The following is a 93,835-nucleotide window of genomic DNA, read 5'->3' as shown; positions in this document are numbered from 1 at the left end:
AACCCTCACGTCCGGGGGACACTAACACCTGAAGCTAGCGCGTCTACCAATTCCGCCACCTTCGCACATTGTGTTTCCAGTTAGATTTACATGCTCTGGAAGAAGCATGGTGCGAAGAGAGGGACTTGAACCCTCACGTCCGGGGGACACTAACACCTGAAGCTAGCGCGTCTACCAATTCCGCCACCTTCGCACATTGTGTTGCCGTTGATATTCACATGCCTCGGCCAGGCATGGCAGTCATGGTGCGAAGAGAGGGACTTGAACCCTCACGTCCGGGGGACACTAACACCTGAAGCTAGCGCGTCTACCAATTCCGCCACCTTCGCATCGCTGCGGAGGGGCATTCTATAGAGTTTTCAAAGGTCGTCAACAGCAAGCGGTGACTTTCTTCGCTCCTGACCGGGTTTTTTGCGCCGATGGCTCAAATGTTGCGCGCGAGCCCTTACACCACCTTCGCCAGGGCCGCCCGGTACATGATCTCGTACTGCTTGACCGACTCAGCCCAGCAGAAGCGAGTGAGCATGGCGTTACGCTGCAGGCGTCTGAACTCTTCCGGTTCCTGCAGGAAGAAGAGCAGGCTGCGGCGCAGGGTGTCGAGCAGGGCTCCGGCGTTGGGCTCCACAAAGCAGAACCCATTGGCATGCAGGGGATCCTGATTGAGGTCGATCACTGTGTCCTTGAGCCCGCCAACGGCCCGCACCAGCGGCAGGGTGCCATAGGCGAGGCTGTACATCTGGTTCAGGCCACAGGGTTCGAACAGGGAGGGCATCAGGAAGAAGTCGGTCCCCGCCTCGACCAGATGGGCGAGCCGGTTGTCGTAGGTGTTGAGAAACACCAGACGGCCGGGATGGCGTTCCGCCAGCTGGGTGAGTTGTTGCGCCAGCAGGGGATCGCCGGTTCCGACGATCACCACCTGCACCCTGTGCTGGAGGAATTTCTCCAGCGCCGGGATCAGGAGGGGGACCCCCTTTTGCTCGGTCAGCCGGCAGATCATGCCGTAGACGGCGACGGAGCTCTCCTCCAGCCCCAGCTCTTGTTGCAACTGGCGACGGCAGACGGCCTTGCCGGCAAGATCATCGACGCTGTAGGTGGCTGGCAGGTAGTGATCGGTGGCGGGATCCCAGTCCCGGTAGTCACAGCCATTGATGATGCCACACAGATCGTCGGCCCGGGCGTGAAAGGCTTGAGCCATGCCATGGGCACCCAGATGAGTCAGTAGCTCCTGGGCATAGTTGGGGCTGACCGCATTGATCTTGTCGGCAAAGCAGACCCCGCAGCGCAGGAAGTTGACGGGGGCGCCAGCCGGCTGTCCCACCCGGTCGTATTGCCCGACGATCTCGGGCACCATCCAGAGCTGGCTGTGATCGAAGATGCCCTGAAAGGCCGCATTGTGAATGCTGATGACGCTGCGGGTGCCGTCGAAGAAGAGGGAGTGGGCGTAACGGGTACGCAGCAGCATGGGGAGCAGGCCGGTATGCCAGTCGTTGCAATGAACGATATGGGGGCGAAAGCCAGTCACCTCGCAGCTGTGGAGCGCGGCGGCGCAGAAGAAGGCGAAGCGGGCTCCGTTATCGTCATACGCCTGATTATTCTCGGCATAGAGCTGTTCACGCTCGAAGAAGCGCGGACAGTCGATGAGATAGAGCATCAGGCCATCCTGCTGCAGACGCAGGATGCGGAAGGGGATGGGATCGCCGCCCGGTACCATCAGCTGGGTCGTGGCGAGCAGGGTCGCCTGCTCCCTGTGCTTCATGCTCTTGTAGTAGGGCATCACCACGATGACGTCGTGGCCCTGTTCGATCAGGCTGAGGGGAAGGGCCCGTGCAACATCGGCCAGACCGCCGGTCTTGGCAAACCCCTCCACTTCCGAGGCGACAAACAGGATCTTCAGGGGATCAGTAACCAACTCTTGCTCCTTTGGGAACCACGACGATACCACCTTCGGAGACGGTGAATCGTTCTCTGTCATGGTCGAGATTTTCACCGATCACCGTACCCGGCGCAATTTCAACATTCTTGTCGATGATGGTCCGACGGATGACACACCCCTCACCGATCTTGGCATCCCCCAGCAGGACCGATTCGCTGATGTGGCTGCAGGCCCCGATATTGCAGCGAAAACCCAAAATGGTGCGCTGTATGGTGCTGCCCTGGATGAGGCAGCCGCCGGCGATCAGGGCATTGGCGATCTTCACCTTGCAGTGCTCCGTATCCACAAAGGTGGCCGGTGGCAGGGGCGGGTAGTAGGTGTGCAGTGGCCACTTGCGGTTGTAGAGGGAGAAGAGGGGCTCGTCGGCCACCAAATCCATGTGCGCCTGCCAGTAGGCGTCCAGGGTACCCACATCGCGCCAGTACACTCTGCCCGGCTCTCCGGGGATGAGGTTGGTGCTGTAGTCATAGACATAGACGGGGGCGCGAGGGAAGAGGTCGGGGATGATGTCCTTGCCAAAGTCGTGGCTCGACTCCTCCTTGGCGGCATCCAGCTTGAGCTCGCGGTAGAGAGTCTGGGTCTCGAAGAGATAGTTGCCCATGGAAACCAGGGCCCACTCGGGGTCTCCGGGGATCGGCTTGGGGTGCTTGGGCTTCTCTTCAAACCCGATCATCCTCCCCTCGGCATCCACTTCGATCACTCCGAAGGCACTGGCCTCCTTGAGGGGCATGCGCAGTGCCGCCACCGTCATGGCCGCCTGTTTCTGCTTGTGATAGGCCACCATCTGACTCACATCCATCTTGTAGATATGGTCGGAGCCGAAGATGGCCACGTGGTCCGGTTCGGAGAGCTCGATGAAGCGCAGGTTCTGGTAGATGGCATCGGCCGTGCCGTCATACCAGCGCTTGCCCATGCGCATCTGGGCCGGGATCGGGTCGATAAAGCGGTCCGTGATGCCGACCAGGTTCCACCCCTTCTTCATATGCAGATAGAGGGATTGGGACTTGAATTGGGTCAGCACATAGATGCGCAGGAAGTCGGCATTGACGAAGTTGTTGAGGACGAAGTCGATGAGGCGGTAGCTCCCCCCGAAGGGGACAGAGGGTTTACTGCGTGTGGTGGTGAGGGGTTGCAAGCGTGTTCCTTCTCCTCCTGCCAGTACCATAGCGAGTAGTCCGGCCATCTCTCTTCCCCCTGCTTCCTGCTGAAAAGGTTTTCATGAATCGATTAAAAATTACCCCTTGCGGGGTAACTTGCGCGTAATTAGTACTCTATCAGATCTCTTTTCCGGCTGGCTATCGGGTGAGCACTTTTCTTCACTGGTGGCAGTGATAGATCCGGAACCGCCTGTCATCGGCCACAGTGTCGGTGTGCCGGAAACCCTGTTGCAGTATAGGCTGATAGCGCAGAAAGGCGTTGGCGACTATGGTGAGAGCCCCCCCCGGCTGCAGGTAGGAGCGAGCGTCGGCGAGGAAGGTCTCGGTTGCGGCATAGAAGGTCTTGAGCCCCGCATGGAAGGGGGGGTTGGAGATGAGGTGGGCGTAACTACCCTGGATGTCGGAGTAGACATCGGAGGGGTAGACCCGGGCCGCGACGCCGTTGGCCGCCAGGGTCCGGCGGCTGGATTCCAGGGCGAGGGCATTGATGTCCACCAGTTCGAGCTCGATCCCCGGGTGGCTCAATCCCATAGCGCAGCCGAGCACCCCGGCACCGCAGCCGAAATCGAGCACCCGTCCACTCAGAGGGGGCAGGTGTTGCAGCAGCAATCGTGATCCATTGTCGAGCTCGGCAGCGCTGAAGACGCCCGGCAGGGCGTGGATCTCGAGGGCGCGCCCCTCCAGCTCATAACGGTATCGTCCTACCCATTGTTCGATGTCGAAGGGGGAGACCGGTTTGCTCAGCTCGGAGTGATAGAGGGAGGCTCGGCGTGCGGAGTCCCGCTTCAGGGGCTTCTCCCCATAGGGTGCCAGCAGCTTGTCGGCCCCATTGATTCCTCCCTTGTTGTCACCGGCGATCAGCAGATCGGCGCCAGGAGTAAGAAGGGGGGCAGCCATGGCCATCAGATATTGCCCCTCCTGCTTGGCCTTGGGCAGCAGCAGCAACAGGGCGTCGTAAGAGGCGTCGTCGGGGAGGCAATGGCCGAACAGGATCCCCTCTCCCAGCAGAGGCCGATAACGACGGTAGTAGCTGTAGTCGGTGGTGAAGAGCGTCATGGTGGCAACATGAGGGCGCAGCAGGAGCGGCAAATCATCCTCCAGCAGGCCGCAAACCAGCAGTCGCTTTCCGGCGAAAAGCTCCAGGTTACGCTCCAACATTTCACTGACATTGCTCAGGCTGCTCATCACATCTCTCCGCATTGAGGGGCGCTTATTATACATGGCTTGCGGCGCTTGACATTTGGGGCGCCTTGCCAAAAGATGCGGAAAGCTACTTTTTAAGCAGGAATCGCGAATGATAATCCGCGTGTTGAAACGAAAGCCCTTGAAAGCCCTGAAAAAATTGGGGCCGGCCCAGTTGCGCGCATAAATCCCGAGTCTTGTTTCCCATAGCAACCCCGGTCGCGCCACAGGCAGGCCGGGGTTTTTGTTTACCCGAGTTTATCTTCATACCCCACAAGGAGTTTTCATGTTTCAAGGATCGATAGTTGCCCTGATCACCCCGTTTCGTGATGGCCGATTGGACGAGGAGGCGTTGCGGCGTCTGGTGGAGTGGCATGTGGAGCAGGGAACCCATGGCATAGTGCCGGTGGGCACCACGGGAGAGAGCCCCACCCTGACCCATGACGAGCATTGCCGGGTGATCGAGGTCGTGGTTGAGCAGGTGGCGGGGCGTGTCCCCGTCATCGCCGGGGCCGGCTCCAACAATCCGGTGGAGGCCATCGAGTATACCCGTCATGCGGAGCGGGCCGGGGCCGATGCGACCCTGCATGTGGCCGGTTATTACAACCGTCCCAATCAGGAGGGGCTCTATCACCACTTCAAGGCGGTGCACGACGCCACCGAGCTGCCCATCATCCTCTACAACATTCCGCCCCGTGCCATCGTCGACATCCAGCCCCAGACGCTGGCCCGGCTGGCCGAGCTGCCGCGCATCCTTGGGGTGAAGGATGCCACCGGTGATCTGGCACGCCCCTGGCTTGAGCGCCAGCTGATCAAGAAGCCCTTCAGCTGGCTCTCCGGCGAGGATGCCACCGCCGTGGCCTATAACGTGGGGGGAGGAACGGGGTGTATCTCTGTGACCGCCAACGTGGCCCCGGCTATGGTGGCCGAGGTACAGAACCTGACCCTGGCGGGTCGCTGGGAAGAGGCCCGTGCGCTGCAAGACAGGCTGATCCCCCTGCATCAGGCCATGTTTGCCGAGCCGAGTCCGGCCGGAGCCAAGTATGCGGCCTCCCTGCTCGGTTTCTGCAGCGAGGAGTGTCGTCTGCCGGTAATGCCGCTTGGGGAGGCCACCAAGGTGCGGATCCGTCAGGTCATGCAGGAGCTGGGGCTGCTTGAAAAATAATGCGGCTTGGATCGAATTTTTAGTGACCAAATCGGTTTTGGGTTTCGAAAGAGACTAAACTCCCGCTGTTCTGAGCAGGGAGCATGATGCAATGCAGGAGTGGGTACCGGAGGAGTACAGCAGCCTGGAGGAGCTTTGTACTGTGGTGTTGGGCGCCATTCGCGAGAAGACCGACGCCCATCTTGTCGGCCTGGTGCTGTTGATGCCACAGCAGCGCCAATTCTGGTTAACCCACTCCGGCACTCTGGTTGGCCAGTGCCCGGCCGGTGATCCGCCCGCCGATTTTCTGGCCTCCTCCCTGAGCTCGGGGAGTCTGCGTTGCGACGCGTTCACCCCCTTGGCAGAGGCCTGGGATGAGGCAGAGGGGCCGCTGAACCTCATCCGCTGTGCCATTCCTCTCAAGCGCACCGAACAGTTCGAATGTGTCATCTATCTCGAGACCCGCCGCCGGGTGGATCGCTTTGCCGCCAGTCAGCGTTATCCCTTGCAATTGCTTGCCCAGTACCTGGCCGCCGAGTTGGAGGCCCGCTTTCTCAGTGGCTGTATCGACGAGGAGCGCGACCAGCTGCGCCATGTGCGGCGGGATCTCGATCTCAGCCTGCAGGTGCAGGAGACCTTCCTGACGCTGCTTCGTTCCCTGCATGAGGTGAGTGTGCACCTGGCCGGGTGTGGCAGTGAGCGTGACTTGCTGCGCGAGGCCGTGTTGCAGGCGCGCAGCAAGCTGCAGATCGATCGCCTGGCCATCTTCCTCATCGACGAGGAGCGCAGGACGATGCGTGGTACTTGGGGCACCGATGAGTTCGGTAGCCTCACCGACGAGTCCACCTACGTCAGCGCCATTCCAGACCACCCTGTGGTGCAGCAGGCGTTGAGCAGCAAGGACTATGTGGTTTTGCTGGACGATGTGCCTCTCTACTACGAGCGGCGGGTGGTGGGACGGGGTTGGAATGCCATGGTCTCCCTCTGGCATGACGAGCGCCCTATCGGCTGGATAGCCGCCGATAACCTGCTGCATCGCAGGCCAGCCAAGAACTACTACTGCGAGATCTTCAAACAGTTTGCCGCCAGCCTCTCCCAACTCTTGATCCGCCAGCGTACCGAGGAGGCGCTGCGCCGCCTCAACCAGGAGCTGGAGCTGAGGGTCAGCGAGCGAACCCGTGAGCTGGCCGAGGCGAATCAGGCCCTGGCCCTGGCCAATCGCCAGCTAGAGGCGATGAGCCTGGAGGATCCCCTGACCGGCATCGCCAATCGCCGTCATTGGGATCTCTTTCTCACCGGCGCCTGGGAGCGGGCGCGCCGGGATGGTTGCCAGCTGGCTGTGCTGATGCTGGATGTGGACGAGTTCAAGGCCTACAACGATACCCTGGGTCATCCCCAGGGGGATCGCTGCCTGCACATGCTGGCCCAGGTGCTTCATCAGTGTGAGCGGCGCCGGGCCAATCTGGTGGCCCGCTACGGTGGAGAGGAGTTTGCCATCCTGCTCTACGCCCCCTCCCGAGGTGAGGCTGAGCGTTTGGCCGAGCGGATTCATCAGGAGATCCAACATCTTGCAATACCACATCCGGGTTCCCGGGTTGCCGATTTTGTCACAGTGAGCATAGGCTTCAGTTATGTGACGCCCCTCAGTGGCAACGACTGGCCGAGTCTGATGAACCAGGCCGATCAGGCACTCTATGGTGCCAAACAGGCCGGGAGGGCGCGAAGCTTCTCATTCGAGTGAGGTGCCCATGCTGATCCGTCGTTTTCCTGTCTTCAACCGTCGTCTCGGGCTGGTCGCCTATGGCCTGGATTACCCCCGCCGGGAGTTGTCGGAGAGGGATTGGGAGTGGCTGGTCACTCATACCCGGTTACTGGCACAAGGGCGGCAATATCTGCTGCCCTTCTCCTATCAGGCACTCGACGAGCAACGCCCCCTGCTGTTCGATGCCGATCTCATCCCTCTGCTACAAGCCAGTGCCGAGCGGTTACCCGCCGCCTTTCCCGTGTTGCAGGAGTGGCGCTCCCGCCGTCGGCGTTTGGCGGTGCACCATGCCCGTCTTCATGAGCGTTGGCAGGCTGTTGCTCAGTTGCACGTCTTCGAGCTCGGCGAGGAAGGGTGCAGTGAGCCGGTGGATCACAAGCGGCTGGTGATGGGGATCTGCGCCTGGCAAGATTTCATCCCTTTGCGCGATGCCGGGGTGGAGTTTTTCGCGGGGGGATTTCTGGATCGCCCCATGCTGGTTCATCGCAGGGAGGATGAGCCGGATCAGCATGTGGTGCAGGAAATCTTGCAGCTCATCTGTCTTGAAGGGTTCTCCTTCTCCCGCGTCGCCGCCCTGTTGGAGAAAGATACCTTCCTGCCCGGGCAACTGCTGGCCTATGTCAACTCATCCGGCTTCGAGCACGTCACTCCCATTACCTCGGTGGCCAGAGCCTTCTCCTACCTGGGAGAGGAGGAGCTGCGCAAGTTTGTACTGGTCTACGGGTTGGCCCGTCAGAGCCGGCATCTGCCCGAGGTATGCAGTCGTATGGCGATTTCCAAGGGACGCTTCTGTGAGCTGTTGGCCGAGCGCCATCTGCAGGGGGAGGGGAAGAGCTGGGCCTTTCTGGTCGGCATCGCCATGGAGCGGGAGCTGCTGCCCTCGCGTCTCTACGGACAATTGCCCGAAGGCGTGCGGCAGGCGATGGAAGAGCGCAAGGGGCCGCTGTTTGAGCTTTATCGGGTGGTGGATGCCTATGAGCATGGTCACTGGGAGGCGTTGAAGACCCTCTGCCATCCTCTGGGGACAGAGCCCGGCGCTCTGGTGACGCCCTATCTGCAATCCTTGTTGTGGAGTCACTCATTCCCCCTCACCTGACATGGGGTGACGCACGAAGATGTGGTCAGGGAGTGAGGGCAATACCCCGTTACCGGCGGGAACTGCGGTAACGGGGAGAGGAGGCGTTACTGATCGTTGCTCTCGTCACCACGGGCGCTGCCGTAGGGGCGGGGAGACATGGTCACACGCGGCTTGCGGGCACGCTGAATGCTGACCTGGGGGCGGCCGGAGTGCATGGCAATGGTGGAGATCTTGGCCTTGTAGACCAGCTGTTGGTTACCGTGGGCGTCGGTCAGCAGTACGCTGTACTGGTCAAAACCGCTGATGATACCTTCCAGCTTGATGCCGCTGACCAGAAAGATGGCGACGGGGGTGCGGTTCTTGCGCAGCCAGTTGAGGGCTGAGTCCTGACCATTACCCAGGGAGAATGCCTGCTCAATGGTGGAGTAGCTGGGGGATTCGGTTGTCATAAGTTATTGTCCCGCGGAAAAATTGGAAGTGGCGCTTGATTGTGCTAAATGGTCTGGGCCTTGTCAAAGCCAATCTGGTGGCCTTGCCGCCGCGCCACTCCTGTGGTTCAGGCTTCACTCTGGTTTGATGAGTCCATCGCTGCGATAATCGCGGCTGTTATTTTGTCGCCAGTTAGGGAAGCGCTTGTCTCTTCATTCGGATGTCCCCGCCTTTCGTCATGACGCCTGCGCCTGTGAGGAGTGTGACCAGTTGATCCCGGCGGCCGAGTTACGGCCGGGTGAGGCCTCACACTGTCCCCGCTGCGGCCACACCATGGTACGTTGTCACAGCCATCCCCGTCTGCGGCCCCTGGCCTATGGTCTGGCAACCCTGATCATGTTTCTGCTGGCCAACAGCTTCACCTTTATGTCCTTCTCCAGCCATGGGTTGGGGCGGGAGATGACCTTTTTGCAGACCATCACGGCCCTGGTCGATGCGGGATATCTCTTCCTGGCCGTGGTGTTGAGCCTGACTCTGATCGGCTTCCCGCTGGTCTATATCGGCTCACTCATGCTGGTGGTCTGGCGTCTGGACAAGAACCTGCATCCGGGAGCGGTGCGCTCTCTGGGGCGAGCCCTGTGCCGGATCCGCCCCTGGTTGATGGTCGATGTGTTCCTTATCGGGGTGCTCATCTCCCTGGTCAAGCTGATGGGCATGGCGGATATCGCCATGGGAGGGGGCTTCTGGGCCTTCGTCGGTTACACCCTGATGCTGATCAAGACCATCTCGACCCTGGATATTCACTGGCTGTGGCTCCATCTCTTTGGCCCCGTCGAGGTGACGCTCGCCGAGGATGAGGAGCGCACGGCCCGTGAGGCCAACCTGATTGGCTGCCATGTCTGTGGCGCCCTCGGTAGCGGTGAGCAGGCCCACTGTGCTCGCTGCGGCAGTCGCCTGCACAGTCGCAAGCCGGCCAGTCTGCAGCGTACCCTGGCGCTGCTGATGACGGCCACCATCCTCTATATCCCGGCCAACCTCTATCCCATTATGGATACCGTCTTCCTGGGGGATACCAGCCCCTCCACCATATTGGGCGGTGTGATGCTGCTCTGGGGGCTCGGCTCCTATCCCATCGCGGCCGTCATCTTTCTGGCCAGCGTGGTGGTCCCCCTGGCCAAGTTGATCGCCCTCTACTGGTTATGTTGGCAGACACATTCGGGACGAATCAGGGATCCTCTGGCTCGTCTGAGGCTCTATCGCATGACCGAGTTTGTGGGGCGATGGTCGATGATCGATGTCTTCGTGGTGGCCATCCTCGCCGGGCTGATCCGCCTCGATAATCTGATGACTATCTACCCCGGCCCCGCGGCCATTTCATTTGCCGGTGTCGTGATCATCACCATGATCGCCGCCATGAGTTTCGATCCCCGTCTCATCTGGGATCTTCAAGAAGGAGAACGCGACCTTGAGTGAGCGCAAGAAACGCTGGAAGGCGGGTTCGGATTTTCTGAGCTCCGCCGCCGCCATCTGGATGGTGCCTCTGGCAGCCCTGCTGATGGGGGGCTGGATGCTGTTCCAGCACTGGTATGAGCAGGGACCCCTGGTGACCCTGACGGTGGCCCGTGCCGAGGGCATAGTGGCGGGCAAGACCCCGATCCGTGCCCGTGATGTGGACATCGGGCGGATCGAGAGCGTCGAGCTGAGCGAGGACTTCTCCCACGCCATCTTGCAGGCTCGCATTAACAAGCCGGCGGCCGACATGCTGCGGGGAGACAGCCTGTTCTGGCTCGTCAAGCCCAGGGTCGGTCGCGAAGGTGTGTCCGGACTCTCCACCCTGCTCTCGGGTTCCTATATCGAGCTCTCACCGGGCAAGAGTGGCAAGGCCAAGCGGCGTTATCAGGTGCAGGACACGCCACCTCTCGCCTCCAACGATCAGAAGGGGTTGCACCTCACGCTGACCAGCAGCGACACCCGTGCCCTGGGGATCGGCTCTCCGGTCCAGTTCCAGGGGTTTGCCATCGGCCAGGTCGAGCAGATGAACTTCATTCCCGAGAAGGCGAGAATGGAGTACAAGATCTTCATTAGGGCGCCCTATGACTCACTTGTGAACAGCAACAGCCGCTTCTGGATGACCCCGGGCTTCGAGGTCTCGGTCAGCAGCGAGGGGATGAAGGTGAAGATGGATTCTCTGGAGACCTTGCTCGACGGGGGGATCACCATGGGCTTGCCCGACGGCTGGAGTGCGGGAGAGCCGGTCAAGGATCACAGCGACTTCACGCTCTTCAAGGATCAGGCCAGCGTACTGGAGGGGAATCTCAGTCAGTTCATCAACTATGTCTTCCTGTTCCAGGACAGCCTGGCAGGGCTCCATCCCGGGGCGGCGGTCCAGTATCGCGGGATCCGGGTCGGGACCGTGGTCTCTGTGCCCTATATCGTCGATGACAAGATCTACAACACCTTTAACAAGCACACCATTCCCGTGCTGGCCCGTATCGAGGTGCAGCGTCTGAGCCACCGCTATGCCGACTCGGACCACGACCAGTGGCGCAAACTCTTCGAGCAGCAATTCCGCCAGGGGCTGCGCGCCTCGGTCAAGACCTCGAGCCTGCTCACCGGCGGCAAGATCATCGATCTCAACTTCTACAACGAGACGGCCCCCTACAAGGCGATGATGATCAAGAAGATGCCAGTCTTCCCGACCGTGACCGCCGGGTTTGACCAAATTGAGCGCAAGGTGAACAAGATTCTCGACAAGTTTGCCGATATGGATGTGGAGCACACTCTGGTCCAGGTGAACCAGACTCTGGCCACCCTGGACAAGACGCTGCAGAGCGTGCGCTCCGTCAGCAACAACCTGGATAAGTTGACCGGCCAGCAGGCTACCCGCGAACTGCCCGACTCCCTCAACCAGAGTCTGCGCCAGTTGCAGCAGACCCTGCAGAGCTATGACGGCGAATCCCGAACCAACCGGGAGTTGCAAAAGTCTATCTCGGCCCTCAACCAGATGCTGCGTGAGTTGCAACCCCTGGTGCGCTCCCTCAACGAACAACCCAATGCGCTCATCTTCGATCGCAACAGCAACCCGGATCCCCAGCCGAAACGAGGTGAACGATGACCCGCCGTATGACCATACTGCTCCTGGCCCTCGGACTGGGGGCCTGCTCTGCCAATGTGCCCACGGTGCACTACTACTCGCTCGGTCTGCCCCAGGGCAAGGCGCTCTCGACGACGCCCCGGCATGAACTGAGGCTTGCCCCCCTCGCCATCTCGGAGCAGGTGGACTCGGTGAGCCTGGTCTATGAGCTGGAAGGACACGAACTCACCTTCACCGAGCGCCATCGGTGGGCCGGAACGCTGGATGACCAGCTCGAGCAGCTGACCCTCAGCGGCCTCTCCAGCCGTCTACCCGGTTGGGCGCTGCGCGAGAGCGGTGGCAGTGGCAATCGCCTGGCCATTCGCCTGCAACAGTTTGCCGGTCGCCACGACGGGATGGCAGTGCTGAGCGGTCGTTGGAGTCTGGAGGCCGCAGATGGCCGGGTATTGCTGGATCGTCCCTTCAGCCAGGTGCGGCCACTCCCTGCCGATGGCTACAATGCCCTGGTCGGCGAGCTCGCCAAGGGGTGGAACCAGCTGCTCGACGAGATTGCCAGCGAGGTGGTGCGCTACTGACGAAAAAGCCGGGCAATTGCCCGGCTTCTTGTTGTTGGGGGACGATCACTGCTGGGTGTCGGCAACCCCTTGTACCATGACCTCGACGCGGCGATCCGGTGCCAGGCAGACGATCAGCTCACGCTTGCTCTTGCTGGTGCAGCTGTCGCCGGTGACCGGAGAGGCCTTGCCACGACCCTCGGCGCTCACCTTGTCGGCCGGGATCCCCTTGCTCACCAGATAGCTGGCAACGGTCTGGGCACGCTTCTCGGAGAGGGCCTTGTTGTAGCCATCGGAGCCGATGCGGTCGGTATAGCCAATGACCGCAGCCGTGCCATCCTTGGGACGCTCGGCCTTGATCTGCTCATAGAGGCTGTCCAGTGCGCTATAGCCCTCGGGCTTGAGGGTGTGCTTGTTGAAGTCAAACAGTACGTCGGCATTGAGGGTAAACTGCTTCTCGACCATCTGGGGCTCCGGAGCCGGAGTCGGGACCGGGGTCGGTGCAACCGGGGCCGCCTGGCCGAAGCGATAGACCATGGCCAGGGAGAGCAGGCCGTTATCCATACCGACGCCGGTGTCGCGGACATCATCGTTGCCGATGGGAGTGGTGTACTGGTATTCGAAGCGAGCGGCCCAGTCGCGATTGATGGCGTATTCAACGCCCAGAGCACCGAGGAAGGCGCCACCATCATCGTTGTGGAATTGCTTGCTGTCGGCAAACACATAGGCGCCACCCAGACGGGCATAGATATCCCAGGCGTCGCTGACCGGAATGCCGAGTTTCATGGAGAGCTGGGCCAGTTGGGCGCTCACCTCGTCGGTATCGGTGATGCCACCCAGGCTGGCGGTGTATTTGTACTTGCCGAGCCAGTCATAGCCCAGCTCGAAACCGACATTCTTGTTGAGTTGATAGCCGACCAGTGCACCGAGACCCACATCGTCTTTACTCTCATCGGTGATGGTCGCACCGGTGAATGCCGAGTCTCGGTCGACTCCATAGAAGTTGGACCAACCGAGCTTGCCGCCCGCATACCAGGTGTTGTCCTGTCCTGCTGCCTGTACCGTGGCGGTGAGGGAGCCGGCGATCAGGATGGCCACTACGCTCTTTTTCATGGGTTGCCTCTGCTTTAGCTTTGATTGTGACGGGGCCCTCGTACGAGGCCTCGGTTCACGACAGCGATAAACATGAACCCATCAATATTAACGCCCGGATACAAAAAAACAACGAAAGGTGTCGAAGGGAGCTTTGTTCTGGCGGTTTATGTGACGCAGAGGGAAAAAGGGCCGGACAGTGCCGGCCCTCGTCGGGTTAGTGAGCCAGATACTCGTAGTTGCGCTCGATAAAGTCGCCGGCCCGCTCGGCCAGGGCTGAGTGCACCAGGGTGGTGGGGTGTACCTGATCCCAGAACATCTTGCCACCACACTCGCGAGAGGCTGTGCGGCTGCCCGGAGAGGCGACGGCTTGAGCCAACAAGGGGTTACCAGCGATAGCCAGTCTCTGTGCCGTCGTGATGGTGCTGGGGGCACTCGTATTACCGGAGAAGGGCTTCCACAGATAGCCGCCGTCGTAGCAGGGATTCTGGGTATCGGTCAGGCCAAACTGCTCGGGGTTTTGCAGCATCTCGTCAAACTGCTTGTCGATCTCGAACAGCTGAACAGCCCCGGTGGGGGCGAGCTGGCGGGTCAGGTTGAGCAGCAACTGGTTATGGTAGCGAGAGACATGGCGCACCTTGTCGACCACCTTCTGGCTGCGCGCCGAGGGGGCGGAGCCGAGATCCGGCAGGTTGAAGAAGAGCACCTGCTTGGCCCCCTGCATCACTACCCGGTTCGCCGCATCCTGAATGCTGTCGCGTACCCGGCGAGCGTCCTCCTCCTTGTTCCAGCCGTAGGCCAGATAGTCGTTGGCACCGACCCAGAAGATCACCAGGTCATCGGGGTTGAAGCGATCCTTCTTGAGGAACTGGGTGACCTCATAGTCCAGGTTATTGATCACCTGATACTTGGGATCCCAGGCCCAGATATTGAGCCAGCCCAGCTTGTTGTAAGCCACCGCAGTGGCGCCCCCTTCGGCTTCGTTGACGACCTTGAGCCCGGGGAAGCGCTCCTGAAGCCGCTCCAGCCAGACCGGACCGTTACTGAAGCGTCCCTGATAATAGGGGGGGCTCGAGGGGAGGTAACCGTGCATCTTGGCGTACATCTTTCCGGTGTCGGAGAGGCTGTCGCCGAACATAACGATACGTGTAAATTGGGGGCCTGCCGCATGGGCAGATACCGCCACAAGCCCGAACAGGCCTATCAGCATTTTTTTCATTATTGTTGTCTCTAAGTATGGGGTCAGGGTTCTTTCTGACCCTGCTTCGTTTATGGTGCCGATCAATACGGGAAGTGATTGATCGGTTTCATCCTAAACAAGATTCTTGGGGGAGGTGAGTGGTCCGATGAGAAAAAGCGATTCCCCTCGCATTTTTTCACGAGGGTTTCACGGCGGCCCCTCGAGAATGGCCTCATTACCAATGAGGAGTCGAACGATGAACAAGATGATGCCCGCCGCCCTGATCCTGATGCTCTCCCTGAGTGGTGCCGCCCAGGCCGCGTTTACCGGTGAACAGCACCAGAATGCGGTGAGCGCCGCCCAGGTCAAAAAGGCAGCCGATGACAGCTGGGTGACCCTGGAGGGCAAGTTGGTCAAGCATCTGGGGGGGGAAAACTATCTGCTGCGCGATGCCAGCGGTGAGGTGGAGGTCGAAATCGACGGGGATGTCTGGTGTGGCCAGGAGGTGGGACCTAACGATACCATTCGCCTCTATGGCGAGGTGGATCACAGCTGGAACCGGGTTGAAGTAGAGGCGCAGCGTCTCGAGAAAGTCGGCGCCGCCCCGGTCAGCAAGGGGGGCTTTGTCTCCCAATAAGCCCTTGAATATAAAAAGACGCCGGCATATTGCCGGCGTCTTTTTATTTATTGGCTCAGGGTGAGCCCATTGCCGTCAGCCCCCAGGCGCAGCAGCTTGCCCGGTACTACCCGGCCGGAGAGGATGGCCTGGGCGAGCGGGTTCTCGACCTTCTGCTGGATGGCGCGCTTGAGGGGGCGCGCCCCGTAGACAGGGTCGAAGCCGGCGTGGGCGAGGCGACTGAGCAGCTCCTCGCTGACCTCCACCTGGAACCCCTGCTGCTCGAGACGGGCCACCAGCCCCTTGAGCTGAATGCGGGCGATGGACTTGATGTGATCCTCGCCGAGGGGGTGGAACACCACTGTCTCGTCGATCCGGTTGATGAACTCGGGGCGGAAGCTGCGCCCGAGCACCTCCATCAACAGGGCCTTCATCTCGTCGTAGTCCTTCTCGCTGTGGTGCTCCTGGATGAGATCCGAGCCGAGGTTGGAGGTCATGATCACCACAGTGTTGCGAAAATCGACCGTGCGACCCTGGCCGTCGGTGAGGCGGCCATCATCCAGTACCTGCAGCAGTATGTTGAACACATCCGGGTGGGCCTTCTCTACCTCGTCGAGCAGGATCACCGAGTAGGGGCGGCGGCGTACCGCTTCGGTCAGATAGCCCCCCTCCTCATAGCCCACGTAGCCGGGAGGCGCCCCCACCAGGCGGGCCACGCTGTGCTTCTCCATAAACTCCGACATGTCGATGCGCACCATGGCGTCCTGGGTGTCGAACAGGAACTCGGCCAGCGCCTTGCACAGCTCGGTCTTGCCCACCCCGGTCGGTCCCAGGAACAGGAAGGAGCCGATGGGGCGGTTCGGATCGGAGAGGCCGGCGCGGGAGCGGCGGATGGCGTTGGAGACGGCGTCGACCGCCTCGTTCTGGCCGATCACCCGGCTATGGAGCTGATCCTCCATGCGCAGCAGCTTCTCTTTTTCGCTCTCGAGCATGCGAGCGACCGGGATGCCGGTCCAGCGGGCCAGCACATCGGCGATCTCCACATCGGTGACCCGGTTGCGCAGCAGGCTGGTCTCCTGCATCTCGGCCTGGGTGGCGAGATCGAGCTGCTTCTCCAGCTCGGGGATGCGGCCGTACTGCAGCTCGGACATGCGGGCCAGATCACCGGCTCGGCGTGCCACATCGAGATCCTGGCGGGCCTGCTCGAGAGCCGCCTTGATGTGCTGGGTGCCGGCCAGGGCGGCCTTCTCGGCCTTCCACACCTCGTCCAACTCGTTGTATTCACGATCCTTTTCGCCCAGCTCCTGGTTGATGAGCTCCAGTCGCTTGCGACTGGCATCGTCAGACTCCTTCATCAGGGCCTGCTGCTCGAGTTTCAGCTGTATGATGCGCCGCTCCAGGCGATCGAGGGCCTCGGGCTTGGAGTCGATCTGCAGACGGATGCTGGCGGCCGCCTCGTCGATGAGGTCGATGGCCTTGTCCGGCAGCTGGCGATCGGCGATGTAGCGGTGCGACAGCTGGGCCGCCGCCACGATGGCGGGATCGGTGATCTGTACGTGGTGGTGCAGCTCATAGCGTTCTTTCAGGCCGCGCAGGATGGCGATGGTGTCCTCCACCGTCGGCTCCTCGACCAGCACCTTCTGGAAGCGGCGCTCCAGGGCGGCGTCTTTTTCCACATACTGGCGGTACTCGTCCAGGGTGGTGGCGCCGACGCAGTGCAGCTCACCGCGTGCCAGAGCAGGCTTGAGCATGTTCCCGGCATCCATGGCCCCCTCGCCCTTGCCGGCGCCGACCATGGTATGCAGCTCGTCGACGAAGAGGATGACGTTGCCCTCCTCCTTGGCGAGATCGCTGAGCACCGCCTTGAGACGCTCCTCGAACTCGCCCCGGTACTTGGCTCCGGCCACCAGGGCGCCCATGTCGAGGGACAGGACCCGCTTGTTCTTGAGCCCCTCCGGCACTTCGCCGTTGACGATGCGCTGGGCCAGCCCCTCGACGATGGCGGTCTTGCCGACGCCGGGCTCACCGATGAGCACAGGGTTATTCTTGGTGCGACGTTGCAGCACCTGGATGGTGCGGCGAATTTCGTCATCGCGACCGATCACCGGATCCAGCTTGCCGAGCTCGGCCCGCTCGGTCAGGTCGATGGTGTACTTCTCGAGGGCCTGGCGGTTCTCCTCGGCGTTGGCGTCGTCTACCTTCTTGCCGCCGCGTACCTTGTCGATGGCCTCTTCCAGCTTCTCCTTGCTGAGCCCCTGGCCACGCAGTACCTCACCAAGGTTGCCCTTGTCGTCGAGGGCGGCCAGCACGAACAGCTCGGAAGAGATGAACTGATCCTTGCGCTGCTGGGCCAGCTTGTCGCAGACGTTGAGCAGGCGGCCAAGGGCCTGGGAGAGTTGCACGTCGCCGTCCACACCGCTGATGCGGGGCAGGCGATCGAGCTCTTCACCCAGGCGAGAGCGCAGGGCATTGACGTCCAGCCCGGTCAGGGTGAGCAGTGGACGGATGGAGCCACCATCCTGATTGAGCAGGGCTGTCATCAGGTGGACGGGTTCGATGAACTGGTGGTCACGACCCAGTGCGAGTGACTGGGCATCGGAGATGGCAAGCTGGAACTTGCTGGTGAGGCGATCAAGACGCATCGCATTCCCCTCTAAGAGACGCCGCCGTGCGGCAACAACAACTTTCTGAGAGCAAAGATGAGGGTCAGACGGGGGATTTCAAGGGGGCCACTGCCGTATTTTCACTCAGCAGCGGCAAGATCTCCTTACTCGAGCCAGATAAGGGAGGCCAGGCGACCGGTCTGGCCGTCGCGGCGATAGGAGTAGAAACGTCCGGGATCGCTCACGGTGCAGTGTTCGCCGCCATAGACGGCATTGACCCCGGCGCGAGTCAGACGCAGGCGGGCCAGGGCGTAGATATCGGCCAGCCACTTGCCGGCGTTGGGGGAGGGCGTGAAGGCCGTTACCCCCTCGGCCTGATCGGCGAGGAAGGCATCGCGTACCTCGGGGCCCACCTCGAAGGCGTCCGGGCCGATGGCCGGGCCCAGCCAGGCCAGCACCTCGGCCGGATCGCAGCCCATGACCTTGAGGGTTGCCTCCAGTACGCCGGCGTGCAGACCGCGCCAGCCGGCGTGGGCGGCGGCCACCACTGTGCCGGCGCGATCGCAAAACAGCACCGGCAGGCAGTCGGCGGTCATCACGGCGCAGGGTTGACGGGCCTGACGGGCGCAGGCTGCGTCAGCCTCTGGCGCAGCGGTGAAGGGGGTGCCGGCCAGGTGCACCGCAGTGCCGTGTACCTGGGTCAGCCAGGGAATCGTGCCCGGGATGCTGGCCTCTTGTTGAAGCAAGGTGCGGTTGGCCAGTACTGTGGCCGGGTCGTCCCCAACGTGATCCCCCAGGTTGAGGCCGGCAAACAGGCCTGCGCTCAGACCACCGGTGCGGGTGGTGGAGAGGGCGCGAACCCTGGCCGGGGCAGGCCAGTCGGGTTGAATAAAGGAAAGCGACATGAAGAGGCTCCGGTACGGTCGAGGTCATCGACCATAGCGGTTGCCAGGGGCGGGAGCAATAGAAAACGGGGCCCGTGAGGCCCCGTCGCGCAGTGTTGGCGGCTTACATCCAGACCAGATCGTCCGGGTTGGCCTCGGTGTCGGCGCGCAGCACCTCCATCAGGTCCACCATGTCCCGGGGAGTGGAGGAGTGCCACTGCATCATCTCACCTGTGATGGGGTGAGCCAGTTGCAGCATGGTGGCGTGCAGGGCCTGACGGCGGAAGCCGCGCAGGGCTTCGGTCAGCTCGGGGGTGGCGTTGCGCAGGGGACGCAGGCGGCCACCGTAGACGGGATCGCCCACCAGGGGGTGCTTGATATGAGCCATATGCACGCGGATTTGGTGAGTACGGCCGGTCTCCAGACGCAGACGCAACCGGGTGTGGCCACGGAACTTCTCGTGCACCCGGTAGTGGGTCACCGAGGGGCGTCCGTTCGGGATCACGGCCATGTGGGTACGCTGGGTCGGGTGGCGGCCGATGGGGGCATCGACGGTACCACCGGCGGTCATGTGACCGATGGCGATGGCCTCGTACTCCCGGGTGATCTGGCGTGCCTGCAGGTCTTCCACCAGATGGGTCTGGGCAGGTACCGTCTTGGCGATCACCATCAGGCCCGTGGTGTCCTTGTCCAGACGGTGCACGATGCCGGCGCGGGGCACCTCGGCGATGGTGGGGTAGCGGTGGAGCAGGGCGTTGAGCACGGTACCGTCCGGGGTACCGGCACCCGGGTGAACCACCAGACCGGCCGGCTTGTCGATGACCAGAATGTGCTCATCCTCGAAGACGATGTTCAGCTCGATATTCTGGGCGTCGAAGCGGGTGTCCTCTTCCAGCTCGGCACGGATGTGCACGCTCTGCCCGGCCAGAATCTTCTCGCGCGGGGTATTGGCAATCTGACCGTCCAGGGTCACTCTGTCCTGTAAAATCCACTCTTTGATGCGGGTCCGGGAGTAGTCCGGAAAGAGTTCGGCCAGGGCCTGGTCGAGGCGCTGCCCGAATTGGTGATCCTGGAATTCACCTGTCAGTTCAATATGCTGGCTCATCTAACGTCTCTAGAGCTGGGTTATCAATTCAAAAAGAATCCGGCTATTCTAGCTTTTCTTTTAGCCAAGCATAACGGATACTTTGCCAATTTCGTGGAAATGGACCGGATGTTGTTGATGGGAAAGAAGTCTCGCCTGCTGTTATCACTGGCTCTGGCCACTGTCATGGCCACGGGTTGTTCCAGCACCAAGCCCAAGGTTCCCGACGAGCCGCCCGAGGTTCTCTACCAGAAAGCCCGCCTCAAGCTGGACGCCGGTAACTACACCAACGCCGTCGAGTTGCTCGAGGCGCTCGATTCGCGCTACCCCTTCGGTGCCTACTCCACCCAGGTGCAGTTGGACCTCATCTATGCCTACTACAAGCAGGATGACAACGCCCAGGCGATCGCCAATATCGACCGCTTCATTCGTCTGAACCCGGCGCACAAGAACATCGACTACGTCTACTACATGCGTGGTCTCACCAATATGGCGGCCGACTACAACTTCTTCCAGGATCTGATGGGGATCGAGCGGGACGACAAGGATCCGGCTTATGCCCGCCAGGCCTTCCGTGACTTCAAGCTGCTCATTCAGAACTATCCCGACAGCCAGTATGCGGCCGATGCCCGTGCCCGCATGATCGGCCTGAAGAACCGCCTGGCCAAGTACGACCTGAGCGTTGCCGAGTATTACGTGCGTCGTGGTGCCCTGGTGGCCGCCGCCAACCGCGCCAAGCAGCTGGTGGAAGAGTTCCCGGATACCCCCCAGACCGAGCAGGCGCTGGAGATCATGGTCAAATCCTACGATCACCTCAAACTGCCGGAGATGGCGCGCCATGCCCGTGAGGTATTGGCCAAGAACTACCCGGATAACCGTCTCGGCCGCAGTTAAGCGTCCTTCCCGCTAAAAAAACCGGAGCTTATGCTCCGGTTTTTTTATTCCTGCAGTCCGGCCCTGGATCAGGAGGGCTTGGCCTGCTTGTTACGCATGATGTTGATGATCTCGATGTCGGTATCCAGCATCCCCTCCTTGGAGAGGCGCCCCAGGTTGGCAATGGTCTGATCCACGTCGTCGGCCACGATCCCCTCGCTCTGGGTCACCCTCAGATTATTGATGGCGAGCAGGGAGGATTTGACCGCCGCCGAGGTGGAGGTCGAGACCTTCATGGAGCAGGCGCTGCCGGCGCCGTCGCAGATGATCCCCGAGACATCCCCGATCATGTTGTTGATACAGTGGCTGATCTGCTCGTACTGGCCACCCAGCAACCAGGTGATGGCGGCACCGGAGCCCATGGCGGCGGTGCTGGCGGCACACAGGGCCGAGAGCTTGTTCTGATAGGTCTTGATGTAGATGGCGATGAGATGGCTCATCACCAGGGCGCGGGTGAGCTGCTCGTCGCTCGCCTGGAGGAAGCGGGCGGCGGCAACCACCGGCATGGTGGCGGCGATCCCCTGGTTGCCCGAGCCCGAGTTGGACATGGCCGGCAGCATGGCGCCATCCATCCGGGCGTCCGAGGCGGCAGAGGAGAGGCGCATGGCGAGCGTCATCAGGTCATCTGACAGCAGCTTGCGCTCCACCTGCTCGGTGAGGATCTTGCCGATGCGCAGCCCATAACCTTGCAGCCCTTCGTCGGCCAGCGCCTGGTTGAGTCGTGCCGCCTCCAGGATGAAGTCGATCTCGCCAAGGGGAACGCTTAAGGAGAAGTCGACGATCTCGCGCAGTGACATGGCGGGCTTGTCCGACTTGGCCGGCTGAATCTGTACCCCGGGAGCGCTGTCTTGCTGCAGCAGCACCTCACCATCCTTCTCCATCAAGATGATGCGGGTGTGATCGGTACAGATCACCACCCGGGCCGTGTGCCCTGCCGCCTGTGCCTCGACCTCGGCATAGAGGACGTCCGGCACATCTTTGACATCCACCGAGATGGTGGGCAGCAGGCTCTTGGCGTGTGCGACCTGCTCCGGAGTGAGCAGCTTGAGCACCTCGAGCCCCCCCTGCGGGTCGCCACCGACGGCCCCCACTGCGGCTGCCACCGGCAGACCGATCATGCCGGTGCCGGGCACCCCGACCCCCATGCCGTTTTTGAACAGGTTACCGCTCACCCAGACATTCATCTGTTCGGGCTCGGCCCCCAGCAGCTGGCGGCAGTTGGCAGCGGCCAGGGCCACCGACATGGGCTCGGTGCAGCCGAGTGCCGGCACCACTTCGCGTTTGAGCAGGGTAATAAAATCAGACCAATGTTGCGTCATGGGGGGTGTTCTCTGTGTCGTGGCCGTCCTGATGCTTCGCCAGGGCAGCCTTGTGGTTGCGAATATGGAGGTAAATCGTATGCCGCGACAGGCCGAGCCTGTCGGCGACCTGTTGGGCGGCATCCTTGATGTCGAAGATGCCCTGATCGTAAAGGCGACAGACAATGGCCCGGTTGCGAGAGCCCGGTGTCAGATTGGGATCCTGATCGACCCGCGCCATTACCTGATCCACCAGATCCTCCACCGAGTGGGCGAAGGTCTCCTGCTGGGGAGCCTCATGGTGAACCGGTGTCAACGCGTGCAACAGTCCTGCCAGGGGAGCATCCAGGCTGAAGTTGACGCACAGCATGCCGACCGCCTGCCCACTGCGTGAGCGCAGGGTGACCGAGGCCGACTTCATCAGCCCCCCTTCCCGGGTCCGGGTGAAGTAGCTGCTCCACGTCTCGCCCTCGAGCGCCGTGATGCGCGAAAGGGCGAAGTCGGTGACCGGAGCCCCCTTCTTGCGACCCGTGACATGGCCGTTGGCGATCTTGACCACCGAGGCGTGCAGGTGGTCGAAGGCGTGCAACACCACCTCACAGCCCGGACCAAACAGGGCGGCCAGGGCGTCGACCACAGGTTCGAAGCTGGCGATCAGGTGGTGCGCTTCCTCGTCGAGTGACGGGGTTGCCGAGAGGGGATCAGGGGTGACTGGCATATCAACAAAAGTTTAGTTATTAAAATCGAGAGCCATGTTAAACGGCGATTTGAAGGGGTTCAATCCGCATTTTTAAGAAAGAGGGATAAAATACTCAACTTTTTGTAATGAGTCACAAGAGGAGGGCTGACTGGCTCTGTTGGATGGTTCTCGTACTGCTTCGATTAAAAAAAGTACGATATTTTGCTTGCGTTAGCGCCAACGGTTAGCGCAGAATGCCCCCGGCCCGTCAAGACGGCCCAGTTTGTGTTATCCCTGCCATACCCGCCGCCACGTTTGTCAGTTTTTCACAGCCCCGCAGTCTGAACAGGTCCGGCTCCCAATGAGGAGTCATACCGAGCCATTCCTCCCTTGCGTTATTCCGCCATTGCGGATGAGGGATCCTGAACCACGCCACCCGGGTGCCAGCCAGAAGAGGAGTCATCAAAACCGATATATTATTGCGAGTAGTACCATGAAAAAGTTAATTACCCACAAGCCGTTGCGGCGTAGCAAGCCGCTTGAACTCCCCCCCGAGGAGCCGTTTGCCCAGGCCATACTGATCCGGTTTGGCACGGCCAGTTGCGGCGGATATGCCATCGAACTCGATGGTTGCCCGGGCGAGTTCTCCATCGACGATCTCCACTGATCATCCGGCGGGTCGCAGCTCACGGCGACCTCCCCCTTCCCCTGATATTTTTTGTCAAAAAAAAGCGCAATTTTCACAAACGGTTCACCTGGTGCCGTGGCATGATGGTGCCCTGAAGTCATCGTTAGGGCTCAAGTGAGTTCTTGTTTCGTTGGATAAAAGGAAAACATCATGCTGAAAAACCTGCTGCTGCCCCTCGTTATCGGTGCCATCGCCCTGCCCGCCCTGGCAGGCGATCTCGAACAACCCATGAAGAAGATCGGCTTCAACTACAAGCAGGCACTCAAGGCCGATGATACGGCCACCATGGAGAAGCACATCCAGGCGATGAAGAGTGAAGTCGAGGAGGCCAAGGGTCGTCAGATGCCGGCCGCCAAGAAGGAGAAGTTCCTGCAGGGTCTCAATGAGGTACAAACGGAGCTGAGTGCCAGCCTGGCGGCACTGCAGGCCGGTGACGAGGCCAAGGCACGCCAGCACCTCTCCCGGGTCAATGATCTGAAGAAGGAGTATCACCAGTATGCCAAGCAGAAAGGATAACCACTTTCGCTGGGATCCCCTGGTACGCTTCGCGCACTGGGGGGTCGTCTTCTGCTGTGCGGCCAACCTCTGGTTCAACGAGCCGGGGGACCCGCTCCACGAGCGGCTCGGCTATCTGGCCATGGTGCTCATAGGGGTGCGTCTGGTGTGGGGCTTCACCTTCGCCGGCCCCCATGCCCGTTTGAAGAGCCTCTGGCCGAGCCTGGGCGAGCTGCGTCAGCAGCGTCAGGCGATGCGCGAGCGGCAGCCCCCGGCGGCGGGCCACCATGGTACCGGCAAACTGGCCGTGTGGGCCCTGTGGGGCACCATACTGGCCACGGCGTTTACCGGTTGGTTGCAAAACACCGAGCAGGGGTTTGTCTGGGGGGCCGACGAGTGGCACGAGTGGTGTACCTGGGCCCTGCAAGGATTGATCGCCCTGCATCTGGTGGCGATCTTGCTCACCTCCTGGCGCCAGCGCAGTAATCTTGTGCTGCGCATGCTGCCCGGCAAGGGGGTTCGCTAGCCTCCCGCGGAGCGGGGTGGTTGTGGCACACTGGGGGTCTGTCGAGCCCTTGGACCCTCACCATGCCCTTCTGCCCCTCCTGCGGTCACCCCTCTTTGCAGCGACTCGATGACAAGGAGTTGCGCTGCCCCTGCGGATTTCACTACTTCCAGAATGTGGCGGCCGCCGTCATGGTGGCGCTCTGCTGGCAGGATCGCGTGCTGGTGGCGGTGCGCGGACGCGAGCCGGGCAAGGGGTTGTGGGATCTGCCGGGCGGCTTCGTCGATCCGGACGAGTCGCTGGAGCAGGCGCTGCTCCGCGAGCTCGACGAGGAGACCGGTTGGCGCCCCCGGGGAATCTTGCCCCGCTATCTGGGCTCCTTTCCCAACACCTATCCCTATGACGGTATCGTCTACAAGACCTGCGACACCCTGTTTGCCCTTTCACTGCCCGAACCCCCTCCGGTGCAGGCGGCCGACGATGTGGCCGAGCTGCGCTGGGTCACCAGAGCCGAGCTGGTACCCGAGCGTTTCGCCTTCGAATCGACCCGCAGGGGGATTGCGCTGCTGCTCTCCCGTATTGAGCCCGACTAGTTGATCTGCTGGCCCAGTGAGCGGCAGTGGCTTGCCAGCGCCGGGTCGGCGCTGGTTTGCCCCAGCAGGGTGAGCAGGCGTCTTATGGCCGGTCCGGGCAGTTGTGCCTCCAGCTCGCTGATGGCCAGGAAGAGGGCAAATTCCCGGGCCTCGGGAAAGCGCTTCATCCCCGCTTCCAGCACCCGGCGCGACTCGGGAAAGCGACCCAGCTGCCGCAGCACACACCCCAGAGCCAGTTGGGCGGCCCGCCACTCCTCACGGGGCAGGCCGATGGCGATCGCCTGGCGATAGTAGGATTCCGCCTCCGACTCCCGGCCGAGTTGCTCGCAGATGCCCGCCAACGTCTGGCAGACCCGGGCATCCTCTGGTTGGCCGCACAGGGCCTGTTTGCCAATGGTCAGGGCCAGATCCAGCTCCCCCTCGTGGCAGAGTCGCTCCATCTCGGCTCGCAGGGTCATGACCACCCCTCGGCCAGCATGGCAACGATGGCGGCGGCGGGGCCCGGGCGGCAGGCACAGAAGCCCTGGCCGGCCCAGAGCGGGCTGTAGTCATCCTCGCCTCTGGCCTCGGCGGCGGCGCGCAGGGGCGCCAGGGCCTGCGCCGCATGGGGGAAGGGGGGGGCCAGTGGCGAGAGGGGATCGAGATGGCGCATCAGGCCATTGACCAAGCCTCTGGCCGGTCGACCGGTGAAGAGGGTGGTGAGGGCGGTGTGGCGCGCCCGATCGCCGAGGGCGGCCCGATGGAGCGGGGAGGTGGTCGCCTCGTCGCAGAGCAGAAACGCCGTCCCGGCCTGGACACCGCTCGCCCCCAGGGTCAGTGCGGCCCGCACCCCCCGGGCATCCATGATGCCACCGGCGGCGATGACGGGGATACGCACGGCATCAACCATGGCCGGCAGCAGGGTGAAGAGGCCGTCATGGAGGGTGAGATCCTCAGACAGGAAGTGGCCCCTGTGCCCCCCCGCCTCCAGCCCCTGGGCGATGATGATGTCTGCGCCGTGCGCCTCCAGCCAGCGCGCCTCGGCCACCGTGGTCGCCGAGGAGAGCACCTTGCCTCCCCATTGTTTGATCCTCTCTATCTGCTCGGCAGAGGGGAGCCCGAAGTGAAAGCTCACCAGCGCAGGACGGTAATCCGCCAGGATGGCGGCCTGCTGCTCGGTGAAGGGGTGGCGTCCACTCGAGGGGATGGCGCACTCCTGGGGGAGCCCCAGTTGCTGGTAGGCCGGGGCCAGGGCGTGGCGCCAGCGGGCCAGGCGGCTTGCCTCGGGGGGGCCCTGGCGGTGGCAGAAGAAGTTGACGTTGAAGGGCCGTTCGGTGTGCGTCTTCATCCATTCCAGCTGCTGACGCAGCTGATCCGGGGTAAGCATGGCCGCCGGCAGGGAGCCGATGGCGCCGGCCTCGCAGACGGCCAGGGCCAGGCGATGATCCTGCACGCCGGCCATGGGGGCCTGAATGAGGGGCAGGGGGCCTGGTAGTGTGTTTAGCGTCATCTTGCCTCCGTGTATCGATCCATCAATCACCCTGCAGGCAGGCTATCTCATCCGGCAGGCCCTGTCAGCGCACGCTGCGCATCAGAAAACTGCCCTGGGCACAGAGCCGCTGCTCCCGCTGACGCATCTCGATGGAGCAGGCTCTGGGCTGTTTGCCATCCGGCGCGAGGCAGAGGTAGAGCTCCTTGAGAAAACGTCCGCCCACGCTGCAGCTGAGCGTGATGCTCTCGGGGGGCAACCAGGGATTGGCGGCGACCAGGTCTGCACGCAGCTGGTCCGGACTGCGGCGCAGGGGCTGGGCCATAGCCCGGTAGGGGTCGGGTATGACGACCTTCTGCCGCAGGGTATCGGCCAGACGATGGTACTCCTGCTGGCTCAGGCCCGAGCAGGTACCGTGTTTGCGCCACTCGTGGCGATAGAGGTGCGAACTGGGGTAGAGATCGGGGAACTGGCGCGCCATGGCCGGATCCCAACGCTCATTGCCACAGTCGGCGGGGTAGCCCCGCTCGAACTGGGGCCAGAGCCCGTGTACGACAAAGCCATAGTCGCGTCCGCACTGGGGCGTATCCGGCCGGCTGGCACAGTGTTCCGGCGACCAGGAGAGCGCCAGGGCATAGAAGTCGAAGGGGACCTCGGCGGCGCGGGTACCCAGGGGAAGAAGCAGGGCGAGGACCAGCAGCAGGGGGGGCATGGAAAACTCCTGAACGGTGGAGAGAACATGTTATCCGTTTGGGGCAGGGGCACAAAGGGATGAGTAGGGATATCGCGCTTTTTATGTGCTGACATGGTGGCGCTGTGGAATTTGTAATAAAGTTGCGCCCCACATCTGGTCGCTCTCCATCCAAGCGTCTCTTTTCGGATGCGTATCCCTTCAACCCGGATCAAGGTCGTCTTCATGCCATCCACATTCACCCGCTCAGCCCTCATTCCGGCCGACCTGGGCGCCACCCTGCCTCGCTACGATCTGTTCGGGCGAGAGCGGGCCGAACAGGCCAGGCTCAACGGTTTCAACAGCATGCTCAGCCAGGTCGCCGCGCCGCTATCGGCCTGCCTGAGCCAGTTGTTCAACAATGCCGACTGCGAGTTGCGGCTCTCTCCCTTCGTCGCCGCGGCTCAACCCGACGGGGAGGAGCCGCGGGTCTGGCTGCAGGCCCGTGCGGCCGGAGCCTCTGTGCCCCTGGCCTGGTTTGCCATCACGCCGGCGACCCTCTATCGCCTGGCGATCCTCTTCTTCGGGGGCAGTCTCCAGCCCGGCTCTCAGGTGGCGGTGCAGAAGAATCCGAGCGACTCTGAGCTGCGCCTCTATCAGCGCCTCTGCCGCTATCAGATGGAAAACCTCTCCAGCGCCCTGGGGTGGGGTGAACTGGGATGGGAGCTGACGCCGGCCACGCCCCCCGAGGGACCCCTCTGGTCCAGCGAAGGGGTGCTTCAGCTCGGCGAGCATCGCCAGAGCTGGCAGGTGTGGTGGCGCCCGCCGGTCGATGAAGAGAAAGAGAGTACCCAGACGAGCGATCTGGCTGACAAATTGCATGAGGCGCTGCCCCATACCCCGGTGCGGCTCAGGGTGGTCATGGCCCAGATGCAGATGACCCTGGCCGAACTGGAGGATCTCAAGGTGGGCGAGGTGCTGGCCCTCGACATGTTCGAGTCGATGCCCGCGCTCGTCGGCCATCGTCCCTGCCTGCGGGGGCGGGTGGCCGAGCAGGGGGGTAGCCTGGTGTATCAAGTGAATGCGGTGGCAGAGGAGTAAAGCGATGAGTGAGGAACAGAACCACGATTTCCTGGAGTTTGACGGCCTGGATCAACTCTTTGATGACGAGTTGGGGCTGCCGGATGCCCGCCAGGAGAGCGTGGCACAAGCCGCCACCCCGCCTCGGGACCTCTCCTTCTTCCGTCATATCCCGGTCAAGGTCACTCTGGAGGTTGCCAGTGCCGAGGTGTCGCTTGGCGAGCTGATGCAGGTGGTGCCGGGGGCCGTGATCGAGCTCGACAAGATGGCCGGCGAGGCACTGGATGTGAGGGTCAACGGCCGCTTGCTGGCCCGTGGCGAAGTGGTGGTGGTCAACGGCAAGTATGGCCTGCGGCTGGTCGAGGTCCTCGATACCGCCATGCTGGGTGGCGCAAACGACTGATGCGTATCTGGTGCTTGCTCCTGCTGGTGCTGGGGATGCCGGCCTGGGGGACGGATCTGACCCTCTTCTCGGTCACGCCGGGGGCGGCAGGGGGCGAGGAGTACAACATCAAGCTGCAGATCCTGCTCTTGATGACCCTGCTTGGTCTGCTGCCCACCCTGCTGCTGATGATGACCAGCTTCACCCGCATCATCATAGTGCTGGCGATCCTGCGCCAGGCACTCGGTCTGCAGCAGAGCCCGCCCAACCGGGTCTTGATCGGCATCAGCCTGATCCTGACCCTGGTGATCATGCGTCCGGTCTGGACCGACATTCACCAGCATGCCTTCCTCCCCTTCGATCGGGAGGAAATCACGCTTCCGCAGGCACTGGAGAGGGCGGAACAACCCCTGCGTACCTTCATGCTGGCACAGACCCGGGAGGCCGATCTCGAGCAGATGCTGCGCATCGCCGGTGAGGCGACCCGGATGGAGAAGAAAGATGTGCCCTTCGGCATCCTGGTGCCTGCCTATGTGTTGAGCGAGCTCAACACGGCGTTTCAGATTGGTTTCATGCTCTTCATCCCCTTCCTGGTGATCGATCTGGTGGTGGCCAGCGTGTTGATGGCGATGGGGATGATGATGCTCTCCCCCCTCATCATCTCCCTGCCCTTCAAGTTGATGGTCTTCGTGCTGGTGGATGGCTGGGCCATGACGGTGGGCACCCTGGCTGCCAGTTTCAGCGGAGGTTGAGATGTCACCCGAGCAGAGCGTGTCCCTCATCGGCGGGGCGGTCAATCTGGTGGTGATCATGGTCTGCGTGCTGGTGGTGCCGGGCCTGCTGGTGGGCCTGGTGGTGAGCGTCTTTCAGGCGGCGACCCAGATCCAGGAGCAGACCTTGAGCTTCCTGCCCCGCTTCGTGGTGACCCTGCTCACCCTGGTGTTCACCGGTAACTGGCTGGTGGCCAAGCTGGTGGCCCTGTTTCACGACATCTTCCAGAATGTGCCGGGCCTGATTGGATGAGTTCCCTCGTCAGTGTCAGCGCCGCCGACCTGACCGCCTGGCTGGGCCAGTGGTGGTGGCCCTTCGTTCGCCTTGGCTCCGCCTTCTGGGTGATGCCGGTCTATGGCGATGGCCGTATCACCCCCCGGGTGCGCCTCTTTCTCGCCTTCGCCATCAGCCTGGCTCTGGCTCCCATGATGAAGGCGATGCCCGCCTTTGACCCCTTCTCGCTCTCGGCTCTGGTCCTCTCCATCGAGCAGGTGATCTTCGGCCTGCTGTTTGGCCTCTGTGTGCAACTGCTCTTCATGGTGATGACCCTGGCGGGCCAGATCATGTCGATGCAGATGGGGTTGGCCATGGCGGTGATGAATGACCCCTCCCACGGCGACTCGGCCCCCATCATCAGCCAGCTGATGCTCATCTTCTGTACCCTGCTCTTCCTCGGCCTGAACGGGCATCTGGCGGTGCTCGACATCCTGGTGCAGAGCCTCTATCGCTGGCCGCCGGGCACCTCCCTCTATCGCCTCGATCTGGGGATGGTGGTGGGGTTGCTCGGCTGGAGTATCGGTGCCGCCCTGATCCTGACGTTGCCCGCCGTGGTGGCCATGTTGATGGTCAACCTCTCGTTCGGGGTGATGAACCGCTCGGCCCCCTCCCTCAACATCTTCTCTCTGGGCTTTCCCATGACCCTGTTGCTCGGGCTGCTGACCATGGCCATCTCCATCAGCGGGGTGCCGGATCGCTATCTGGACCTGGTGACCCATGTGCTTGACGTGCTGCGGGGGCTGACCCCCTCATGAGTCAGGCCAGCGCCCAGGACAAGACTGAACAGGCCTCCCCCCAGAAGCTGCGCAAGGCCCGGGAAGAGGGGCAGATCGCCCGCTCCAAGGAGTTGGGCTCGGCGGGGCTCTTGCTGCTCGGTGGCATGGTGATGCAGTGGATGGTGCCGAGTTTCGGTCTCTTCTTCGGCGAGCTGATGCGCCAGCCCCTGCGCTTTGACTGGCACCAGAACGATCCTTCCATGATGCTGCGCGCCTTCGGTGAGGCACTGCTCGGCATGACGGGTGTCCTGCTACCCCTCTTTGCCGTGTTGGGGCTGCTGATGATAGGGCTGGGTTCGGTACCCGGCGGCATGGTGCTGGTGTGGAAGAACGTCATGCCCAAGGGGGAGAAGCTCAACCCCTTGAGCGGTCTCAAGCGGATGTGCTCCACCCACAGCCTGATGGAGCTGGTGAAATCCATTCTCAAGATCACCCTGATAGGCGGGGTGTTGGCCCTGCTGTTGCAGCACTACTGGCCAACCCTGCTGATGATGAATCGCATGCCCCCGCGGGCGGCCATGGAGCTCTCCCTGCGCCTGCTCTCCCAGGCCTTCATCATATTGGGTGGTGTGCAGATGCTGATCGCCGTGCTCGATGTTCCCTATCAGCGCTGGTCTCTCAACAAGCAGTTGAAGATGACCAAGCAGGAGGTGAAGGATGAGCGCAAGAACAGTGAAGGGAGTCCGGAGATCAAGGGCAAGATCCGCCAGGTGCAGATGATGATGGCGCGGGCCCGTATCGAGCAGCGGGTGCCCACCGCCGATGTGATCATCACCAACCCGACCCACTACGCCGTGGCGATCCGTTACGATCCGGCCAAGGCCAATGCTCCCTATGTGGTCGCCAAGGGGATCGACTCCATGGCGGCGCGGATCCGCCAGGTCGGGGAGCAGCACGGCAAGACCATCATGGCCCTGCCCGAGCTGACCCGGGCCATCTATCACTCCACCCGTATCGATCAGGAGGTGCCGGCCGGGCTCTACACCGCCGTCGCCTATGTACTGAACCATGTCCTGCAACTGCAGGCTTACCGGACCGGGCGTGGCAAGAAACCCGCCGCCCTGGCTCCGCTCTATGTTCCTCCCGAGCTGCGTCAACCAGAGAGGTAAGCCGTGAACTGGCGTGTTCTGACCCACTCCTATACAGGTATCCCACTCATGCTGCTGGCGGTGCTGGCCATGATGATCCTGCCCCTGCCGGGCTGGCTGCTGGATGCCCTGTTTACCTTCAACATCGTCCTGGCCGTGCTGGTGCTGCTGGTCTCGGTCTCGACGCGGCGCCCCCTCGACTTCTCGGTCTTCCCCACCGTCTTGCTGGTGGCGACCCTGATGCGGCTCTCCCTCAACGTGGCCTCGACCCGGGTGGTACTGCTCAACGGCCACGAGGGCAATGACGCCGCCGGTAAGGTGATCCAGGCCTTCGGTGAGGTGGTCATCGGCGGCAACTATGTGGTGGGCCTGGTGGTCTTCATCATCCTGATGATCATCAACTTCGTGGTCATCACCAAGGGGGGAGAGCGGATCTCCGAGGTATCGGCCCGCTTCACCTTGGATGCCCTGCCCGGCAAGCAGATGGCCATCGATGCGGATCTCAACGCCGGCATCATGGATCAGCATCAGGCGCGGGCCAGACGCCAGGAGATCGCCCGCGAGGCGGACTTCTACGGGGCGATGGACGGCGCCTCCAAGTTTGTGCGCGGGGACGCCATCGCCGGTCTCCTGGTGCTCATCATCAACCTGATCGGTGGTCTTTCCATCGGTATCTTCCAGCACGCACTGCCGGTGGCGGAAGCCTTCCAGCGCTATGCCCTGCTCACCATAGGTGACGGCCTGGTGGCCCAGATCCCCTCCCTGCTGATGTCCACCGCGGCGGCCATCATAGTGACCCGGGTCAATGACGAAGGGGAGATGACCGATCAGGTGGGCCAGCAGCTGCTCGCCTCACCCCGGGTCATCTATACCGGCGCGGCAGTGATGACCATACTCGGCCTGGTGCCCGGCATGCCGACCCTGGCCTTCCTGAGCTTCGCCGCCGTGCTGGCCTGGAGTGGCTGGCGGGTGAGCCGGCGTCAACCCGCCGCCCCCGAGCTGGAAGCGGCCGAGGAGATCGCCCGGCAGATGGATCTGCGCGAACCCCAGGGGCTGGAGTGGCAGGATCTGCCGGCCCTCGACAGTGTGGTGATCGAGCTGGGTTATCGTCTGGTCTCCCTGGCCGAGCAGGAGAAGGGGGCCGAGCTGCTCTCCCGGGTACGCGGCATTCGCAAGACCCTCTCCGAGCAATATGGCTTCCTGTTACCGGAGATCCGGGTGCGTGACAATCTGCAGCTACAGCCGGAGCAGTACAGCATCAAGCTGGCCGGCGTGGCCCTGGCCGGCGGCAGTGTGGATTGTCAGCGGCTGATGGCCATCGGCAGCAGCCAGACCTATGGAGCCCTGGACGGGGAGCTGACCCAGGATCCCGCCTTCGGCATGGAGGCGGTCTGGATCCTGCCCGATATCAAGGCCAAGGCCCTCAATCTGGGCTACTCGGTGGTCGACTCGGCCACCGTCATCGCCACCCACCTGAGCAAGTTGCTGCGGGAGCATCTGGACGAGCTGTTTGGTCACGACGAGGTGGGCAAGCTGGGGCAGCATCTGGCCACCCAGTCGCCGCGTCTCAATGAGGAGCTCAACCTGGCCCTGACCCAGATGCAGCAGCTGCGGGTCTATCGCCAGTTGCTGCGCGAGCAGGTGAGCCTGGTGGACATTCGCACCATAGCAACGACCCTGCTCGATTCGAGCGAGATCACCAAGGACCCGGTCCTGCTCGCCTCGGATGTGCGCTGTGCCCTCAAGCGCCAGCTGGTGCGCCAGGCCATCGGCCAACGGGACGTGCTGGCGACCTTCACCCTGGATGATCGCCTCGAGCAGACCCTGCTGGCCGCGCTCAGCCAGTCCCAGCAGCAGGGCAAGGTCTCCCTCGACAGCTTCCCCATCGATCCCCAACTGCTGGCCCAGCTGCAGCAGAACATGCCGCTGGTCAAGACCCAGCTGCAGCAGTTGGGGCATCCTCCCGTGCTGGTGGTGATGCCCCAGCTGCGTCCCTTGCTCTCCCGCTATGCCCGCTCCTTCTGCCGTGGGCTCAAGGTGCTCTCCTACAATGAAATCCCCGAAGAGTTGCGGGTTGATGTGGTGGGAACCCTGGGGTAAGGGTTGGGGAAAAGGGCTTCCTCACGGGGAAGCCCCAATTCCTGAACTGGACCTTGCACTCTCCTCAAAAGCCGATATGATCTGCGCCAAACGGTGACGCATAAGCCGTTAAAGACAAAATAATCAAAAGCTTAACAACTAGACGGCTGCTCTGTTAACACGCCGGTGTGCTATGCAGCACCTGCCGCAGAATGCTTGGTTGTTTGAAAAGGCAAACTGAACTGAAAGGTCAGGACGCAAAGCCTCCGGTCTAATAACGCGACAGCGTTGACGATAGCGGGGTTGCCAAGGATCAAGGACGGGTCGCCCTGTGGTGACATCGGGGCTGCATGAATACCGCCTCTCTCCTCTCTTTCGCGTGCTTCCTTTCGGTTCCCAACCTGTTGGGGTTTCCATTTTTATGCACGGTTACACGCATCATGGCGCACTCTTGCACAGTGAGCCCACTATCGCCGCTCACTCGTCCCTGCTCTGGATTGGCAGCGAGGAGGAGACCACCTTCACCGCCCCCGAGGTCACCAGGTTAGCCCGGGTCGGCTTTACCCATCTTCCCGATATCGACCAGGCGCTTGGCTGGTTATCTGCCCATTCCTGCGATCTCATCGTGCTCGATCTCACCTGCCAACCCGAGGTGTGTTGCCGGGAGATGAAGGCGCTGGTCGCCGCGCTCCCCAGCGGACGCCTCATGGTCGCCGCCAACGAGCGCCAGGGGGCTCTGGTGGCCGAGGCGATGCGCTGCGGCGCCGCCGATTACGTCATCAAGCCCTTCAGCGCGCGCCAACTGGCCGATGCCATTCAGGGCGCCCTCCTGATCGATCAGGGGGAGCCCAATCTCATCGCCGTCTCCCGCATCAGCCAGCAGCTGCTGCAACTTGCCCGCCGCGCCGCCAAGACCTCCGCCTCGGTGCTCATCGGGGGGGAGTCGGGGACCGGCAAGGAGTGTCTGGCCCGCTACATTCACGAGATGTCGGATCGTGCCGACAAGCCGTTTGTCGCCATCAACTGCGCCGCCATCCCCGAGTCGATGCTCGAATCGATCCTGTTTGGTCATGCCAAGGGGGCCTTCACCGGTGCCGTCACCGCCCAGCCCGGCAAGTTCGAGGCGGCCAACGGTGGCACTCTGCTGCTCGACGAGATCTCCGAGCTGCCCCTGCCCCTGCAGGCCAAGTTGCTGCGGGTGCTGCAGGAGCGCGAGGTGGAGCGGCTCGGCAGCCACCGCATCATCCCCCTGGACGTGCGCATCATCGCCGCCAGCAACCGGGACCTGCGCGAGCTGGTGGCTCGCGGCGAGTTTCGCGAGGATCTCTTCTATCGCCTCGATGTACTTCCTCTGGCCTGGCCTGCCCTGCGGGATCGCCCGGAGGATATTCTCCCCCTGGCCGAGCACTTCCTGGCCTGTCACGCGCCCCAGCCCGGTTACCGCTTCAGCCTGGAGGCCTCGCTGCTGCTGCAGACCTATCGCTGGCCCGGCAATGTGCGCGAGCTGGAGAATGTGATTCAGCGGGCTCTCATTATGGCGCGAGGATTGCATATTCAGCCCGCCGATCTGATGTTGCCCGGTGTCGTCGCGAGCGAGACCGAGTCGGTCGTCGTAGACGGACTCACCGAGACCCGCCGTCAGGCCGAATTCCGTTATGTGCTGGAGACCCTGCGTCGCTTCGAGGGCCATCGGGCGCGTACCGCCGAGGCATTGGGGATGACCACCCGCGCCTTGCGTTACAAGCTGGCGGCCATGCGTGAGCAGGGCATCGACATAGACCTGCAGATCCAACAATGAGGAAGTGCCCGTGAAGATCGAGATGATGACCTCCCAGGTCGCCCTGCTGAACCGGATGCAGGAGATGGAGCGAATTGCCACCCAGCCCGGGCTGCCCTTATCCGGTGTCGACACCGATCTCTCCTTTGGTCACGCCATGCGTGATGTGGTCAACCGGGTCAACGCCCAGCAGAATCTCTCCTCACGCATGATGACCGCCGTCGACACGGGGCAGAGCGACGATCTGGTGGGGGCCATGGTGGCCAGCCAGAAGGCGGGCCTCAGCTTCTCAGCCCTGATGCAGGTGCGTAACAAGCTGATGACCGGGTTCGACGACATCATGCGCATGCCGCTCTGAGGGTGATTCATGAGTGAAGTGGTAAACAACATGCCTGCCACCGGGCAGGAGCTCGATCTGCGTCAGCGCCTGGAGCAGGGGCTGAAGAAGTGGCGCAGACTCTCTCGCGACAACAAGTCGGTGCTGGCCATCGCCCTGCTGGCGGCCATCGTCGCCGGCACCATCGTCATCATCCTCTGGACCTCGAGCCAGAACTACGTCCCCCTCTACGGCAAGCAGGAGCTCTACGACACCGCCAACATCATGGAGCTGCTCGAGAAGGAGCAGGTGCCGTTCCGCCTCGAGAAGAGCTCGGGGCAGGTCTTGGTGCCGGAGAGCCAGCTGGCCCAGGTGCGGATGGCCCTGGCCGCCCGAGGGGTACGGGCCGCCATGCCGGCCGGCCTGGAAGGGCTCGGCAATGTGACGGGTCTGGGCACCAGCGAATTTATGGAAGGGGTGCGCTACCGTCATGCCCTCGAGGGAGAGCTGGCGCGCACCATCATCGCCCTGGATGCGGTGCGCAGTGCCCGGGTCCACCTGGCCATCCCCAAGCGCACCCTCTTCGTGGGGCGCGACGAGGAGAAGCCCACCGCTTCGGTCATGCTCGATCTCATCCCCGGCCAGACTCTGGATGCGGGCCAGGTGGAGGCGATCACCAACCTGGTCGCCGGCAGTATCCCCGGCATGAAGCCGGGGGCCGTCTCCGTGGTCGATCAGACCGGTCAGCTGCTCACCAGCGAAAACGGGGACAAGATGGTCTTCGGCAAGCTGAGCGTCCAGCAGATGGACTATGTGCGCAAGCTGGAGCAGTACATCCGCCAGCGGGCCAACGACATGCTGCTCCCCATGCTGGGCAGCAACAACTACCGGGTTCAGGTCGCCGCCGACGTCAACTTCAGCGCGGTGGAAGAGACCCAGGAGCAGATCGATCCCAACGGCGTGGTGACCCAGGAGAGCAGCAAGTTCGACAAGAGCGTCGACGCCCTCGCCATGGGGATCCCCGGCGCCCTCTCCAACCGACCGCCCGAGACCCAGGCCAACAAGCAGCCGGCACAAGGGAGTGAGCAGCAGGCACGCAGCAACGACTCGCGCAGCGAGCGCAGTGAACTCACCAAGAGCTATCAGAACAGCCGCTCCGTGACCCATACCCGCTATCAGCAGGGGCGTCTCGAGAAGCTCAATGTCTCTGTGCTGCTCAACAGCCAGGTCGCCCCCAAGGAGGGGTGGAACGAGACCCAGCTCGAGCAGATCCGCCAGATGGTGGAGCGGGCGGTGGGCTTCGATGCCCCGCGTGGGGATGCCATCAGCCTGCAGAGCTTCCCCTTCAGCCAGGAGGTGCTGGTGGCACCGCCTGAATCCACCTGGTGGGAATCGCCGGCTTGGCAAAACTCCCTGCGCTATCTGGTGGGGGGGCTGCTGGGTCTGGTGCTGGTCATCTTCGGCATCCGTCCCCTGGTCAAGCATCTGGTGCGCATTCACCATCCCGAGCCCGTCGTGGATGACGAGCAGGACGACGAGTCGGCCGAGCAGGCCACCGGGGCCATCGCCCACCAGCGTCGGGTTGCCGACGAGCTCGAGGCCCAGCCCATGGCTCATGGCCTGATCCGCCACGAAGGAGAGAGCGCCGCCCTGAGCGAGCTGGATCTCGCCGCCCTGCCGGAGCCGGGCTCCGAGCTCGAGGTGCAACTGCGCCATCTGCAGTTGCTGGTAGACAAGGATACGGATCGGGTCGCCGAGGTGATCAAGGCATGGGTGAGTGGCGATGAATAACATGAACTTCAATCAGGCGGCGGTCGATATCGACATCGATAACCTCGAGAAGGCCGCCATCCTGCTGCTCAGCATGGGAACCGAAGCCGCCGCCAAGGTGATGCAGAAGCTCTCCCGCGACGAGGTGCAGCGTCTCATCGGACGGATGGCCAGCATGCCGAGCGTCAGTGCCAACGAGGCGCGCTGGACCCTGCAGCAGTTCTTCTACGACTACCGTGAGCACAGCGGTATCGGCAGTGCCTCGCGGGAGTATCTGGAGCAGACCCTGGATCTGGCCCTGGGCCAGCGCCTTGCCCGCAGCCTGCTCGACAGCCTGTACGGGGATTCGGTAAGCCAGGATATTCAGCGTCTGCAGTGGGTACCGGCCGAGGTGCTGGCCCGCTTCTTCCGCAACGAACACCCCCAGATGCAGGCGGTGCTGCTCGCCTTCCTGCCGCCCCAAACCGCTTCGGCGGTGCTCGATGCCCTGCCGGCTCCCCTGCACGACGATCTGCTGCTGCGGGTCGCCAACCTCACCTCGGTGAGTGAACACGTGCTGGGTGAGCTGCGTCTGACCCTGGATCGCTGCCTCACCTTCGTGGCGGAGCAGTCCGGCGCCAAGGTCAACGGGGTCAAGCAGGCGGCCGACATCCTCAACCGCTATCAGGGCAACAAGGAGGCGATGCTGGGGCAGCTGCGCGAGTTCGACCTCGACATGGCCAAGGAGATCGAGAAGAACATGTTCGACTTCGCCACCCTGCGCCGCCAGTCCGACGAGACACTGCAGCGGCTGGTGCAGGAGCTGCCGCCCGAGTTGCTGGCGGTGGCCCTCAAGGGGGCCGAAGAGCCCCTGCGCAAGGCGGTGCTCTCCTCCATGCCCAAGCGGATGGCCCAGGCGCTCGAGGCCCAGATCCAGGATCAGGGGTCGGTCTCCCTGCGCAAGGTGGAGCAGGCCCGCGAAGAGGTGATGCAGCTGGTTCGCGAGCTGATGGAGCAGGGCGAGATCGAGTATCAGCTCTTCGAAGAGCCGACGGTGAGCTGAGGAGGGCGGCATGAGTCACAGGTTGCGCAAGCTGGCCCCCGGGGCGACCCGCCTCTATCGCTTCCCCCCGTTGCAGGGGGAGGGAGAGGAGCAGAGTCAGCAGGCCCAGTTCGAGTTCGGCTACCGGCAAGGGGTCGAGCAGGGGCTGGAGCAGGGCTATCAGGATGGCCTGACCCAGGGACGCCAGAGCGGTCATCAGGAGGGGCATCAGCAGGGATTCCAGGCGGGATACCAGCAAGGGGTCGAGCAGGGGCGTGCCGAGGGGCAGGCCCGCTTCGACGAGGCGCTGCGGCCCTTTCCGGCCCTGCAGGAGCAGCTCAGTGCCCTGGCACGGGAGAAGCTCGATGCTCAGAAGAACCTCTTGTCTCAGGTGGTGACCCAGGTCGTGCGTCGGGTCATCCAGGCCGAATTCACCCTCAATCCGGGCCAGGTGCTGCTGCAGGTGGAGCAGGCCCTCGCCGGTCTGCCGGCCGGGCAGGAGAGCGTGGCCATCTTCCTCTGTGAAGAGGATCGCCAGCGGCTGGCCGATCTGGGCATGACCGAGTGCCAGGGGTGGCCCCTTCACTCCGATCCCGCACTCTCGGTCGGTGACTGCCGGGTCGAGAGTCAGGCCGCCGTGATCGAGGCGCGCACTGACGAGCGGATCGAGACCTGTCTCGCCCAGGTGGAGCAGGTGCTGGACGACGTCCATGCATGAGGGTCTGCAGCAAGCCCTCGAGCGCCTCGGTGAGGAGACGCTGCCCACGCCGGCTCCCTTTCGTCGCTATGGCAGGCTGGTGCGGGTCACCGGCCTCACCCTGGAGGTGGTCGGCTGTCAGCTGGTGATAGGCCAGCGCTGCCAGGTCGAGGCCGCCGGGGCACAGCGCCTGATGGCCGAGGTGGTGGGCTTTAACCGTGACATCGCCTATCTGATGCCGCTGGAGCCCATGCGCGGTCTCTATGCGGGGGCCAGGGTCTTGCCGCTCGAGGGGGAAGAGACCATTCACATCGGTCCTCATCTGTTGGGGCGGGTCCTCGACGGTACCCTGGCCCCCCTCGACGGGCGCCCTCTCGAGCCGGCCGGCAGCAAGGTTCCCCTCTTCAACCTGCCCCCCAATCCCCTGCTGCGCACCCCGGTGAGCGAGCCCCTCGACGTGGGGGTGCGCGCCATCAACGGTCTGCTGACGGTGGGCAAGGGGCAGCGGCTTGGCCTGTTCGCCGGCTCCGGCGTGGGCAAGAGCATGTTGCTCGGCATGATGACGCGCAACACCACGGCGCAGGTCGTGGTGGTGGGGCTCATCGGCGAGCGGGGGCGCGAGGTGCGCGAGTTTATCGAACACAGCCTGGGGGCCGAGGGGCTGGCCCGGGCCGTGGTGATCGCGGCGCCGGCCGATCAATCTCCCCTGATGCGGCTGCGGGCGGCCCAGGTGTGCCACCGCATTGCCGAGCATTTCCGGGATCAGGGGCAGGATGTGCTGCTGCTGATGGACTCCCTCACCCGCTACGCCCAGGCTCAGCGCGAGATCGCCCTGGCCATCGGTGAGCCGCCGGCCACCCGAGGCTACCCGCCCTCCGTCTTCAGCCTGCTGACCCAGCTGGTGGAGCGGGCCGGCAACGGGGTGCATCCCCGGGGGAGCCTGAGTGCCTTCTATACGGTGCTGGCCGAGGGGGACGATCAGCAGGACCCCGTGGTCGATGCGGCTCGCGCCATCCTCGACGGCCACATAGTGCTGACCCGCCGTCTGGCCGAGGAGGGGCACTATCCGGCCATCGACATAGGTGCATCCGTGAGCCGGGTGATGACCCAGATCGTCTCCCCCGACTGGCTGCAGGCGGCGGTGCGGACCCGGCAACACTGGGGACGCTATCAGCAGGTGCGCGAGCTGTTGCCCCTGGGGGGCTATCAGGTCGGTGCCGACCCCCAGATGGACGAGGCGGTGCGTTGCTATCCGCAGATCGCCGCCTTCCTGCAGCAGGGAATCCATGAGGCCTCGCCCCTCGGTGGCGTGGTGGAACAACTCAGACAGGTGGTCGGCTGATGCTAAAACGCTATCTCACCCTGCAGCAGGACTCCCTCTCCCGTCTCGGGGAGGAGCGTCAACGCCTGCGCGAGCAGGCCGAGCGTGAGGAGCAGCGCGCCCTGCGTCTGCAGGGGGTACTCGGCGAGCTGGCTCGCCCTCCCGCCCAGCCTCACCCCCTGCTGTGGCAGAATCAGCAGCAGATGGGCCAGCAGGTGCGACGGCTGTTCGAGCATCAGGTGCAGCAGAGTGCCCTGGCCCGACTCGAGCTGGAGCGTCATGAGGCGGTGCTGCGCCATCAGTTTGGGCGGGTGAAGGGGCTGGAGCAGTTAATCTTGCGCCGGGAAGAGGGGGTGCGGCTGCGGGAGGAGCTGGGGGTTCAGCGCCAGCTTGACGAGCTTGCCACCCAGCGCTTCCTGCGCCGGGAGTGAATCAGGCGGGCTCTGGATAGGCGTCCTGCTGTCCCAGCAGCTGGCGTATGGTCTCGACCTGGCCGGCCAGCAGACGACCGTTACGCTCGTTTTTCTGTTTGCACTGGATAAGCAACTGCTCGAGGCGCAGCCAGAGGGGAGAGAAACGGCGCTGCACCGGCTCGGGCAGACGACCGATGAGGCAGGCCATCCCCTGCTGATCCGGCTCCAGCCCAAAGGCGCGCAGCTGTTGGCAGCGGGCCTGGGCCGACGCCTGGACCTCTCCCATCAGGCCGGTCAGGGTCAGGTTGAAGCGGGTCAGCCCCTCAACGTCATGGGTGCCCAGCAGCTGGTATTGCTCGTCGAGCAGCTGGCAGAGTCGCTGGTAGCGACCGAGATCCTGCTGGACTCCCTGGATCAGGGCCTGGAGACGCTGGCGCGGGGTCATTTGCGGTGTAGATCGACGATGGCGCGGCCCAGGGTTTCCATGTCCAGGGTCAGCTTGCCCTCGGCGATGGCCTGGCGGATCTGGCGAACCTTGTCCATGTCCACGTCGGAGAGATCCTGCATGCGCTGGCGCGCCTGCTCGAGCCCTTGCGCCTCCACGCTGATCTCGGCCTGGGCCCGGGGCGAGGGGGCGGCGGCCGGCGTGCCCGGCAGGCTCTCCTGCTTGTGGGGCTTGGCGGCCTGAAAGAGGGCGCCGTCGGTGCGTTGAATCTTCATAGACTGATGCTTCCTGTTGTCCTGTCACTAAACAGCGACCGCTTTGCCCGATAACTTTAGGTGGGGGCCATCACCTTTGCGCTCAGAAGCGGGTCTCCACTTCCCCCCGCCCGATCACCCAGGCCTGCACCTCCTTGCCGGAGGAGAGGTTGCGCACCCGGACTGCCTCGCCCACCACCCCATCCTGCAGGGCCTCACCGCGCATGGAGGCGCTGAACCCCTCGCTGGCGGCACGGATGATCACCTCCTGACCCCGCTCCACCGCATGGCGCACCTTGAGATCGAGCTCGCCGATGAGCTGACCGGCGCGCAGGTTGCGGCTGCTCTGCGCTCCCTGCAGGGGGCGGTTGGCGGGGATAAAGCCCCGGTAGAGGCGGCTCACCTCCACCGGCTGGCTCACCAGGTCTTCGGCCCCGATACGCTGGCCCCGCTCGATGTCCCGTGCCGCCCGCCACACCGGCAGGGTGACGCGCACCTCGACCCGGCCACGCAGGCTCCAGGCGGGATCGCTGCAGCGGATGAGATAGGGGCGACGACCGAAGGGCTCCCGGTATTGACCCCCTCCCTCCAGCACCAGGGGCTGTTTGCAGGGGGGCAGCTCGTCGGCCCCCGGCGCTACCCAGACCTGGTAGCTGGCCTCGGGGGTGGGCCACTGCTGGCTCTGACCATAGTGCTCGAGCCGGGTGCGTGCATCCTCCAGCAGTTGCTGCTCCAGGGAGGCCTGGACCATGGGCGCGAGCAGAAGGAGCAGGGCGAGCGGTGACTTCCTCATCGGAAACGGCACTTCCTCTTTCGGTGGAGTGGGGTCATCGGGGACCGTTAGGGCGCCCATTATACGTCATGGCACAAGCTGGCATGACTCTTGTTTAAGGCATCCCCACCTTGCCATGCAACCACAGGACGAAGGATGAGTATCTCATTTGACCAAGCCCTCGGGGTTCACCCCTATGCCCTGCAGGTGCGCACCGAACGGGCGCGCATCATCGCCGGCAACCTGGCCAACGTCGACACCCCGGGCTACCTGGCGCGGGATCTTGACTACAAGGCGATCCTCTCCCGCGTGGCCGACCGTGTCTCGGCCGGTCAGATGGAGAGCGTCACCATGGGCGAGGTGGATCATCCTCTCTACCGCATTCCCTTTCAGCCCTCCCAGGATGGCAACACGGCGGAGCTCGGGGTGGAGCAGGGCAAGTTTGCCAACAACGCCATGGATTACCAGACCAGTCTGACCTTCCTCAATATGAAGATCAGCGGTATCGCCAAGGCCATAGAGGGACGCTGATCATGTCGTTCAATCGTATCTATGACATAGCGGGCAGCGCCATGCGTGCCCAGACCGTGCGCCTCGACACGGTCGCCTCCAACCTGGCCAACGTGGACAGTGTGGCGGGGAGCGAGGATGAGGCCTTTCGCGCCATCAAGCCGGTCTTCTCCACCCTCTACAAGCGGGTGCAGGAGAGCGGTGGCCTGGGGGCGGCCGAGGTCTCCATCGCCGGGGTGGTGCAGTCGGACCGGGAGGTGCAAAAGCGCCTCGAGCCCGACAATCCGCTGGCCGACGAGCAGGGCTATGTCTACTACTCCAACGTCAATGCCGTCGAGGAGATGGCCGACATGATGAGCGCCTCCCGCGGTTTCGAGACCTCGGTCGAGGTGATGAACCGAATCGCCAGCATGCAGCAGGGTCTGCTGCGTTTAGGACAGGGTTAAACCATGAGCCTCTCTCCGCTCTCTTCCCTCGATACCGCCCGCGGTAGCGCCTTCCAGCAGGTTGACCCCAAGGTCGCGAGCAATCCTGCCACCTCCCAGAGCAGCAGCCAGGGGGCGACCCAGAGCAGCGCCCAGAATGGCGGCATGACCCTGCGCAACGAATTTCTACAGATGATGGTGGCCCAGATCCAGAACCAGGATCCCACCAATCCCCTCGACGGCACCCAGTACGTGACCCAGCTGGCCCAGTTCAGCATGGTGGAGGGGGTCGAGCAGCTGAAGGTGCTGCAGCAGCAGTCCATCGCCATGATGGATACCCAGCAGGTGCTGGCGGCCACCAACCTGGTGGGCCAGGAGGTGATGGTGCCCGCCGAGGGGATCACCCTGGCCAGTGAGCAGGGGGTGCGTGGCCAGATCGAGCTGCCGGGGGCGGCGGATCAGGTGACCCTCACCGTCTACGACGAGTTTGGCCAGAAGGTGCAGAGCCGCGAGTGGGGGGCCCGGAAGGGAGGGGTCATCGACTATCAACTCGATGCCCTGCCCCCCGGCAAGTACAGCGTCAAGGTGGAGGCGAAGGGCCCCGCCCTCTCCTCCCAGCCCAAGAATTATCTGGCCAGCTCGGTAGAGCGGGTCAACCTGCCGGGGGACGGCCAGATCATGTTACAGGTCACCGGCATCGGTGATGTCCCCCTCTTCAGCGCCGTCCAGTTCGGCCAGGCATAACTCAAGGAGAAGCAGATGTCTTTCAACATTGGCCTGAGCGGCCTGCGCGCCGTCAACCAGGAGCTGGGCGTCATCAGCAATAACATCGCCAACGTGAGCACCGCCGGCTTCAAGTCGAGCCGCGCCGAGTTCGCCGCCATCTACAGTGGCGGCCAGGCGGGCGGGGTGGAGATGAGCAATGCCAGTCAGAACTTCGATCGCAACGGGGATCTGATGCGCACCGGGCGTGCCCTGGATCTCGCCATCTCCGGTGGCGGCTTCTTTATGCTCAAGAATGAGAGTGGCCAGACCTCCTATACCCGTGCCGGCATGTTCCAAAAGGATGCGGGTAACTATCTGGTCAATGCCGCCGGCGATCGCCTGCAGGGATATGGCATCAACCCCGACGGCACCCTCAAGAACGGGGTGGTGGGGGACATCCAGGTGAGCACCGCCAACCTGCCGGCCAAGGCCTCCACCAATCTGGAGTTCGTGGCCAACCTCAAGGCGGGGGCCTCTGTCATCGACCCGGCGGTCAACCCCTTCAACCCGACCGACTCCAAGAGCTTCAGCTACTCCCAGTCGAGCAAGGTCTATGACTCCCTCGGGGTCGAACACACCCTGACCCAGTATTTCGTCAAGACCGCCGACAACAAGTGGCAGGTGCACACCGCCTTCGATGGCACAGTGACCGGTGCGGCCATCCCCATGGAGTTCAATACCAACGGTACCCTCAAGAGCCCGACCGCCAATCCCTCCCTGGCCTTGACCCCTGCCGGGGCGGACCCCATCACCCTGGAGCTGGGGCTGACCAAGGTGACCCAGTATGCCTCCGACTTCAACGTCAGCCGCAACCAGTCCGACGGCTATACCTCGGGGGATCTCACCGGGCTGACCGTGGACAAGGACGGGGGCGTCTATGCCCAGTTCACCAACGGTCAGCGTCTGCTGCAGGGCCAGGTGGTGATGGCCAACTTCGCCAACCCGGGCGGGCTGATGCAGGCGGATAACACCAGCTGGGTGCAGACCTTCAGCTCGGGTCAACCCGTGGTGGGCGCACCCGGCAGCGGTACCCTGGGCACCCTGACCGCCGGGGCTTACGAAAACTCCAACGTGGATCTGACCGGCGAGCTGGTGGGGCTGATGACGGCCCAGCGCAACTACCAGGCCAACGCCAAGACCATCAGCTCGGCCGACAAGATGACCCAGGTCCTCTTCAACAGCTTCTAAGGGGTAAGCCGTGGAGAAACTGATCTACACCGCCATGTCCGGGGCCCAGCACACCCTGATGGCCCAGCAGATCCGGGCCAACAACCTGGCCAACGTGAACACGGCGGGCTTTCGGGCCGACTTCGAGCGGGTCTCTGCCTACATGGTCGGCGGGGATGGTCTGCCGAGCCGGGTGTTGGCCAAGGAGCAGCAGGCGGGCTCCAACTTCGCCGCCGGCGCCCTCATGAAGACGGATCGCACCCTGGATGTGGCGGTGCGTGGCTCCGGCTTCTTCACGGTGCAGACTGCCGATGGCCAGGAGGCTTATACCCGGGCCGGCAACTTCGAGCTGGATGCCGACGGCCTGCTGACGGTCAACGGCCACCCGGTGCAGGGGGAGGGGGGCGAGATGGTGCTGACACCTCACCGCTCCTTGAGCATCGGCAAGGATGGCACCCTCTCCATCGTCCCCCTTGGTCAGGGGGCGCGTCTCGAGGTGGGGCGTCTCAAGCTGGTCGATCCCGGGCAGGGAGAGTTGGTGAAGGGGATGGATGGCCTGTTTCGCCTGCGCCAGGGGGGCGAGGCCGAGGCGAGCGAGCAGGTGGCGGTCGCCTCCGGCTTTCTCGAGGGCTCCAACGTCAATGCGGTGGATGAGCTCATCAACACCATGTCCCTGACCCGCAACTTCGAGCTGCAGGTCAAGTTGATGAAGAGCGCCGACGATCAGGCCCGGCAAGGGGCCAGACTCATTTCCGGTCAGGGTTAAGGCCCTGACGTAGCGAGGAACAGACAGATGCACGCAGCACTTTGGGTGAGCAAGACCGGCCTCTCGGCACAGGATGCCAAGATGGCCACCATCTCCAACAACCTGGCCAACGTCAATACGGTCGGCTTCAAGCGCGATCGGGTGGCCTTCGAGGATCTCTTCTATCAGGTCCAGCGTCAGCCGGGCTCCCAGCAGGATCAACAGAACCTGACCCCGACAGGCATCCAGATGGGTAACGGGGTGCGGGTGGTGGGCACCCAGAAGGTCTTCACGCCGGGCAACTTCCAGAACACAGGGCAAGAGCTCGACATCGCCATCGTCGGCGCCGGCTTCTTCGGGGTAGAGATGCCCGACGGCGAGACCGCCTATACCCGTAACGGCCAGTGGCACCGCAACGGCGAGGGGCAGATGGTCAACGCCGATGGTCTGCCCATGGTGCCCCAGATCGAGATCCCCGAGAATGCGACCCGCATCGCCATCGGTGCCGACGGTACCGTCAGCGCCACCGTGCCGGGCCAGCAGGACAACGTGGAGCTGGGTCGCATGACACTGACCCACTTCTCCAACCCCTCCGGCCTCGAGGCGCTGGGCGGCAACCTCTATCGGGCCACCGGTGCCTCCGGTGAACCCATCGAAGGGGTGCCGGGCGAGGATGGCCTGGGGGCGGTCAAGCAGTACACCCTGGAGGCTTCCAACGTCAACGTGGTGGAGGAGATGGTCGACATGATCACCACCCAGCGCGCCTACGAGATGAACGCCAAGGTGGTCTCCTCCGCCGATCAGATGCTCAAGTTCATCACCCAGGCCATATGATGAGACGCCTGCATGCACTGCTCGCCAGCGGCCTGCTCGCCCTGCTGCTGGCCGGTTGCGCCACCTATGAGCTGGTTCCGCCCGAGCCGGGTGATCAGGCCTGGGCCCCCTCCCGGCCCAAGCTGCCTCCCCAGCCGGAAGGGGAGGATGGCAGCCTGTTTCAGGGGGGCACCATGATGACCCTGTTTCAGGACCGGCGAGCCTACCGGGTCGGCGACATCCTGACGGTGATGCTGGAGGAGCGTACCCAGTCGAGCAAGAAGGCCAACACCACCACCAACAAGAACAGCAGCCTCAACATGCCGGTGCCCACCTTCGGCAACAAGGTGGTCAAGGACTTGAGTGGCAATTACTCGGTGGAGCGGGACTTCGACGGCGCGGCTACCTCGAGCCAGCAGAACACCCTCTCCGGCGCCATTACCGTGACCGTGGCCGAGGTGCTGCCCAACGGTATTCTCGGCATTCGCGGCGAGAAGTGGATCCGTCTCAACCAGGGGGATGAGTATGTGCGCCTCGGTGGCATGGTGCGGGTGGAGGATATCGACCAGGGCAACCGGATCTCCTCCCAGCGTATCGCCGATGCCCGCATCACCTATGCCGGTCGTGGTGCTCTGGCCGATGCCAACCAGATGGGCTGGCTCAGCCGCTTCTTCAATTCCGCCTTCTCCCCCCTGTGAGGATCTCGATGCGTAACTGGCTTCTGCTTCTCTTCCTCTTGCTCCCCCTGCTGGCGACGGCGGCTGTGCGTACCCGTCCCCTGCTCGATATCGCCGATGTGCAGGGGATCCGGGCCAACCAGCTGGTGGGCTACGGTCTGGTGGTGGGCCTCTCCGGCACCGGGGATCGCAGCCAGGTGAAGTTCACCGGCCAATCCATGGCCAACATGCTCAAGCAGTTCGGGGTACAACTCCCCGAGGATCTCGATCCCAAGCTCAAGAACGTGGCGGCCGTTTCGGTACAGGCGACCCTGCCGGCTCTCTCGGGTAAGGGGCAGACGGTGGATGTGACCGTCACCTCCATCGGCGACGCCAAGAGCCTGCGCGGCGGCTCCCTGTTGCTGACCCCCCTGCGCGGTATCGACGGTGAGGTCTATGCGGTGGCCCAGGGCAACCTGGTGGTGGGGGGCGTGAAGGCGGAGGGACAGTCCGGCTCTTCGGTGACCATCAACGTGCCCACCGCCGGCATCATTCCCAACGGCGCCATCATAGAGCGGGAGGCGCCGACCAACTTCGCCAGCCGTCCCGAGGTGATCCTCAACCTGCATCAGCCCAACTTCAAGACCGCACGCAACGTGGAGCGGGCGGTCAACCGCCAGCTCGGCCCCGTGGCGCGGGCCGTCAGTGCCGGTCGTATCGAGTTGCAGGCACCCAAGGACGAGAGTCAGCGCATCAGCTTCATGGCGTTGCTCGAGGATATCCGGGTCGACATGGGGCGTGAGCGCCCCCGGGTGGTCTTCAACAGCCGCACCGGCACCGTGGTGATGGGGAGCGAGGTGAAGGTGCACAAGGCGGCGGTGAGTCACGGCAACCTGACGGTGACCATCTCCGAGAGCCAGAACGTGAGCCAGCCCAACGCCTTCTCCAACGGTCAGACCACCACGACCCCCAACTCCAAGGTGCAGGTGGATCGGGAGCGCAACAACATGTTTGTCTGGCCAGAGGGCACCTCGCTCGAGGTGATCGTCAAGGCCATCAACTCCCTGGGGGCGACCCCGGACGATATCATGGCCATCTTGCAGGCGCTCGACGAGGCGGGGGCTCTGGATGGTGAACTGGTGGTGATCTGATGACACGAATTACAGTGAGCGAACCCGGTTTCTATCAGGACCTGGGCGAGCTACAGAAGATCAAGAGTAATCCGGACCAGCGGGCCGCCCTCGAGGCGGCCGCCGGTCAGTTCGAGGTGACCTTCCTGCAGACCGTGCTCAAGCATATGCGGGCGGCCAGCGATGCCCTGCAGGATGAGGATGAGAAGCTCATCAAGGGCAACGAGCTCTATCGGGACATGTATGACAGCCAGCTGGCCATGGGGTTGGTCAAGGGCGGCGGCATGGGGCTCACCCGCCAGATGGTGGAACAGCTCGAGGCGCCGCTAAAGAATCCGGCGGCAGCGGTCGCTTCAACACCGGAGAACCTGGCGGCCTTTAGCCAGCCGCTGCTGACCCGCACCGTGAGGAAACCTGACTGATGTCACTGCTCAATATCGGCTTCTCCGGCCTCAATGCCGCCCAGATCGCCATGAATGTGGTCGGCCAAAACATCGCCAACGTCCATACCCCTGGCTACTCCCGTCAGGAGGCCACCATGGGGAGCGTGGCGGGCTTCGGCCGCCTCGACAACGGTCAGGGGGTCATGGTCACCGGGGTGCGCCGCATCAGTGACGACTATCTGGTGAGCCAGCACTGGCGTTCCGGCTCGAGCGTGGGACGCGCCTACTCCTTTCATCAATACATCAACACCACCGAGCAGCTCTTCGGCAGCGAGTCCATGAGCATCAGCATCGGATTGGACAGCTTCTTTGCCTCTCTGAGCGGGGCCCTCGACAGCCCGGAGACCGGCGCCCAGCGCGAGCAGATCGTCAGCTCGGGCAATGCCCTGGCCAACCGCTTTCGCCAGTTGAGCAGCAGCCTGGCCACCCAGGAGCGGGAGATCTCCGACCAACTGGGGAGCTCGGTGGAGCAGGTCAACAGCTATCTGGAACAGGTGGGCAAGCTCAATCGCCAGATCAGCGAGCTGGCCGCCAAGGGGGGCAACACCTCCGCCCTGGAGGACAGCCGGGATCTGGTGGTGCGCCAGCTCTCCGGGCTTGTCGAGGTGCGGGTCACCCGACAGGAGAACGGGGATTACGATCTCAGCCTGCCCGGGGGCGAACCCCTGGTGCTGGGTCAGAGCAGCAGTACCTTGACCCTCAAGGGGGATGTACTGAGCCTGAGTTTCGGTACCCAGACCTTCGATGTTCCCTCCCTGGGGGAGGGGAGCATAGGGGGCGTGCTCGACTATCGCCGTGAGGTGCTCAGACCCGCCAAGGCCGAGCTGAACCAGATAGCCAGCAAGCTGGCCGACGAGTTCAACGTCAAGCAGCAGGGGGGCGTGGACCTGGCCGGTAACCCGGGCAAGCCCATGTTCACCTATGACCCGGCCGATCCGGCCGCCACCTTGAAGATCGCCGATGGATTTGCCGGCAGTGATCTCGCCTTCGCCAAGGCGGGCGGGGGGCCCGGCGACAACCGTAACCTGCAGGAGATGCTGACCATCAAGGATGGCCAGTATGATGCCTATGCCTCTCTGGTCGGCCGACTGGCGGTGCAAAGTGGCCAGGCCAAGTCCGAGATGGAGTCCAGTGTGAAGCTCGACAAGCAGATCGGTGACAAGGTGAGCAGCGTCAGCGGCGTTAACCAGGATGAAGAGGGGATGAAGCTGATGGCCTTCACCAAGGCCTATCAGGCCAATGCCAAGGTGATCAGCACGGCGGATCAGCTGTTCGACTCCCTGCTGAGCATGTTCTAAGGAGACCCCATGCGTATCAGTTCTTCCATGATTCAGAGCAGCATGCTCGGTAGCCTGCAAGGGGGCTATGCCGAATATGCCCGCCTCGACCGCCAGATCGCGAGCCAGAAGCGAATTTTGCAACCCTCCGATGATCCGGTGGGGAGCGTACGTCTGCTGGGATTGAAGCGGGAGCAGGCGGCCATGACCCAATATCAGAAGAACATCTTCAACGCCAAGACCCAGCTCTCCCAGGCCGAGACCCAGCTCGACACCATGAAGAACATGATGATGCGTCTGCGGGAGCTGACTCAGCTGGTGGCCAACGGCTCTGTCAGCCCAGAGGACCGGGTGGGGGCGGCGACCGAGCTGGCGAGCCTGCGCGATGGTCTGCTGGATCTGGCCAACGCCCGCAACGAGGCGGGCTCGAGCCTGTTTGCCGGCAGCCAGGTGGGCAAGAGCGCCCTGGTCAAGGATCCGGCGACCGGTGCCTATCACTACCAGGGGGATGCCCTGCAGCGGGATGTCCCCATCGCCAAGGGGGTGAGTGTGAGCCTCAACGAGGGGGCCGACACCCTGTTTCTCAGCGGCGGTGATTTTTTCAAGGAGCTTGACGACTTCGTCACCCTGCTCGAGAGCGGTGCCTCCGATGTGTCGACCGAGGCCGGCGCCATGCTCGATCGCAGCATGGGGGTGCTCGACAATATCGCCAGCATGACCAGCCGCATTGGCGCCAAGATCAATCTGCTCGATCAGATCGACGAGTCCCACATCGAGATGAGCACCTACAGCAAGGAGGTGAGCAATCAGATCGAGTCTCTCGACTTCCCGGCGGCCGCCACCCGCCAAGCCACTGTGCTGGCGGCGCTGCAGGTGCAGCAGCAGGCGTTCGTCAAGATCAATGCCCTCAGCCTCTTTGATTACATGCGCTGAGGTGTGACCCCATGCTGATCCACTCCACCCGTCAGGGGGCTATCCCCGAGACCGGCAAACCCGGGGTCATCCCCTCTCATTCCGAGCCCGCTCGCAAGAGCAAGGGGAGCGCTCGCAGCGAGCGCCAGCCCGATCTGGCGCGCCTGCAGCGCTGGGCCCTGATCGGTAACACCCAGCAGCGTATCGCCTCGGCCCAGAGCAGCGAGCAGGCGCTGGGGTTGGTGTGGAGCGAGCTGCGCAAGCTCGATGGTCAGCTGGCACAGCAACGGGGGCGGGCGCTGGAGCTCAACGGTCGCCTCAGCCGCCTGGAGCAGCACGTCAGCGGTGAGAAGGGGCCTCTCACGGCCGATCTCAAGCCCAGGCTGCTCGACAGGGCTCCCACCCTCACCTATCAGGCCGAGGGGCTGGATCTCCTCACCACCAAGGGGGAGAGCGAGCGGCTCTGGATCTCGTTCCCGGTCAGTGCCGCCGCGGTGGAGGTCAGCCTGCCCGCAGGGGCCTCGCCCCAGGAGGTGTTGTCACGGCTCAATCAGGCGCTGCAAGGGGAGCAGATCACTGCTCGTCGTGGCGCTGATGGTCAACTGACCCTGACCCTGCCCGAGGGACAGAGGCGCAAGCTCGACGAGCCGGTGTTGCTGCGTGGCGAGGGGGTCAGGCTGCCGGCGGGCAATCCCATTCCGGTGCGCTTCAAGCAGAGTGAAGGTGAGCTGGGGAAGATAGAGAAGGGGCTCTCCCGGGGAGAGATAGCCCAGGAGCAGCAGCGTATCCGCAAGCTGCTGGCCGATGTTGAGCAGTCGGTACGAGAGCTCAAGCAGTTTCGCCAGCGTGCCATGCAGCAGCTCAAGCAGGTGCAGTCGCGCAGCCAGAGCATCTCTGCCAGCGAGCTCGAGCAACTGCAATCCCGTCTCAGTGAGGTGCTGACCCAGGGATTTGCCGGCACCATGTCGGGGCTGCTGGCCCAGGCCAATGTGTCACGGCAGACGGTGGTGGCGCTGCTCACCTGAACGCTCGCGCTGCGATTGGGTTGTCACGCCATCCATCAGGGTGGCGTTTTGCATTTTTGGGGCCGCGAGGTGGCGGTGACGATGAAAAAAGTACGCTATCCATTAAATTTTTGTCGCCCCCCTGTCGCTCTCTTCCTGTGACGAGTTAACCGGGTCAACCGGCCCGCACCAGTAACGAACGAGGAACGCATCATGGGTCTTTCCATTCATACCAACTACGCCTCTCTGGTCACCCAAAACCAGCTGAACTCCACCAACAAGATGCTGGGTACTGCCATGCAGCGCCTGGGTACCGGTCTGCGCATCAACTCTGCCGCCGACGACGCCGCCGGTCTGCAGATGGCCACCCGTCTGCAAGCCCAGTCCAACGGCCAGAAGGTCGGCATGCGTAACGCTCAGGACGCCATGTCCATGATGCAGACCGCCGAAGGGGCCATGGATGAGATGACCAATATCGTTCAGCGTATGAAGGATCTGGCTACCCAGGCAGCAAACGGTACCAACAGCTCCGCCGACATGGCCGCCTCCAACTCCGAGTTTGGTGAGCTGCAAAAAGAGCTGAAGAACATCGTTGATAACACTACCTATGGTGGCGCCAAGCTGCTGAAGGGTGGCAAGTTCGAAAGCTCCATCACTTTCCAGATCGGTGGCTCTTCTGCTGAAACCCTGAGCCTGGATCTGTCCGCCAAGCTGAAAGACGTGACCGGTAGCACCGCCAACAAGGGTGTGGAAGGGACTGCGGTGAAGGCGGGTATCGCTGATCAGACCAAGGCCACTGCCGCCATGGGCGAACTGGATACCTTCCTGGCTGACATCGGTTCTGTCCGCTCCTCCTTCGGTGCCAATATCAACCGTCTGGAGCACACAGTGACCAACCTGGCCAACATGAAGGAGAACACCGATATGGCCAACGGCCGTATCATGGATGCCGACTTCGCGGCCGAAACCACCTCCATGACCAAGAACCAGATGTTGATGCAGGCCGGTATGTCCGTCCTCTCCAACTCCAACCAGATGACCGGCATGGTGACCTCCCTGCTGCGTTAATCCGGATAACGGGGCCCGCGTGCGGGCCCCGTACGGATAGGAAAGGGGCGTGCTTCGCCCCTTTCCTATCCGTAGCCCTTCACCGCGAGGATCCCGATTATGATGGTCGACCCCGTCACCATGGCCACCCAGCTGGTCGCCGCCGAGCGCATGAACATGGACAAGATGCTCAAGCGCCAGCAGGAGGCCTTCAAGGCGCAGCTGGAGGCCATCAATGGCCTCAACACCAAGCTCTCCGCCTTCCAGACCCAGCTCAAGGAGCTCAACAAGGCCTCTACCCTGCAGGCCCAGAAGGCGACCGCCTCGGAAGAGGGCTTTATGACCATCACCAGTGACGGCAAGGCCGTCTCGGGGGAGTACAGCCTCTCGGTCAAGCAACTGGCCCAGGCCCATCAGGTGGGCATGGTGTTCACCAGTGAGAACGATCCCCTCCCCACCAGTGGTGAACTCAAGCTGACGGTTGCGGGCAAGGAGGTGAGCATCGATTTTGCCACCCTGCCGGCCGGCAGCACGGTGAAGGACCTGGTCAGCCAGATCAACAACGCCCCCGGTAACGACAAGGTGAAGGCGAGCCTGGTGCGCAGCGACGGCAAGTTGAATCTGGTGCTCACCAGCCGCGAGAGCGGCACCGCCAACGCCATCGACGTCCAGTTCAGCGGCGATCCTGCCTCTACCTTCGGCCAGGCCGTGGCGGCCAGAAAGGATGTGACCCTGGCCCAGGATGCCAAGGTGACCATGGGTAGTGGGCCGGGGGCCATCGAGGTGGTCTCCGCCAGCAACAAGCTCGACAAGCTGATCGATGGTCTCACCATCGATCTGACCAAGGCGCAGAAGCCGGGCGAAGCGCCTCTGCGCATCAGCGTCACCCAGGACAAGGAGACGGTGACCGGGGCGCTCAAGAAGTTTGTGGAGAGCTACAACGGCCTGGTGGATGAGATGGGAAAGCTGACGGCGAGCGATCCCAAGAATCCCGGGGCGCTCGCCTCTGACAGCTCGGTACGCAGTCTCAAGAGCGTGTTGACCCGCTCCGTGCGTGACCTGCCCAATGGCATGAGTCTTGCTCAATTGGGGATCAAGACCGACCGTCACGGCAAACTGACCCTGGACGAGACCGCGTTCAACAAGGCTCTGGAGAAGGATCCCGAGCTGCTCGGCAAGGCCCTGCTGGGGGACGATGGACTGCTCAAGCGAATGAGTAATGCCATCGATCCCTATACGGCACGGGACGGCATCTTCAAGCGCAGCAAGGAGAGCATCGAGAAGAGCCAGAAGCGGGTCGATCAGAAGATGGAGGCGCTCGATCGCCGGATGGATGCTGCCTACAAGCGCTACCTGAACCAGTTCACCGTGATGAACCAGATGCTACAGACCATGCAGGGGATCTGAACCAGAGATGTTTGAGCAAGACGATGTGCTGGCCGCCTATCAGCAGGCCGCCACCCACGCCAAGGCCGCCAGTGCCAACCCCCATCAGCTGGTGCTGATGCTGATCGACGGACTGCTCGACGAGATGGCCCGTGCCGAGGGCCATCTGCAGGCACGCCAGTTTGAGCGCAAGGGGCAGGCCATCGCCAAGTGCCTGGATATCCTCGGTGGCCTCGACAGCGCCCTCGATATGGAGCAGGGCGGGGAGCTGGCCATGAACCTGCACCGTCTCTACGACTACTGCGGTCAGCGCCTGTTCGAGATCAGCGCCAGCAACCAGGCCGACGGCTTTGCCGAGGTACGCAAGATCATCACCGAGCTGCGTGAGGGGTGGGAAGCCATGGGGCGTCATGCCGCCTGAGTGTTTCCTCCCGGGGAAGCCGGGCTTCCCCTCGTCGTCCGGTTAAGGAGGCTGACCCATGTTGCCATCACCCCAGGAGAGTGCTCGCCAGTTGTTGCTGGTGGCCACGCGTCTGCTCGATCAGGCCAGAGCCGGTCAGTGGCAGGAGGTCGCCCGCCTCGATGCGGCATTGGCCAAAGCCTGCACGCAGCTGCGCCGCGTCCCAGACCTGTGGCAGGCCCTGGAGCCGACTCGCAATGAGGTGCGCCGCCTGCATGCCGAGGCCCTGACCCTCTGCCGTGGCGAAACGCAGCGCCTGCACCGGGAGTGGCAGAGCATGGGTGAGCAGCGTGAGGGGATCCGTGCCTATGAAGAGGTGGCCAGTCAATGAACAACCTGCTGATTAACGGGACGGGGGGCTTTCGCGGCTCCCGTGGTGAGGCTATCGCCGCCGGACGGGACGGTGACGCCGAGCCGGAACCCTTCTCGCTGACCCTGGATGAGGAGAGCATGCAGGACAGCCCGCAGCTCCCCCCGGGCGTCTTGCCTCAGCCCCAATTTACCCGTATGGCGCTACCGGAAGGTGAGGTTTCCCTCTCTCCCGAAACCCGGTCGCCGGCCCCGCAGGGCAGCGACGGGCCCGTTCAGGCCGACCCGGCAGCGGATTTGCCCCGGGAGATGCCTTCCCTGGCCTTTCGCGGCATGCCGGTCAGGTTGCCGGCCGCTCCTGCAACCTCCGCAGAGGAGGGGGCATCCACGCCTCAGCCGATCGGGATGCCGTCGAGAGCGGCGCAGCCGGAACCGGGCGTGAGCGCCCCTGAGCACCCCTCCGCCCCTGTGAAGGGGGAGCGTGCGCTTCGCGAACTCTTCTCTACCACACCGCCGGGTGAAGGGGCCAGCGCCACTGCCAAGCGCGAGCTGGTGCCACTTTTGCGCCTCGCGGCGCAGCAGGGGAGTGAGCCTCTCAGGGAGAGCCGGGAGGCGGCGCCCGAACCTGTCTCCCTGAGAGGGGGGCCGGTGCCGCTTCCCTTGCAGCGACCGGGTGAAATCCAGTGGGCACCCTTGCGTCTGGCGGATCCCCAGGTGCAGTGGGGGCAGCAACTGGTGGCTGCCCTCAAAGACAAGGTTGAGCTGCAGGTGGGCCAGCAGATCAAGCAGGCCCATATCCGCCTCGATCCTCCCGAGCTGGGGCGCCTGGAGCTGAACGTGCGCATGGAGGGGGATCGTCTGACGGTGCAGCTCAATGCGGCCAACCCGGCCGTACGCGATGCCCTGATTCAGTCGATGGAACGGCTGCGCAGTGCCCTGATGCCCCATCATGCGGGCGGGGTCGAGGTGAATGTGGGCCAGGGAGGTGCCGGCCAGCAGGAGCAGACCCCGCGGGATCAGATCCTGGCCGGTCGCCGTGTCCTGATGGAGGAGGAGGCCACGGCCAGCGATCCCCATGGCTGGCTCGATACCCTGGTGTGATCCCCTGACAACCCGAGTTTTAGCGAGAGACTAACGAGAGATGATGCGTCGAATTCTTATCTGGGTGGCGGTGGTCATCATGGTCATCAGCCTCACATTGGTGCTGGGTTATGTGGGCTACCTCAAGCGCGACAAGATAGAGGTGATGCTGGGGCTGGCCGAGCCCAAACCCGAGCTCAGTGCGACCCCGCTGTTCAAGCCCCTCGACAAGTTTGTGATCAGCCTGGAAGGGGGCGCCGATACCCACTACATGGTGCTCGAGGTCGCTCTGGTGACTCACAATCCGGCGGTATTGAACCAGCTCGATGAGCAAAAGCCGCTGCTGCGTAACGCCATGGTGCAGTACTTCAGCCACCGCAGCCATGACGAGGTGCGCAAGGAGCTGCAACAGATCAAGGTGCTACAGGAGTCCCTGCTCAAGAAACTTGAGCTGACCCTGGAGAGCTATGGCTACAAGACCTACCTCGATGAGCTGCTCATCACCAAGGTCGTGGTGCAGTAAGGCGGTAACATGGACGCGCTCTGGGCGGAGGAGAGAGAGTACCGGACATCGGCTCAGCAGGGAGAGGCCGAGGTGCTGCGCCGTTTCCTGCCCCTGGTCAAGCGCGCAGCCGGCCACCTGCGCAGCCAGGTCTCGGTCACCTTCGATCGGGAGGACATGGAGCAGGTGGGCATGATGGGGCTGCTCGAGGCGTGGCGACGCTATGGGGGCGAGCTGGATGAACAGTTCGAGAGCTTTGCCTTCAAGCGGATCCGCGGCGCCATGCTCGACGAGCTGCGCCGGCTCGACTGGCGACCGCGCCAGCTGCGCCAGCAGGTGCATGCCTTCAATCAGCAGGTGCGCGAGCTGCAGGCCCGCCTCGGCCATGTGCCGAGCGAGCCGGAGATAGCCCAGGCCCTGGGCTGCACCCTCGAAGAGGTGCGTGACCTGGCCTATGCGGGACAGGCCGAGGCCCTGCAGAGCCTGGAGGAGTGGCTCGAGAACGGAGGCCGGGCGCCCAGTGCCGAGAGCGATGATGCGGATCTCGCCATGACGGTGAGCAAGGTGCTCACCACCCTGGACAAGCGGGAGCAGCTGCTGCTCTCCCTCTACTACCAGCACGAATTGAATATGAAAGAGATAGCCCTGGTGCTCGGCCTGACCGAGTCCCGGGTGTGCCAGTTGCACAAGCAGTGCGTGCTGCAGCTCAAGCAGCGGCTGGCGGCGTCGTTTTAACCGGGGGAGACTCCCCCTCAATCCGGAGTGGATAGATGCTTAAGCAGATTGGCATTGGGGTGATCCTCGTCTGTGTCCTGGGGGGCTTCATGATGGCGGGGGGCAAGGTGATCGCCCTGTGGCAGCCGGCCGAGCTGATCATCATCATAGGGGCCGCCGTGGGCTCCATGATGCTGGGTAACGAGAAATCGGTGCTCATCGAGATGAAGCACCAGCTCAAGCAGGTGTTCAAGCCCAACAAAGAGGAGAAGGAGCTCTATCGGGAGCTGCTGACCCTGATGCATCAACTGCTCGAGGAGACGCGCAACAAGGGGCTCAAGGCCCTCGATGAGCATATCGAGAATCCCCAGCAGAGTTCGGTCTTCCTGATGTATCCCCAGATCTCCGAGGATCCCCAACTGCTCGGCTTTATCATCGACAACCTGCGTCTGCTCGGCATGGGCAAGATCAGCCCCCACGAGCTCGATACCATGCTGGAGCAGGAGATCATGGCCATCGAAGAGGATCTCCTCAAGCCGGCCCACGCCCTGCACAAGACCGGAGAGGCCTGCCCGGGCTTTGGCATCCTGGCGGCGGTGATGGGCATCATCATCACCATGCAGCAGCTCGACGGCCCCCTGGCCAACATAGGTGTCCACGTTGCGGCCGCCCTGGTGGGCACCTTTATCGGCATCTTCCTCTGCTACTGCCTGCTCGAACCCCTGAGCTCGGCCATGGAGGAGCAGGTGAAGCGCCGCATCGGCCTCATGATGTGCATCAAGTCGATCCTGCTGGCCCAACTGCGCGGCAAGCTTCCCCTGCTGGCGGTGGACGCCGGTCGCAAGGTGCTTGAGCCCGAGGTCAAACCCAGCTTCCTCGAGCTGGAAGAGTGGGTCACCAACAGGGCGATGTAATGCGCAACCACGAGCAGATCATCATCAAGCGCCAGCAGAGGCGCAATCATGGACCCAAGGCTGGCGGTGCCTGGAAGGTGGCCTTTGCCGACTTCACCCTGGCCATGATGGCGTTTTTCATGGTGCTCTGGATCCTGGCGGTCTCCAATCAGGAGGAGCGCACCGCGGTCGCCAGCCGGCTGAGGGATTACAGCATCATGGACAGCGAGGCGAATCCCTTCGATATCAGCAACAGCCCCTATCCGGTGGATCTGGGGGGGAACCCCTCTGTGGTGGATGAGACCTCGCCCCGATTCAGCGAGCAGGGGCAGCGCATGCCCAAGTATCGCGACAACCCGGGGACCATCTTCAACGAACAGGGCAAGGCGGGTTATCAGAGCCTGCTCAAGGGGCGGGTCGAGGGTGAGAAGCAGATGCAGCAACTGGCCGGCTTTATCGGCTCCCTGGCCAACCAGATGGAGGCGAGCCGCAACCTGGAGCTGCAGGTGGTTCCCCAGGGACTGCGCATCCTTATCCGCGATAACGATCAGCGGGAGATGTACGCCCGTGGCAGCGCCCGCATCACCCCCTTCTTCCACCATCTGTTGATGGCCCTGGCCCCGGTGTTCGAACGCATCGAGAACCGGGTGATGATCTCGGGCCACACGGACGCCACCCCCTTCGCCGGACAGAACTACACCAACTGGGAGCTCTCCTCGGATCGCGCCATGATGGCGCGCCGGGTGCTGCAGGCGGGAGGCATGCCCTCCGAGCGGGTGGCACAGGTGGTGGGCATGGCCGAGACCATGCCCGAGGATCCCGACGATCCCAAGAGCAGCCGCAACCGCCGCATCGAACTGTTGATCATGTCGCAGGGGGCGGAAGAGAATCTGGACCGGCTGTTTAGCAGCCACCTCAAACAGGCGGCGGCAGCGGCTCGCCGTCAGGAGCCCTGACATTCATGGATGAAGCACTCGATCCCCTGTACGACGCCCGTCGACAGCAACCCCGTTGGTATCTGCACGATGGCCAGACTCCCTTCGAGCAGCAGTCGTGTGGCATCACCGCGCGCCTGATGGTGAGCGGCCTGCTGTTCGATCGTCGCCTGTGCCGTGTCATCATCAAGGACATAGGCCCGGGGGGCGTCGGATTTCTCGCCCCTCGCCGCTTCGAGCTGCCACGTTCCCTGCGCCTGGTGCTGCCCGGCTTACCCCCGCTCGACTGCCTGCTGATGCACAGTCGTCCGGTCGGCCCCTCCCTCTCCTTCATCGGGGGCGCCTGGGCCGAACCCGACGCCGTCGATCTGGCCCCGGTGCTGAGCCGCTGGCGTCAGCACTTCATTGCCACCAGTGGGGTCGCTTTTCCCGAAGACCCAGAGGGTCATTGATCTCGGCCTTGGGCCACTCCCGTTTCACCATATCCAGACCGCGCGCGGTACCGAACTGTAGCGGGTCCTTGAGCCCCTCCAGGGAGACGGGCAGGGTGACGGTGAGCCGTTTGCGGGGCGCCTGGCGGAGCGATGCCTCACCGTAGAGCACAGGGCAGGGGGGGCGAATGGCGGGCTCCCAACTGCGCCAGGCCGGATTGAGGGCGGTCAGCCCCTGCAGGTCCTGACGATGGCGCTGGCTCCAGCCGGTGAGGGAGCACTCCCCCGGATAGTCGACCCTGAGTTCCCCCCCCTCTCCCCACTCGGGGAGCCGCAGGCCATAGTGAGCCGGCGCCGAGAGCAGCCGACCCAGGGCCTGTAGCCTGGCCACATAGCGGCGGGTCTCTGCGGGCAGTGGCAGGGCTTGCACCGAGTGGGTTCCGGCGGCTGCCAGGCTCGCCTTGAGACGCCCTTCCCCCGCATTGTAGGCCGCCAGCGCCAGCAGCCACTCCCCGTCGAAGGTCTTCCTGAGCCAGCCGAGATAGTCGAGCGCTCCCTGAGTGGCGAGGGGGAGGGAGTAACGACCGTCAAACGCCTCCTCCACCGGTACACCGAAGCGGCGGGCCGTCTCGGGCATCAGTTGCCAGGGGCCGGCGGCGCCCGCGTGGGAGACCACATCCAGGCGGTAGCTGCTCTCCACCAGAGGCACCAGCAACAGCCAGTCGGGGAGACGGCGGCGGCGCAACTCGGCCTCGATCAGGCGCAGCATGGGGCGGGCCCGCCCCAGGGTACGCTCCAGATGCCCCTTGCTGGCGAGCAGGTAGCGAATCTCCTCCTCGATGCGCTGCTGCTCGAGGGGAGAGGGGGTCGCGGGAAGGTTCCAGGCGCGATCGTGCCAGGCCTGGAGAGGCTGGCAGAGCATCAGACTCACAAGGAGAAAAGAGTATCTCATCAATAGCTTCAAATGGTACTATCCTTGGATAGTCTGACCCACTGATATTGCTACAGTTTTTCCCAATACCTGTCGCTTTCATTGGGTTGAACAAGGAATGGGCCAGTATGACAAACCGCAAGCAAAAGACCAAGAAAGGGACCCCGGGTCTGCAGAAGTTTCTGCTCTACCTGATCCTGGCCAATTTCGTACTGGTCTGGCTCTACCAGCGCCATATTCAATCCCTGCCGGTCTTTCGCAGTTTGCTGGTGACCAGCCTGCTTATCGGCTACAACCTGCTGTTGTGCAATCTGGTAGTGCGCCGGGCCCGGCGCCACGGTGACAGCTATGTGGTCTATCCGGTGGTGATGGTCAGCATCTTTCTGTGCGCCTCCGTGCTCTATGTCTATCTCATCCGGTGAGCCCGCTGAATCCAGGATGAATGAAGAGCTCAGAGAGGCTTCATGAAGCCGGTGTAGAGTGGGCCGGGTGGTGAGGGTGCCAGCATGCTCTCCCACTCACTGTTTTCCTCACTCTGTTATTGCTTCGTGTGTTTGGGCGCCCTGAAAGGCGCCCTTTTTCTCTCTCTGCCTGCCTGGCGGCAGATCTGGCCGGCTGGCCGTGATAGCATCATCACCCATGTCGGGATAGGGTTCCCGCCCAGAACGGATTCACGGATGAAGCTCACCACTCAACTCGTCTCATTCATCACTCTCTGTGTCATCACGGCCATGGCCATGGTGATGCTCGGTGGCGTCTTCAGCTTCCGCCAGCTGGGCTTTGAGCTGCAGGAGAAGAAGGTCGATGCCCTGGTCGAGGTGCTGGATCGCAACTTCGACAGCCAGACCGAGTCGGCCGCCATGGTGGAGTGGTTGCCAAGCCTGCTGCGCTCCGCCCATGTCATCTCCCTCGATGTCTATCGTGGTGAGCAGAAGGTCTACGGCTTTCAGAACCTGACCCAGGCCGAGCCGGACGATCCGCTGGTGGATTACCGCCTCACCTTGCCAAGGCACGCCGAGTTTGAGGCCCGCCTGAGGCTGGAGCGTCCCTTCAAGGAGTTCGAATACTCCCTCGAGGCGATGTTCGGCATCTCGTTCGGGGTCTTTATCGTGGTCTTTGGCCTCTGGTTCTCCATCCGTTGGCTACGCGAGCAGCTGCGCGGCGCCGAGTTGCTTAACCACAGGGCTGAACTGATTCTCTCCGGCTCCCTTGGCAAGCTCAACCATGATCCGGCCGAGGAGTGGCCCGCCAGTGCCAGCAAGGCGATCGATTACCTGCTGGCCGAGCTGGCCGATGCCCGCAAGGAGCGCAGCCGCTTCGACAGCTTCATCCGCAGCAATGCCTTCGTGGACAAGGTGACCGGCACCGGCAACCGCATCTTCTTCGACAACCGGCTGGAGAGTGCCATCCGTGACTCGGCGGCCCTCAATGGCGGTATGCTGCTGATCGAGCTCGCCGGTCTCGACGAGCTGGAGGGGAACGAGAGCGCCATGAACGAGGTGCTGCAGGAGGCGAGCCTCTCTATCGGCACTTTCGTGCGCAAACACGCCGGTGCCCTGCAGGCGCGCTATGCGGCGCACCTCTTCGCCGTACTCTTGCCCAATCAGGGAGAGAGTGAGCTGGTGGATGCGGCCACCCAGCTGCACAAGAGCCTGCTGCGCCTGCACTGGCCCGAGGCGGTGGAGGGAGAGATCTATGTGGGCGCCGTCTGTTATCGCACCTCAGACACCATGGCCCAGGTGCAGGAGGAGGCCGAGCTGGCCCTCAAGAGCGCTCGCCTGCAGGGGGGAAGCGGCTGGTTCCTGTTCGAGAAGCTCTCGCCCGACGAGGAGAATACCAACAAGGGGACGGTGCGCTGGCGCACCCTGCTGACCCGCCGTATCGAGGAGCGGGCCGTGCGTCTCTACAGCCAGCCGGTGATGCAGGGGCAGGGGCAGCTGGTGTTGCAACAGGAGCTGCTGGCCCGTCTCGACGACGAGCAGGGGCATGAACTGCTGGCGGGTGTCTTCATGCCCATGGCCGAGAAGTCGGGCATGCTGCTTCCGTTCGATCGCCTGATGGCCGAGCAGGTGTTGTCGCTGCTGCAGCGTCTGCCCCCCGACGCCCCGCCCGTCAGCCTCAACATCTGTGCCCAGAGCCTGCTCAACCGGGAGTTCCACCGCTGGCTCTTCTTCTCGCTGTTCCAGCTGCCGCGCAGTCGCAACGAGCAGCTGATTCTGGAGTGTTCAGAGTCCCAGATCACCCGCTACTTCGAGGCCCTCAAGAAGCCCCTGCGCTCCCTGCGCATGCTGGGGGTGCGTCTGACCGTGGATCATGCGGGGCAGGATGTGGTGAGCACCCAGTACATCAAGGAGTTCGACATCAACTTCCTCAAGATCCACCCCAGCCTGGTGCGGGACATCCACCTGCGTCAGGTCAACCAGATGGCGGTGCGTAGTCTGATCGGGGGCTGCGCCAATACCCATACGCGGGTCCTGGCGGTCGGGGTAGAGAGCGCCGAGGAGTGGCACTGCCTGCGCCACCTCGGGGTGCACGCCGGGCAGGGGATCTGGTTTGCCGGGCCCGCTCCTATGGTGATCCCAGACGCCCCTGCTCCCTGAGCCCTGCCAGCCCCTGCAGCCCCCCGGTGTGGATGAAGACGATACGGCTGCCACGGGGGATGGCGCCGGCCTCCAGCTCGCGGCACAGACCGTGCATCCCCTTGCCGCTGTAGATGGGCTCGAGGGGAAGGCCAGTGTGGGCCGAGAAGGCCTCGACCCAGTGCCACAGTTCGGGTGAGAAGCGGGCATACCCCCCCTGATGATGATCCTGCGTGACTCGCCATCCCGCTGATTCGGCGGCTGCCGGCCAGAGCCTGCATATCTCTGCGGGCAGAAAATCCCCCTTGAGTACGGCGATGGCCAGCACCTGCTCGCCGCTGCCTCGTCCGCTCAGCAGCCCCGCAGTGGTGCCGCCACTGGCACAGGGGAGCACCCAGAGATCCGGTGAGAAGGGCACTTCCCCGACCAGCTCGGCGACCCCGGCCAGGGCCAGGGGGCTGCTGCCTCCCTCGGGGATCAGCAGGGTATCGGGCCCCGCCAGGCGCCCGAGCCACTCGGGATCGTGGCGCAGCCGATAGGTCTGTCTGTCCACAAAGGTGAGGGTCATGCCCCACTCCCGACATTGGCGCAGGGTGGCGTTATCCGCCGCCTGGGGTTCGCCACGCACCAGCGCCCGGGTGGCGAAGCCAAAGCGTCTTCCGGCGGCGGCCAGGGCGTGCAGGTGGTTGGAGTAGGCACCTCCGAACGAGAGCAGGGTGGAGAGCCCCTGCGCCCTGGCGTGGATCAGGTGATATTTCAGCTTGCGCCACTTGTTGCCCGAGATGAGGGGATCGAGCAGATCGTCCCGTTTGACCCATACCTCTACCCCGGCCCGGGTGAACAGGGGATGACTCAGCCGCTCCAGCGGAGAGGGGGGGAGCGCCGAGAGGTGGGCGCCCAGGGTGGCACAGTCGGGAAAAGTCTCGTCTTGATCACTGTAATTGATTGACATACTTGTGTTTTACTTAAATGAAGCCACCTTTGTGTGATACAGTTTAAGCCGTTTTGTCGACAAGATCGCAGAGTGGATTGATGCGCCGATGGTTCAAAAGTAGGTCGCAGTCCGACCCGGTCGGACTGTTATTGGGACGAGACCGACTCTGGCTGGCCTGTGCCGAGCCGGCCCCCCTGTTCGCGTCACTCCCCTGCGCCGGGCCCCAGGAGTGGTCCAGCGCCATTCCCGCCCTGCTCGCCCAGCATGCGCCGGGCCAGAGAAAGGTTCATCTGGTGCTCTGTAGCGAGCACTACCAACAGGTACAGATCGACAAGCCGGCCGTCCCCGATGGGGAGCTGGCCGGTGCCCTGCCCTGGGCCATCAAGGATTTCGTCACCGAGCCTGTGATGCAGCTCTCTCTCGACTATGTGGACTTGCCCACTCCGCCGGCCGGACGCCCTCGCATCAATGTGATCGCCGTGGCCAAGAGCCGGGTGCAGCAGCTGGCCGATGCGGTCAATCAGGTTGCCCGTCTCGAGAGTATCACCACCGACGAGCTCTCCCTCACCGCCCTGTTTGAGGAGGATGGCGCCGTGCGTCTGCTGCTGTGGCAGCCCGCAGGGCAGGAGTTGCAGCTGCTGGTCTTCCATCGGGGAGGCCTCTGTTTCTCCCGGGTGCTGCGTGGCTTCAAGGGGCTGGCGAGCGCCCCCCTTGAGCCGCTCGAGCTCGACTCCCTCGCCCTCGAGATCCAGCGCTCTCTCGACTATCTGCAGGGGCAACTCAAGCTGCCCGAGTGTGCCACCCTGCAACTGGCCCTCACCTCTCCCGGGCTCGGGGCGCTGGTCGGCCATCTGGAGCAGAGTTTCGGCTTTGCCGTCTCGGCCATGGCCAACAAGGCCATTCTCAATGGCATCGACTATCTGCCCGCCTATGCGGTGGCCAGGGGAGCGGGGGCATGAAGAACCGGATCAATCTCTATGGCCCCGAGTTTCGCCCGCGCCGCCAGTGGGCCTCCCTGTCGCAGATGATGCTGGCCTGGGGAGGTGTGCTGCTCCTGCTGCTGGGGGTTGCCGCCTACCTTGGCTGGCAGCAGAGCGCCCTGGATGCCCGTCAGTTGGCGCTGGAGAGCGAGCTGGGACAACTGAGGGCCGAATCGGCGCGGCTCGATGCCGAGTTGGCTCGGCGTCAGCCCAGTGCGGCGCTCTCTGCCGAGCTGACCGCTCTGCGCGAACAGGTGAGCGGCATGGAGCTGATGTTGCAGCAGCTCGGCGTCCTCGCCCCGGAGCGGGGTCAGAGTCATGCCTTGCTGCTGCGCGAGCTCGCCGGTCTCTCCGCCTCCGGCCTCGCTCTGGAGCGGATCCGGGTCGAGGGGGATCGCATCACGCTGGGGGGGGAGACCCGCAGCAGCGAGGAGGTGCCCGCCTGGGTGGCCCGCTTCGGTGAGACCCGCAGTCTGGCGGGCAAGGCCTTCCCCGAGTTCCTGCTCAGCCGCGACCCCAAGGGGCGGCTCTTGTTCCAACTGGGGTCGCTCCCCAAGGAGACCCCATGAACGCCGCATCCATGAGTCAGCAGTGGCGACAACTGGGCGAGCGGGTGGCCAGGTTGTCGACCCGGGAGCGGGTCATGGTGCTCGTCACCGGCCTGGTGCTGCTGCTCCTTCCCCTCGGCGAGTACTGGATTGGACCCGCGCTGGAGCATCAGGCCCAGAGCCGTGAGCGGCTCGAGACCCTGACCCGGGACACCGAGATGGCGCGGCTCGGGATCGAGGGGCGCAAGGCCCGTCTGGCGCGGGATCCCGATGCCGAGGTGAGCCGGGATATCAATCAGAGCCGTGAACGGCTCACCGCCTTGCAGCAGAGCCTGCGGGAGCAAACCGTGGATCTGATCGCCGCCGAGGAGATGCCGGTGGTGCTGCAGGGGTTGCTCGCCCATGGCGAGCGCCTGCGGCTGGTTTCCATGACCAGCCGCCCCCCCGAGCCCCTGCTCCCTCCTGAGCAAAAGGCCAACCTCTATCGTCACCAGATAGAACTGGTGCTGGAGGGGGGCTACTTCGACGTCTATCGCTATCTGCAGGCCCTGGAGGGTCTGCCACGCCACTTCTATTGGCGCCAGTTTGATTATCGGGTCGAGCAGTGGCCCAGGGCCAGGGTGGCCCTGACCCTCTATACCCTCAGTGCCAGCAAGGAGTTTATTCGTGGCTAGTCTGCTGCTGGTGTTGGGTGCCGTGGTGGCCCTTGGCACCCCTCTCAAGGATCCCACCACCCCCCTCAGCGGTGGTGGTGCCGGCGGAGCCCGGGTTGCGGCGGCCGGGTTGCCCCGGCTGCAGAGCATAGTGCTGGGCAATGGCCCGGCGCTGGCCGTGCTGGGGGGAAAGAGTTATCGCCAGGGTGACCAGGTCGCCGGGTGGCGCATCAGCAGCATCACAGGAGACAGGGTGGTGCTGGAGCGAGGGCAGGAGAAGACCAGCCTGGCCCTCTTCGGTGACAAGGTGATTCGCTAGGGCCTGGGCCCCGGCGCTTTCGGATAGACGACCCATGAGATCATTTCAGTACGCCATTCTCTCTCTCGCGCTGGCTGCGGCCGGCTGCACCAGCTATCAGCACCCTGAGCCCAGGGAGGCCAAGGAGGCCCTGCGCGATGCGCAGCGTCAATCCACGCCTCCTTTGACGCTCCCCAGCGCGGTGCAGAGCGAGCTGCTGGCGCTTCCCGCGCCCAACCTGACCCCTCCTCCCATCGCGGAGAAGCGTCTGCGCATCGCCGCCCAGGAGGTAGAGGCCGCCGACTTCTTCGGCTCTCTGTTCAAGGGATCCCGCTACAGCGTGGCGGTTCACCCCGGAGTGAGCGGACTCATCACCCTGGAGCTCAAGGATGTGACCCTGACCGAGGCCCTCGCCACCGTGGCCGACATGTATGGCTTCGATATTCAGCGTCGGGGCTATGTCTATCACATCTATCCGGCCGGGCTGCGTACCGAGACCATGCCGGTCAACTACCTGATGATGTCCCGCCGCGGCATGTCACGCACCACCGTCTCTACCGGCGGGGTGACCAACACCAATAACAACGACGGCAGCAGCGACTTTAACAACAGCAACAGCAGTAGCGGCACCAGTAGCAATAACAGCGGTTCTGGCAACCAGACCACTGGCAACGGCACCCGCATCGAGACCGACAACGAGGCCGACTACTGGCGCGACCTGCGCGAGGCCCTGCAGACCCTGATCGGCAATGGTGACGGGCGGGCTGTCATCGTCAGCCCCCAGGCGGGGCTGGTGACGGTGCGCGCCTATCCGGCCGAGCTCAAGGCGGTGAAGGGGTTCCTCAACCAGTCGGAAGAGCACCTCAAGCGGCAGGTGATCCTGGAGGCGCGGATCCTCGAGGTGGGCCTCAACGAGGGGTATGAGCAGGGGATCGACTGGAGTGGTTTGACGGCAAGCTGGGATGGCAACAAAGGGATTCCCAAGGTGGCCCAGCCAGACCTGATGGCGCCTAACACCCCAGCGGATCAGCAGACCTATAACCTGCTTAAAGGCGGTGGATCCCTGGGCAAGAGCCTGGTCGGTAGCTCCAACGCCATTTTCAAAGCCATTGGTGGAGGGCTGGGTTTTACGGTCACCGACGGCAACTTCAATGTAGCGGTCAATCTGCTCAAGACCCAGGGGGATGTGAATACCCTCTCCAGCCCCAGGGTGACGGCCACCAATAACCAGAAGGCGGTGATCAAGGTGGGGACGGACGAGTATTTTGTGACCAATGCCTCCACCACGGTCACTACCTCGGGGACCAACCCCATCGTCACGCCCAATGTCGAATTGACCCCCTTCTTTTCGGGTATTGCCCTGGACGTTACCCCCCAGATCGACGATCAGGGCAAGGTCCTGCTCCATATCCACCCCTCGGTGATCGATACCGAGCAGCAGAATAAGAGCATCAAGGTGGGTTCTTCCGATGAGCTGGTACTCCCCCTGGCCAAGAGCTCGATCCGCGAGTCCGATACCGTGGTGCAGGCCAATAACGGCGACATCATCGTCATCGGCGGCCTGATGAAGACCGACAAGAAAGAGGTGGTGAGCAAGGTGCCCCTGCTGGGGGATATCCCATGGGTGGGTGAGGCCTTTACCAACCGCAACGAGAAGACCCAGAAGGTGGAGCTGGTGATCATGCTCAAACCCACCATCGTCGAGAGCAACACCTGGCAACAGGAGCTGCAGCGCTCCAGCGAGCTGCTCGACAAGTGGTATCCGGCCGGACCTTAAGCCATGTACCTGGAGCACTTCGGCCTGAGTGAGCCCCCCTTCGGGCTCACTCCCAACACCGGCTTCTACTACGGGCTGCCTCCCCATGAGGAGGCGCTCGAGGTGTTGCGCTGGGCGCTGGAGCAGGGGGAGGGTTTCATCAAGGTGACCGGCGAGGTGGGCACCGGCAAGACCCTGCTCTGCCGCAAGCTGCTCGGTGAGCTCGGCTCCGAGTCCCGACCGGTGCGCTGCGCCTGGTTGCCCAACCCGCACCTGACCCCGGACGAGCTGCGCGCGGCCCTGGCCCATGAACTTGGCATGGCGCGCCAGGAGGGGTGGGAGCTGGATCTCACCGATCGCCTGCACCGTCACCTCATCGCCCTGCACCAGCAGGGGTTTCGGGTGGTGGTGCTGATCGACGAGGCGCAGGCCCTGCCCGATGCGGCCCTGGAGGCGATCCGCCTGTTTGGTAACCTGGAGACGGAGTCGAGCAAGCTGCTTCAGGTGGTGCTGTTTGGCCAGCCCGAGCTCGACAGCCGGCTGGGCCAGGCGCACCTGCGCCAGCTGCGCCAGCGCATCGGTTTCTCCTATGCCTTGCGCCCCCTGCGCCGTGACGAGGCGCGCGCCTATCTCGAGCACAGGCTGCAGGTCTCCGGTTATCGCGGTGCCCCCCTCTTCAGTGCCGCCGCCAACCGGCTACTGTGGCGCTCCGCCCGGGGTATCCCCCGGCTGCTCAATATCCTGGCCCACAAGAGCCTGATGTTGGCCTATGGCAAGGGGGTGCGTGAGGTGGGGCGCCCTCTGGTGCGCGAGGCGGTACGTGATACCGCCGATGCGAGGGGGCGGCGTGCGCCGCTCTGGTGGGGGCTGGGCATAGGGCTGCTGGCCCTGCTGGTCTGGGGGGCGAGCCGATGAGCGTCATCAACCAGATGCTTAACGATCTCGAGGCGCGCCGTCATCGGGAAGGAGAGGGCGCCCGCTATATGCCAGTGGCCCGCACGCCCCTCTGGCTGCTGGCCCTGGTGACCCTCACCTGCCTGGCAGGCCTGCTGCTGGTGGGGTGGCGGGGATGGCTCTACTGGCAGGCCGAGGCGGCCCGTCACCAGGCCTCGCCCGAGGTCGACAGCGTCGTTGTGCATCCCGCTGCCGGTGAGCCGGCAGAGCGGACCCAGATCGCGACCGTTTCGCCCCCTCATCCTGATGGCACAGGCATGGATACCCCCCGGCCGCCGCTCACCCCGACCCAGGTCGCCGAACCCGATACCGAGGTGGCCTTGCCGGTCCCGGATCGCGCGCTCTCTCACGAGGAAGAGCTGGTGGTGCCCCCCGGCGAGGATCCCGAGGCCTTTTACGCCCGCGTCGATGCCGCCTTGCAGCCCGAGCGCCAGGAGGAGGAGGCCCTCCAGGCCGGGGCGGCGGATCCGGCCCCCAAGGCTCCCCCCAAGAATCAGCTACGCATCGACAGGGTCTCTCTCTCCCCCGCCGAGCTGGCGGCGCTGGCCGACAAGAAGGCGAGCAGCGCCCTGGCCAGGGGGGATATGGCCGAGGCGGAGCGGCAATATGTGGATCTGCTGGAGCTACAGCCGCAGCAGGTGGCGCCACGCAAGCAACTGGCGGCCCTGCTCTATGGCCAGGGGCGCCTCGAGGAGGCCAATCGCCTGCTCGAGGAGGGGGTGCGTCGTCATCCGACCGAGCCCGATTTTCGCCTCTTGCTGGCCCGACTGGCACTGGCCACCGGGCAACAGTCCCAGGCCCTCAATTGGCTCGCCGGAGCGCGTCCACCGCTGCCTGGCAACCTCGACTACTACGCCACCTGGGCCGGTGTGGCCCAGGAGCTGGGCCACACCGGCGAGGCCCGGGATCTCTATCTGCAACTGCTGCGCAGCAAGCCCGACGAGGGACGCTGGTGGCTGGGGCTGGGGGTGGCCGAGGAGCGGCTGGGCAACGGGGCCCGTGCCCTCGATGCCTATCGCAGCGCCCAGCTGCACGGCGGGCTCGGCGATGCCTCGAGCCAGTGGCTGGGGCAGCGCATCGCCGCCCTGACCCCATGATGAAGGAGTAACCATGGCACAACCCAGACTCAAGATGCGGCTCGGCGACCTGCTGGTGCAAGAGCAGATCGTCTCGGACGATCAACTGCAGCTGGCCCTGCAGCAGCAGCGCCAGACCGGCCGCAAACTGGGGGCGACCCTGATCGAGCTCGGCTTCATCAGCGAGGTGCAGTTGCTGCAGTTTCTCGCCCGCCAGCTGGAGGTGCCCTTCTTCGATCTCAACACCCTCACCATAGACGTGGCGGCGGTGCAGCTGCTGCCCGAGGTGCAGGCTCGTCGTTATCGGGCCCTGGCGGTCAATCGCAGTGACGACGTGGTGACGGTGGCCATGTCGGATCCGGCAGATCTCAGCGCCCTCGATGCGGTCGCGGCCCTGCTGGCACCGCGTCAGATGGCCCTGGCGGTGGCCCGGGAGGGGCAACTGCTCGACTATTTTGATCGCCTCTATCGCCGTACCCGCGAGATAGAGAGCTTCGCCGAGCAGCTGCGCGAGGAGTATCAGGAGGCGGACTTCGAGCTGGGTGGCAATAACCTGGAGGGGAGTGGCGAAGGGGAGGCGACGGTGGCCAAGCTGCTGCGCTCCCTGTTTGAGGATGCCGTTCAGGTGGGGGCCTCGGACATCCATATCGAGCCGGATGAGAAGGTGTTGCGCATTCGCCAGCGGATCGACGGCGTGCTGCACGAGAACGTGCTCAATGAAGTACGGATCGCCCAGGCGCTGGTGCTGCGCCTCAAGCTGGTGGCCGGCCTCGATATCTCGGAGAAGCGGCTGCCCCAGGATGGCCGCTTCAACATGAAGGTGCGCGGTCACGACGTGGATGTGCGTATCTCCACCATGCCGGTACAACACGGGGAGTCGGTGGTGATGCGTCTGCTGGATCAGTCCGGCGGCCTGCTCTCCCTCGAAGATACCGGCATGCCGCCGGAGATCCTGGTGCGCTTCCGGCGCCAGCTCAAACGCCCCCATGGCATGATCCTGGTCACCGGTCCCACCGGGAGTGGCAAGACCACCACCCTCTACGGGGCGCTCTCGGAGATCAACCAGCCGAGCCACAAGATCATCACGGTAGAAGACCCGGTGGAGTACCGTATTCCCCGCATCAACCAGGTGCAGGTCAATACCAAGATAGGTCTCACCTTCTCCACCGTGCTGCGTTCGACCCTGCGTCAGGACCCTGACATCCTGCTGGTGGGGGAGATGCGTGACAACGAGACGGTGGAGATAGGCCTGCGCGGCGCCATCACGGGCCACCTGGTGCTCACCACCCTGCACACCAACGATGCGGTCACCAGCGCCCTGCGCCTCATCGACATGGGGGCGCCGGGCTATCTGGTGGCCAGCGCCCTGCGCGCCGTGGTGGCCCAGCGCCTGGTGCGCCGTCTGTGCGAGCACTGTCGCCAGCCGGCCGAGCCGGATCAGGCCCAGGCCACCTGGCTCGCCACCTTGAGTGGCGAGCGTCCCGGCGAGCATGTCTACCACGCCGGACGGGGTTGCCAGAGTTGCAACTTCACCGGCTACCGGGGGCGGATCGGGGTCTATGAGCTGCTCGAGCTGGATCAGCCCATGATGGATGCCCTGCGTCGGGACGATGCCGAAGGTTTCGCCCGGGCCGCCCGGGAGCAGCCGCTCTATCGTCCCCTGGCCCTGGTGGCCCTGGACTATGCCCGCACCGGCGTTACCTCGGTCGACGAGGTGCTGCGTCTGGCCGAGGATCTGGGGTAAGTCATGGCTCACTTCATCTATCGGGGACGTGACAACCAGGGACGAGAGGCGCGCGGCGAGCTGGAGGCGGCGAGCGAGATGGCGGCCGCCGAGGCCCTGATGCGCCGGGGCATTCTGCCCACCGAGATCCGGCCCGGCAAGAAGAGTGCGGCGGCCATCGACTGGTCGCTGTTGCTCGAGCGGGGCGTGCGTCTCGAGGAGCTGGTCATCTTCACCCGCCAGATGTATGCCCTGACCCGGGCCGGTATCCCGATATTGCGCGCCATGGCCGGCCTGGCCGAGAGCACCCACAGCAAGCCGCTCAAGCGTGCCCTGATGAACCTCGGCGAGGAGCTTGGCAACGGCAAGCCGCTCTCCACCGCCATGCAGGCCCATCCCAGGGTCTTTAGTTCTCTCTTTATCGCCATCATCCACGTGGGGGAGAACACGGGGCAGCTGGAGGAGGCCTTCCTGCAGTTGGCCAACTACTTCGAGCTGGAGCTGGAGACCCGCAAGCGGATCAAGACCGCCATGCGCTACCCCAGCTTCGTGCTGATCGCCATCGGCGTGGCCATGGTGATCCTCAATATCTTCGTCATTCCCACCTTCGCCGGCATGTTTGCCAAATTCGGGGTGGAGCTGCCGCTCGCCACCCGGATCCTGCTCGCCACCTCCCACTTCTTCGTCCACTACTGGTGGTTGCTGCTGGTGGCTCTGATCGGCTGCGTGCTGGGTTGGCGCTGGTGGACCGGTACGCCGGGAGGAAAACTCACCTGGCACCGCTGGCAACTGCGCCTGCCCATCGTCGGGGACATCATAGAGCGCTCCCTGCTGGCGCGCTTCTCCCGCAGCTTTGCCATGATGCTGCGCGCCGGTGTTCCCCTCAACACGGCCCTGACCCTGGTGGCCGAGGCGGTGGACAACGCCTGGATGGCCCACCGGATCCGCGACATGCGAAGCGGCATCGAGCGTGGCGAGAGCCTGCTGCGCACCGCCACCCAGAGTCACCTCTTCACCCCCCTGGTGCTGCAGATGGTGGCGGTCGGGGAGGAGACGGGTCAGGTGGATGATCTGATGCAGGAGGTGGCGCAGTATTACGAGCGGGAGGTGGACTATGACCTCAAGAGCCTGACCGCCCGCATCGAGCCGATCCTGATCGGCATCGTCGCCGTCATGGTGCTTATCCTGGCGCTGGGTATCTTTACCCCCATGTGGGACATGATGCGCGTGGTGCGTGGTCAGTAGGAGGAATGATGAGCCGCGAGCAGCAGGAGCAGTGGCGCTGGCTGGGGGGGCTTCGTCTGGCGGTGAGCCTGCTCCTGCTGTTCACCCTGGTGGGGCTGCTGGCGAGTGCCTACCAGAGTCACAGGCGCGCCACCCTGGAGGCGGCCCTGGGCGAGCTGGTCGCTCAATTTGGGGAGCGCAGCCAGCGTCTGCACGGTCTCTGGCTGATGGAGCGGCGCCCCCCCTTGTTATGGGCCGAGGGGCGGCGCTGGCACTTCTCGGTGCAGGGGTGGCCCAGGGGGGCCGGGGAGGAGGGGGATCCTTGCCGCGCACTCTGGTTGGCCATGACGGGTATCAGGGCGCTGGACGGTGAGGCGCTCACCTTGCGCCAGCAGGGGGAGGGGTGTGAGTTCTCCCTCTCCGGGGCAGGCTGGCGCTATGGCTGGCAGGATGGGGCGCTGGAACGTGTCGAGAGTGATGGGGCTCAAAGGTAACTGATTGATGCCTGTGATTTTTTTGAATTCATGAAATAATAGAGAGTGTGTCGGAGGAGATATGGGTAGACGGAGCGCGGGTTTTTCCCTGATAGAGCTGGTCATCGTCATCGTGATCCTGGGGATCCTGGCCGCCACGGCCTTGCCACGCTTTCTCGATGTGACCGAAGAGGCGAAGAAGGCGAGCGTCGAAGGGGTGTCGGGGGGCTTTGCCACCGGCGTGTTACTGGTACGGGCCCAGTGGGAGGCCGAGGGGCGTAACAAGCAAAATGGCCAAAATACGGTCGTCTACGACGGCAGCCGTTTCTACCTCACCACCCCGACCGAGCAGCAGGTGAGCGACGGCGTACTCTCCCCCGGTTACCCCATGGATACCGCCGGGAGCGGCACTGTGGATGTGGACCCGGGTAACCTGACCGCGGCCCGCTGTCTCAAGATCTGGAACGGCCTGCTGCAAAATCCGCCCAAGGCGAGCGATGCCTTCGCCGAGGTGCGCGGCAGCGGCAACGACCTCAAGTATTACGCGACCGCCCAGAGCAACGGTGTTGACTCTGTCTGTCGCTACTATCTGGTCAACAGCCTCTCCAAGGGGAGCGATGGCCAGTATCAGGACCCTCAGGGACGCACCGATGCGTTTATGAGTTTTAGCTATCGTCCGGCCTCGGGCCAGGTGACGACCAATATCAACTAAGAGGATGTTGTGATGAAAAAGCAGTCGGGTTTCACCCTGATCGAACTGGTCATAGTGATCATTATTCTGGGTATTCTGGCGGTCACCGCCGCGCCCAAGTTTCTGAATCTGCAGGATGATGCCAAGAAGTCTGCCGCTCAAGGTGTGCAGGCGGCTGTTAGCAGTTCTGCACAACTGGTTTATAGCAAATCAGCATTGGAAGGCGAAGAGCGCGTTAGTAGTGCTGCGGTGACTGGCTCTGATGGTACATCGATTGATACCGCTTATGGTTATCCAAAGGCGACTGATACCGGGATCAAAAATGCAGTAACGATCGATGGCTCTTGGACCGGTAAAGTTTCCAGCGCTTCTGGTAACTATGTGTTTTCTACCAGTAGCTCCAAATGTACCGTTAATTACAAGGAAGCAAGCGATACCTCAGCTGCTGTAACCACACTTAGTGGCTGCTAATTGTTGTGACGAGCGAGGCTTCGGCCTCGCTTTTACTATGCCCTGTATGAATGGTTCCGTTCCCACAACCAGGGGTTTTACCCTGATCGAACTGGTGCTGGTGATCCTGCTACTCGGGATTCTGGCCGCCTTTGCCGTGCCCAAGTGGCTGGGCAAAGGCGGCGTTGAAACTCAAACCCTGCGCGATGAGCTCGTGACCCGGCTGCGCTTGGTCCAGAACGCCAATATGAACGAGTCCAGCGTTCGCTGTACCCAGCTGGTGGTGGACGTCGCCGGCTTTGCCCATCTGACGCAGGCCATGACCGGCATCACCTGCCCGGCCCCCGGCGCCATCAGCGGCTGGAGCGATAACCTGCGCACCCGTGGTCGCCTCGTGACCCCCTCTTCCGATATCCGCATCACACTGGGGGGCAGTCGCAGTTTTGTGGTGCGCTTCGATCGTATGGGGCGCCCCCTTGCTGCCTGCAATGGCGGCTGCGAAGTGAGGGTGAGCGATGGTAGTGAGACAGTCGGCCTGCGCATCGAGTCCGAGGGGTATATCCATGAAATCCCCTAGCCGAGGCTTTACCCTGATTGAGCTGATTGTCGGCATCGTACTGCTGGCGGTGGCCCTCACCGGTATTCTGGGGCTGCTTATCAATCAGGCGCCACGTGCGGTGGATCCGGTGCAGCAGGTGCGGGCCGCTCAGCTGGCCCAGCGGATCGCCGGCGAGATCTTGCAAAAATCCTTTGATCAGAATTCGGATCATAACGGGGGGCGTTATCGCTGCGGCGAGACGGTCACCGGTGTCACCATTCCCGCCTGCTCGACCGTTTATGGTCCGGATGGCGAGACCACGCCTTACACCTATAACGATGTGGATGACTTCGACACCGCAGGCGCGTGGCGCGATGCCAACTGGTATACCCAGATGGCGGGAAGCGCCAATGGTGAGGAGTACCGCAACTATCAGGTCAAGATTAGGGTGAGTGCGGCGGATTTTAGCGACGGCACTTTTCAAGGCTGCACCGCCCCCTGCCCGGTGGGCAAGCGCATCGATCTGCAGGTGCAGTTGCCTGACGAGAGCCTGCTCGATTTCTCCTTCTATCGGGGGAATTACTGATGGCCCGTTTTGCGTTGGGACACCGGGGGTTTACCCTGGTTGAGCTGGTGATTGTCATCCTGCTGCTTGGCATCATGGCTACCTTCAGCAGCCAGTTTATCGGCATCGGTACTCAAATTTACGGGGATGCCAGCAGTCGTGAGCAGTTGATGAGCGATGCCCGCTTCGTCATGGAGCGGCTCAATCGCGAGCTGCGCGATGCGGTGCCCGGCTCGGAGCGTATCGAGACGATGGAGGGGGATTGGGTGGACTCGGGCCCCTGTCTACGCTTCTGGCCCATGAGTGCCTCCAGCCGTTATCTGGATCTCAATCTGGCCGTCTCCGGGAGCTCACAACTCGAGCTGGTGATGGCAACCCCTGCGTCGGCAGCGGCTCCTCTGGTGCCGGATGCCAGTGCCGTTCGAAACGGCGATCGGCTGATCGTCTTCCCCCTGCCAGATGGCGAGGTCGGCTCACTCTTGAGCGGCTGTGCCTATGGTCGCTGCGTGGCACAGGTCACGGCGGTGCTCACTCCGGTTTCCGGAGCCCAGACGGTGCACTATGCCAGTACCCAGCGGCTGGATGGTCTCTCACCCGGCAGCCGGGTCTATTTTGCCAGGGAGCAGGTGCGCTATTGCCTTGAGGGGAGCACCATCACCCGTCGCCACAGCAGTCTGGATGGGGCATTGCCGGTAAGCGGGGTATTGATGGGACAGTTTCTGACGGCGGGGCGCTTCTATCGGGAGAGTGCGGCCTTCAACGCCGACAGCGAGTTCGGTGTGCGCCTTGTGTTTGAGCATCGTGGAGAGAGGGTCACCTTCAATCACAAGATAGGGGGATGGAATGCCCCGTGATCTCCAATCAATGGGCCATGCTCGCGGCAGCGCCCTGATGATCGCCCTCTTCGTCATCGTTGTGATGGCGCTTCTGGCGGCGGCCATGGGCCGATTCCTGACCGACAGTGGTGAGAAGCATACGCTCGAGGTGCGCAGCACCCGGGCCCTGCTGGCCGCCCAGAGCGGCATCGAGGTGGCCCTCTATCGCCTCTTTCCCAATCGCACTGCGGCACAACAGCACCCTTCTCCGATCTGTGAGGCGAATCGCACCCTCACCTTTTCCAGTCAAGCCGGCCTGAAGGGATGTCAGGCTGTGGTGCGTTGCGCGGTGGCCGATGTGCTCTATCACGGTACGCGAACCAGGGGGTATCGGTTGGAGAGTGTCGGTACCTGTGGCCAGGTGGACCTGACCAGCGCCAATCCCGATCTGGTGGTCAGCCGCACCGTGTTGGCTGAAGCCTTCGATGGAGCCACGCCATGACCCGTTTTCTGCTGATCTCGCTCATCTGGCTGCTCTCTGCCGGGGTGAGGGCAGACTTGCTTCTGCCCGGCAACTTCGTTATCGGTGATAACAGTAGCAACGCCCTCAGTCCCACGCGGCTGGTCGAGGTTCGAGGTGGACAGTATGTGCCCGTCAACCCGATCCACTTCTCTCTGAACGCTCCCCTGACCCTTGCCGAGGTGCGCCTCGAAAATGGCCGGGGGCTGGACTCCGGGGTCAATGTAGTCATCTGGGATCGCTTCGGTAATGTGGTGCTCAACGAGCAGGCCGGCTATCTGGCCTGGGACAGGGTCAGCCGGCCCCAGGGGTGGCAGTTGGCGGCCGGAGAGTATCGCATGGCGGTATGGGGCAGCTGCTTCAACAACGGCGCCTATGCCGGGCGCTATGTCTCCAATTGCCGGGATTGGGATGATTTCAGCTTCTCGGGGATCCGGCTGGTGGCGAGTGGCGGCAGCACGGCCATCCACTTTATCGAGCGCACCCATATCGGCGACAACACGGATGCCAGCCGTTGGTACCCTCCTGCGGCCAGTGGGACCTATGTAATTCATACCTTCACCCTGGAGAGGGGGGCCCGACTCGATAGCCTGACCCTCTATCGCCTGCGTGACTGGGCGATTGCGGGGGGATCGCGCATGTTTATCCGCACCGCAGGCAGTGCTTACACCCCTCTGGTCTACTACTTCGATGGTAACGGAGACATTACCTGGAATATTGATTACGAGCTCTCGGCCGGGAATTACGAGCTCTGGATAGAGACCCTGCCGGCCCGGGATCGGGACGACATCAGTTGGGACGATATCGTGCTGCGTGTCACGCCAGTGGACTCGAGTAGCGACTTTTCGGGGCTGTGTCCGCAGGCATTTCCCTATCCTGCACAGGGGCGTCAGGCAAATCACTATATCGATTTGGGTGGTAAGAAGAACTCTCCCGTGGTTGGTCGGGTACTGGGCTCGGTGTACGGAGCGATGGGGTATAAAAACAGCGGCCAGATCAAAGGTTCCAGCTGGGGGGCCTGTGATGGAGGCGCTTGCCTGCCGGCTCAAAATACCAATCCATTGACACTGCCTGGTTCTCGTTTTCCGCTGCCGAGTGGGGCTGATATTACGGTTTCCTACTCAGGGCACAGGGTATTGACGGCGGCGGATGGCGATTCCTTCGGTTCTGTTTCTGTTTATAACAATGGATCTCTCGATATACAGCAGTCGGGGATTACGATTCGAAATCTGAACCTCTACAGTGGCCGGGCTGGGAAACCCTATACGGTGCGCCTTGCGGCAGGAGACTATTGGATTGATACGTTGCGGATGGATAACGACACCCGCATTGAAGTGACCGGGCCGGTACGCCTTTTTGTCAACGATATCTCGATGAATTCTGCCAGCTATATCAACAGTCCGGGCGTCAATACCAGGGGCGATATCAATCAGTTGCTGCTGGTCTCCTATGGTCGGGTCTATCTGTATAACGGCTCGACTCTGAGTGGTCTCGTCTATCAGCAGGAGAGCAGCGTTTTTCATATGTCGTCGGCCTCCTATCTGCATGGCCGGATAAGCTCTCCTGAGGTCGCCATGTGGCAGGGCTCAGTCATCGACTCCTCCGGTTATAGCTGCCAGACGGCCCCTGCCACTGTCGATCACTATGAGCTGCACTATGGCTCTCAGGCGCTGACCTGTGAATCGGCCAGGGTACAACTCAAGGCCTGTATCGATAGCAGTTGCAGTCAGCTTTATAACGGGGGAGCGAACGTGACCCTCTCCCCACTCCAGGGGTGGAGCGTCAATCCGGTTTCCCTCGGCAGCGCGGGCAGTGCCTCCCTGACCCTGCAGCGCTATCAGGTGGGTAGCCAGCCCCTGACTATCTCCTCCAGCTCGCCGAGTGCTCCCCTGCGCTGTTATCGGGATGGGGTGCTCGACAGCAGCTGTACCCTCGATTTTGTCGATGCGGCCCTGCGCTTTAATCTGCCCACCTTCTATGCCGGCGAGAGCAGCATGAGCGAGATCCGGGCCATCCGCTCCTCCGACGCAGGGGCAACACCGGTCTGTCTCCCCCTGCTGACCGGCCCCCAGAGCCTGCGCCTGGGCTATGGCAAGGTGGTGTCCGATGCCGCCAGCCAGGCACTGCCGGTGGTTAACGGCGTGACGCTGCCGAGTTCGGGAGCCGACGTCAACGTGGACTTCGACGAGAGCGGTATCGGTCGGCTGACGCTGCAATACCCGGATGCCGGTGTGCTGCGTCTCGATGCCAGCGTACAACGAAGCGACGGGACCGGGACCCTCAACCTCAAGGGCAGCGATACGGTTGCCGCGTTGCCCAGGACCATCGTATTGCAGGGGGAGGGGCAGTCGCTTTGCAGCGGCAGCGATGACGCCAGCTACGCTCAATGCCCCGTCTATCGTAAGGCGGGGGAGGGCTTTAACCTGCTCGCCCGAGCGTTGAACAGCCTTGATGCAGCGACCCCCGGGTTTGCGGCCCAGGGGCTGACGGTGGATTGGCAGCTGCTGGCCCCGGTGAATGGCGAGCGTGGGCAATTGTCGCCCGTTACCCTGTCCATGGCCGCCGGCAGTGGGCGTCTGGCCACCAGCTGGAGCGAGGTGGGAGTGCTGCGTGCTGGTGTCACCGATTTTGTCCCCTATCCCGGCTACCAGGACGAGTCTCCCCAGTTACAGGTTCCCCTGCGCTGGGGTGCCCCCATCGGGCGCTTCGTCCCGTGGGATTTTGCGGTTGGCAACAAGAGCATCCTGCCTGCCTGCTCTTCCTTCACTTCCTTCACTTATACGGGGCAGCCCTTTACCAGCGGGTTTACCGTCACCGCCCGTAACCTGAGTGCGGGAACCACGCTTAACTATCGTGGGCCTTTTGCCAAAGGGGCGAGCAAGCTGGTGGCCGAGAATGGGGACCTTGGGGGAACGCTGACCACCCGCATCATTCAAGAGCCCACCCTGTTGTGGGCGAACGGGTTGGCCCCGGTGAGCTCGGTGGCTCCGAATACCCGGCTCTCCCGCAATGCAACTCCCGAAGATCCCCTGACACAGCTGGCGGTCGGTGTGCAGATCCGCGACGGGGAAACGCCTCCCGTCACTCGGGTTGCCGATCCCGATATGCGTGCCGATGAGCCGGGGGATTGTGCAGCCAGCGGGCGCTGTGATGCGGTCAGGCTGGGGAGCCAGGTGCTGCGCCACGGCCGCCTTGCGGTCAGGACGGCGCAGGGGTCGGCCAGTGCCCCGCTCGCCTTGCGCCAGCAGCTGGAGTTTTATCAGGGGGAAAGCTGGTTGCTCAACCGTGACGACAGTTGCACCCAGCTCAATCTGACCGGTTATGATTTCACCGGGGCGGGCCACTCTTATGACGCAGCCAGTGGTATGCTCACCTTCCCGGAACAGGGAAAAATTCGCCTGGGTCTGGGTGTTCAGGCTCCCGGCTCCGGGCAGACTCGGGTGGCGCAGGGGGAAACCTGGTTTCACTTGGGGGCGCCTGGAGTGGCCCTTAGGGTCCCTTACCGGGTCGATCTCTCGCGCCAACCGGGCGCTCCCCTCTGGCTCTTTGATCCCGATTCTCTGCAGGGGGAGGCCATCTTTGGTGTCTCCCGGGGAAACGATCGCATCATCTATCGTCGGGAGCGCCTTAATTAATCCGGTTGCGGATTGATAGATGGCGTTATTTTCGTCGCCCGCTCAGGCCACGGCAGGAGGCGGGCGGCACAAGGTAAGTGACGGCTCGCATAAATTGTCGTGTCAGGCCATTGGTAAGGGGTTGTTCGCTTGCAGGGCGTGATGGGCATTGGTAAAGTTAGCCGGTTTTCTGCTCTTCCAAATTCTTAGGATTTCCCGTAGCCATGTTCAAAAAGCTCAGAGGCGTCTTCTCCAACGATCTGTCGATCGATCTGGGAACAGCCAACACCCTGATTTATGTAAAGGATCAGGGGATCGTCCTCAACGAACCGTCCGTTGTCGCCATTCGCCAAGAGCGCGGGAACGCCAAGTCGGTGGCCGCCGTTGGCCACGCGGCCAAGCAGATGCTGGGCCGTACCCCCGGCAACATCTCCGCCATCCGTCCCATGAAGGACGGGGTGATCGCCGATTTCTACGTGACCGAGAAGATGCTGCAGCACTTCATCAAGCAGGTTCACGACAACAACTACTTCCGCCCCAGCCCCCGTGTGCTGGTGTGTGTGCCGTGCGGCTCTACCCAGGTTGAGCGCCGCGCCATCAAGGAATCGGCCCTCGGCGCCGGTGCCCGTGAGGTCTATCTCATCGACGAGCCCATGGCGGCAGCCATCGGTGCCGGCCTGCCGGTCTCCGAGGCGACCGGCTCCATGGTGGTGGACATCGGTGGTGGTACGACCGAGGTGGCCATCATCTCCCTCAACGGCGTGGTCTACTCCCAATCCGTGCGTATCGGTGGCGACAAGTTCGACGAGGCCATCATCAACTATGTGCGCCGTAACTACGGCAGCCTGATCGGTGAGGCGACCGCCGAGCGCATCAAGCACGAGATCGGCTCCGCCTATCCGGGCGAAGAGGTGCGTGAGCTCGAGGTGCGCGGCCGCAACCTGGCCGAGGGTGTGCCCCGCAGCTTTACCCTCAACTCCAACGAAATTCTTGAGGCCCTGCAAGAGCCCCTCTCCGGCATCGTCTCCGCCGTCATGGTGGCCCTGGAGCAGTCCCCGCCCGAGCTGGCTTCCGACATCTCCGAGCGCGGCATGGTGCTGACCGGTGGTGGCGCCCTGCTGCGCGACCTGGATCGCCTGCTGATGGAAGAGACCGGCATCCCCGTGGTGGTCGCCGAGGACCCGCTCACCTGTGTCGCCCGGGGCGGTGGCAAGGCGCTGGAGCTCATCGACATGCACGGCGGTGACCTGTTCCACTACGAGTGACAGAAGATGAGCCGGCAAGACGCCGGCTCTTTTGTGTGGCCTGTGCCTGTCTGCAGGCCGCCATCGGATGCCAATGCGGCTCGACCCGACAGGGTGACACCAGTAACGCTTTATGAAACCGATATTTGGCCGAGGCCCCTCGCTTCAACTGCGGCTCTTTCTCGCCGTGGTTGTCTCCATCGCAGCCATTGTGGCGGACTCCCGCTTCAATGCATTCGAGCACGTCCGCGTCTACCTCGGCTCCCTGGTCAGTCCGTTGCAGTATCTCGCCAACGCGCCCGGCATACTGCTCGACTCCATGTCCGACCAGGTGCAGACCCGCAGCGATCTGATCGAACAGACCAAACAGCAGGAGCAACAGCTCTTCACCCTGCGCGCCCGCCTGTTGCAGATGGATCATCTGGAGCATGAGAACCAGCGGTTGCGCGAGCTGCTCGGCTCGCCGGTGCAAAAGGAGTCGCGCAAGATGGTCGCCGAGCTCATCTCGGTCGACTCCGACCCCTTCAGCCACCAGATCCTGATCAACAAGGGGGCCCTCGACGGCGTCTACAACGGTCAGCCGGTGATCAACGATCTCGGCGTGATAGGTCAGGTGCTGCACGTGGGGTCCACCACCAGTCGGGTGCTGCTCATCACCGATGCCAGCCACGGCTTGCCGGTGCGGGTGCTGCGTAACGACTTGCGCGCCATCGCCACCGGAAGCGGTGAGCTCGACAGGCTGGAGCTGCGCAACCTGCCGCGCAACACCGACATCCAGGTGGGCGATCTGCTGGTCACCTCGGGCCTTGGCGGCCGCTTCCCGGAAGGCTACCCGGTGGCGACCGTGACCCGAGCCGACTATGTGGAGGGCAAGCCCTTTGCCCAGGTAGAGGCCAAGCCCCTGGTGCCCCTCGATCGGCTGCGCTATATGCTGCTGCTGTGGACCGACAAGCGTCCCGAGCTCCACGATGACGAGCGAGCCAGCGTCCCGGCACCCGCTGCGGAGAAGAAATCCTGATGTTGCAACCTGCAAGTGGCCGGCTCTGGATCTGGTTGTCGATCCTGCTGGCCCTGAGCCTCTCCATTCTGCCTCTGCCGATCCAGCTGGCCCCCTTCCGGCCTGACTGGCTCGCCATGGTACTGGTCTACTGGGCCCTGGCCTTGCCCCACAGAGTCAATGTGGGCAGCGCCTGGGTTGCCGGACTGCTGCTCGATGTGCTGCTCGGCAGCACCCTGGGGGTGCGCGCCATGGCCATGGCCATCGTCGTCTACCTGGCGGCCTTCCAGTTTCAGAAGATCCGCAACTTCTCGGTGTGGCAACAGGCCCTCATCGTGGGCTGCCTTACCCTGGTGGGCAAGGTCACCGTCTTCTGGGCCGAGCATCTGTTTAGCCGGGCAACCCTGAACGTGGTCTACTTCTGGTCTACCCTCTCTACCATGTTTCTCTGGCCCTGGCTCTTTCTGGTCTTGCGTCAATTGAGAAGACACTTCAATATCAAGTAGTTATGAATAACAGAATTCAAGTTTACCTGGCCTCCGGCTCACCGCGCCGCCGCGAGCTGCTGACTCAGCTGGGCTATCGTTTCGAGGTGCTGCGTTGTGACGTCGAGGAGCGCCGGCAGGAGGGGGAGAAGCCCCAGGACTACGTCTGCCGGCTGGCCCGCGACAAGGCACAGGCCGGACTGGCCGTGGCCCCCGAGGGACATCCTGTGCTCGGTGCCGACACCATAGTTGTGCTCGGTGAGCGAGTGCTGGAGAAGCCCTCCGATCTCATCGATGCCAGGGAGATGCTCGAGGCCCTCTCCGGTCGCGTGCATCAGGTGATGACGGCGGTAGCCCTGGCGTCGGCCGATCGCTGCGACGTGCGGCTGGTGACCACCAACGTGGCCTTCCGCAAGCTGGATGAGGCCGAGATCGAGGCCTATTGGGAGACCGGTGAACCCTGTGACAAGGCGGGTGCCTACGGCATTCAGGGGATCGCCGGCAAGTTTGTCAGCCGTATCGAGGGGAGCTACAGCGCCGTGGTCGGCCTGCCCCTGCTCGAGACGGATCTGCTCATCAAGAGTGCCCTGGAACAGCGCTGAACCCCGCCTTCTTCTGGTCCCTCCAGCTTTGGACGCGCTGTTTCATCAGAATCTTATAAAAATCAGGAAGCAGTCATATGTCCGTAGAGCTGTTGATTAACGTGACCCCCTCCGAGACCCGGGTCGCCCTGGTCGAGAATGGCCAGTTGCAGGAAGTGCATGTGGAGCGCCAGGCCAGGCGCGGCATCGTCGGCAATATCTACAAGGGCAAGATCAGCCGGGTGCTGCCCGGCATGCAGGCCGCCTTTGTCGATATCGGCATGGACAAGGCCGCCTTCCTGCACGCCTCCGATATCGTGCCGCACACCGAGTGCGTGGCCATCAAGGAGAAGGAGCAGTTCCAGGCCGGCAACATCGCCGAGCTGGTGCGCCAGGGGCAGGACATCATGGTACAGGTGGTCAAGGATCCCCTGGGTACCAAGGGGGCCCGCCTCACCACCGATATCACCCTCCCTTCCCGCTATCTGGTCTTCATGCCCGGCAGCGCCCACGTGGGGGTCTCCCAGCGCATCGAGTCCGAGGCCGAGCGTGAGCGCCTCAAGCGGGTGGTCAGCGCCTATGTGGACGAGCTGGGCGGCTTCATCATCCGTACCGCCGCCGAAGGGGTGGGGGAGCAGGAGCTGGAGCAGGATGCCGCCTTCTTGAAGCGCCTGTGGCGCAAGATCCTCGAGCGCAAGCAGAAATATCCGCCGTGCCGGGTCATCTATGAGGATCCCAGCCTGGCGTTTCGGGTGGTGCGCGACTTCGTCGGCACCGAGCTCGACAAGATCCGGGTCGACTCGCGCCAGAGCTTCGAGTCCCTCAAGCGCTTCTGCGAGGAGTATGTCCCCGAGTTGGCGGGCAAGCTGGAGTACTACCCCGGTGAGTCCCCCATCTTCGATCTCTACGATGTGGAGAACGAGATCCAGCGTGCCCTGGAGCGCAAAGTCGAGCTCAAATCCGGTGGCTACCTCATCATCGATCAGACCGAGGCGATGACCACGGTGGACATCAATACCGGCGCCTTCGTCGGCCACCGCAACCTGGAAGAGACCATCTTCAATACCAACGTCGAGGCGACGGCGGCCATCGCCCGCCAGCTGCGTCTGCGCAACCTCGGCGGCATCATCATCATCGACTTCATCGACATGCAGTCGGAAGATCATCGGCGCCGGGTGCTCCACAGCCTGGAGCTGGCGCTCGCCAAAGACAGGGCCAAGACCAACGTCAACGGCTTCTCCCAGCTCGGCCTGGTGGAGATGACCCGCAAGCGCACCCGCGAGAGCCTGGAGCATGTGCTCTGCTCCGAGTGCCCCGAGTGTCAGGGGCGCGGTCGGGTCAAGACGGTGGAGTCGGTCTGCTACGAGATCCTGCGCGAGATCATCCGGGTCAACCGGGCCTATGATGCGGATCAGTTCACCGTCTACGCCGCCCCGGCCGTGGCCGAGTTCCTGCGTGGTGAGGAGTCCCATAGCCTGGCCGAGCTGGAGGTCTTCATCGGCAAGCAGGTCCGGGTGGTGAGCGAGCCGCTCTGCAGCCAGGAACAGTTTGATGTGGTGATGATGTAAATGCTTCACCGCTGGTTGAGTCGGGCCTGGTTGGCCCTGGGGGTCCTGTTCGTGCTGCTGGCCATCGGGATCAGCGCCGTTCGTCTGGGCGGCCCCCTGCTCAACCAGCACAAGGAGGCGTTGGTCACCCGGCTGCTCGGGCCGGGCGCCAGGGTCGAGAGCCTGGGGCTAACCTGGGTCGGACGCGGGCCCGCTCTCTCCCTGGAGGGGCTGCGGCTCGATGCCCCGGACAGCCCCTTCGGTTTTACCCTCTCTCGCGCCTCGCTCAGCCTGGATCTCTGGCGCTCCCTGCGCAGCGCCGCTCCCCATTTTCGCGATCTGCAGCTCCATGGGCTGGATCTCACCCTCGATCTGACCCGCCCCCAACAGAATTCGCGAGAACAGCAGCAGCGCATCGACCCCCTGCTGGAGGTGGTGCTGGGCAGCTTCCGCCGCTTCTCCCTGCACGATAGCCGGCTGCGTCTCAAGACGCCCCTGGGGGAGCTCACCACCCTCAGCATCGCCGAGCTGGGTTGGCAGAACCGGGGCAATCGCCATCAGGGGGTCGGCAAGGCCTATCTGGTGGACGGTATCGGCGAGAGCACGCTGGATCTTATCATCGATCTCAAGGGGCGCTCCCACCGTCTGGACGATCTCTCGGGGCGTCTCTATCTGGGGGCCCATCGCCTCAACATCACCCCCCTGTTGGCCAGGATCCACGCCGGTGAGCCGCGTCTGGAGGGGCAGCTTGATCTGCAACTGTGGAGCGAGTTTCAGGGCCGTGAGTGGGGTGAGAGCCTGCTCAAGTTTGGCAACAACTATCTGATCTGGAAGGACAAGGGTCAGATGCACCGGCTTGGACTGAGCGGTGGCCAGATCCAGCTGCGCCGGGATGAGCAGGATTGGCAGCTGGCCAGTTACGACGTGCAGCTCAAGCTCGACGAGCGCCCCTGGTTGCGCAGCCAACTGCAGTTGGAGCGCAAGGGCGATCAGATCCTGGGTTATGCCCCCCGGGTCGAGCTCGGCAAGCTGGCCCTGCTCAGCCAGATCGTCTCCGGCCTCTACCCCGATGCGACCGAGGCCCTGGCCGCCACAAAGCCGAGCGGCGAGATCCACGATCTTGTTCTGCGCTCGGATGCTCAGTGGCAGTCACCCTCGCTGAGCGGCACCCTGCAGGGGCTGGGCCTCAGGCAGTGGCAGTGGGTGCCCGGTATCGGCTCCCTGGATGGCCGCTTCTGGCTGACGCCGGAGCAGGGCGCCCTCACCCTGAGTCTGGCAAAAGATCGGATCGATACTGGGCACCACTTCAAGCGCCCCATCGCCGTCGACAGCTTCGGTGGCCGCCTCGACTGGTGGCGGGAGCGGGGAAACTGGGTGCTCTACGGCCAGGATATCGCCCTCTCCAATCCGGATCTCTCCCTGGCTACCCGCTTTCGCCTCGATCTGGAGGCGCGCCCCTTCCTGGCCCTGACCGGCTCGGTGGATGTGAAGAACGCCGCCCATGCGGATCGTTACTATCCCCTGCAGGCCATGGACAAGGGATTGGTCGACTATCTGAGCGCAGCCCTCCAGGGAGGACGCGCCAAGGGGGCCAGCCTGCTCTGGTACGGGGCCCTGCAGGACTTCCCCTATGCCGGCGGCGAGGGCATCTTCCAGGCGGCCGTGCCCCTCGAGCAGGCTCGCTTCCAGTTCGATCCCGGCTGGCAACCGCTCACCGACCTGCAGCTCGATCTGCTGTTCCAGAACGCCTCCCTCGATATGCAGAGCGCCTCGGCACGACTGGGCAAGGTACGTGGTGAGCGGATCCATGCCCTGATCCCGGATCTCGCCCCCGATGCCCACCTCTATATCGCCGCCAGTGTGGCGGGGGACGGGGGAGAGGTGACCCGCTACCTGAACGACTCGCCGTTGCGGGACTCGGTGGGGCAGGCTCTCGAGCAGGTACAGGTCAGCGGCCCCCTGGAGGGGGCCCTGCGCCTCGACATCCCCCTCAACGGCACCGAGGTGAAGGTGGCGGGGCAGGCCGAGTTCGAGCGCAGCAAGGTACGTCTGGCGGCGCTGGACCTCCCGCTGGAGGAGGTCAGGGGCATCCTGGATTTTGACAACGAGAAGACGGGCTTCAAGGGAGTGAGCGCCCGCCTCTACGGTAACCCGGTCACTCTCGACTATCGCGGCGCCGTGCGTCCGGCCGGATATCGGGTCGATGTGGGCATCAAGGGGGAGTGGGATTCCTCGCGCTCGACCCTTGCGCTGCCGGGCAGTGAGGTGCTCAAGGGCAAGGGCCGCTGGAGTGGCAAGGTGGGTGTCGACCTCAATGACGCCCGGCCGCTGCAATTTAGCGTCGATCTCGCCTCGGATCTGCAGGGGATGGCCCTGGATCTGCCGGCACCGCTCACCAAGGCGGCGGGGAGTGTCTTGCCCCTGAGGGTCACGGCGCGGGGTCAAAACGGCAAGGCCGATATCCACGCCGTGCTGGGAAGCGAGCATAACCTCTCGGCCCGCCTCGACTATGGCCAGAGCCCGGCCCGCCTGACCCGGCTGCGCGCCAATCTGGGTCAACCGGGTACCCGGGTGATCCGCGATGCCCCCCTGCTGCTGACCATCAGCCAGAACCAGGCCGATGTAGGGGCCTGGCTCTCCCGCCTGTCGGGCTGGCTACCGGCCCGTGGTGGCGACGGGGCCTCCCTGGAGGGGCCTGCCTTCTGGCCCTCTCCCTGGTGGGTCGATGGGCGCATCAATCAGGCCCGAATTGGCTCGGCCACCCTCAAGGCGGTGCAATTCACCGTGGGGGCAGTCGAGGGGGCCACCGAGGTGATGATCGACAGTCCCCAGGTGCTCGGGGTGGTGCGGGTGCCGACCCGCCGCAGTCGGCCGGTCGAGGCCCAGTTTGGCCGCCTGCACTGGTCCGGCTCGAGTGAGGACTTCCGGGGCACTCCCGATCTTGGGGCGGATCAGACCCTGCTTGCACAGCTTCCCTGGCTCACCTTCACCTGCGCCGACTGCCGCTTCGGCGAGCTGCCCCTCGGCCAGGTCAGCGGAGAGCTCAAACCGGCTCCCGGTCGGGTCAATCTGGATCGTTTCAAGATGGAGTTGGCCGGCTCGACCCTCAGCGGCAAGGGGGTGTGGCGCAGCGACGGAACCCGGATGCAGACCCGACTCGAGGGGCGCCTCAAGAGTGCCAACAGCGAACTGCTGCTGCGCCGTTTTGGCTATGTATCTCCCCTGGGCGACACCCCGGCCGATGTCGAGTTCAGCGGAGGGTGGCAGGATGTACCCTGGCGACCACAACTGACGACCCTGGGGGGCGATGCCAAGGTGCATCTGGATGGGGGCACCATACGGGAGGTGAACGATCGCGGCGCCCGCCTGCTCTCCTTCCTCAGCTTCGACTCCCTGGTGCGCAAGCTGAAGCTCGATTTTCGCGACGTCTTCGACAAGGGTTTCTATTTCGAGTCCATCACTGCCACACTGAAGGCCCGGCAGGGGGTGATCGAGAACCGGGATCTCTATATGAAGGGGGCTGCCGGTAATCTGCGTGGTGAGGGGGTGGCGGATCTGGTGCGCTGGAACCTCGACTATCAGCTCAGCTTCTCACCCAACCTGGGGGGAACCCTGCCGGTGGTGGCGGCCTTCTCGGTGACACCGGTGACCGGCCTCTATGTGTTTGCCCTCTCCAAGTTGCTCGAACCCGTGGTGGATGTGGTGACCCGCATCGATTTTCGGGTAGAGGGCCCCCTCGATAACCCTCAGCTGACCGAGGCGGGGCGTGACAAGGCTCGCATCAAGCTCAACGAGGAGCAGCGCAAAGAGGCCGAGGCGGCGACCAAGCCCCCCATTCGTCCATGAGTCAGTTCGCCAAGGAGGCTCGATTGATCCGTCATATTCTGTTGGTGACCTTCAAGCCAGGTGCTGCCGCCTCCGAGATAGAGGCGGTGCGTCAGGGATTTCTGGCCATCCCGGGGCTGATACCCGGTGTCCTCGCGGTGGAGTGGGGGCTCGCCGACAGCCCGGAGGGGAAAGAGGAGGGATTTACCCACTGCGTCCTGATGACCTTCGCCGATGAGCGTGCCCGCCAGCGCTATCTGCCCCATCCCGACCACGAGGCTCTCAAGCAACGCTTTCGCCCCGTGCTGGAACGAATCATTGTCTTTGACTACACCCTCTCCCGGGATGACGCATTCTCAGTGTGACAAGGAGTCCGCCCATGTGGTTATCTGCCCTGCAACTGGTCTCTGGCCGCCACTGGCCTGCTAACCGCGAGCTCATAGCGGCTCTGCTGGCCGAGCTGCCGGCCGAGCGCCCCCTTCTGGCCCTGCTGCCGGAGAACTTCGCCCTGTTTGGGGAGAGGCAAGGTTACCTCGACGGCGCAGAGTCCCTCGGCGAGGGGCCGATTCAGGCACAGCTGGCCGAGTGGGCCCGCGAGCACAATATCTGGCTGGTAGCCGGCGCCATGCCAACCCGCATCGAGGGGGAGGCGCGGATCCACACCAGCTCGCTGGTGTTTGATCCCGAAGGGATATGCCAGGGGGTTTATCACAAGCTGCACCTGTTCGATGTGGATGTGGCCGACAGCCAGGGGCGCTACCGGGAGTCCGAGACCTTCAGTCCGGGTGAGCACCCGGTCACCGTGCCTTCGCCGCTGGGGACGCTGGGGCTCTCCATCTGTTATGATCTGCGCTTTCCCGAGCTATACCGCACCCTGGTCGCCGCCGGGGCCCGCATCCTGTTGGTGCCGGCTGCCTTCACTCGCTTCACCGGCGCCGCTCACTGGGAGACCCTGCTAAGGGCCCGCGCCATCGAGAATCAATGCTGGGTGGTGGCCGCCAATCAGGGGGGCGATCACGAAACCGGCCGCGAGACCTTCGGCCACAGCATGATCGTCGATCCCTGGGGAACTGTGGTCGCCTGCAAGGGCGAGGGTGCAGGTGTAGTGAGTGCCCGCTTCGACCCGCAGCAGGCAAGCCTGCTGGGTGAGCGCATGCCGGTACTGCGCCACGCCCGTCTGATGAACATGAACGCCGAACACGGCGATGGAGAACGAGATTGAGTCTACTTGAGCAGGTCAGCGCCTCCCTGCTGACCCCCCACGACCTCGACCCCGGCCGGCTCGAGGGGCTGCTCGGCAGCCTGATGAGCCACCGAATCGATTTTGGCGATCTCTACTTCCAGCGCAGCTGGCACGAGTCCTGGATGCTGGAAGACGGCATCGTCAAGGACGGTAGCTACAACATCGATCAGGGGGTCGGGGTGCGCGCCGTCAGCGGTGAGAAGACCGGGTTTGCCTACTCCGACGAGCTGAGCCTCACCGCCCTGCAGCAATCTGTGGTGGCGGCCCGCGGCATCGCAGCCAGTGGTGGCAGCGGTCGGGTGCAGGCCTGGCGGCGTAATGAGTCCGGGCTCCTCTATCCTGCGATGGACCCGCTCGAGAGCCTCTCCAAGCTGCAGAAGATCGCCCTGCTCGAGCAGATGGACCGCTTCGCCCGCAGTTTGGATCCTGCCATCACCCAGGTGATGGCCTCCATCAGCGGCGTCTACGAAGAGGTGCTGGTGGCCGGCAGCGACGGCACCCTGGCCGCCGACATTCGCCCCCTGGTGCGCCTCTCGGTGACCGTGATTGCCGAGAAGGGCGGTCGTCGCGAGCGGGGCAGCGGTGGCGGTGGTGGTCGTTTCGGTTACGACTGGTTCCTCGAGCTTGAGGGAGACGAGAGCCGCGCCTTCGGCTATGTGCGCGAGGCGGTGCGCCAGGCCCTGGTCAACCTGGAGGCGATCGACGCCCCGGCCGGCACCATGCCGGTGGTGCTCGGCGCCGGCTGGCCCGGTGTGCTGCTACACGAGGCGGTGGGTCATGGTCTGGAGGGGGATTTTAACCGCAAGGGCTCCTCGGCTTATGCCGGCCGCATCGGCGAGCGGGTCGCCTCCAGCCTGTGCACCATCGTCGATGACGGCACCCTGAGCGGGCGGCGCGGCTCTGTGACCATCGATGACGAGGGGACGCCGGGTGGCTATAACGTGCTGATCGAGAACGGTATTCTCAAGGGATATCTGCAGGACAAGCAGAATGCCCGCCTGATGGGGGTGCCCCTGACCGGCAACGGCCGGCGCGAGTCGTATGCCAGCCTGCCCATGCCGCGCATGACCAACACCTACATGCTGGCCGGTGAGTCGGAGCCCGAGGAGATCATCGCCTCGGTCAAGCGTGGCATCTACGCCCCCAACTTCGGCGGTGGCCAGGTGGACATCACCTCGGGCAAGTTTGTCTTCTCCGCCTCCGAGGCGTATCTCATCGAGGACGGCAAGATCACCGCCCCCATCAAGGGAGCGACCCTGATCGGCAACGGTCCCGAGGCCATGAGTCAGGTCTCCATGGTCGGTAACGACCTCAAGCTCGATCGCGGTGTGGGTGTCTGCGGCAAGGAGGGGCAGAGCGTGCCGGTCGGCGTCGGCCAGCCCACCCTCAAACTCGACCAGCTCACTGTGGGTGGTACCCAGTAGCATCAATCCCCGGCCTGGCCGGGGATTTTTTATCCTGGCCAGTCATATGTGTGGTCTGGAGCAATGGATTGCTCATCGGGTGGAGTTTTAAGCCGCAGATGTAATAAATGCCGGACAATCAGTCTGCCTCGCGCAATAAGTTGCGCCGCCCTGTGGCGCAGGAATTCTAGTTTTCATATAACTTGTTGATTTATAATTGGTATTTATTCTGTGTTTCGTATGGCACGGTTGCTGCTTATTGGCGGATGAGTGTTATCACCGTTCAACCAATAGGAGCAATACCATGCCAACTCCGTGTTATATCAGCATCGAAGGCAAGACCCAGGGCAACATCACCGCTGGCGCCTTCACCTCCGAGTCCGTCGGTAACATCTTCGTGCAAGGCCACGAAGACGAGATGCTGGTTCAGGAATTCAACCACGTGGTGACCGTGCCGACCGATCCGCAATCCGGTCAGCCGGCTGGCCAGCGTGTGCACAAGCCCTTCAAGTTCACCGTCGCCCTGAACAAGGCCGTTCCCCTGATGTACAACGCCCTGGCCTCTGGCGAGATGCTGCCGAAGGTGACCCTGAAGTGGTACCGCACCTCCGTCGAGGGCAAGCAGGAGCACTTCTTCTCTACCGTGCTGACCGATGCCACCATCGTCGACATCGACTGCCAGATGCCCCACTGCCAGGATCCGGCGAAGTCTGACTTCACCCAGCTGATCCAGGTCTCCCTGGCCTATCGCAAGATCGACTGGGAGCACACCGTGGCCGGTACCTCCGGTGCCGACGACTGGCGTGCCCCGATCGAAGCGTAATCGCTTCACCCTCATTGAGTTATTCCTTGCAGTAGCCTGGGCCGCCTTGGGCGGCCCGTGCAATTTCCCCGGTCTGGTGTGCCGGCCGGGGCTTTTCTGTTTTGCCATCGCCCCGTCTGGCCTGCCGGCGCCAGGGCGTCGCGATGGCAAAGCAGTAAAGGGATGCCCCTGAATGCAGAGACCGTCAGCCTGTCACCCGTTTCCCCCTATCTTCGCCTGCCCTGGATGCACCGGAGAGGGCGGTAGCGTGGCGAGCGGGCGGCGGCTCCCGTTTGCCCAATTGAGCCGGGGCGCGATGGCGCGCGCCGCGAGAAGATGAAGAGAGGAAGGCCATGGCGAATCAAACCGGATTGCAGTTCACGGTCAAGGTGGGGGCGCTGCCCCCCGAGACCTTTGCGGTGG

96 protein-coding genes, 2 tRNA genes and 1 riboswitch are annotated in these 93,835 nt (G+C 63.4%); of the genes, 77 read left to right on the top strand and 21 right to left on the bottom strand.

The window, feature by feature from the left end; all coding sequences use genetic code 11:
- Window positions 1-107: 107 nt before the first annotated feature.
- The 5 genes from AB5Y48_RS19530 to rsmC all read right to left on the bottom strand — a co-directional run bounded on the left by AB5Y48_RS19530 (window position 108) and on the right by rsmC (window position 4,278).
- Window positions 108-193: transfer RNA gene (locus tag AB5Y48_RS19530), tRNA-Leu, on the bottom strand.
- A gap of 50 nt (window positions 194-243) precedes the next feature.
- Window positions 244-329, bottom strand: a tRNA-Leu gene (locus tag AB5Y48_RS19525).
- 116 nt (window positions 330-445) lie between these two features.
- Window positions 446-1,909, bottom strand: a complete 1,464-nt coding sequence (glgA, locus tag AB5Y48_RS19520; RefSeq protein WP_368165512.1) for a glycogen synthase GlgA — start codon at window positions 1,907-1,909, stop codon at window positions 446-448.
- Window positions 1,899-3,116 (bottom strand): glucose-1-phosphate adenylyltransferase, encoded by a 1,218-nt coding sequence (gene glgC, locus AB5Y48_RS19515; protein ID WP_050667887.1) that lies wholly within the window; start codon window positions 3,114-3,116, stop codon window positions 1,899-1,901. Before glgC ends, glgA begins: the two co-directional genes overlap by 11 nt.
- A gap of 133 nt (window positions 3,117-3,249) precedes the next feature.
- On the bottom strand, window positions 3,250-4,278 hold the full coding sequence (gene rsmC, locus AB5Y48_RS19510; RefSeq protein ID WP_368165511.1) for a 16S rRNA (guanine(1207)-N(2))-methyltransferase RsmC: 1,029 nt from the start codon (window positions 4,276-4,278) through the stop codon (window positions 3,250-3,252).
- 280 nt (window positions 4,279-4,558) lie between these two features.
- Here rsmC and dapA point away from each other — a divergent pair, with 280 nt between their 5' ends.
- From dapA to AB5Y48_RS19495, 3 genes are all read left to right on the top strand, one after another.
- Window positions 4,559-5,437, top strand: coding sequence for a 4-hydroxy-tetrahydrodipicolinate synthase (gene dapA, locus AB5Y48_RS19505; RefSeq protein ID WP_060587410.1), 879 nt, complete (start codon window positions 4,559-4,561; stop codon window positions 5,435-5,437).
- Window positions 5,438-5,528: 91 nt separating this feature from the next.
- Complete coding sequence (locus tag AB5Y48_RS19500) at window positions 5,529-7,157, top strand: diguanylate cyclase (protein WP_368165510.1); 1,629 nt, start codon at window positions 5,529-5,531, stop codon at window positions 7,155-7,157.
- A 7-nt stretch (window positions 7,158-7,164) separates the two neighbouring features.
- Window positions 7,165-8,274 carry an EAL and HDOD domain-containing protein gene (locus AB5Y48_RS19495; protein WP_368165509.1) on the top strand — a complete coding sequence of 370 codons (1,110 nt, stop codon included), beginning with the start codon at window positions 7,165-7,167 and terminating at the stop codon, window positions 8,272-8,274.
- 86 nt (window positions 8,275-8,360) lie between these two features.
- On the opposite strand, the gene hfq is transcribed toward AB5Y48_RS19495, so the two are convergent.
- On the bottom strand, window positions 8,361-8,705 hold the full coding sequence (gene hfq, locus AB5Y48_RS19490) for an RNA chaperone Hfq (RefSeq protein ID WP_060587407.1): 345 nt from the start codon (window positions 8,703-8,705) through the stop codon (window positions 8,361-8,363).
- A 184-nt stretch (window positions 8,706-8,889) separates the two neighbouring features.
- On the opposite strand from hfq, the gene AB5Y48_RS19485 reads away from it, so the two are divergent.
- The 3 genes from AB5Y48_RS19485 to AB5Y48_RS19475 are packed head-to-tail and all read left to right on the top strand — an operon-like array spanning window position 8,890 to window position 12,354.
- Window positions 8,890-10,158, top strand: a complete 1,269-nt coding sequence (locus AB5Y48_RS19485) for a PqiA/YebS family transporter subunit (protein ID WP_368165508.1) — start codon at window positions 8,890-8,892, stop codon at window positions 10,156-10,158.
- Window positions 10,151-11,800: an intermembrane transport protein PqiB gene (pqiB, locus tag AB5Y48_RS19480; RefSeq protein ID WP_050667880.1), complete on the top strand. Its 1,650-nt coding sequence runs from the start codon at window positions 10,151-10,153 to the stop codon at window positions 11,798-11,800. The genes AB5Y48_RS19485 and pqiB overlap by 8 nt, the downstream gene beginning before the upstream one ends.
- The gene (locus tag AB5Y48_RS19475) at window positions 11,797-12,354 is read left to right on the top strand and encodes a membrane integrity-associated transporter subunit PqiC (protein WP_368165507.1); all 558 of its coding nucleotides are present in this window, start codon (window positions 11,797-11,799) and stop codon (window positions 12,352-12,354) included. Before pqiB ends, AB5Y48_RS19475 begins: the two co-directional genes overlap by 4 nt.
- Window positions 12,355-12,399: 45 nt before the next feature.
- Here AB5Y48_RS19475 and ompA read toward each other — a convergent pair whose 3' ends face one another.
- Together ompA and AB5Y48_RS19465 are read right to left on the bottom strand one after the other, a co-directional pair.
- Entirely contained in the window at window positions 12,400-13,446 is a 1,047-nt protein-coding gene (gene ompA, locus AB5Y48_RS19470; RefSeq protein WP_050667878.1) for a porin OmpA, read from the bottom strand.
- A gap of 196 nt (window positions 13,447-13,642) precedes the next feature.
- A complete protein-coding gene (locus tag AB5Y48_RS19465; RefSeq protein WP_060587404.1) occupies window positions 13,643-14,644 on the bottom strand; it encodes an SGNH/GDSL hydrolase family protein in 1,002 nt (333 codons plus the stop codon).
- A gap of 217 nt (window positions 14,645-14,861) precedes the next feature.
- On the opposite strand from AB5Y48_RS19465, the gene AB5Y48_RS19460 reads away from it, so the two are divergent.
- Window positions 14,862-15,242 (top strand): YgiW/YdeI family stress tolerance OB fold protein, encoded by a 381-nt coding sequence (locus AB5Y48_RS19460; protein WP_368165506.1) that lies wholly within the window; start codon window positions 14,862-14,864, stop codon window positions 15,240-15,242.
- A gap of 47 nt (window positions 15,243-15,289) precedes the next feature.
- On the opposite strand, the gene clpB is transcribed toward AB5Y48_RS19460, so the two are convergent.
- The 3 genes from clpB to rluD all read right to left on the bottom strand — a co-directional run bounded on the left by clpB (window position 15,290) and on the right by rluD (window position 19,813).
- On the bottom strand, window positions 15,290-17,863 hold the full coding sequence (gene clpB / locus AB5Y48_RS19455) for an ATP-dependent chaperone ClpB (RefSeq protein WP_224163032.1): 2,574 nt from the start codon (window positions 17,861-17,863) through the stop codon (window positions 15,290-15,292).
- Window positions 17,864-17,988: 125 nt separating this feature from the next.
- Entirely contained in the window at window positions 17,989-18,729 is a 741-nt protein-coding gene (pgeF, locus tag AB5Y48_RS19450) for a peptidoglycan editing factor PgeF (protein ID WP_224163031.1), read from the bottom strand.
- 103 nt (window positions 18,730-18,832) lie between these two features.
- Complete coding sequence (rluD, locus tag AB5Y48_RS19445) at window positions 18,833-19,813, bottom strand: 23S rRNA pseudouridine(1911/1915/1917) synthase RluD (protein WP_050667896.1); 981 nt, start codon at window positions 19,811-19,813, stop codon at window positions 18,833-18,835.
- 117 nt (window positions 19,814-19,930) lie between these two features.
- Between rluD and AB5Y48_RS19440 the strand changes: the two genes are divergently transcribed.
- Complete coding sequence (locus AB5Y48_RS19440) at window positions 19,931-20,686, top strand: outer membrane protein assembly factor BamD (protein ID WP_224163030.1); 756 nt, start codon at window positions 19,931-19,933, stop codon at window positions 20,684-20,686.
- 68 nt (window positions 20,687-20,754) lie between these two features.
- On the opposite strand, the gene AB5Y48_RS19435 is transcribed toward AB5Y48_RS19440, so the two are convergent.
- On the bottom strand, window positions 20,755-22,044 hold the full coding sequence (locus AB5Y48_RS19435; RefSeq protein WP_368165505.1) for a serine dehydratase subunit alpha family protein: 1,290 nt from the start codon (window positions 22,042-22,044) through the stop codon (window positions 20,755-20,757).
- Window positions 22,025-22,741, bottom strand: a complete 717-nt coding sequence (locus AB5Y48_RS19430; protein ID WP_368165504.1) for a transcriptional regulator — start codon at window positions 22,739-22,741, stop codon at window positions 22,025-22,027. The genes AB5Y48_RS19435 and AB5Y48_RS19430 overlap by 20 nt, the downstream gene beginning before the upstream one ends.
- Before the next feature lie 454 nt (window positions 22,742-23,195).
- Here AB5Y48_RS19430 and AB5Y48_RS19425 point away from each other — a divergent pair, with 454 nt between their 5' ends.
- From AB5Y48_RS19425 to AB5Y48_RS19410, 4 genes are all read left to right on the top strand, one after another.
- Window positions 23,196-23,369: a hypothetical protein gene (locus tag AB5Y48_RS19425; protein WP_168929925.1), complete on the top strand. Its 174-nt coding sequence runs from the start codon at window positions 23,196-23,198 to the stop codon at window positions 23,367-23,369.
- Window positions 23,370-23,540: 171 nt separating this feature from the next.
- Entirely contained in the window at window positions 23,541-23,906 is a 366-nt protein-coding gene (locus AB5Y48_RS19420; protein WP_368165503.1) for a cytochrome b562, read from the top strand.
- A complete protein-coding gene (locus tag AB5Y48_RS19415) occupies window positions 23,887-24,411 on the top strand; it encodes a cytochrome b/b6 domain-containing protein (RefSeq protein WP_050667900.1) in 525 nt (174 codons plus the stop codon). The genes AB5Y48_RS19420 and AB5Y48_RS19415 overlap by 20 nt, the downstream gene beginning before the upstream one ends.
- Before the next feature lie 62 nt (window positions 24,412-24,473).
- Window positions 24,474-24,983, top strand: coding sequence for an NUDIX domain-containing protein (locus AB5Y48_RS19410; RefSeq protein ID WP_368165502.1), 510 nt, complete (start codon window positions 24,474-24,476; stop codon window positions 24,981-24,983).
- Here the strand turns inward: AB5Y48_RS19410 and AB5Y48_RS19405 are convergent.
- The 3 genes from AB5Y48_RS19405 to AB5Y48_RS19395 all read right to left on the bottom strand — a co-directional run bounded on the left by AB5Y48_RS19405 (window position 24,980) and on the right by AB5Y48_RS19395 (window position 27,163).
- Window positions 24,980-25,441: a tetratricopeptide repeat protein gene (locus tag AB5Y48_RS19405; protein ID WP_050667902.1), complete on the bottom strand. Its 462-nt coding sequence runs from the start codon at window positions 25,439-25,441 to the stop codon at window positions 24,980-24,982. The genes AB5Y48_RS19410 and AB5Y48_RS19405 overlap by 4 nt on opposite strands.
- Window positions 25,438-26,472, bottom strand: coding sequence for a nitronate monooxygenase family protein (locus AB5Y48_RS19400; protein WP_224161111.1), 1,035 nt, complete (start codon window positions 26,470-26,472; stop codon window positions 25,438-25,440). The genes AB5Y48_RS19405 and AB5Y48_RS19400 overlap by 4 nt, the downstream gene beginning before the upstream one ends.
- Window positions 26,473-26,536: 64 nt before the next feature.
- Window positions 26,537-27,163 carry a ribonuclease gene (locus tag AB5Y48_RS19395; RefSeq protein ID WP_050665416.1) on the bottom strand — a complete coding sequence of 209 codons (627 nt, stop codon included), beginning with the start codon at window positions 27,161-27,163 and terminating at the stop codon, window positions 26,537-26,539.
- A 204-nt stretch (window positions 27,164-27,367) separates the two neighbouring features.
- Between AB5Y48_RS19395 and AB5Y48_RS19390 the strand changes: the two genes are divergently transcribed.
- The 14 genes from AB5Y48_RS19390 (at window position 27,368) to AB5Y48_RS19325 (ending at window position 40,906) form a co-directional block, all read left to right on the top strand.
- Window positions 27,368-28,222, top strand: a complete 855-nt coding sequence (locus AB5Y48_RS19390) for a FliM/FliN family flagellar motor switch protein (protein WP_050665417.1) — start codon at window positions 27,368-27,370, stop codon at window positions 28,220-28,222.
- Window positions 28,223-28,226: 4 nt separating this feature from the next.
- The gene (lfiN, locus tag AB5Y48_RS19385; RefSeq protein ID WP_050665418.1) at window positions 28,227-28,604 is read left to right on the top strand and encodes a lateral flagellar motor switch protein LfiN; all 378 of its coding nucleotides are present in this window, start codon (window positions 28,227-28,229) and stop codon (window positions 28,602-28,604) included.
- On the top strand, window positions 28,604-29,335 hold the full coding sequence (gene fliP / locus AB5Y48_RS19380) for a flagellar type III secretion system pore protein FliP (RefSeq protein WP_050665419.1): 732 nt from the start codon (window positions 28,604-28,606) through the stop codon (window positions 29,333-29,335). The genes lfiN and fliP overlap by 1 nt, the downstream gene beginning before the upstream one ends.
- A 1-nt stretch (window position 29,336) precedes the next feature.
- Complete coding sequence (gene lfiQ / locus AB5Y48_RS19375; RefSeq protein WP_050665420.1) at window positions 29,337-29,606, top strand: lateral flagellar biosynthetic protein LfiQ; 270 nt, start codon at window positions 29,337-29,339, stop codon at window positions 29,604-29,606.
- Window positions 29,603-30,385 carry a lateral flagellar biosynthetic protein LfiR gene (gene lfiR / locus AB5Y48_RS19370; protein WP_060587382.1) on the top strand — a complete coding sequence of 261 codons (783 nt, stop codon included), beginning with the start codon at window positions 29,603-29,605 and terminating at the stop codon, window positions 30,383-30,385. Before lfiQ ends, lfiR begins: the two co-directional genes overlap by 4 nt.
- The gene (gene flhB, locus AB5Y48_RS19365; protein WP_050665422.1) at window positions 30,382-31,515 is read left to right on the top strand and encodes a flagellar biosynthesis protein FlhB; all 1,134 of its coding nucleotides are present in this window, start codon (window positions 30,382-30,384) and stop codon (window positions 31,513-31,515) included. The genes lfiR and flhB overlap by 4 nt, the downstream gene beginning before the upstream one ends.
- 3 nt (window positions 31,516-31,518) lie before the next feature.
- Window positions 31,519-33,594: a lateral flagellar biosynthesis protein LfhA gene (lfhA, locus tag AB5Y48_RS19360; RefSeq protein WP_050665423.1), complete on the top strand. Its 2,076-nt coding sequence runs from the start codon at window positions 31,519-31,521 to the stop codon at window positions 33,592-33,594.
- Window positions 33,595-33,794: 200 nt separating this feature from the next.
- Window positions 33,795-33,884, top strand: a riboswitch (cyclic di-GMP riboswitch).
- A 110-nt stretch (window positions 33,885-33,994) separates the two neighbouring features.
- Window positions 33,995-35,371 (top strand): sigma-54 dependent transcriptional regulator, encoded by a 1,377-nt coding sequence (locus AB5Y48_RS19355; RefSeq protein ID WP_368165501.1) that lies wholly within the window; start codon window positions 33,995-33,997, stop codon window positions 35,369-35,371.
- A gap of 10 nt (window positions 35,372-35,381) precedes the next feature.
- Complete coding sequence (locus AB5Y48_RS19350; RefSeq protein WP_082177902.1) at window positions 35,382-35,708, top strand: flagellar hook-basal body complex protein FliE; 327 nt, start codon at window positions 35,382-35,384, stop codon at window positions 35,706-35,708.
- An 81-nt stretch (window positions 35,709-35,789) separates the two neighbouring features.
- A complete protein-coding gene (gene fliF / locus AB5Y48_RS19345) occupies window positions 35,790-37,457 on the top strand; it encodes a flagellar basal-body MS-ring/collar protein FliF (RefSeq protein ID WP_050665466.1) in 1,668 nt (555 codons plus the stop codon).
- Window positions 37,450-38,478, top strand: coding sequence for a lateral flagellar motor switch protein FliGL (fliGL, locus tag AB5Y48_RS19340; RefSeq protein ID WP_050665424.1), 1,029 nt, complete (start codon window positions 37,450-37,452; stop codon window positions 38,476-38,478). The genes fliF and fliGL overlap by 8 nt, the downstream gene beginning before the upstream one ends.
- Before the next feature lie 10 nt (window positions 38,479-38,488).
- Window positions 38,489-39,175, top strand: coding sequence for a FliH/SctL family protein (locus AB5Y48_RS19335; protein ID WP_136614267.1), 687 nt, complete (start codon window positions 38,489-38,491; stop codon window positions 39,173-39,175).
- The gene (lfiI, locus tag AB5Y48_RS19330; protein ID WP_050665426.1) at window positions 39,168-40,496 is read left to right on the top strand and encodes a lateral flagellar FliI-like assembly ATPase LfiI; all 1,329 of its coding nucleotides are present in this window, start codon (window positions 39,168-39,170) and stop codon (window positions 40,494-40,496) included. The genes AB5Y48_RS19335 and lfiI overlap by 8 nt, the downstream gene beginning before the upstream one ends.
- Complete coding sequence (locus AB5Y48_RS19325; RefSeq protein ID WP_050665427.1) at window positions 40,496-40,906, top strand: flagellar protein; 411 nt, start codon at window positions 40,496-40,498, stop codon at window positions 40,904-40,906. The genes lfiI and AB5Y48_RS19325 overlap by 1 nt, the downstream gene beginning before the upstream one ends.
- 1 nt (window position 40,907) lies before the next feature.
- Here AB5Y48_RS19325 and flgN read toward each other — a convergent pair whose 3' ends face one another.
- From flgN to flgA, 3 genes are all read right to left on the bottom strand, one after another.
- Window positions 40,908-41,333, bottom strand: a complete 426-nt coding sequence (gene flgN, locus AB5Y48_RS19320) for a flagellar export chaperone FlgN (protein ID WP_368165500.1) — start codon at window positions 41,331-41,333, stop codon at window positions 40,908-40,910.
- Complete coding sequence (gene flgM / locus AB5Y48_RS19315) at window positions 41,330-41,608, bottom strand: flagellar biosynthesis anti-sigma factor FlgM (protein ID WP_050665429.1); 279 nt, start codon at window positions 41,606-41,608, stop codon at window positions 41,330-41,332. The genes flgN and flgM overlap by 4 nt, the downstream gene beginning before the upstream one ends.
- 82 nt (window positions 41,609-41,690) lie before the next feature.
- Complete coding sequence (gene flgA / locus AB5Y48_RS19310; RefSeq protein ID WP_224161105.1) at window positions 41,691-42,380, bottom strand: flagellar basal body P-ring formation chaperone FlgA; 690 nt, start codon at window positions 42,378-42,380, stop codon at window positions 41,691-41,693.
- 135 nt (window positions 42,381-42,515) lie between these two features.
- Here flgA and flgB point away from each other — a divergent pair, with 135 nt between their 5' ends.
- The 22 genes from flgB to AB5Y48_RS19200 all read left to right on the top strand — a co-directional run bounded on the left by flgB (window position 42,516) and on the right by AB5Y48_RS19200 (window position 59,984).
- A complete protein-coding gene (gene flgB / locus AB5Y48_RS19305; RefSeq protein WP_050665431.1) occupies window positions 42,516-42,890 on the top strand; it encodes a flagellar basal body rod protein FlgB in 375 nt (124 codons plus the stop codon).
- A 2-nt stretch (window positions 42,891-42,892) separates the two neighbouring features.
- Complete coding sequence (flgCL, locus tag AB5Y48_RS19300; protein WP_050665432.1) at window positions 42,893-43,315, top strand: lateral flagellar basal body rod protein FlgCL; 423 nt, start codon at window positions 42,893-42,895, stop codon at window positions 43,313-43,315.
- Between the two features lie 3 nt (window positions 43,316-43,318).
- Complete coding sequence (locus AB5Y48_RS19295) at window positions 43,319-44,038, top strand: flagellar hook capping FlgD N-terminal domain-containing protein (RefSeq protein ID WP_050665433.1); 720 nt, start codon at window positions 43,319-43,321, stop codon at window positions 44,036-44,038.
- 15 nt (window positions 44,039-44,053) lie between these two features.
- The gene (gene flgEL, locus AB5Y48_RS19290; RefSeq protein ID WP_050665434.1) at window positions 44,054-45,247 is read left to right on the top strand and encodes a lateral flagellar hook protein FlgEL; all 1,194 of its coding nucleotides are present in this window, start codon (window positions 44,054-44,056) and stop codon (window positions 45,245-45,247) included.
- Between the two features lie 10 nt (window positions 45,248-45,257).
- Window positions 45,258-45,992, top strand: coding sequence for a lateral flagellar basal-body rod protein LfgF (lfgF, locus tag AB5Y48_RS19285; RefSeq protein ID WP_368165499.1), 735 nt, complete (start codon window positions 45,258-45,260; stop codon window positions 45,990-45,992).
- A 27-nt stretch (window positions 45,993-46,019) separates the two neighbouring features.
- The gene (gene lfgG, locus AB5Y48_RS19280) at window positions 46,020-46,805 is read left to right on the top strand and encodes a lateral flagellar basal-body rod protein LfgG (RefSeq protein ID WP_050665436.1); all 786 of its coding nucleotides are present in this window, start codon (window positions 46,020-46,022) and stop codon (window positions 46,803-46,805) included.
- On the top strand, window positions 46,805-47,482 hold the full coding sequence (gene flgH, locus AB5Y48_RS19275) for a flagellar basal body L-ring protein FlgH (RefSeq protein ID WP_136614259.1): 678 nt from the start codon (window positions 46,805-46,807) through the stop codon (window positions 47,480-47,482). The genes lfgG and flgH overlap by 1 nt, the downstream gene beginning before the upstream one ends.
- 8 nt (window positions 47,483-47,490) lie before the next feature.
- Window positions 47,491-48,591, top strand: a complete 1,101-nt coding sequence (fgIL, locus tag AB5Y48_RS19270) for a lateral flagellar basal body P-ring FlgIL (RefSeq protein ID WP_368165498.1) — start codon at window positions 47,491-47,493, stop codon at window positions 48,589-48,591.
- Window positions 48,591-48,992, top strand: a complete 402-nt coding sequence (locus tag AB5Y48_RS19265) for a rod-binding protein (RefSeq protein WP_368165497.1) — start codon at window positions 48,591-48,593, stop codon at window positions 48,990-48,992. Before fgIL ends, AB5Y48_RS19265 begins: the two co-directional genes overlap by 1 nt.
- The gene (gene flgK, locus AB5Y48_RS19260) at window positions 48,992-50,311 is read left to right on the top strand and encodes a flagellar hook-associated protein FlgK (RefSeq protein WP_050665440.1); all 1,320 of its coding nucleotides are present in this window, start codon (window positions 48,992-48,994) and stop codon (window positions 50,309-50,311) included. Before AB5Y48_RS19265 ends, flgK begins: the two co-directional genes overlap by 1 nt.
- A gap of 9 nt (window positions 50,312-50,320) precedes the next feature.
- Window positions 50,321-51,223 carry a flagellar hook-associated protein FlgL gene (gene flgL, locus AB5Y48_RS19255; RefSeq protein ID WP_060587366.1) on the top strand — a complete coding sequence of 301 codons (903 nt, stop codon included), beginning with the start codon at window positions 50,321-50,323 and terminating at the stop codon, window positions 51,221-51,223.
- A gap of 11 nt (window positions 51,224-51,234) precedes the next feature.
- Window positions 51,235-52,227 carry a hypothetical protein gene (locus AB5Y48_RS19250; protein WP_136614256.1) on the top strand — a complete coding sequence of 331 codons (993 nt, stop codon included), beginning with the start codon at window positions 51,235-51,237 and terminating at the stop codon, window positions 52,225-52,227.
- Window positions 52,228-52,419: 192 nt separating this feature from the next.
- Window positions 52,420-53,274: a lateral flagellin LafA gene (gene lafA / locus AB5Y48_RS19245; RefSeq protein WP_050665443.1), complete on the top strand. Its 855-nt coding sequence runs from the start codon at window positions 52,420-52,422 to the stop codon at window positions 53,272-53,274.
- Between the two features lie 99 nt (window positions 53,275-53,373).
- Window positions 53,374-54,660 (top strand): lateral flagellar capping protein LafB, encoded by a 1,287-nt coding sequence (gene lafB / locus AB5Y48_RS19240; RefSeq protein ID WP_136614255.1) that lies wholly within the window; start codon window positions 53,374-53,376, stop codon window positions 54,658-54,660.
- 7 nt (window positions 54,661-54,667) lie between these two features.
- On the top strand, window positions 54,668-55,060 hold the full coding sequence (gene lafC, locus AB5Y48_RS19235) for a lateral flagellar export chaperone LafC (protein ID WP_050665445.1): 393 nt from the start codon (window positions 54,668-54,670) through the stop codon (window positions 55,058-55,060).
- A 58-nt stretch (window positions 55,061-55,118) separates the two neighbouring features.
- On the top strand, window positions 55,119-55,430 hold the full coding sequence (locus AB5Y48_RS19230; RefSeq protein WP_050665446.1) for a hypothetical protein: 312 nt from the start codon (window positions 55,119-55,121) through the stop codon (window positions 55,428-55,430).
- Window positions 55,427-56,509, top strand: coding sequence for a flagellar hook-length control protein FliK (locus tag AB5Y48_RS19225; protein WP_319593395.1), 1,083 nt, complete (start codon window positions 55,427-55,429; stop codon window positions 56,507-56,509). The genes AB5Y48_RS19230 and AB5Y48_RS19225 overlap by 4 nt, the downstream gene beginning before the upstream one ends.
- 43 nt (window positions 56,510-56,552) lie before the next feature.
- Entirely contained in the window at window positions 56,553-57,011 is a 459-nt protein-coding gene (gene fliL, locus AB5Y48_RS19220; protein ID WP_050665447.1) for a flagellar basal body-associated protein FliL, read from the top strand.
- 9 nt (window positions 57,012-57,020) lie between these two features.
- The gene (gene lafS / locus AB5Y48_RS19215; protein WP_050665448.1) at window positions 57,021-57,725 is read left to right on the top strand and encodes a lateral flagellar system RNA polymerase sigma factor LafS; all 705 of its coding nucleotides are present in this window, start codon (window positions 57,021-57,023) and stop codon (window positions 57,723-57,725) included.
- Between the two features lie 35 nt (window positions 57,726-57,760).
- Window positions 57,761-58,618 (top strand): lateral flagellar motor stator protein LafT, encoded by an 858-nt coding sequence (gene lafT, locus AB5Y48_RS19210; protein ID WP_050665449.1) that lies wholly within the window; start codon window positions 57,761-57,763, stop codon window positions 58,616-58,618.
- Window positions 58,618-59,553 (top strand): lateral flagellar motor protein LafU, encoded by a 936-nt coding sequence (gene lafU / locus AB5Y48_RS19205; protein ID WP_050665450.1) that lies wholly within the window; start codon window positions 58,618-58,620, stop codon window positions 59,551-59,553. The genes lafT and lafU overlap by 1 nt, the downstream gene beginning before the upstream one ends.
- A 5-nt stretch (window positions 59,554-59,558) precedes the next feature.
- Complete coding sequence (locus tag AB5Y48_RS19200) at window positions 59,559-59,984, top strand: hypothetical protein (RefSeq protein ID WP_050665451.1); 426 nt, start codon at window positions 59,559-59,561, stop codon at window positions 59,982-59,984.
- On the opposite strand, the gene AB5Y48_RS19195 is transcribed toward AB5Y48_RS19200, so the two are convergent.
- On the bottom strand, window positions 59,935-60,915 hold the full coding sequence (locus AB5Y48_RS19195; protein ID WP_368165496.1) for a lytic transglycosylase domain-containing protein: 981 nt from the start codon (window positions 60,913-60,915) through the stop codon (window positions 59,935-59,937). The genes AB5Y48_RS19200 and AB5Y48_RS19195 overlap by 50 nt on opposite strands.
- 107 nt (window positions 60,916-61,022) lie before the next feature.
- Between AB5Y48_RS19195 and AB5Y48_RS19190 the strand changes: the two genes are divergently transcribed.
- Together AB5Y48_RS19190 and AB5Y48_RS19185 are read left to right on the top strand one after the other, a co-directional pair.
- Window positions 61,023-61,316: a hypothetical protein gene (locus AB5Y48_RS19190; protein WP_060587357.1), complete on the top strand. Its 294-nt coding sequence runs from the start codon at window positions 61,023-61,025 to the stop codon at window positions 61,314-61,316.
- Window positions 61,317-61,571: 255 nt separating this feature from the next.
- Complete coding sequence (locus tag AB5Y48_RS19185; RefSeq protein ID WP_050665454.1) at window positions 61,572-63,494, top strand: EAL domain-containing protein; 1,923 nt, start codon at window positions 61,572-61,574, stop codon at window positions 63,492-63,494.
- Here the strand turns inward: AB5Y48_RS19185 and AB5Y48_RS19180 are convergent.
- Window positions 63,463-64,425, bottom strand: a complete 963-nt coding sequence (locus tag AB5Y48_RS19180) for a 1-aminocyclopropane-1-carboxylate deaminase/D-cysteine desulfhydrase (protein WP_368165495.1) — start codon at window positions 64,423-64,425, stop codon at window positions 63,463-63,465. The two genes, AB5Y48_RS19185 and AB5Y48_RS19180, sit on opposite strands and share 32 nt — an antisense overlap.
- 80 nt (window positions 64,426-64,505) lie before the next feature.
- On the opposite strand from AB5Y48_RS19180, the gene AB5Y48_RS19175 reads away from it, so the two are divergent.
- From AB5Y48_RS19175 to hcp1, 27 genes are all read left to right on the top strand, one after another.
- Entirely contained in the window at window positions 64,506-65,366 is an 861-nt protein-coding gene (locus tag AB5Y48_RS19175) for a hypothetical protein (RefSeq protein WP_060587355.1), read from the top strand.
- Window positions 65,363-65,956, top strand: a complete 594-nt coding sequence (locus AB5Y48_RS19170) for an MSHA biogenesis protein MshI (RefSeq protein ID WP_368165494.1) — start codon at window positions 65,363-65,365, stop codon at window positions 65,954-65,956. The genes AB5Y48_RS19175 and AB5Y48_RS19170 overlap by 4 nt, the downstream gene beginning before the upstream one ends.
- Entirely contained in the window at window positions 65,953-66,609 is a 657-nt protein-coding gene (locus AB5Y48_RS19165; protein ID WP_368165493.1) for an MSHA biogenesis protein MshJ, read from the top strand. Before AB5Y48_RS19170 ends, AB5Y48_RS19165 begins: the two co-directional genes overlap by 4 nt.
- Window positions 66,602-66,907 carry an MSHA biogenesis protein MshK gene (locus tag AB5Y48_RS19160; RefSeq protein WP_368165492.1) on the top strand — a complete coding sequence of 102 codons (306 nt, stop codon included), beginning with the start codon at window positions 66,602-66,604 and terminating at the stop codon, window positions 66,905-66,907. The genes AB5Y48_RS19165 and AB5Y48_RS19160 overlap by 8 nt, the downstream gene beginning before the upstream one ends.
- Window positions 66,908-66,941: 34 nt before the next feature.
- On the top strand, window positions 66,942-68,663 hold the full coding sequence (gene mshL / locus AB5Y48_RS19155; RefSeq protein WP_368165491.1) for a pilus (MSHA type) biogenesis protein MshL: 1,722 nt from the start codon (window positions 66,942-66,944) through the stop codon (window positions 68,661-68,663).
- 3 nt (window positions 68,664-68,666) lie between these two features.
- Window positions 68,667-69,557, top strand: coding sequence for an ExeA family protein (locus AB5Y48_RS19150; protein WP_050665460.1), 891 nt, complete (start codon window positions 68,667-68,669; stop codon window positions 69,555-69,557).
- A complete protein-coding gene (locus AB5Y48_RS19145) occupies window positions 69,554-70,693 on the top strand; it encodes a tetratricopeptide repeat protein (protein WP_224163013.1) in 1,140 nt (379 codons plus the stop codon). Before AB5Y48_RS19150 ends, AB5Y48_RS19145 begins: the two co-directional genes overlap by 4 nt.
- Window positions 70,694-70,706: 13 nt before the next feature.
- Entirely contained in the window at window positions 70,707-72,416 is a 1,710-nt protein-coding gene (gene mshE, locus AB5Y48_RS19140) for an MSHA fimbrial ATPase MshE (protein ID WP_050665462.1), read from the top strand.
- A 3-nt stretch (window positions 72,417-72,419) separates the two neighbouring features.
- A complete protein-coding gene (locus AB5Y48_RS19135) occupies window positions 72,420-73,640 on the top strand; it encodes a type II secretion system F family protein (RefSeq protein ID WP_368165490.1) in 1,221 nt (406 codons plus the stop codon).
- Between the two features lie 8 nt (window positions 73,641-73,648).
- Complete coding sequence (locus AB5Y48_RS19130; RefSeq protein ID WP_058628265.1) at window positions 73,649-74,113, top strand: hypothetical protein; 465 nt, start codon at window positions 73,649-73,651, stop codon at window positions 74,111-74,113.
- 61 nt (window positions 74,114-74,174) lie between these two features.
- Window positions 74,175-74,804: a type II secretion system protein gene (locus AB5Y48_RS19125; RefSeq protein WP_224161093.1), complete on the top strand. Its 630-nt coding sequence runs from the start codon at window positions 74,175-74,177 to the stop codon at window positions 74,802-74,804.
- Window positions 74,805-74,816: 12 nt separating this feature from the next.
- The gene (locus AB5Y48_RS19120; RefSeq protein ID WP_368165489.1) at window positions 74,817-75,254 is read left to right on the top strand and encodes a prepilin-type N-terminal cleavage/methylation domain-containing protein; all 438 of its coding nucleotides are present in this window, start codon (window positions 74,817-74,819) and stop codon (window positions 75,252-75,254) included.
- A 46-nt stretch (window positions 75,255-75,300) separates the two neighbouring features.
- Entirely contained in the window at window positions 75,301-75,810 is a 510-nt protein-coding gene (locus AB5Y48_RS19115) for a prepilin-type N-terminal cleavage/methylation domain-containing protein (RefSeq protein ID WP_368165488.1), read from the top strand.
- Window positions 75,797-76,357: a prepilin-type N-terminal cleavage/methylation domain-containing protein gene (locus tag AB5Y48_RS19110; RefSeq protein WP_060587345.1), complete on the top strand. Its 561-nt coding sequence runs from the start codon at window positions 75,797-75,799 to the stop codon at window positions 76,355-76,357. The genes AB5Y48_RS19115 and AB5Y48_RS19110 overlap by 14 nt, the downstream gene beginning before the upstream one ends.
- Window positions 76,357-77,190 carry a PilW family protein gene (locus tag AB5Y48_RS19105; RefSeq protein WP_368165487.1) on the top strand — a complete coding sequence of 278 codons (834 nt, stop codon included), beginning with the start codon at window positions 76,357-76,359 and terminating at the stop codon, window positions 77,188-77,190. Before AB5Y48_RS19110 ends, AB5Y48_RS19105 begins: the two co-directional genes overlap by 1 nt.
- A gap of 37 nt (window positions 77,191-77,227) precedes the next feature.
- Window positions 77,228-77,653, top strand: a complete 426-nt coding sequence (locus AB5Y48_RS19100) for an MSHA biogenesis protein MshP (protein WP_368165513.1) — start codon at window positions 77,228-77,230, stop codon at window positions 77,651-77,653.
- Window positions 77,650-81,306, top strand: coding sequence for a DUF6701 domain-containing protein (locus tag AB5Y48_RS19095; RefSeq protein WP_368165486.1), 3,657 nt, complete (start codon window positions 77,650-77,652; stop codon window positions 81,304-81,306). Before AB5Y48_RS19100 ends, AB5Y48_RS19095 begins: the two co-directional genes overlap by 4 nt.
- A 203-nt stretch (window positions 81,307-81,509) precedes the next feature.
- Window positions 81,510-82,550 carry a rod shape-determining protein gene (locus AB5Y48_RS19090; RefSeq protein WP_050666789.1) on the top strand — a complete coding sequence of 347 codons (1,041 nt, stop codon included), beginning with the start codon at window positions 81,510-81,512 and terminating at the stop codon, window positions 82,548-82,550.
- A gap of 112 nt (window positions 82,551-82,662) precedes the next feature.
- Window positions 82,663-83,547: a rod shape-determining protein MreC gene (gene mreC, locus AB5Y48_RS19085; protein ID WP_050666790.1), complete on the top strand. Its 885-nt coding sequence runs from the start codon at window positions 82,663-82,665 to the stop codon at window positions 83,545-83,547.
- A complete protein-coding gene (gene mreD / locus AB5Y48_RS19080; RefSeq protein WP_050666791.1) occupies window positions 83,547-84,032 on the top strand; it encodes a rod shape-determining protein MreD in 486 nt (161 codons plus the stop codon). The genes mreC and mreD overlap by 1 nt, the downstream gene beginning before the upstream one ends.
- A gap of 2 nt (window positions 84,033-84,034) precedes the next feature.
- The gene (locus AB5Y48_RS19075) at window positions 84,035-84,613 is read left to right on the top strand and encodes a nucleoside triphosphate pyrophosphatase (protein ID WP_050666792.1); all 579 of its coding nucleotides are present in this window, start codon (window positions 84,035-84,037) and stop codon (window positions 84,611-84,613) included.
- Between the two features lie 77 nt (window positions 84,614-84,690).
- Window positions 84,691-86,160 carry a ribonuclease G gene (gene rng, locus AB5Y48_RS19070; protein WP_136614243.1) on the top strand — a complete coding sequence of 490 codons (1,470 nt, stop codon included), beginning with the start codon at window positions 84,691-84,693 and terminating at the stop codon, window positions 86,158-86,160.
- Window positions 86,161-89,985, top strand: a complete 3,825-nt coding sequence (locus tag AB5Y48_RS19065; RefSeq protein ID WP_368165485.1) for a YhdP family protein — start codon at window positions 86,161-86,163, stop codon at window positions 89,983-89,985. It abuts the gene before it with no gap.
- A 23-nt stretch (window positions 89,986-90,008) separates the two neighbouring features.
- The gene (locus AB5Y48_RS19060) at window positions 90,009-90,329 is read left to right on the top strand and encodes a Dabb family protein (protein ID WP_050666798.1); all 321 of its coding nucleotides are present in this window, start codon (window positions 90,009-90,011) and stop codon (window positions 90,327-90,329) included.
- 14 nt (window positions 90,330-90,343) lie between these two features.
- The gene (locus tag AB5Y48_RS19055; protein WP_050666795.1) at window positions 90,344-91,186 is read left to right on the top strand and encodes a carbon-nitrogen hydrolase family protein; all 843 of its coding nucleotides are present in this window, start codon (window positions 90,344-90,346) and stop codon (window positions 91,184-91,186) included.
- The gene (tldD, locus tag AB5Y48_RS19050; protein WP_224163006.1) at window positions 91,183-92,631 is read left to right on the top strand and encodes a metalloprotease TldD; all 1,449 of its coding nucleotides are present in this window, start codon (window positions 91,183-91,185) and stop codon (window positions 92,629-92,631) included. The genes AB5Y48_RS19055 and tldD overlap by 4 nt, the downstream gene beginning before the upstream one ends.
- A 283-nt stretch (window positions 92,632-92,914) precedes the next feature.
- Window positions 92,915-93,433 (top strand): type VI secretion system effector Hcp1, encoded by a 519-nt coding sequence (gene hcp1, locus AB5Y48_RS19045; protein WP_050664774.1) that lies wholly within the window; start codon window positions 92,915-92,917, stop codon window positions 93,431-93,433.
- Window positions 93,434-93,835 lie beyond the last annotated feature (402 nt).

The sequence above is a fragment of the Aeromonas sp. R6-2 genome (assembly GCF_040908155.1).
GTDB classification, from domain to species: Bacteria; Pseudomonadota; Gammaproteobacteria; order Enterobacterales; family Aeromonadaceae; genus Aeromonas; species Aeromonas schubertii.
The sequence above is the reverse complement of the archived record's forward strand: the minus strand, read 5'-3'. Positions and strand labels throughout refer to the sequence as shown.

What these genes read in the sequence shown, in the direction of transcription:
- AB5Y48_RS19430 (WP_368165504.1), bottom strand. Translation starts at nt 22,741, where the DNA reads ATGCCAGTCACCCCTGATCCCCTCTCGGCAACCCCGTCACTCGACGAG.
- AB5Y48_RS19390 (WP_050665417.1), top strand. Translation starts at nt 27,368, where the DNA reads ATGCCATCCACATTCACCCGCTCAGCCCTCATTCCGGCCGACCTGGGC.
- AB5Y48_RS19200 (WP_050665451.1), top strand. Translation starts at nt 59,559, where the DNA reads ATGGATGAAGCACTCGATCCCCTGTACGACGCCCGTCGACAGCAACCC.
- AB5Y48_RS19225 (WP_319593395.1), top strand. Translation starts at nt 55,427, where the DNA reads ATGAACAACCTGCTGATTAACGGGACGGGGGGCTTTCGCGGCTCCCGT.
- AB5Y48_RS19095 (WP_368165486.1), top strand. Translation starts at nt 77,650, where the DNA reads ATGACCCGTTTTCTGCTGATCTCGCTCATCTGGCTGCTCTCTGCCGGG.
- lafU (WP_050665450.1), top strand. Translation starts at nt 58,618, where the DNA reads ATGCGCAACCACGAGCAGATCATCATCAAGCGCCAGCAGAGGCGCAAT.
- AB5Y48_RS19460 (WP_368165506.1), top strand. Translation starts at nt 14,862, where the DNA reads ATGAACAAGATGATGCCCGCCGCCCTGATCCTGATGCTCTCCCTGAGT.
- flgM (WP_050665429.1), bottom strand. Translation starts at nt 41,608, where the DNA reads ATGAAGATTCAACGCACCGACGGCGCCCTCTTTCAGGCCGCCAAGCCC.
- lfiQ (WP_050665420.1), top strand. Translation starts at nt 29,337, where the DNA reads ATGTCACCCGAGCAGAGCGTGTCCCTCATCGGCGGGGCGGTCAATCTG.
- AB5Y48_RS19440 (WP_224163030.1), top strand. Translation starts at nt 19,931, where the DNA reads ATGGGAAAGAAGTCTCGCCTGCTGTTATCACTGGCTCTGGCCACTGTC.
- AB5Y48_RS19175 (WP_060587355.1), top strand. Translation starts at nt 64,506, where the DNA reads ATGCGCCGATGGTTCAAAAGTAGGTCGCAGTCCGACCCGGTCGGACTG.
- AB5Y48_RS19125 (WP_224161093.1), top strand. Translation starts at nt 74,175, where the DNA reads ATGGGTAGACGGAGCGCGGGTTTTTCCCTGATAGAGCTGGTCATCGTC.
- lafC (WP_050665445.1), top strand. Translation starts at nt 54,668, where the DNA reads ATGTTTGAGCAAGACGATGTGCTGGCCGCCTATCAGCAGGCCGCCACC.
- fliP (WP_050665419.1), top strand. Translation starts at nt 28,604, where the DNA reads ATGCGTATCTGGTGCTTGCTCCTGCTGGTGCTGGGGATGCCGGCCTGG.
- AB5Y48_RS19130 (WP_058628265.1), top strand. Translation starts at nt 73,649, where the DNA reads ATGAGCCGCGAGCAGCAGGAGCAGTGGCGCTGGCTGGGGGGGCTTCGT.
- lafB (WP_136614255.1), top strand. Translation starts at nt 53,374, where the DNA reads ATGATGGTCGACCCCGTCACCATGGCCACCCAGCTGGTCGCCGCCGAG.
- AB5Y48_RS19325 (WP_050665427.1), top strand. Translation starts at nt 40,496, where the DNA reads ATGCTAAAACGCTATCTCACCCTGCAGCAGGACTCCCTCTCCCGTCTC.
- mreD (WP_050666791.1), top strand. Translation starts at nt 83,547, where the DNA reads ATGTTGCAACCTGCAAGTGGCCGGCTCTGGATCTGGTTGTCGATCCTG.
- mshL (WP_368165491.1), top strand. Translation starts at nt 66,942, where the DNA reads ATGAGATCATTTCAGTACGCCATTCTCTCTCTCGCGCTGGCTGCGGCC.
- hcp1 (WP_050664774.1), top strand. Translation starts at nt 92,915, where the DNA reads ATGCCAACTCCGTGTTATATCAGCATCGAAGGCAAGACCCAGGGCAAC.
- lfiN (WP_050665418.1), top strand. Translation starts at nt 28,227, where the DNA reads ATGAGTGAGGAACAGAACCACGATTTCCTGGAGTTTGACGGCCTGGAT.
- AB5Y48_RS19115 (WP_368165488.1), top strand. Translation starts at nt 75,301, where the DNA reads ATGAATGGTTCCGTTCCCACAACCAGGGGTTTTACCCTGATCGAACTG.
- flgH (WP_136614259.1), top strand. Translation starts at nt 46,805, where the DNA reads ATGAGACGCCTGCATGCACTGCTCGCCAGCGGCCTGCTCGCCCTGCTG.
- AB5Y48_RS19355 (WP_368165501.1), top strand. Translation starts at nt 33,995, where the DNA reads ATGCACGGTTACACGCATCATGGCGCACTCTTGCACAGTGAGCCCACT.
- flhB (WP_050665422.1), top strand. Translation starts at nt 30,382, where the DNA reads ATGAGTCAGGCCAGCGCCCAGGACAAGACTGAACAGGCCTCCCCCCAG.
- AB5Y48_RS19295 (WP_050665433.1), top strand. Translation starts at nt 43,319, where the DNA reads ATGAGCCTCTCTCCGCTCTCTTCCCTCGATACCGCCCGCGGTAGCGCC.
- pgeF (WP_224163031.1), bottom strand. Translation starts at nt 18,729, where the DNA reads ATGTCGCTTTCCTTTATTCAACCCGACTGGCCTGCCCCGGCCAGGGTT.
- flgA (WP_224161105.1), bottom strand. Translation starts at nt 42,380, where the DNA reads ATGAGGAAGTCACCGCTCGCCCTGCTCCTTCTGCTCGCGCCCATGGTC.
- lfgG (WP_050665436.1), top strand. Translation starts at nt 46,020, where the DNA reads ATGCACGCAGCACTTTGGGTGAGCAAGACCGGCCTCTCGGCACAGGAT.
- AB5Y48_RS19415 (WP_050667900.1), top strand. Translation starts at nt 23,887, where the DNA reads ATGCCAAGCAGAAAGGATAACCACTTTCGCTGGGATCCCCTGGTACGC.
- AB5Y48_RS19425 (WP_168929925.1), top strand. Translation starts at nt 23,196, where the DNA reads ATGAAAAAGTTAATTACCCACAAGCCGTTGCGGCGTAGCAAGCCGCTT.
- rluD (WP_050667896.1), bottom strand. Translation starts at nt 19,813, where the DNA reads ATGAGCCAGCATATTGAACTGACAGGTGAATTCCAGGATCACCAATTC.
- AB5Y48_RS19170 (WP_368165494.1), top strand. Translation starts at nt 65,363, where the DNA reads ATGAAGAACCGGATCAATCTCTATGGCCCCGAGTTTCGCCCGCGCCGC.
- AB5Y48_RS19065 (WP_368165485.1), top strand. Translation starts at nt 86,161, where the DNA reads ATGCTTCACCGCTGGTTGAGTCGGGCCTGGTTGGCCCTGGGGGTCCTG.
- AB5Y48_RS19195 (WP_368165496.1), bottom strand. Translation starts at nt 60,915, where the DNA reads ATGAGATACTCTTTTCTCCTTGTGAGTCTGATGCTCTGCCAGCCTCTC.
- mshE (WP_050665462.1), top strand. Translation starts at nt 70,707, where the DNA reads ATGGCACAACCCAGACTCAAGATGCGGCTCGGCGACCTGCTGGTGCAA.
- fgIL (WP_368165498.1), top strand. Translation starts at nt 47,491, where the DNA reads ATGCGTAACTGGCTTCTGCTTCTCTTCCTCTTGCTCCCCCTGCTGGCG.
- AB5Y48_RS19185 (WP_050665454.1), top strand. Translation starts at nt 61,572, where the DNA reads ATGAAGCTCACCACTCAACTCGTCTCATTCATCACTCTCTGTGTCATC.
- flgCL (WP_050665432.1), top strand. Translation starts at nt 42,893, where the DNA reads ATGTCGTTCAATCGTATCTATGACATAGCGGGCAGCGCCATGCGTGCC.
- rng (WP_136614243.1), top strand. Translation starts at nt 84,691, where the DNA reads ATGTCCGTAGAGCTGTTGATTAACGTGACCCCCTCCGAGACCCGGGTC.
- flgK (WP_050665440.1), top strand. Translation starts at nt 48,992, where the DNA reads ATGTCACTGCTCAATATCGGCTTCTCCGGCCTCAATGCCGCCCAGATC.
- AB5Y48_RS19145 (WP_224163013.1), top strand. Translation starts at nt 69,554, where the DNA reads ATGAGCGTCATCAACCAGATGCTTAACGATCTCGAGGCGCGCCGTCAT.
- AB5Y48_RS19405 (WP_050667902.1), bottom strand. Translation starts at nt 25,441, where the DNA reads ATGACCCTGCGAGCCGAGATGGAGCGACTCTGCCACGAGGGGGAGCTG.
- AB5Y48_RS19335 (WP_136614267.1), top strand. Translation starts at nt 38,489, where the DNA reads ATGAGTCACAGGTTGCGCAAGCTGGCCCCCGGGGCGACCCGCCTCTAT.
- fliL (WP_050665447.1), top strand. Translation starts at nt 56,553, where the DNA reads ATGCGTCGAATTCTTATCTGGGTGGCGGTGGTCATCATGGTCATCAGC.
- flgEL (WP_050665434.1), top strand. Translation starts at nt 44,054, where the DNA reads ATGTCTTTCAACATTGGCCTGAGCGGCCTGCGCGCCGTCAACCAGGAG.
- flgL (WP_060587366.1), top strand. Translation starts at nt 50,321, where the DNA reads ATGCGTATCAGTTCTTCCATGATTCAGAGCAGCATGCTCGGTAGCCTG.
- ompA (WP_050667878.1), bottom strand. Translation starts at nt 13,446, where the DNA reads ATGAAAAAGAGCGTAGTGGCCATCCTGATCGCCGGCTCCCTCACCGCC.
- AB5Y48_RS19465 (WP_060587404.1), bottom strand. Translation starts at nt 14,644, where the DNA reads ATGAAAAAAATGCTGATAGGCCTGTTCGGGCTTGTGGCGGTATCTGCC.
- AB5Y48_RS19110 (WP_060587345.1), top strand. Translation starts at nt 75,797, where the DNA reads ATGAAATCCCCTAGCCGAGGCTTTACCCTGATTGAGCTGATTGTCGGC.
- AB5Y48_RS19150 (WP_050665460.1), top strand. Translation starts at nt 68,667, where the DNA reads ATGTACCTGGAGCACTTCGGCCTGAGTGAGCCCCCCTTCGGGCTCACT.
- lafA (WP_050665443.1), top strand. Translation starts at nt 52,420, where the DNA reads ATGGGTCTTTCCATTCATACCAACTACGCCTCTCTGGTCACCCAAAAC.
- AB5Y48_RS19075 (WP_050666792.1), top strand. Translation starts at nt 84,035, where the DNA reads ATGAATAACAGAATTCAAGTTTACCTGGCCTCCGGCTCACCGCGCCGC.
- flgN (WP_368165500.1), bottom strand. Translation starts at nt 41,333, where the DNA reads ATGACCCCGCGCCAGCGTCTCCAGGCCCTGATCCAGGGAGTCCAGCAG.
- AB5Y48_RS19100 (WP_368165513.1), top strand. Translation starts at nt 77,228, where the DNA reads ATGATCGCCCTCTTCGTCATCGTTGTGATGGCGCTTCTGGCGGCGGCC.
- AB5Y48_RS19120 (WP_368165489.1), top strand. Translation starts at nt 74,817, where the DNA reads ATGAAAAAGCAGTCGGGTTTCACCCTGATCGAACTGGTCATAGTGATC.
- AB5Y48_RS19230 (WP_050665446.1), top strand. Translation starts at nt 55,119, where the DNA reads ATGTTGCCATCACCCCAGGAGAGTGCTCGCCAGTTGTTGCTGGTGGCC.
- fliGL (WP_050665424.1), top strand. Translation starts at nt 37,450, where the DNA reads ATGAATAACATGAACTTCAATCAGGCGGCGGTCGATATCGACATCGAT.
- AB5Y48_RS19265 (WP_368165497.1), top strand. Translation starts at nt 48,591, where the DNA reads ATGACACGAATTACAGTGAGCGAACCCGGTTTCTATCAGGACCTGGGC.
- AB5Y48_RS19055 (WP_050666795.1), top strand. Translation starts at nt 90,344, where the DNA reads ATGTGGTTATCTGCCCTGCAACTGGTCTCTGGCCGCCACTGGCCTGCT.
- AB5Y48_RS19475 (WP_368165507.1), top strand. Translation starts at nt 11,797, where the DNA reads ATGACCCGCCGTATGACCATACTGCTCCTGGCCCTCGGACTGGGGGCC.
- AB5Y48_RS19495 (WP_368165509.1), top strand. Translation starts at nt 7,165, where the DNA reads ATGCTGATCCGTCGTTTTCCTGTCTTCAACCGTCGTCTCGGGCTGGTC.
- AB5Y48_RS19165 (WP_368165493.1), top strand. Translation starts at nt 65,953, where the DNA reads ATGAACGCCGCATCCATGAGTCAGCAGTGGCGACAACTGGGCGAGCGG.
- flgB (WP_050665431.1), top strand. Translation starts at nt 42,516, where the DNA reads ATGAGTATCTCATTTGACCAAGCCCTCGGGGTTCACCCCTATGCCCTG.
- dapA (WP_060587410.1), top strand. Translation starts at nt 4,559, where the DNA reads ATGTTTCAAGGATCGATAGTTGCCCTGATCACCCCGTTTCGTGATGGC.
- AB5Y48_RS19105 (WP_368165487.1), top strand. Translation starts at nt 76,357, where the DNA reads ATGGCCCGTTTTGCGTTGGGACACCGGGGGTTTACCCTGGTTGAGCTG.
- AB5Y48_RS19190 (WP_060587357.1), top strand. Translation starts at nt 61,023, where the DNA reads ATGACAAACCGCAAGCAAAAGACCAAGAAAGGGACCCCGGGTCTGCAG.
- hfq (WP_060587407.1), bottom strand. Translation starts at nt 8,705, where the DNA reads ATGACAACCGAATCCCCCAGCTACTCCACCATTGAGCAGGCATTCTCC.
- lfiI (WP_050665426.1), top strand. Translation starts at nt 39,168, where the DNA reads ATGCATGAGGGTCTGCAGCAAGCCCTCGAGCGCCTCGGTGAGGAGACG.
- mreC (WP_050666790.1), top strand. Translation starts at nt 82,663, where the DNA reads ATGAAACCGATATTTGGCCGAGGCCCCTCGCTTCAACTGCGGCTCTTT.
- AB5Y48_RS19420 (WP_368165503.1), top strand. Translation starts at nt 23,541, where the DNA reads ATGCTGAAAAACCTGCTGCTGCCCCTCGTTATCGGTGCCATCGCCCTG.
- AB5Y48_RS19180 (WP_368165495.1), bottom strand. Translation starts at nt 64,425, where the DNA reads ATGTCAATCAATTACAGTGATCAAGACGAGACTTTTCCCGACTGTGCC.
- AB5Y48_RS19435 (WP_368165505.1), bottom strand. Translation starts at nt 22,044, where the DNA reads ATGACGCAACATTGGTCTGATTTTATTACCCTGCTCAAACGCGAAGTG.
- AB5Y48_RS19135 (WP_368165490.1), top strand. Translation starts at nt 72,420, where the DNA reads ATGGCTCACTTCATCTATCGGGGACGTGACAACCAGGGACGAGAGGCG.
- AB5Y48_RS19395 (WP_050665416.1), bottom strand. Translation starts at nt 27,163, where the DNA reads ATGCCCCCCCTGCTGCTGGTCCTCGCCCTGCTTCTTCCCCTGGGTACC.
- glgC (WP_050667887.1), bottom strand. Translation starts at nt 3,116, where the DNA reads ATGGCCGGACTACTCGCTATGGTACTGGCAGGAGGAGAAGGAACACGC.
- AB5Y48_RS19400 (WP_224161111.1), bottom strand. Translation starts at nt 26,472, where the DNA reads ATGACGCTAAACACACTACCAGGCCCCCTGCCCCTCATTCAGGCCCCC.
- lfiR (WP_060587382.1), top strand. Translation starts at nt 29,603, where the DNA reads ATGAGTTCCCTCGTCAGTGTCAGCGCCGCCGACCTGACCGCCTGGCTG.
- lafT (WP_050665449.1), top strand. Translation starts at nt 57,761, where the DNA reads ATGCTTAAGCAGATTGGCATTGGGGTGATCCTCGTCTGTGTCCTGGGG.
- AB5Y48_RS19250 (WP_136614256.1), top strand. Translation starts at nt 51,235, where the DNA reads ATGCTGATCCACTCCACCCGTCAGGGGGCTATCCCCGAGACCGGCAAA.
- clpB (WP_224163032.1), bottom strand. Translation starts at nt 17,863, where the DNA reads ATGCGTCTTGATCGCCTCACCAGCAAGTTCCAGCTTGCCATCTCCGAT.
- AB5Y48_RS19410 (WP_368165502.1), top strand. Translation starts at nt 24,474, where the DNA reads ATGCCCTTCTGCCCCTCCTGCGGTCACCCCTCTTTGCAGCGACTCGAT.
- AB5Y48_RS19090 (WP_050666789.1), top strand. Translation starts at nt 81,510, where the DNA reads ATGTTCAAAAAGCTCAGAGGCGTCTTCTCCAACGATCTGTCGATCGAT.
- AB5Y48_RS19500 (WP_368165510.1), top strand. Translation starts at nt 5,529, where the DNA reads ATGCAGGAGTGGGTACCGGAGGAGTACAGCAGCCTGGAGGAGCTTTGT.
- lafS (WP_050665448.1), top strand. Translation starts at nt 57,021, where the DNA reads ATGGACGCGCTCTGGGCGGAGGAGAGAGAGTACCGGACATCGGCTCAG.